This window comes from bacterium (assembly GCA_016699045.1).
Taxonomy (GTDB): Bacteria; Babelota; Babeliae; order Babelales; family RVW-14; genus AaIE-18.
In genome coordinates this window covers 230,686-346,028 of the sequence record CP064957.1, presented here as the reverse complement: position 1 = coordinate 346,028, position 115,343 = coordinate 230,686, and the positions used below count along the sequence as shown (strand labels likewise).

Genomic DNA, 115,343 nt, shown 5'->3' with positions numbered 1-115,343 from the left:
TTGGTTGTTAAAATCAAGCTTACACAAAATCAAGGCGTTTTTTAAGGCGTTTGATAGCGATGATACCAAACAGTGCGGCAAACAAAAAGCAGCATGCCGACGCATGGCCAGAAAGGCAGTGCGCTTTCTTGTCCCAGCACGGCAGCGCGCATCCCTTCCATGCCGTAAATAAATGGATTAGCAAGGCATGCGTATGCCAATTTTGGTGACAATTGTTCTAACGTGCTCCATGGATATTGTGAGCAACCAAAAAACCACAGAGGAAAAATAATTTGATGCCAGACTTTCATGATTTGAGACATGCTAGCGACCACGCTCACCATCAGCAAGCCAAAAAAGCTTGAAAAAATATGAATAGCAAAAAAGATAATGACAAACTTGATGTATGAAAACTGTGTCAAATTTAAATTATCAAATAATAGTAGTTTGCTGATCGGTAATATAATGAAACTGATTGTTGATGCTTTAAAAACGTAGCTTATCGACCGTTGTACAAATATAAGCCATGAAGGCATTGGTAATGTTAAAGGAAACGAAATGGTTTGGTTGCCTTCCAGATCGCTTACAAAAGTTGTAGCGGCGCCAAAGCTTTCATACAAACTTGCAGAAGCAATTGATGAAATTGCCATAAACGCGCCATAGTTTTTTGTAATGCCAAGAAGTGGAAAAATGTAAGCGCTTACCAATACCGTTGGGATAACCCACGATAACGTATTAATGATTTGTTCAACGGCAATGCCGCTATAAATAGTCATGTCTGCTCTGACCAATTGCCACGTTAACCGTGCGTAAGCCAGCCAGCGATGTTCTTGTTTTGTAACCATAATTAATTCCTTAATTTTAAAATAAATTTAGCGTGTTTCTTCATGCATTAATTGCAAGAATACTTCTTCTAAATTACTCTTTTGATAGACCGATTTTAAATTTTCTGGTGTATCAATGAGTTTGATATTCCCTTTATCCAGAACGCAAATGCGGTCTGAAAGTACTTCGGCTTCGTCCAAATAATGGGTGGTGAGTATCACAGAAACTCCTTCGTTTTTCAAATCGCGGATACTTTCCCATAACTGATGACGAATGTGCGGATCAAGTCCAACGGTTGGTTCGTCTAAAATTACCAACAGTGGATTGTGCATGAGTGCGCGAGCAATCATAGCGCGTTGCTTGTAACCGCCCGACAAAATTGATGATGATGAATCAGCATATTGTTTGAGTTCATATTTTTTCATCAGCTCATTTTTGCGTATTTGAATAGCGTCTTCGGTCATGCCGTAATAGCGCCCAGCAAATACTAAATTTTGCTCAATCGTTAGCGCAGGATCAAGATTGGGCTTTTGTGGGCAGTAGCCAATAATGCGGCGATAGTTTGCGATATCGGCGTAAATTGATTTCTCTTCAAATAAAATGCTGCCCGAGGTTGCTGGGTGGCGTGTTGCCAAAATTGACGATAGTGTTGTTTTGCCGGCACCATTAACACCAAGTAGACCTATGATTTCGCCGCGATGAATATCAAGACTAATCCCTTTGAGCGCCTTGATGGTGCGTTTTTTGTCTGCATATTCTTTGGTGACGTTGTGAATACGAATCAGTACGTTTGACGACATAATCGTTCCTTAGTTTTTTTTATGTGTGCACAATGACGATGCGCATAAAAAAATGAGCATGACTATTGCACATAACTATTGTTTTAATAACACAAAAATGAAATAAATAGTAAGCGAACACACGAATAATAAAAATAAAACGCTTCTTGTTTTTTCAAACAAGGTGTGCTGCTTGTAAATGATTTGGCCTGGTCGCTAACGTACGAGAACGTCAGAGCAGGCGGTAAAGACGGTTGTTACCATGATCTTTTCCTCCCACAAATCTGTGGTTTTGAAAACGTAAGATTATATTTTCTATTTTTACCAAAAAAATTATTGAACGTCAAAGAAATGTAATTTTTTGCAAAAAAGTTTGATTTTGGGTATGGTTCTTGGGCTTTAAAAAAAATCATAATATTGGATGATGCGATGGTAAAAAAAATTTTGACTACAAAAAAATAGCAATTATTGGTTGTAGTGGGTCTGGTAAAACTACGTTAGCACGAGTACTTGAGGGGCGACTAAAATTACTGGTATATCATCTGGATGTGTATTTTTGGTTACCGCAGTGGGTAGAGCGTGATTATGATCGGTTTAAAAAAATACATGCCGAGCTTTGTGCTCGCGATGAGTGGATTATTGATGGGAGTCAGGTGCGAACTATCCCGCATCGCGTTGTTGCTGCAGATCTTGTTATTTTTCTCGATATGCCGCGTCGTGTTTGTTTATGGCGAATTTTTAAACGATGGTGGCAATGGCGTTTTTATCGTCGTGCTGATTTGGCAGACGGTTGCCAGGAGCGTTTGTCATTCAAATTTTTTTGGTACGTCTGGTGTTATCAAAAAAAATATCGGCCGCGTGTTATAGCGGCGCTTGAGCACGCCGATCGAAAAGTACCCGTTATTATTATGCATTCGGCCGGTGAGGTAGCTGATTTTTTGGCACGATGGTAACCGTTAAACTTTTTAATAAATCAGCAACTTCGTGAGGGCTGCGCAAAATAATAATTGTTTTGCCAGTATGTTTTTGTTCTTCAAGATTATGTAGTACGATTGGCCGCCAGGTATTTTGAAAATTTAAAATGTAGGCCAAAAAATGGCGGTTGAGTGAATCGTGACAACCGGGGGCAAGATCTGGGCGTTGCTTGTTGCGAAAAGCAACCCAGCGCGTTAAAACGCGCCACCAATAAATGTGCCGCGAAAAATCTAAAAAAATAATAACGTCGGCTCGCGTGCAACGTTCAACTTGTGTAAGTATTTGGTTGCCATCAATAATCCATAGTTGCCCAGCGCAGAGTTGTTGGTGCACTTGTTGAAAAAAATCTTTGTCTGGTGCCTGCCAGCCGGCCTGCCAGTAGTAGCGATCTAAATGGTGGACTGGCAAGTTGAGCAATGTGCCAAGAGAGCGAGCAAGCGTTGTTTTGCCGGTGCCGCTGCAACCTAAAATGGCGATGCGTTGAGCATGGCGTAAGCTTTCTGTTTGCTCGGTTCGCACGTTTTTTAGGCCATAAAAATTTTGAGCATATTATAATTTGAAACACCGTAAGTATTGTCAGGATGGCGGTGTACTGGTGCGCTCATACGCAGCAATGAACGTTTTTGTGCCAATTTGGTAATTCTATTTTTGAGAGGATTGGTTGATGGCATTTCTTGTGATTCTGGTGTGCTTTGCCAAAAGAGCATGCGTTGCCACCATTTTTTTTTGATAGGATTTTGTGTTGTGTCTTGTTCGGTGAATGGCTCGAGTAAATAAATTTTGTCGTTGGTTATATCGACGTTAAAATAATGACCAAAGTCATCGTGTTTGATGGTGCCAATAGCTTCAAGGTGGGTGATGCGGGCAAATTTATAACCAGCGTTATTAATTGTTGATTCATAAGTTTTTTCAAGGTCGTCGAATGTTAGTGCATTTCCTGAGTTGAGATTGAGCGTTAGTTGTTTTTTTTGCAGATCAATATTTCTGTTTTCAATACTTTTTAGTGCTTTATTTTTTAATTGTGCAAAAGACTTTTGTAGCGATTTAATGCAGTAAGAACAGGTAACATCATCAACTTTAATGGTTGTTTTAGTAATTTCTGCTTTCAAAAAAATTGGAGATATTGTAATCAAAAAAAAGAGTAAATATATTTTTTTTATCATCATGTACCTATTCTCTAGATAAAATCTTTCTTTCATGTTTTTACTGAAAAAAGTTATACCAGGTTATGCTCTTTTTGCAAGATTGTTGCGCATAGTTTTTGTGTGACATATAACTTCTTCCCGTTCAGCTGTTGCAAGAAGCGCAAGGTGTGTGGTTGATGCGGCGTTCAATAACGCGCCCTTATGATAAAGCGCAGATAACGCTTTCAGAAGCTATTCAACGTAATTATTTTGAACAAATAAAAACAAAGTGGTTAAAGGACGAGATTTACCAAGAAAGTCAGTTGGTGACCAGTTATGTTAAAACGGTACAGCTGTGTTGGTACAATTGGCATGAATTTAAGATGATACTAGAAAAGGTGGGCTTTCGCAACGTACAAATGTACGGTAACTACACCCACCTTGAAGCTTCTGAGAAAAACGATGTAATCGTTTTTTCTACGCAAAAATAGCTTAAATATTTTCGATTCGAACAACCGTGATTGGCTGACGATGGCCTCTTTTCACGCGGCTTTTTGTACGTCTTTTGAATTTGAAAATAATGATTTTTGGACCTTGAGTTTGTTTAACGATGCTCGCTTTAATTGCTGCACCCTCAACAAATGGTTGGCCAAATTCAAATTGACCTTCGCTTTGTTTTCTGAATAATACTTCAGAAAAGGTCAATGGAGTTCCGGCTTCGCCTTCAATTTTTTCAATAGCGACGGTTTGGCCTGGAATTGCTTGGTATTGTTTGCCGCCTGTTTGAAAAATTGCGTATTTTTCGAACACTGGCTTTGCTAATGCTTCACTCATGGTTTTTATGCCTTTCAGACTCGCAGCATATAAAAATAGCGCTTACTTATCGTACGATCAAAAATTTGCTTGTTTATGACTACTAATTCTAGCAAAGATGCTTATTTTGTCCAGCCTTAAGCTGTATAAAATAAGCCTTTAATTACGAGAGGCTCTTTGGACAGTTGCCCAAAGAGCCTCGTTAACCAGGATGTATTTCAAGGTTTATGCGCCGGCGAGCATCTTTAACGGTGCAAGCTCAGGCATTTGTTCAATTAACAGGTCGATAGCGATCGCTCTATTTTTGATAATTAATTTAAAGGTTTCGTGTCCAAAGAACTCTGTTAATTCGCTAATTTCATGGGCCGTAAGGCTTGTTGCCAAGACATCAATTGTAGTTTCGTGAATAATATCTGCTGTAAGTTCTGGATCGAGCGTGATGTTATAAACTTCCAACAAGTTTGCATATTGTAATGATGCAAAGTATAAGCCTGTTTGAATGAGTGACTTTACCGTGTCGTAGTTAGCTGCTTTCAGAAGCTTTTCAACCAATGCTTTTTGTTCATGATTTGCCGTTGCTTGCGGTTGGTGCTTTATGGTTGGAATAACGTGATTGTATTCTTTTTTAAGTGATTCTAAGTTTTCGACTACATCAGCCGGCATTGTTTGTGAAAGTTTTTCAAGTGTTTGTGTGCCTATTTTGCTTGCTACTGCTGGCAGCTTATCAAGCAATGCTTTGTTTTTATTTTTAAAGGCTAAGCAATAACCAAGACTTGCTGGTCGGTATTCTATCAAGCCTGCAAGTTTACATACGGCTTTTATATTAACGCCGGAAAGTTGTTGGTTTACTTTGTTGGTTGTTTCTTTGAGAAAAGTACTAATCTTTGATGAAAGACTTTCGGTTGCTGGTTCTGTTGCGTAGGCCATACTGTTGCTTAAAACAAGGACCATGCATAAGCTTAACAAAGCTCGTTTTTTCATAAAATTTATCATGATAAAGACCTCCTCTTATCATTTTCATTATGTTATTTCAACATTTACGCGAGTGTCGATTGCCAGTTGTTAAATATTCTTCCTATTTCATTTTCCAATTTACAGCTCTTTAAAACAAACTCAGCTCCGTGTTTTGATATCAAAAAATCTTGAAGTTGTTGCGTGTCGAGCTTAAGTTCATTCATTAGAATGTGAACTTCTGGTGTTAAACGTCTGACAAGGCTGCTTGTATCGATCCATTTAAGAACGGTGTGCAAGTCTGCCATGATGGTAAATGCCGTTTTTAAAAGATCATGAGTATTTGCATGCTCAGGCAAGAGCTCCGGCTCTTTACTTAATAAAGAAGCAATAGCTGCCATTGCTTTTGCTTGCATTTCTTGCTTGAACTTTATTACTTTGGCTGCTTCGCAGTTTCCTTTACTAAAGAACGTGCGTGCATGTTCAAGTGCATCTGCAGAGAAGTTTTTTTCTAAAAACTTTGCATAGCTTTCTTGAAGCTTTTGCAGTTTGTCGCTCTCAATTGATGGCGGAGTTTGAGATTTGCGTTTTGTTTGTAGTGCTTGTTTTGCAAGATCTTCAAACTTGATTGCTTCAAAAAACTGGCTGTTTGCCATCACTAGTGACCACATACTGGTTGTAAGACTTATAACCAATGCACATACAAAGAGGTAAAATTTTTTCATAAGCATATACCTCGCTTTTGAATAGTTCCTATAACGACACAAAGAATGTTAAGTAGAAAAGCCCCCCCAACGTACAAGCTTTAAAACTTAATTGAGTATAAAACAAGTATAAATTTTGGCCCTAGAGCCGTCAAACGCCTTTAATATATTCAAATATGAAAATATTGAGGTGGTAAATAGGTCGTTTTCCACTTATTTTTAAAAAGGGTGAAAAAATGTTACCAATTTGAAATATCTGAAAGGAGGGGATTCATGACCGCTGGCTCAGCCAAAGGTACTTCAATGATTTTTGGAATGCTGCTGAGCGCAGAGTCTTTAATGAGCTCTTGCAGTACAGGAGTGCCAATCAGGCCTTTGCCGGGTAAGGCATGGCGGTCTTTTTTGCTACCCATCGGTTCTAGCGAATCATTAAAATGAATGAGTTTTATAGCGCTTAAACCAATGGTTTTTTTAAGAAGATTAATAAATTCCTCCTTGTTTGCCAAATCATAGCCAAATGAGAAGGCATGCGAAAAATCGACACAAAAGGCCACTTTTTCGGGGAAATCGAGGAATTGCTTAATCAGAGTGAAATCCTGGAAATCGCTGCCCAGGGAGAGGTTGCCATGAGCAGTGTTTTCCAGTAAAATTTGAATATTTTTTGTATCTTTTAGCACCGCATTGAGCGTCGTACAGAGCGTTTTTATGCCTAATAGCTTATTTTCTTCTGCGCTCAAGTCTGGCTTATGCCAGGTTGCTGAGCCGCAGTGTAGCACAATATAAGGAATGTCGAGGCGCTGTGCCAGCTCGATTTCTTGTTTTAAGAGCTTACGCGAAATGTCTTGTGTTGCTTTTTTGCCTGATGCTGGGTTGATCCAGTACGAGCTGTGGATAAAGATCTCTGAAAAATTTTCCCGCTTAAGCTTGATAAAAGCCTCCTGCTCTTCGGTGCTAAACTTTATGTATTTTGAATCACGGTTTGTTGGGCTTAGGAAAAATTGAACATAACGAATATGATAGTCCTTGGCATTGTTAAGAACCTCAACAATGCTATCTTTCAAGCGAACATGCAAGCCGATCTTGTGGTTATAGATCAATTCCTTCCTTTAACTTCTTCTTTTCAAAATAGGGAACAAGGGCATCAAAAAAGTCTTGTTTTACCTTTTTAAGGCCTGCCGCAGAGTCAGATTCAAATCGTAGGCAAATAACATTTTGTGTGTTAGAAGCGCGCGCCAAGCCCCATCCATAAGCCATTTGAGCGCGAATACCGTCTATGGTTATTATATCCGCATCAGTGCGCGCTGCAAAAATATTTTTTACATGATCAACAATAATGCCCTTTTCTGCTTCTGAAACGCAAGCGATTCGAAATTCTGGCGAGCTTACTTTGGCGGGAAATGAAGCGATCAGATTTTCGAGAGTTTCATTACTTTCTTGGATAATTTCAAAAAGGCGCATGGCAGCATAAATGCCATCATCATAGCCAAAATAGCGATCGCTAAAGAAAAAATGGCAACTGAGTTCGCCAGCTAGCAGTGCTTTGTGTTTGATCATTTGTTCTTTAATGATTGAATGGCCAGAGGGCGATATGATCGGATTGGCCCCCAGTTGTTGTAAGACCTCGGTCAGGCTGGCGGAGCTTTTTATATCAAATACCACGGTTGCTTTGGGATTATTTTTTAATACTTTTTGAGCAAAAAGGGCGAGGAGTTGGTCGCCGGGCACCAAAAAACCGTTATGTGTCATGGGTGCCATGCGGTCGCAATCGCCATCAAGCCCGATACCAAACTTAAACCATGAGCTGCGGTCCAGTTCGCCTTTGACTGCTAGCATATTTTTTTTAACGGTCGGATCAGCTTCGTGGTGAGGGAAGGTGCCGTCAACTTCAGTAAACAACAGCTTAACGTTGCCCCACTTCATTTTTTCAACCAATGCAGGAAATACCGTGCCGGCAGTCCCATTGCCGCAGTCGATTACCACATCAAGCTTAGCATTCTGCAAATGGCGGAATTTTTCTGATAAGTAATTAATGTACTCAGTGATCATGTCATAATCTCTGATTGATCCCTTTTGTGTGTTTTTTTCAGCAAATGCTTTGGTTTGATAAATCTTTTTTATTTCTTGAATTTCTTTTCCCCACACCGCCCATATTTTGATGCCGTTATATTCTTTGGGATTGTGTGATGCCGTGATGCAAATGCCGCCTGGCGTGTTAAAAAAATGAACCGAAAAATAAACAACGGGTGTTGGTACTATGCCGATGTTAATAATATCAAGGCCGTGATCAAGGAAGGCTTGCATGACGTGTTTAGTTATTGATTGTCCGTGAGTACGGCCATCTCTACCAACAACCATGGTGGTCAGGTGGGGATGTTTTTTCTTTAAAAACGTAACAATAGCTTGGCCAAGATCGTAAGCCTGGTCGATGGGTAATTCAGTGTCTACAATGCCTCGAATGTCATATTCGCGGAAAATACAGTCGTTCATGAGGATCTCCTTTTTGCTTCATGCGCGGGGGTGGCAGTATCTTAAATGTTCAATGCCGGGAATAGATCCTGGTACTATAGTATAATTTTTGTCGAAATAGAAGGGCCGTAAAATCTCTACAGACTTTCTGTTTCCGCTTTTCTTATTTCCATGTCGGCAATTTTTTCTTGCACATCTTGTTTAAAGCGGTTGATGGTGCCGGCAATATAGTTATGATAAAATTTGACCGTCAAATTTTGTACTAACTCAAAAATAATGGCAACTAAATCAAGCAGCTTGTCAAAAATGTGTTGAGCAATGCGGCGCCAATAAAGCTTTTCTGTTGGTTTTTGTTCATGTTCGGTCAGTAACAAATATGCTTGAATGACTGGTACCGAATCAAATCGTGCGCGCAGTTCTTTAATGAGTTCTTTTAATTCTTGGTACATGGTTGAGTAAGTAAGATTTTTTTTATCTAATTCTTCAATTGATTTGTTAATTAACTCGATATCTTTGTTTACTTGTTCTTTTACGGGTCCTGAAACGGCATTTTTATCAGCTATAGATTTTTTTTTTTGCTCCTCAATGGCCGCAGGCGAAAGCATCCAATCTTTAATTTGCTTGAGAGAATTTATAAGCCATGCCGTAAACTTGGCGAGTGTGTTTTCGATAGTTTTTGATTCTCTTGGTTTTTCTGTTGCTGGTGTTGTTACTGTCGCTGGTTGTTCTTTGGCAAGTTCGCCCAAGGTTACGGTTGGATATTGTGCTTGTAGCGTTTTTATTGTTTGGTCGATCAGTGCGATTTGAACTTTTATGGCGGTTATATTTTCATGAAATGTTTGAGCAAATGAGCTATCAATAAATTCTCTGATTATTTTGATGTCGGCAATCAGTTTCTTAATTTTATCTAAATCAGCCTGAGCATTTTTTTCGGTATCTTTTTGTAAAACATTAAAGCCAATGTCCTTTGCTTCAGTTGCTTTGTTTTGTGCGTCACCAATTTTTGTGTCAAGCTCGCTTAATTGTTTTTTCAAAGCTGCTTTGCTGGCTTGTATTGCTTTCAGGCTAGCATCAATTTGAATGAGTTCTTTTTTGTGGAATGAGAGTGATTCTTTGATGGTTGTTGGTGGTGTTGGCGTAGGCATATGTATAGGTTGTGTTGCCACGGTGGCAACAACTGGAGCTGGTGCTGTGGTCGGCATGCCTGGCATTGTGGTGGGAGTTGCTGGTTTTGCAGCAGTAGCGGTTGTTGCAGGAAGTGTGGCAACGGTAGGCATACTAATCGGCTTTGCTGATACTACTGGGATTGGCATAGTGGGAAGAGCAGGTGTAGGTTTTGCAACAGCAGGTGATGCTGGTGGCATGCTGAATATTGGTGTGGTGAATAAAAGTGTTGATATAAGGACATTGATAAAAAATAATCGAGAAATAAATTGGTTCATTTGGACTCTCCTTTTTTAACATCTGAGTTACTGAGATTTGGTTGTTGCGCTATGACTGGCGCAAGTTTTTCTAATGTCTTTTCCTCAATTTGGCCGGCAATAAAGCCGTATCGTTGTTCGAGCGTGTCTAATTGTGCCGCTAGTTCGTGAAACATTTTTTTAAATTCGTCGCTTCGTTTGTTGATTGCTTGAATACTTTCTTCAATTTGAGGAGTAAGTACGGCAGCTTCTTCCATAATTTTATTTTTTGTGCCTGATTCATCGCCTGGTATTTCTTTGATGTTTTCAAGATCTATAGTGTCGGGCCAGGTTAATTGTGTTGATTCAGCTTCGTCGGCCTGTTCTTTGTCGTCTTTTTCGTTATCATCTTTTTCATCTGATTGATCGTCCCCTGATTCTTTGGTGCTTGTTTTTTTTCCGCTGCTGTTTTTATTTTTTTTTGCAGATTTTGTGTTTGTGGTATCTGAATCTGATGAATCGTCTTTTTCTTCAGCGTCATCTGTTTCTTCTTTTTCATCATTTTGTTTAATTGCGACTTTTGGTTTGAGGGTAGGTTTTTGAGGGGCTGGCTTATGGGTGCTTTTTGATTGAGACTTTTTAGGTGCTTTTTGATTTGCGGGGGGCATGCTCATAAGTGGAGCATGGTTTGATAAAACAGAGGTTATGAGAAGTATGAAAATTGCTTTGATTATGTTCATTAATTCCTCTTAATTCAATTATAAAACTTTTTGGCACTGATTGTTTCCATAAAATTCTGTTTGGTTGTTAATTTTTTTGTAGCGCATGAATGAATAAAAAAGCTTATCTAAAAGCATATCAAGCTTGAAACGATAAAATCAATTGTTTATGAGTATTATCGCTTAGATAGCTGTTGTAGAGCTCTTTAGCCTGTTGTTTTTGACCATTAAGAACGATGAATGATAGGGCGGTTAAGACTGGTGTTTTGAGTAACAGATGGGGTTGGTTAGAAAAAATATTTTTGTACAAAAAATGATTGCTTTTTTTAGGTCGGTGAGATAAAATTAAAACATAGCTTAGATAACCTCCATTTCCCCTGTCCAAGACGTCCGTCTGGATGGGGGTTTTTTATTTAAAAGAAAAATAAAAAATTCTACCTGTAAATTTTATGTTCGGTGATGAGTGATAGATATGCAGAAATTTAAAATAGTCGTCGCGTACGATGGCACCGATTTTCATGGTTGGCAAATACAGCCAGAAGCAGTAACGGTTGCGTCTTGTTTACAAAATACGTTTAAGCGTATTTTTAATAAAGAAATCAGTGTACTGGGTACCTCGCGGACCGATGCTGGTGTTCACGCGCTTGGGCAAGTAGCAACGTTTTATACCGACCTTCCTCTTTCTGAAGAAATGATAAAAAAAGTGTGGAATAACGGATTGCCCAAGACTATTCTTATTCGGTCGTTGGAAAAGGTTGACGCAGCCTTTCATCCGTGGTCCAAGGTCAAGCAAAAAATCTATTACTATCATCTGTTTCTAAAACGGCCATTGCCACATGTGGCCCGGTATGGCTGGTTGTATGAATTTATCAAAAGTGTAGATATTGATAAGTTTGAAGAGTGTCTCAAAATTTATCAGGGTACGCACGACTTTGCTTCGTTTTGTAAGCTTGAAGAAGAGAAATCGACTATTCGAACGATTGATGAAATACGGCTTGAAAAACTTCCTCATTGGTCTACACTGCGCGTTGTTGTAAAGTCGCAAGGCTTTTTACGCTTTCAAATTAGAAGAATGGTTGGATATGCTCTAGATGTTGCGCGACGACCCGATTTATCGGTAGACTATTTGCGTGAGGTGTTAGCAAGTAAAAACCCTCAACAAACATTAGTGAAGGCGAGTGGGGCGGGTCTTTGTTTACGAAAAGTGATATATTATGATGATACGCGTAGTTAGTGAATTTATTAAGCGATTATTTACGTCAGTTATTTTAGTTGGTTGTTTGGGCGGGGCATATCTTCATTCGGTTTGGCTTTATTCTTTTGCTTTAGGTGCTATTTTATTGTTGATTCTTTTTTTCGAATGGCCAAAGTTGATTGACGCCAATAAATTGTGGTGTTGGTTCTTGACGCTTTTGTATCCCATGTTGCCGTTTGCATTGTTAATTGGGTTTGCGTTTTTGTATCGAACATCAGATTCTTTGTTCCCGCTGTTGCCGATTATGATAGCGTGGGTTGCCGATACGTGCGGGTATTTTGTTGGCAAAGTTTTTGGTAAACACAAAATTTGTCCTACGTTAAGTCCGGGCAAATCGTGGGAAGGGCTTTTGGGTAGTTTTCTTGGCGTGTGGGGATTATTATTTTTTGTGATTCCCAATATTCACAATTTAGCTGATTTTTTTGCTGGGCTTCATTGGTTGGCCATACCTATTTTTGCTGCCAAAGCAACCGTGGTAGCGTTTTTGGGTGGTCTTTTTATTTCTTATTTTAAGCGTCGCAAAAATTTAAAAGATGCTGGTTCGTTATTGCCGGGACATGGCGGATTGTTAGATCGTTTCGATTCGGTGCTCTTTGTATCGTTCATGATGGCTGGCATGGTATTGTTTTTGCAGTTTTCTCAAGGGACGCTTGGTTCTTTGTTCGATCACTTGCCGGCTCATATTGCGCAAGAAGTCCAACAGTTGAGTTCTCAGGCGGTTGGGGCAGATGCTCCTGTTCCTGTTGAAGTTGATACTGAAAAAAATCAGGTACGGCGTCATGAGCCAGATGATGAGCTTAACGATTGGCCAGGCCTGCGTGGTGCAGCTTTTGCACAGCGTTATGAAAGTGAATCGGTAACCGAATAATCTTTTTGTTCTGTTTGTAGCAATCGTTGAGCGTATTCTTTGCGTGTTTTCCACGAAGGATGTGTGCCGCCATCTTCTTTGAGGGCCTGGTCACGGCTTGCTTTCATAAGATTTAAACCAACAAATGCGCGGTTTTGGTAGAGCCATGCGTGCCACGAGCTTGATTCTTTAATTTTTTTAATTTCTTCAATGACGTAATCCCATTCTTCTTGATAATTCTCAAATTCTTGTTCAACTTCATCTTCAAGTTTGCTGATCATATCAATAAAACTTTGAGGGTCGTTGGTGATCTTGATAGCGTCGGTATCGGCTTCTTCTTCAAAAGTGCGCGAAAGATTAAGCATGAGCAATTCAACACCAATTATGGCTCCTAAAAACGCCAACGATTTCAGCATGGTGCCTGAATGGTCGGCAGTGCTTTTTAAAGCTTCTTCGGTAAATGATTTTTTTTCATCACAAAAAAGATAGCGCCACAAAATAATCGAACCAGTCAAGATGCCAAGCGAGCAACCGAGTTGTTTGGGAATATGATTATTTTTAACATGAGCAAGTTCATGAGCAAGAACGCTGCGTAGTTCTGATTCTGATAACGTATTAAGTAGTTTTTGGCCAATAATGATTAATGAAGCGTTGGGTGCTAATGATGAAGCGCATGCATTAAAAATGCTTTTATCCCGCGTAATAAAAATAGCCGGTTTGGTAATGTTCATTTTTTGTGCCAATGTACCAATCAACTCGTGCAACAAAGGCGCCTGTGTAGCATTTACTGCTACTAGTCCTTTGTGAAAAACCAAGTTGAGGGCTGGGCCGGGAAATACTTTGAAAAGCAGATAGTTGGTGATTTGGTCGATCGCATCTTGCTTATCGTTAATGAAAGCCATAGTACGAACATCAAGCAACAGAGAGCGCAGCATGTCATTTTTGAGTTGGTACTCTTTTTTAAAATGGGCATCATGTTCTTTAAGATTGGCAATTTCTTGTGCCATGAGATTATGAAAAATCTCTTCTTCTGCGCGTGCGTGTGTTACGAAAAAAGCAGTTAGGAAAAAAAGAAGTGTAAGGAGGTAATTTTTTTTCATGGCACGTTTCCCGTATGAGTTTTAAAAAGTTGGGGTAGTTTTGCACGGTCAGTTCTAAATGTCAATTTGATACATAATTGTTGAATGTAGCTATTATTTTTAAAAGTTATATTCTAAAAAAGTGTAAATTCTTAAAAAATTGAGTAAAAAAAGGGCGGCATTATGTATCCATGTTTAGTGCATTTGTATGGACCGTTGTGGATCCGTAGTTATGGTTTAATGATAGCAGTTGGTTTTTTAGTTTTTTTATTTCTGACGTATCATCATCCGCTGCGTAAAAAAAATATTGATGGTGATACGTATCTGAATGCCGTTTTTATTGGGCTTATGAGTGGCGTTATCGGCGGGCGGCTACTTTTTGTATGGACAGCGTGGGAGCAGTTTTCGCACAATTGGCTAGAAATTTTGTATCCATGGATGGGTGGCTTTGTGGTGCTGGGAAGCATTTTGGGTGTTTTGATTGCGGTCCCCTTTTATTTGTTGGCGCATCGAGTTGCCATTTTGCCGGTGCTTGATTTAGCCGGTATCTATGCGGCATTGATGCAAGCGATTGCTCGGTTCGGGTGTTTTTTTGCGGGGTGTTGTTATGGCATGCCGGTTAAAACCGCGGTACCGTGGGCCGTAACATTTACCAATCCAGAAGGCTTTGCGCCCTTGTTGGTGCCGCTGCATCCAACCCAACTTTATATGAGTGCGCTTTCGTTTGCCATTTTTATTTTTATGCGCTTTGTGGTGTATCAACCGCGGCTCAAGGCGGGGGTACTATTTTTTACCTATTTATGTTTAGACAGCATGGCGCGGTTTGGGGTTGATTTTTGGCGGGGAGACCGGGATACGCTGGTTGATGTGATTGAAGTACATGGAAAATTGCTACAACTTTCTCAAGTGCAAATCTATGTTTTATATTTTTTTATGATATCCTTGTTTGGCTTAATTTTGGTCAGTTTACAAAAAACCTCAAAAGAATAATTGTGAGTCTATGGCGCTTTTTAACTTCATCAAAAATGCTTTGCCGATCGTTGATGTTGTGGGCGACTATGTTCAACTCAAGCCGGCGGGTAGCTATTGGAAAGGCTCGTGTCCATTTCATAGTGAGACGGATGCTTCGTTTACGGTTAGTCCTGCAAAACAAATTTTTTATTGTTTTGGCTGTCAGGCAACTGGTGACGTTATTGCCTTTATGGCGCGGCTGGAAAATATTTCTCAATTTGAGGCGGCAAAATATTTAATTGATCGTCACAAAATCAACGTTCCTGCTGAAGTGTTGGCAGCAAGTAGTACCGTCCAAGAAACACAAGCGGTTGATTCCTACTTTCATATTTGTAGTGTTATTGCTGATTGGGCACATCAACGGCTTTTAAATAGTGCGCCGGCCCAAGAGTATGTGTTCAATCGTGGTATGACCATGGATCAGATTAATGCTTTTAAGCTGGGCTATTTTCCAAGTGGCGCGTCGTTTATTAATCATTTTATTAAAGACATGGCTGCCCAGAATGTGTTGGTTAAAGATTTATTAGAATATGGCTTTTTGGGCGAGGGCAGAACGTGCTTATACTCACCATTCGAAGAGCGTATTATTTTCCCCATCAAAGATCATATTGGTCGGTATTGTGGTTTTGGTGGGCGCGTTTTTAAACCTCACGATGAGCGCGCAAAATATTATAACAGCCGTGAGTCTGAAGGCTTTGTTAAAGGCAAGTTGTTGTTTGGCTTGGACTTGGCAAAAAAAGATATGCAGAAACAGGAAAGTGCTTTTCTTGTTGAAGGATATATGGACTGCATCGCTATGGTGGGGCATGGGTATGCCAATACCGTGGCAACTTTGGGAACGGCCTGCACACTTGACCATCTTAAACTTTTGGCGCGTTATGTAACGCGTATTTATTTTTTGTATGATGGCGATAAAGCTGGTAAAAAGGCTATGTTGCGAACTGCTCAATTTTGCTGGGAAGCCAACCTTGATTTGCATGTTATTCTGTTGCCGGCCAATCAAGATCCAGCGTCATTTTTGGGGGAAGGTGGCGATCTTGACGTGCTGATAAGCCAGGCTCAAGACATTTTTACCTTCTTTGTAAAAAGCGTGAGTGAAGATTTTGTCAGCCAGCCATTGGCCATGAAAATGAGGGTAGCGAATCGAATTACCGAAGTTATCGGAACGATCAGCGATTCTTTTAAACAAGAGTTATTGCTGCAGCAAGCTTCACAGGCCATGAACATGCCGTTCCAGTCCTTGCGCGATTTAATGAAGAATCGAGGTCAAAAAATTGCCATTAATGCAGAATTTAGGCATCAAGAGGGGCCTAAGACGGTTTCTGTTGAACAAAAATCTGAAGATTTTGAGCAACGGGAGATTTCCTTATTGGAGGAAAAGATATTTAGTGGTATACTGAACAGTATTGGCAAAAACCCGCCGTTAACGATCGATCCGCTTTTGGTGCCTTACTTTTCTGCCCGAATTAAGGGAGTTTTAGAAAAGTTGGCACATTTTTCTTGTGAGGGTGATGGTGTGGCGAGTGACAAGGCGTTTCTAGCTTTTGTCAGTACGCTGGAACCACCTGACGTTGATTGGGTTACGCGTATCAGTATTTTATGCGATCAAGATATGGCCAGAGAGGTTTTTGACCAGCTGTTACTACGATTTTGTAAATACCACTGGAAGCACATTGTGCGAGATATTAAGCTGAATATTGTCATTGCAAAAGAACGTCAAGATTCTATAAAATTGAATGAATTGCTCAATAAGTTTCTTGTTTTAAAGCAGGGAATTAATGATAGGGGGTTGGTATAATGGCCAATAAAAATAAGCGTGGTACCGTGAAAAGCACTAAGAAAAAAATTGTTACTGGTAAGAAAGTTGTTGCAAAAAAAGCTAAGCTTGTGAAAAAAAAGGTCACCAAGGCAGTTGTTGGTAAATCAACTACAAAAAAAGTTGTAGTTGTAAAAAAGAAGCTTGTCAAAAAAGCTGCCCCAGCAAAAAAATCTGTTTCAGTCAAAGCCCCTGTAAAAACTAAGGTTGTTGCCAAAGTTGTAGCAAAGAAACCGGTTGCAGATGTTGAGAAGAAGAAAAGTTCTGTTAAAGAATCTGTTATAAAAAAAACAGTCAAAAAAACTGAGCCTGTTGTTGTATCTAAAGTTACCAATCCTAAACCAAAGACAGAGCCGAAGTTTCCTTCAAAAGCTTCTGTGGTAAAAAAGAAGCCAAAAGCTGAGTCATCGTCAGGACCTTTTTCGGTGTTCAAAGAAGCAGCCAAAAATACTCTAAAAAAGATTTTTTCTACGCATAAAGCCAATCAAGACAGCAAGGCCAGGCTTGAAAGTACGGCAAAAAAAATAGAAAAAAAAGTTGAGAAAAAAAACGATTTTGTTGCAGCCCCGTCTGTGCCTTCAGAACCAGCAATGGGTCTTAAAAGTGTTGAAAAACAAATTGAAGTTTTGATCGAAAAAGGCAGCAGTGAAGGTGTTTTAACTTACGAAGAGCTGATTGCATTTAGCAAAAAAAATCATTTACAAGAAGAAGATGTTAATGAACTTTTGCGTATTCTAGATAAAGAAAATATTGATTTGATTGCGCAAGAAGAGCTTGATGCTGATGGCGGTGACTTTGCAAGTTTGAATAGCGAAGAAGAGCGAGTTCCTTTCAAAGGCATGAAGCCTGATATCGAGTCGTCTCTTGATACGGTTGATGAAGACGAAAGTCTTGATGACGATGAAGATGATCTTGATATTCGCGAAATTGAAAAGCTTAAAGAGCTTGTTGAGCCAAGTCAGCTTAACGATCCGGTAAAACTTTATTTAAAAGAAATTGGTAAAATTCCTCTTTTAAATAAGAAAACTGAAAAAGTTATTGCTGAAAAAATTGCAAAAGGTAAGCGTGACTCTATTGATACTATTTCACAGTTTCCTTTTGTTTCTAAAGAAATTATTCATATGGAAGAGCGGATTTCTAAAGATCCTATCTTTCTTAAAGACCTAATTCAGTTTTCAGATTTTGATGAAGATAATTCGCCAAAATTTGAAGAAGAAAAAAATAAGCTGTTAAAAACGATTGCAAAGCTTCGTGAAATTGAAGATAACGAACAAAAGATTTATCGTTCGTATCGCGGCCAGCTTGAAAATGAAGCTAAGAAAAAAGAGATGCTTGCAGCCGTTGAAGACAACAAAAAGAAGATTATTGACGTTGTTAAAAGCATTAAGCTTTCTAATAAACAGATTCGTAAATTTGGTAAACGTGTTGAAAAGATTGTTGCCAAGATTCAAGAGCGCGTTATCGAAATTAAAGGTTGCGATGAGAAGCTTAAGTTTTACAATGGCATCAAAGACAAAAACGAAGCTGACTTAGCACAAATTGTTGAATTCGAAAATAAAATTAGAGCTGCTAACAAGATTATCAAAAAGTGTGAAGCAGAAGCAGGTTTATCTAAAGAAAGAGTTGAAAAACTGTATAAGCAGTTTGTGGTTGCCCAGCGCAGCGACAAATATGCCAAAGATGATCTCGCTCGTGCTAACTTGCGCCTTGTGGTAAATATTGCAAAAAAATATATCAACCGTGGCCTGCACTTTCTTGATTTGATTCAAGAAGGAAACATTGGTTTGCTTAAAGCCGTTGAAAAGTTTGAGTTTGAGCGTGGTTTCAAATTCTCCACGTATGCAACGTGGTGGATCCGTCAGGCCATTACGCGCGCCATTGCTGACCAATCCCGTACTATTCGGGTTCCAGTCCACATGGTTGAAACGCTGAGTAAGATTAATAAAATTACGCGCGCATACGTTCAAGAAGAAGGCCGTGAGCCATCATATGCTGAATTGGCAAAAGAATTAAACTTGGACGAAAAGAAGATCAAGAATATTATCAAAATCTCCAAAGAGCCGGTGTCGTTGGAAACACCGGTGGGTGATAGCGATGATACGTACTTGAAAGACTTTATTGAGGACGAGAACGAATACACGCCAGTTGATGCGGTGGTTAACGACGACTTGAAAGAACGTGTTCGAGAAATTCTTAAAACGCTTACTCCGCGTGAAGAGAAAGTTCTGAAGATGCGTTTTGGTATCGACGTTGCTTCCGAGCACACGCTTGAAGAAGTTGGTAAAGACTTTTCTGTAACGCGTGAGCGGATCAGACAGATTGAAGTTAAAGCATTGCGTAAGCTGCGTCATCCATCGCGTAGCAAGAAATTGCAAAGCTTCTTTGACAAGGAGTTTGATCTTGCTAATACCGATTCACTTGAATAATCTGTTAAATTAACCCGCCCGTCATTTGTGAAGCAAATGACGGGCTTTTTTTATGAGTAGTTATGAAGATTTTGCATATCATTACCAGTTTAAAATTGGGCGGTGCAGAGACGATGCTCTATCGTTTTCTTGCTCAATCAAGCCAAGATCAGCGTTATCAACATGTAGTTGCCTATTTTTACGATGGCCCTTTTGTTAAAAAAATTCGCGATCTTGGCGTTCCTGTTATCAAAATTTCCGGATTATTTTTTTGCTACGACTTTGTAGCGTTTTATCGACTTAATGCTTTAATTAATTCTTTTAAGCCAACGCTGATTCATTCTTCGTTGTGGTCTGCCAATATTATTGCTCGTCTTTTTGCATTTTTTTATCAACTGCCGTTGATGTGCGATCTGCATGGCAATGCGGCTCATGAAGGTTCTGTACGCAATTTGTTGGATAGTATAACTGCGACTATTCCTAAAAAAATTGTGGCTGTTGCTGATGGTGTCAAAACGGCATATGAAAAAACGATTATTGGTGCCCAGCGCGACCAAGCGAAGCGAACGGCAGTTACGCAATCGCTTGTTGTTATTAAAAATGGGATTGATGTGTGCGAGCTGCATGAGTATGTCCAGCAGGCGCCGCTTGCGCGATGTGAGCTTGGTTTGCATGAGAATGATTTTGTAATTGGCTCGGTTGGGCGGCTTGATGCCATAAAATCGTACGATGTTTTGGTAAAAGCTTTTGCAGTTTTGCTTACAACTATAAAGCCTGCTGGCCAGCCAGTAAAACTCTGTCTTGTTGGTGGTGGGCAGGACGAAGAAAAAATAAAAGCATTAGTTGCGCAGCTTGGTATTAGTGCGCATGTTGTGCTGACTGGTGCGCGCGCAGATGGTGCTCGTTTTTACCAACTCTTTGAGTGTTTTGCGTTGTCTTCACAAAGTGAGGGACTATCGGTTGCCGTTTTGGAAGCAATGGCTTTTGGTTTACCAATTGTTTCAACTTGTGCAGGGAAGTCGCACGAAGTGTTGGTTGATGGCACAAATGGATTTTTGGTGCCAGTCAACGACGAGCAAGCATTGGCTAACGCATTGCAGCAGTTGTATGATAAGCGTTCATTAGCTGTAAAAATGGGCCGAGCAAATAGAGATTTAGTTGAGTGTGATTATGCGCTTGATTGCATGGTTGCTCGTTACCATGCTCTTTACGATGAGCTTGGTGCTACGTAGCGCTAGGCATGCCACCTGTTTGAGGTTCATCTGTGTCGGTGTTGTCAGTAGTGTCCTCAGAGTCTGATTCGCTTTCAGTCGTTTCAGCCTCAACGGGAGCTGAAACTGATTTTGCCGGCGCTGGTTGCGGCATGGCAGGAGATTGTGGCATTGTTGGTGTGGTCAATGTTGGCATGCGAGAAATTGGTGCAACGGTTGGGCTTAAAGATGTTGGCGCCATGGTAGGCATCATGGTTGTTGCTGGTGTAACCATTTGCGGTTTTGAGATAGCAGATTTTTCTACTGGAGCGTTTGCGGATTCTTTTTTCGGTTCTTGAGCTGGCTGACCAAAAAGAGTTTCAACAGGGTGGGTAATTTTATAATAAAGACTTGCCGCAAGAGTAATGCAATTATCGTAAAAATTGCCATACCACGTTGTTGGTTTTTTGTGACGGGGTTGTTTTTTTGCATGACCAGCCGCATCTTTTTCTTGAGCCATTTTAATAGCCAAGAGTTCGTCAACTTTAATTTTTTCAATACGGCTCGTGCGGTCTTTAATGATAAAGCCTTCTTTTTCTAATTCATCGATGGCGGCTTTAGTTTTTTGCATTTGCGTTTCGATGGCGTTTGAAACTTTGTCAAAATCTCGTAAGAGCTCAGCATTCAAATATTGTTTGATGCTGTTGAGTCGCTCAAAAATATCATTTTTTATTTTGTAATAATGAGCTTCTGCTTTTTTGTGATCGATAAAAGTCCACAGATCTTCCATCATCTTGCGCGTTTGAGAAGCTATCTCGATTGAGTTTTTGATTTCTTCATCAACCTTTTTGAGGCGTTGAGTGATTGATTTGTCTAAATCTTCAATCGATTGCAAATCGAGCTTGAGTTGTCTGAGGTGTGTTTTTTTGCGCGTGATATCTTCTTCAAGAAGTTGAATTTTTATTAAAGAATAACGTTCTTTTGTTTGTTCTTTGCTGTTCGCATTTTCAAATTTTTCGAGTTCTTGTTTTTTCTTTTTCTTGAGGTATTTTTCAAGGCTGTCAAAAAGTTCATTAAGTTTGCCTTGATCGGTACTGATCGAACGATAAAATGTATCAAGTTTGGTATCGATCAATGTATATTTTTGATTGAAAGAGGTGCGTGCACCTTGAATTTCAAGCAATAACTGACGGACTTGCGTATTAACTTCATGCGCCCGAATCAGCCAGTCTTTTTTCTTCATCCAGTTGCCTTGCACGCCCACGCTGTCAGCAGGAAGCTCAACGGTTTCAGGGCCGCCGCCACTTTCGTCTTCACTGCTGTCATCACCCTGACTGTCTTTGTTGTTGTCAGTTTTTTCAGCAGAATCATCTTTTGAATCATCAGTATCGTTTGAAGATGATGATTCATCTGAGTCGTTTGCGGTATTATTAGCAGGCGGCATGCCATAAACAGCACTAAATTGTATCAACAAAGTGAAAATAATAAAAAGTATTTTAGGAGAGTAAGTCTTCATTACCTTCCTGCGCAAACACGTTACAGTGTTCGAGATAAATCACGTAATTCTTTAAACAAGCTTTTTTCCAACTCTTCAGCTTCAGCAGAAGTATAGCTCCAGGTAATGCCTTGGTCCACTTTTGTTAAAATAGAGCGGTCGCTCTTGATGTCTATAATGTCAATACGTACAATATTCATGAGTGGATGAACTATTGATGGTGCACGTACAACGCCAGCGCGGCCAAGAATACTGTAAGCTACGTTTCCTTCGCCCATAAAACAGATCATGACTTTTTTTTGCCAGACCATGTTCAAGTATCCAGTATGCTCTTTATGAATACTGAGAAGCAAGCTTTCTTGTCCCTTGGGGTAAATGCATTGAATAGGCGTTGTATTTGGCACACCTTTTTCTGAAAAGGTGGCGAGTACTGCTACCGTATTTTCTTTTTTCAACATCTCAATGAGATCTTCAGGTAACTTAATACCGACATGCTTAGCCATTTAGCCCCTCTAAACGTTACTTTTCATAAAACAGAATTATCACTTGATACATGCAACTTGATAGGACGATTATTATAACAAAAAAAACAATAAATAGACAATTATTAAATCAGCTTTAAAATTATCTCGTTTTCCAGGGCCATGCCCTGAAGTGTAAGCCTGATCTGGTCGCCATTTTGAATGAGCAGTCCTTGGCTTTTGAGATGCTCAATTGCCTCAAAAACTCGTTGTTTTTTTTCTGTGTCTAAATAGTATACCATACGATGCAAGCCCACACCCTTATTTTGTCGTAGGCCCAGCATGAGCATTTCGAGCTTTTCTTGCTCTGGTGTGAGGTTTTCGCATGTTGATAAATTTTCAAAATTCTTATTAAAGACGTTCGTGAGGTAGGTTGTGAGATTTTTCTCGTTCATAAAGCGCCTGGAGCCGTCAAACGAACAGGCACCAATCCCAAAACCTTGGTAGGGTAGGCGCTCCCAGTAGGCTTGGTTATGTATCGACGCATAGCCAGGGCGCGCAAAATTAGAAATTTCATATTGCTCAAAACCGTTGGCGGTAAGTTTAGCAATGGTTTTTTCGTACTGAGCAATTAGGTCGGCATCGTCATGCAGTTTGACCTTCCCTTTTTGTACCTGAAAGTAGAGCGGGGTCTTTTCGTGCACCATTAAAAAATAAATGGAAATATGTTTCGCTTGGCTTGCCAATGCGCAGTCAATACTTGCATCCCAGGTTTGGTCTGAAACACCAGGCAGGCCCAAAATAAAGTCCATAGAAAAATTATTAAAATATTTTGGAATAATTTTGAGCGCATTGGTAACGTCGGCAGTGCGCTGGCGGCGGTTAAGTTTAAGCAACACGTTGTCGTCCAACACTTGAACGCCCATGCTCAAACGATTGATCCCAAAAGATTCCCAGGCATCAAGCCGCTCTTCATTAATATCTGCCGGGTTGGCTTCCATACTAAATTCTTTGATGCCGCTAAAATTAAAATGCTTTTTAAGCGTTTCAAAGAGCTGGGCCATGTAGTCCAGCGGATAGAGGCTTGGTGTCCCGCCGCCCATAAATATCGTGGTGATGTCTGGTGTGTAGAGCGGGTTGGTGGCCACAAAATGTTCTATCTCTTTGAGTAAGGCATGATGATAAGCATCTTGAAAATCGGCGTGTTGCTCAAACGCAACAAAGTCGCAGTAATTGCATTTAGTGCTGCAAAACGGCCAATGGATGTATAATGAAAAAAGTTTTTGTTTGGTACTCATGGTGTCTGCGTCCCTACCCCCGTAGTTGCGTCGGTGTGTTAGTAATTATTTTTTCGCGTTGTCTCGTGGCAATGTTTCTTCAATCACGCGCACCGCCGTCTTTAAATCTTTTTGCGCTTGCGTCTTGAGCATTTCTTGGTTGGCAAATTTTACCCACAGCGAGCCTTCAAGCATTTTCTGGAGCTCGGTCAGCAGCGCATAAGCAAACTGCTGCTTGGTAAGGTAGTTGATCAGTTCATCGTCGGTTTTATTAATGGTTTGCCAACCATATCGTTTCTGAAAATACTGTTTTAAAATGTCGGTCAATTGAAAATATACTTTTTTAAAATCGCTTTTTTTTACGCATTTTTCAAGCGAAATGCTGGCGATTTCGCGTAGTGCCCACTCCCATGGCGAGAGCTGTTTTTTACGACGTCTTAAATAAATGATAAGACCAATAAGTGCGGCCAGCAGCAGAACCGCCATAACGCCCGATCCAATTTTAAACGGCGTTGTTTGCCACACTGGCTGGTACACATAATCGTAAATATCAAAAAAATCAGTTTTTGCGTCCATTAGATTTGTCTCCTAATTCTTTGGTGGAAAAACCTAATTAGTGGATTAATAAACGGTCTGCCGATGATAAAGTCCAAAAGATCAATGTTATATTTTTTAAACATCTCTTTTTGTTGGTGTGCTTCTTTAGTTATAAAAAGGTTGAGCGGACTTACTTTTTGATGTTTGGTGCGCGTATCAAGCGTGTAGGTTGCGTTTGTTTCAGGGTCGTGAACTTCCAAAAGACCAATGTCGGGGAAATTTATTTCGCACGGATCCTGAAAGCGCATGCCAATAAAATCATATTCAACGCTGGCAACTTTGAGCAATTTTGCATAATCATTCGTGTTGTTAATCCAGTCTGAAAGCATAAAAACAATCGCATTGCGTTTTTTTGCATTAATCAAAAAGCGGAGTGCTTCGGTGATGTTGGTGCCGGTGTTTTTTGGTTCAAGCGAAAAAATAGTTTCTAAAATTGAACCAACATGAAGCGGCCCCCGGCTGGGCGGGAGCCATTTTTCAATCTTGTCTGAAAAAAAGAGCGCACCAACTTTATCTTTATTTTCTTCGGCAATAAAAGCCAGTGCGGTAGCAACTTGTGCAATACTTTCTTTACGTTGTTCGCTCTGCGAGCTGTAGCGCGACGATGCCGAGACGTCGATGGCGATAATAACGGTACGATCGCGTTCTTCAATAAACTGCTTGACCATGATTTTGTTCATTTTGGCCGAGCTGTTCCAATCGATAAATCTGATATCATCGCCCATGTTGTATTCGCGCAGCTGATCAAACTCCAAGCCTGAGCCCTTGAAGGCAGACAAATAATCGCCCGACAAGCTGCTTTGCATAACGCGCTTGGTATGGACTTTAATCTTACGAATTTTCGTTCTGATGGTATTGTCAATCATAAGTAGATCCTTATGGTTTTACCACACGTTATCAATAAGTTTTTGTACATGCTCCGGTAGTTTTATGCTGCCATCTTCTTGTTGATATGTTTCCATGAGTGCCACCATCAAGCGTGGTAATGCCAATGATGATGCATTGAGCGTGTGCACCAAACAAGGTTTTTCTTCAGGCTTGGTGCGGTATCTGATACTGGCGCGGCGAGCTTGAAAATCTTGGCAGTTGCTGCATGAAGATACTTCATAAAAGCGGTCCTGACCAGGCAGCCATACTTCAATATCAAATGTTTTAGCAGATTGAAATGAGCAATCTTGTGCTGCCAACAGTGTAATGCGGTAATGCAAGCCAAGTGATTGCAAAATATCTTCCGCTGCTGCAACCATGCGGTCAAGCTCGTTGTTTGAATCTTCAGGCTTGGTGATGGCAAACAGCTCAACCTTTTCAAATTGATGGATGCGAATCAGCCCGCGGTCGTTAGCGCCATGGCTGCCCGCTTCACGACGGAAGCAGCTGGTCCACGCGGTATAGCGCAGCGGGAGCTGATCGCCCGCAATAATTTGGTCGGCATGAAGATTGGTCAAGCTGACTTCTGAGGTTGGAATCAGGCATAAATTTTCGTCATTAACTTTATAGAAGTCGCCTTCAAATTTTGGTAAGTTGCCGGCATTGTACAGCCCTTTTTCTTGAATGAGAGCGGGCGGGAGTACTGGTTTGAAGCCGTGCTTAACGTTGTTTCTGAGCATGAGAGAAGTGAGTGCATAAATAATTTTAGTACCGAATTCGTTGTAAAAAACAAATTGTGAGCCAGCAATGGCTGCGCCAACTTGTAAATCGAACCATTGGGCTTGTTCGTTCAGCTCAACGTGATTTTTTGGCGTGAAAGAAAAAACCGGCTTTTGACCGAATGTTTTTACCACTTTATTGTCTGCTTTGTCGCCGACCGGAATATCATCTTGCGGGATATTGGGGCATGAAAGCCAGAGGTGGTTAAATTCTTTCTCGGCTACTTCAAGGTCTTGTTCTTTGGTTTTAAGGTCTTTGCCCAGTTGAATGGCGCGTTCGCGTACTTGCGCGGTAACGCCGCCAGCGCCTTGTTTTGCTAGTTCATTTTTTTCTTTGCGAAGTTGTTCAACGTCGGATCTGATCGATCTAACGCGTTGATCAAGGTCGATCAGGGAGTCTATCGCAAAGCCTGGTTCTTTGCGTAAAATGAGAGTTTTTATAGTTTCGGGGTCTTGTCGTAGTCTGCTTAAATCGATCATTTGTACGCTCCGTGTTAAAGAGACAAAACTTGTAGGTAAGAAATATCTAAGAGTATAGCCGTTTTTATGTCGTTGATCAAAAAAATAAGGGCCCCGGTTTTGGCCGAGACCCACGTCGTTTTTTAAAATATTTTTTTTAAGGCACGCGTTCCTTGCTCGTTACCCGTACAAACTCCTGGCGGCAGAGTGGGCAGTTTTGTTGGCGGGTAAGCCAGGTTTCTATGCAATCGTTGTGGTAGGCATGGCCGCAGTTTAAAATGCCCACAGTGTCTGCCTTTTGGTAGTCGTCTTGGCAGATCACGCACGTTTCATTAACAAATTTGATTTTATTAATGACGGGGATCAGTGCCTGCTCGGCAATGCTGGTGATAACTTGCGTGGTGGTGGTTGCTGGTAGCCCATGCCATTTTTGACCGTTCGAATGATCGTTTGGATGGCATCGCTCAAGTCGCCAACTGCTCGAGCTGGAATGTTGTCTGGATTGATTTTTTTATCGCGCAAAATTTGGTTGGCAATTTCAAGCACTTTGGCATCAATTTTGCGCTGCTCAACCACGTTGCTTGGCTGCTGGGTGCCGGTGCCGAAGAAAAAATCAAACCAGCTGAATGGTGCATTGCTTTGGTTGTTAGTTGATGTGCTCGTGCTGCTCCAGGTTGAGTTATCGCGCTTGATGCGGGCAAAAAGATCTTTCATTTGGCGGCGCGTTTCATCTTCAATTTCTTTTTCGCGCACATAATCTCTCCCGTCTTCGCGCATAATCGCGCGCATGCGGTCCACAATGGCTGCGCCTTTGCGGTGGTATTCCGCTACAAACGTTGCGGCCATGGTGTCTGGGTTGATACTTTCTTCACGTGTCACGCGTTTGATAATATCATCAGCTCGGCGTGAGAGGTCGAATGATTGAACGAGTGTTTTTAAGGTGTGCACAAAATCGTGCAACATTGAACGTGTCAGATCTTGAATATCTTCTAAATCGATGTAACTGCGGCCTTGTGCGTTCATGCTGGTTGTTAATAAATCAGCAATCTCACTAATCTTTTCTCGATATTCTGGTGCGATGCGTGTCGGAATGCCGCTGACCGAAAAGCCTTGTGCTTGCAAATATTGGCGACCTATTTCGGTAACGCGATCACGAACGCTGAATGTTGAAACCATGATGGCGCTGACCTGAGCGGTGCAAGCAACCAGTGTGATGGCTGGTATAAGAAATTTGTTATGAATAATCATTGTTATTACTCCTTTGATTAATCGTAATCTTTGTCAAAAATAAATAAATTACTTTCTAATTCTGAAGGTCAGCGTACAAAATTATTATCAAAAAAGCAAAAAGGCCGTTTTGCTTCGATCTAGTCGATATTTCGGTGCACGCTGGACAAATCTTATAGTCTGGTGTAATATTTGTCTATGATGGTTGATAATAGCGATTCAATCGTAAAAAAGTGAGGATATGATGATCAAGAGAAGTATTGAAGATAGTTTGCGTGCCGCGGCACAAAAATACCCCACGCTGGCCATTTTAGGCCCACGGCAGTCTGGCAAGACGACCGTTGCCCAGCAAGTTTTTCCTCACCATAAATATCTTTCGTTTGAAGATATTCTTGATATTCAAGAGTATGTTAAACGCGACCCAAAGGGATTTCTTGAAGAGCATGCCAATCCTCATGGTCTTATTTTGGATGAATTTCAACATGCGCCGATTATTCTTTCGTACATTCAATTGGCGGTTGATAAAGACTATAAACCAGGCTATTTTATTTTGACGAGCTCTCAAAACTTTTTAATGAATGAGGCTATCTCGCAAACGTTGGCAGGAAGGATTGCTCTTTTCACGCTCCTGCCGCTTTCTGTACAGGAACTTGTGAATGCGTCTTTGTTACCCGAAACGGTTGAAACCGTGATTCATCAAGGAATGTATCCGCGTATTTATGCGCAAAATTTTGCTGCCAGTTGGTATCAAAATTATATTAGAACGTATCTTGAGTGCGACGTACGGCAACTAAAAAACATTGCTGATTTATCGCTCTTTCAAACATTTATCCGGTTGTGTGCTGGTCGCATTGGCCAAATATTAAATGTTGCTTCGCTGGCTAATGATTGCGGCATTACGCAAGTAACCGCCAATTCGTGGCTTACGTTATTGCAAGTAAGTTATCTGGTGTTTTTATTGCAGCCGCACCACAAAAATTTTAGTAAGCGATTGGTAAAATCACCAAAAATTTATTTTTACGATACTGGCATTGCATGCGCACTTCTTGGCATAGAATCGGCAGAAGAGATTTATTCCCACTATCTGCGGGGCGGCTTGATGGAAAATTTTGTGTTAACCGAAATTTTGAAGCAGTACTACAACCATGACCGCCAGCCACGTGTTTATTTTTGGCGTGATAAAACTGAGCGAGAGGTCGATTTCGTTCTTGAGCGAGGTCCTGAACTGGTTCCTATCGAAGTTAAAGCAGGAAAAACCGTGTCGTCAGATTATTTTAATAATCTCAATTATTGGTGCACGCTTGCCGAGGTAGACCCAGCAAAAGCGTTTGTGGTGTATGCCGGAAAAGAAGGGCAGAAGCGTTCTTCTGGCGTTGTGCTTGGTTGGCAGGACGTGGCGGAAATTTTTAAAGCACGGTAGATATAAATAAATATTTCTGAGGCTGGCGTATAAAATTAGCGTTCAAAAAGCAAGAAGGCCACGATTCAAATCGTGGCCTTCTTTAGATAAATTCAGAAGTTGGAAGTTAATCAATATCGTTAAGGTTTTGGGTGTTAGCAGTATTGTTTTGAGCATTATAAAAATAATAAATGCCCGCGCCAACGCCAACCGCAACAACGACGCCGCCAGCAATGTACATAACAACCTTTTTATTACCATGAGCAGAATACCCCAAGGCTTTTCAAGCCTGGGGATGAATGCGAGTCCACTTGGCGCTGAAGCAAAAAGCGAAGTATTTTTGCGAAGAGCCAACTGAAGTGGCATACTGAGACTATGAAGAAATATTGGTCAGGAGCACATACAAGGCATAGATTAATGTACCACTTAGTTTGGATCCCAAAATATAGAAAAAGGATACTAAAGGGAGCTATAGCAAAACGTATTGAAGAATTGTTTCGGCAGTGTGCAGAAGTAAATCGATGGGAAATTCATGAGCTGAACATTCAGTCAGATCATGTTCACATGCTGATTCAGATAAAGCCGAGCATAAGTGTTAGTATGGTTGTTCAGCTGTTCAAGGGTGGTAGTAGCAAGATAATGAGAGAAGAGTTTGCAGAATTGGAAGAATTTTTGTGGGGAGATAGCTTCTGGGCAGATGGCTATTTTGCAGAAACAGTTGGCCAGTGCAGCGAAGAAGCTATCAGAAAATATATTCAGAACCAGTGATATTCAAATGTTCATTGAGAAGCCCCGGCTTTTAAGCCGGGCGGTGTCACTGGTTGGTGTTTTTACTTCAATATTCGCGCTGTCAGCGAGTACCGCTTGATCAAGCGCTTGTTGAACGGTTGCTATAATTTCTTCGTTAGACATGCCGTGCTGTGCCAAAGCAACGCATTGTTGTAAGTTTGCTTCAATGCTGTGGTTGGTAATATGCGCTGATGCTTGGCTTGCTACCAGGCTGAGAACTAATGCGCTTACGATTTTTTTCACGATGGTCCTTGAATAAACTATTTGTTAATCGATTCCGTTGATGTCTTAATGTTGTTTTTTTTCGCGAGCTTCTTGTTCTCGAGCGATGCGATCAAGCTCTAGCATGGTTTTAAGAACGCGCTGTGCTCGCGCTAATTCTGCTCTGTTTCTAGCAAGGTCCGCTTCTCTTTGCACTTTTTCGCTATTTTCTCTTTCGTGATCTGCCGCAGCTTTGGTTTTGGCTGCGTCAATTTCAGCTTGTGCTTGTGCCCAATATTGCTCTCGATTAAGGCTTGGTTGATTTGTTTGCCATTCTTTTTCAATGTTTGCAAACAAATCATTGCCATGCATCTGGCTAAAAAACACTTGTTGGTGTTCTGCTTGATCTTCTCGTGCACGATTCATGAATTCCGTATCTTTTCTCAAATCATTAGTTGCAGAACGTAAAACGTTTTCTTGCATTTTGCGTAAAACTTCTTGATGTTGTTCGTGATTTTCTCTTACTTGCTCACCAAAGCCACGCGGCTCACGAGGTTCTACTTGATCCCTGTTTTCTGATCTGCCAGATTCATTGGTTGGTTTTTTAGATTCTTTTAAATAGTAATAAATGCCAGCACCAACGCCAATCGCAACAACAACGCCGCCAACAACGTACAGAATAACTTTTTTGTTGTCTGGCGTTTTTACATTGATATCAAAGCTGTCGGTATGTGCCGCTTGATCAAGTGCTTGCTGCACGGTTGCAAGAATTTCTTCATTTGACATGCCCTGCTGCGCTAAAGCAATGCATTGCTCAAGGTTTGCTTGAATGCTGCAGTCTGCAATCTGTGCTGGTGCTTGGCTTGCCATCAGGCTGAGAACTAATGTGCTTACGATTTTTTTCATAATAGTTTCCTCAGTTAAAAAGATGAAAGTCCTGGCGGCAGGTTTCTGCTTGGAAACCCGCCGCCCACGTTGTACGATTTACTTTTTGCTAGCAATACGCTCGCTTTGTGCTTGCGTTTTGTTATTCATAACGTCGAATGCATCTTGCAAAATATCGTCGTCAAAGCCTTCGCTTTGCAACAAGTCAAGTGCAATCGCTTGGTCAGTAATACCTTTTTCAAGCTTGTACGGGAAGGTAATGGTGTTGTATTCATCACGTTCAATGTACACTTTGAAGTTTTCAAACTTACCATTTGGTGCTTTGTCTTCAACAGTATCTGACGCCAAATCAGTCATGACGATAAAGTGTGTTGCAAGAATAGCCAAACTATTGTTGTAGGTAGCCAATTTCTTTGCAATACCGTATGCCGCTGCTTGACCTTCTTTTGGATTGGTACCGGTAAAGATTTCGTCCATGATTACAAAGCTAAATTGGTCGTTGCGCAGGCTGCGTACTTGGCGCAAGAGTTCTTGTGCGCGGTGCATTTCTGCTTGGAACAAAGATTCTTTGCCTTCGGTATCAGCAATGTTCATATACGTATTTACCAACGCAAATGGCGTCATAGTCATTGAACGAGCTGGTGCAATACCAAAGCTTTGTGCCAACATAACGCAAACGGTAATGGACTTGAGCGCAGTAGATTTACCACCAGCGTTTGGACCAGTTACCACGGCATTTTTAGGATCGTTGCCATGGCCAAGCGAAATGCTGTTAGGAACCGCTTTGTTTGGGTTCAAGACTGGGTGCCAGAAACCTTCAATGTTCAAGTACGGGGTTTTGCTCGTTACGTAATCAACAAAGCAGAAGTTGACGTTGTCATGGTTTGCAAACTTTTTATACAGTTTTGCAACGGACATGAACGCATCAATTTCACCAACTGATCTGATTGAACCAATCAAATTGTCTTTGACGTCAAATATTTCTTTGAATGCTGCCATGGCGCGGCCTTTGAAGGCAAGCATGCTTGGTTCAGTTTTGAACGTGTCAGCACGCAAGGTAGACAACAACGACGCGGTGCGTGTGTTGCCGGCTGAGAAAGTGTAGGCATTTTTAACTGCTTGCAAGTTGGCGCTTAACTCTTGTTTCAACGTTTCATTGCGATTTACCAATTGTGCAATTTCGCCAACGGTGTTGGTGATAACAGCAGCACTGTTCATGCGGCGATGAATATCGTTACTTACGTTGTTGAACGTGGTTGCGTCGTTAACGGCGGCGTTTACTGAGCGGTAGTATTGGTACATGTAAAGACTGAGCATCAAAGCACTAAAAACACGTTGGCCCGCGCCTACTTCTTCAGTGCGCTTGTATCCACCGATTTCATAATCAATATGTCCTTTATAAAGCGGCTGTATGAATACTTTGTGGCAGCATTTGAGAAACCATTTATAAGAATTTGCTCCGTTTTCACGGCCGAATTCTCTTTCGAATTCCGCTTGAGAACCAGGTGTTGAGAAGAGTTTGCCATAGAACAAACCGTTAACCATTTTATACATCAAGTAAGTCAGTAGTATTGGCTGAATTACTTGAATGCCTGGATTAGCCAAGGTCCAGGTACCTGAAGCTTGGAGCAGGGCTTCATTTTTATTGTAACCAGAAAAATCAATAAAGAATTTCTTGCCAAAATAAGCTTGATCAAAATATTTGCTTACTTCGTCATCCATTTCTTTCCAAAGCCACAAGAAATCTTTCTCTGCCGCTTTGTACGTTTCAAGTTTGGCATCGATTTGGTTGAACAATGCTTGATCTTCAACGAGCGCTTTAACAATATCTTGACGGCGTTTAAGCTCGTTAATATCATTGGTCGCTTCGTAAAGCATGCGTTGCAACTCAACCGAACCAACAGAAGTTCTGGTGTTGTTCAAAGCTTTCAGCAAATTGTGCTCAGGATTTGTTCTGCTGCCGCAATACGTTTCAAGGTCGTTGTGAACGTTGTCTGAAATAACGCTTGCCGGTTTGTCGTTAGCTTTAAAAGACAAAATTTGGTAGATGTATTTCATTTTTTCTACATCGCCCATTTCTTGCACTTTAATATCTTTGAGCTGTTTTTTATCTTTCAGATCAATTTTTTTATTGTGCTCGGCAATTTCTTGTGCTGCTTTTTTTTCTGCCATTTCTTGCTTTGCCATTGATGGCAGGTGCAAACTGGCAAGGTGGCTGTAGCTGCTGTTGCTGGCGATCTTGGTTGCTTCTTCTGCTTGTGCTGCTTGCACGGCAGTTACCAGAAGCATGTTGAAGCTAAAACAGGCAACGAGTACGCGTGCGGTTGTAGCGCTGCGTTTCTTAAAAGTGTGTAACAGATGTTGCATAAAATCCCCTTTTGGATTGTTGCGTGAACGGACAATACCTAGTGTTGGCAGACTCTAACTTTTTTGCAATGAATTGTCAAAAAAATAGTGGATTTATAAGTGTTATTTATGAAAAACAATGAGCGTAATTTTTTGGATTGTACTCGTGCGTGAGCCATTTATAATTACGCCAAATAGTTATGAGAAATTTTTTGGCAGGGCGGCGGTGTGCGATATAGCCATGCCTGAAAAATGAAAAATGTTTCAAGGCAATTTTTTTACTCAGCTTTTGTTGTTCCAAGACCCACAATGCTGCCGCTTCGCCGGTTCGATCGGTGCCGCTCTTGCAATGAATTAAAATTGGCTGCGGGGCGTTTTTGTAGAGCGTAAGAAGTTTGATCAGATTTTTTTTGCTGGACATACTGCACGCGTTCATGCTGATGTTGAAAAATTTGACGTGAAGTTTGTCGGCCATTACTTGCTCTTGCTGCCACCATTTTTTGTGCGCATTAATGCCGCGCAAGTTTATAATCGTTTTGATCTGATATTTTTTGAGATAATATTCGAGACGTGTGGGGTTGAGTTGGCGAGTGCGGTACAATTTACCGTGCTCAACGGCAGAAAAATTGTCGAGTCGTTTGCGAAAAAAAGCAAGCCCGTGGCCGTGTGGTGTGCTGAGAAAAAGTAAGATGATGAGTGAACAATATTTTTTTTTGATAAAAAAGCCCCCTCTTTAATACATTCAGTATACCGTCATGCTTAAAGAGGGGGCAATAGTTTAGCCTAAAAAGCGTTTGAAAAATGATGAAAAGCTGCTGGAGCCTTTGTAATGCTTTTGCAGTGTTTCGTCATACGCAAGCAAAGCTTTTTTAATATCTTCGTTAATTTTGGTTGGAATATCGCATTGCGTTACGATAATTAAATTACCGCGTTTGCGACCGCGCAAATCTGGAAAGCCTTTGCCCGGAATCATAATTTCTTTACCGACTGGACAGCCCTTTGGAATTTTAATACTTTCCGTGCTGCCATCAAGTAGTGTCATTTCAATTTGGCATCCCAAAACTAATTGCGGGTACGTCAGTACCAGCGTGGCTACCAAATCGCTATCGCGGCGCGTAAAGGTTTGGTCGGCCGCAACGCTCATGACCAAGAAAAGATCGCCCGATGGTCCGCCAAAAACACCCGCATCGCCCTTGCCTTGCAAGCGCAATTCTGCGCCGTCATAAATGCCGGCTGGGATGTTGATGGAAAAATGGTCGTGTTTTTGCACGCGCGATTGTCCACGGCATGAAGTGCAGGGCGAAGCAATCGTAAAGCCTTGGCCGTGGCAGGTGGTACATGGTTGCGAGTACGCAAAGAACCCTTGACGGTAATGCAAAGATCCACTGCCGCCGCATGGTTTACATCCTTGCGGTTTGCTGCCGGCCGCACAGCCTGAGGCGTTGCAGGCGGTACATGGAATGTAATGGAAAACTTTGATTTCTTTTTTGCAGCCTTCGTAGGCTTCTTTTAAGCTAATTTCAGCACGTTGAGAAAGATCGTGGCCTTTTTGTGGGGTTGGCCCGCCAGCGCGTTGCTTTTTGCTGCGTCCTTGGTTGCCAAAAAGGTCACCAAAAATGTCGCCAAAATTTTCAAAAATATCTCCAAGGTCTGAGTACTGCTGTCCATGATCGCCATGGCCACCTGCGCCGTTGACGCCGGCATGGCCAAATTGGTCGTATCGTTGGCGCTTGTCGGTACTTGAAAGTACTTCGTACGCTTCAGCGGCTTCCTTGAATTTATCTTCGGCTGCCTTGTTGTCGGGGTTTTTGTCAGGATGATATTTGATGGCTAATTTGCGGTAGGCCTTCTTAATTTCGTCCTGCGGGGCGTTTTTAGGGACGCCTAAAATATCATAATAATCTTTTTTGCTCATAGCTCTTACCAGGGTTCTAGGGTCTAAAAAATCTTAGTCAGTTATGCTTAGATTATAGCATGGGAAAGGCCTTCAGACAAGGGCTTTTTTGAGGGCCGCCCTTCGATCCTTCGACAAGCTCAGGATGGGCGGGATCTGAATTTTTCGTTAACCTTGTTTATTAGGTTATTTTGGGTGCCATAAAAAATGGTCCCACTGGGGGATGCTCCGTACGCCCTGAGCTTGTCGAAGGGTCGGAGCTAGGACAAGCTTAATTTGGCGAAGATGGCCGTGCCATACGAAGCCTTGGCGAAGTATGGTGCCGAAGAGGGGACTCGAACCCCTATCCTTTTAACGGGACTAGACCCTGAACCTAGCGTGTCTACCAATTTCACCACTTCGGCATACAAAAGCGTACCTTCTGGTACTCTTTATCCGTTGCTAAGAATACCAGTATTTATGTATTTGCCAAGCTTTTAAAAGGGTGCTACAAGCCCGCAACCAATTTCTGGTATTTTTCGCAATTGGCCTGCGAATGCATAATATCGTTTTCACGCGAGGGTTTAAAGTCGATATCAGTTTTTTGAATTTTGAGCTCTTGTTCAAGGTTTGCGATGAGCTCAAATAAATTCATACTTGTTCCTGAGCCAATATTAAATACTTCGCCAACACTTTTGTTCAAAAGCGCAAGGCGTAAGTTTGCTTGTACTACTTCATCAACATTAATAAAATCGCGCGTTTGCGTGCCATCGCCGTAAATGGTTAGTGGCTTTTTAGTCAGTAAATTATTTTTAAATTGAGCGACAACGGCAGCATAAACGCCTTGAGGGTTTTGGCGGTTGCCATAAACATTGAAATAGCGCAAACATGTGGTATTAAAAGCATACTTTGCGGCGTATTCTTTGCACAATTTTTCGCCTTCGTACTTGCTTTTGGCGTACGGACTCATTGGTTGTGGGGTGTCTGTTTCATGGCAGTGAGAGTTTTGGTTGCCATAAACGGCAGAACTTGAAGAGAAGACGAGCGTTTTTACATTGTTTTGATAGCAACCTTCAAGAACATTTCTGGTTCCTTCAACGTTAATTTTCCAGCACAAGTCTGATTGATTTACTGATTGTGCAACGGAAACAAACGCAGCTAAATGAAAAACGAAATCTTTATTTGCGGTTGCTTTAAGAACGCTGTGCAAATGGACAACGTCGGCATAAATTAACGTTATGTGAGCTAGAACTGAGCGCAAATTATTAAGGTTGCCGGTAGAAAAATTATCCAAAACGCTGACGCGGGCGCCAAGTTCAACAAGCTTTTCGACTAAGTGCGAGCCTATAAAGCCGGCGCCTCCGGTAACCAAAACCTGTTTATTTTTATATAATGATTCAAGTTGCTTCATTACTTCTCTAACTCCCTTTTTTGTGGCTTTTAGGTAAACGTTTCGCTCTTAAAAATGTTACAGGCGATGTCCTTTATGATGTTGTGGTTTGTGTAGTATGGGCAATGATGGTGGTGTGCTTGTGTGCGTATGCCCCAGTTGTGCCAGAATAGTTTCTGCTACCTTTTTACCATCAAGAACCGCTTCTTGCATGCTTGAGTATTTCCATTCGCCAAAACGACCAATCGAATAAATGTTGTGTTCTTGTAAATTGGCAAGAAGCTTAGTGAGATTCTTTTCCCGCCATTGATCATAAATAACGTAAGCATGTTCAAGATTAAGAATCTTTTGCGTGATAATATTGTCATGCGTTAAATGTAATGTTTCAAGCGCTTTGCTCAGAGCATTCTTTGTTATTTGTTCAAGTTGGTTCATTGTTTTTGAGCCTCGTAGATATGAACATTCCCCATAAATCGCACTAGATCCTTGTTTTACTGACGTTGGGTTGATGTTATTCCAGAAACCAAGTCGATAAAAAGGATATTGTTTTTCTGGATAATAAAGCCAGTGTTTATCAGCAATATCTTCTTTATCAAATCCAATATTAAAATTGAGTACGCCGGCGCATGAAAGTTTTTTGCTGGTCTGGTTCCACGTTGTGTGAGAGGCGTTGGTGATGCTGGTCAATAATTGGTCAAGTGGTAAAGTGGTAACGAGAATTTCAAAGGATGTATGGTTACCGTTATCGAAGTGAATTTTTTTGTCTGCTAAATCGATAATAGAAGCATTATGGTTGATGTGGGGTTGGTTTGAAAGTTTGGGTGTAATATTTTTTATAATAAACTCAATGCCGCCTTGTTTTGGATAATAAAATGAGCTGTTGTAGCCAACGCCTGTTTTGGTTTTAACGGCGCCATAAACAATATCTTTAAGCGTAGTTTTTGGAACAAATCGACCGGTCCATGATGGCATTAATTTTTTAATATCGCACGAAAGAATTTTTGCTTGATAGGGAAAGAAAAAATGCTTACCAAAACCTTTGCCAAAATATTTTAACACCCACTCATAAAAATTTTGTGGTTTTTTTAGTGATTTATGGCGATTAATAAAACCATTAAGGCAGTCATAAATAACGCTGGCGTCGCGACCGTGAAGATTAATTTGGAAAGGGTAGTCGGTGATTTGATGATGCAGGTAGATGCCTGATCTGCGTTGTACTAAATTGAAGTTATCAAGATTGGCGGTTGTCTGCAAAAAGCTTTTAAAATAGCTGTCGCTAATGTGCAGCAGGTGGCCCGTGAAATCGAAGGTAAAACCATCTTGTTGAAACGACCGCAACAGGCCGCCGGCTCGATCTTGTTTTTCAAACAATTGATAATCAAAAAAACCTGCCTTTTCCAAATGGTAGGCTGTCGACAAACCTGTCAGCCCAGCGCCTAGTATAACAACCTTTGGCACGAGTTCTCCTTTTTGTAGATTTGTTATGAACCAATGATAACAAGTTACTAAGTTTCCGCAACACTCTTGTGTTTTGGCATTGCTAAAACCCGAACATGTGCGCATGGACCGATATAATTCGTCCTGTTGCATAAACAGTTTTGTTGAAATGTTTCGGAAGTGGTGGGAAGGGGGCTGCGTGGCGCATGGTGGCCAGAATAATATCATCAAGTTCACGCATGCCACTTGATTTGATAATATTGGCACATACCAACTGGCCATTTTCATTGATGCTAAATTCAACAACCGCTTTTCCTTGCAGAGGGCGTGCGGTAAAATTGCGTTCAAAATTTTGTTTCCACGATGCTTGGAGTTGCCAGTTAATCCGCTGTTCGTACGATAAATATTTTAGCTCTTCAAATGAAGGCATTTTGTTTTCATCGCCCTTGCGCTCGAGCCAGTCATCGCCCTTGTCCAGACGATTTTCTAAAAAACCGCGCGTCATAGCGATAATATTTTTTTTGGGTGCAGGGAGTGGGTCGATTGTTTCTTGTTTTTTAATGAGCGGCGAAAAATCTTTTGCTGGTGCCTTTAGCGCGGCAACTTTTTGTTGTGTCTGCTCAATTTTTTTGATTCGATCTTCAAGTGATTGGTGAACTTTTTCTGCTGGTTCTTTTTTCGCTTCTTGTTTTGCCAGTCCGTCATTTTTTGCAAGCTGAGGGGCTTGGGCTGGTTTTTTTTGATCGGAGATTGGTTGTGGTTTTTCTTTTTGCGTAAGTTTATTTTCTGGCGTAGCCTGTTTTATGGGGGCTTCTTTTTAAGCTCTGCTTGTGTTTGTTTTTTTTTCAACTATTTTTTCTTGTGGCTGCGTGTCTGTCGCTGCTTGTTTTTTGATTTCTTGTTCGGGCATTTGTTGTGGTATTTTTTCGTTTGGTTTATCAAAAAAGACAAAAGAACCAAAATCCGACTTGCGGGGCTTGAGGGCGGCCGGCAGTTCATTTTTTGCCATGATTGGTTGAATCTTTGTTTCAAATGCTTTAGCCAATTCTGGCAGGCTCAACCTGAAGCCAACATTCAAAGCAAAAAAAAGCACAAAGAAATGAACAAGTAGTGAAGTAAAAAGGACAGGAACAAGGCGCCCCTTTTTTGTTGGCAATAGTTTTAGATTATAATAAAAACGGAGTTTGAAATTCATTACTTCTCCAACGCCTTATGTTTTAAAGATCGGCTCTCCAATTTCATTGTACCGTTTTTTTCGGTAAAAAGTCAGCAGTTTTGTCATAGAAAATGGAGATTGTTTACCTTGCAGTTCTCATCGTGTTAAAATCATTTCAAAGTTGGGGCATTTTTGGGGAGAGGAAAAAAGTATGAAAATAGTTGTTGTAGGGGCTTGTTTATTATTGAATCTGGCCGTTTCTTTTCAATGCGGTGCCGTGCGTCGTTCACTTGAGCGGCAGCGCATTGAGTTGAGTGATAAATTACACATAGCGCCGGAAGCTCAAATAAAAATAAAAAAATCTGAACAAAAGGATCAGGTTTTTTTGAAAGAAGCTCGCAAACTCAAAGTTTCTGATGAAGTTTTGGAAGAGCTGCAGTCTGGCGACGCATCGTTGCGGTTACAGCGGAAACGTTGGGTTTTGTACAAGCAAAAAGAGGCAGCACGTTTAGAATTGGAGCATGCGCAACAAGCACTAGTAATGGCGCAGGAGCATATAAAAAAGCTCGAAGAAGAACAGGCAGAAAAACAAAAAGAAATGGCTGGTCGGCCACATTATTCTAGTGCCGTGCAGCAGGCCGAAGTGTTTGCAGATTCATTTGAAGAATGTATTTTTATTTGGAAAAAGCATGCTGCTTATGCACAAAAACGTCTTGAGAAAGCAGCTGAAAAATTTGAAAAAAGCGAATTAGCTTATCGTGTGTTGTTTGCTGATTATGCCTCATCCCAAAAAGAACTTTTACAACGTCAGTATGAAGAGCATCGCGAAAAAGGACGTGTGCGTTGGTGGCATCGAATGCCTCTTTTTGGCAAGAGGGCGCGCGAAGTGGCTGAAGTTCATCGCAAGCTTGCGCAGCAAATGATTGAGGATCGTATGGATGAAAAGATGGTAAAAATAGGACGCTAGTTTTGATGGTGCTTAAGCCAAAAGTGATCTTGTTTTTTTATGAGCGACCAGTGTGCTGAAAGCTGGTGCTTGCCGCCTCGCGGGTTGAGTAAAAATTTAAGTACTTCGGTAATAAAGTTTTCGCTTGGTTTAAACGATGCTTTTTCTTTAATGAGCAAATCAATAATTAATCTTCGTTGAATGACAGGATCGCAGGTGCGAAGTACTGCAAGAGATCCGGTTTTTTGCGAAGCAAAAACGAGCGTTGCTGCTTGTTTGGTAAGATTTTTCAAAAAATCATCTTCGGCTTGTAAATGTTTGATCGTGCTCTCGCATTTTTGCTCAAAGCGTTGGTCGCACATGCGTAAGGCAGGGATAACATATTTTCTAATTTTATTGCGTAAAAAATCGTCAGCTTGGTTGGTGGGGTCGATCAAATAGCTTATACTGTTTGATTCAAGAAATGCAACCAGGTCGTTTTTATTTGTTTCGAGCAAGGGTCGAATGTATGGCATATTGACCCTGTTCATACAACGCAGGCCGGTAAGTGAGCTGCCGCGGAGTAAGCGTAAAAAAAACGTTTCTTGCTGATCTTGACGGTGGTGGGCAAGGGCAATACAATCTGCCATTTGTTCTCGCATTACTTTTTCAAGAAACGCGCGACGCAGCTTCCGGCCAAGTTCTTCCAATGAACCATGGTGTTTGGTAGGGAGTGCTCGCTCGCTAAAGAATTGAATACCATAATTTGCGGATAGCTTCTGACAAAAAATAACATCATCGGCCGAGTTATGTCGCCAGCCATGATCGAGATGTGCTGCAATAAGCGTAATACAACCTTCGCTATGAAGTTGAGCAAGCAGATGTAGCAAAAAAACTGAGTCTGGTCCGCCAGAAAGGCCCAGCACAACAGTTGGATTTTCTATGCAATGCGCAGCAATAAGTTGTTTGGTATGTGCGATCAGATTGGCAATATTCATACGATTATTCTGGTATTATTTACTTTGAGTTGATGCCGCAGCGGCATCAAGCAATAATGCTGCTTCAATAAACATCATCAGATCGCCATCAAGTACGAGATCTGGTTGTGGTGACTCAATATCAGTTCGGTGGTCTTTGACCATTTTGTACGGATGTAAAACGTACGACCTGATTTGGGAGCCCCATTCTATTTTTTGTTTCTTGATCGCACCTTCTTTTGCTTTGCGCTCATCTTCTTGTCGTTCGAACAAGCGGGCTTTAAGCAACTTCATGGCGGTTTGTTTGTTGCGTGCCTGGGAACGTTCATTTTGGCATTGTACAACGATGTTAGTTGGTAGGTGGGTTATTCGTACGGCCGAGTCTGTTTTGTTGACGTGCTGGCCACCAGCGCCTCCTGCACGGTACGTGTCTATGCGCAAGTCGTCTTCATTGATTTCAATTTTAACGTCTTCAACTTCAGCCGTTATTGAAACAGCTGCAAAAGAGGTGTGTCGACGTTTATTCGAATCGAATGGTGAAATTCTAACAAGGCGGTGAATACCGTTTTCAGTACGTAAAAAGCCGGTCGCGTTTTTCTTTTGAACGTACAAAGTGGCTGATTTTATGCCCGCTTCTTCGCCGGCTTGGTAGTCGATAATATCAACATTAAAGCCTTCGCGCTCGCAAAAGCGCAAGTACATACGCAGCAGCATCGACGCCCAATCTTGGGATTCGGTGCCGCCAGCACCAGCGTTAATACTCATGTAACAATATTTATCGTCGCCCTCTTGATTTAAGAAGAGCTCGAGTTTAAATTTTTTGATTTTACGGCAAAGAGGATTTATTTCAGGTTCAAGAGCCGCAAGCTCTTGCTCATTTTCAGCAAAAAGCTCAATCATTTCAAGATTGTCGTCGTAGGTTTTGGTTACGTCGTTATAACTTTCAGCCAAATGTTTAAGACGGTTGTATTCGCTGGAAATAGCGTCCCGATCTTTGTGTTGCCAAAAATTCGCCCCATTCACTTCTTGAGTGAGGGCGGCCAGTCGAGGTCCTGACTGGGACTGTTCCCAAAAATGTCTGATTGCTTGGACATCCGGTTCAACCGATTTTAGTTTTTCGCGTAAATCATCAATGAGCATAGCTTGTAAACCTAAAGGTCTTAATGACGTGATTATTAAAAACTAAGATTTTTACACTAGTAAACACCAATTTGATGATCTACGCAAGAAAAACAAGGTTTATAAAGGCTTGGCCTTTAAACTTTGTGACCTTTTTTATCTTCACTTCCTTTTCCCCAGATGCGTTGGATATGAAAGTCTTTTTTGAAGTATTTTTTACTTTTTTGGCTTTTTTTAGATTTTTTTCCTTCATAATATTCATTATGTTCTTGGTTTTGTATTTTGCTTTCTTTGGTAAGTTGATTTGGATATTTTGCATCTAATCGTATGCTTTTTCCCATTACTTCTCCTTTTTGATTTTCATTGTATTGATTCATTGTACTTAAAAACGTCCTTTGTACTATAACTATAATGAATTTTAACTTTAATAGTCAATAATATTGTTATTAAAAAATAGGAATGTTTGACGGTTGGGCTTTGGCTGTTAAAGCCGGCATAAAGGGCTTGTTGGGCGTTTTCTTATTAAAAGTGTAAATAAATGGTAAAAAAAGCTTGAAAAGTACTCTGGAACCAAGTACAATAGGTCCATCATTGAAAGTGCTTTTTTGCACTGACGTCTTTGAAAAGCTGCTTAAGTAGGCTCTTTTTTAAATTGAGATTACAATAAGCTATTGTTTCTGGTGATTATTGAGGGCCTATAGCTCAGTTGGTTAGAGCACCCCGCTGATAACGGGGAGGTCAGTCGTTCGAGTCGACTTAGGCCCACCATAAAATACTTTGCAAATGATTTTTTTATGGTAGACTGTTCTCAATTCGAAAAGAATTACCAGATCACATTGAAATGTTCGGGGGTATAGCTCAGTTGGTAGAGCGTCCGTTTTGCACGCGGAAGGCCAGCGGTTCGAATCCGCTTACCTCCACCATACTTCGCTCCTTTGGAGCTTCGTATGGCACGGCCATTTTCTTTAATGATTTTCCACAAAATACATATTTTAGTTATTATAAAAACTTTTGATTAAACGTTTTTCGTTTTCAAAAGTTTTTTTTGTTTTTGAGCAAAACAACTCTGCCATCTTCTTTTGATTTTTTTTATAGCCATGCCATGCTCAACGTTATGAAGAAGTTATAAAAAAAGGAGAAGACATGAAGTATGGTCGTGTTGGTTTTTTTCTCATTTTATTGAGTATGCATGTTCTGTGCGTATCAAGTAAATCCCTCAAAATTGTTATGGCAGAGCCGCACTTTCCCATCATGACGCATACTTTTGTAGTGAGTCAGTTTGTGGGCATGTTAGAGCGAGGGCATGATGTTTATATGTATGCTAAGCCATTTAAGGAACAGGCTACCGACGTTGTCTTGCGTTATGGCTTGCTTGAACGAACACACAATTATATCTCGCGAGAGATGGCTAATGCCGATATTTTGCTGGCACAGTTTGGTACGCATGGTGTTCATATGCTTGAATTGAAGAAAAAAGATAACCTGCCAGGCAAGCTGGTAACCTGCTTTCGTGGGCAAGATATTAGTGCTTACGAAAAAAAGAACCCGGGCATGTATCGTGGACTTTTTCAAGAGGGTGATTTGTTTTTGCCGGTTTGTGAGTATTTTGCGCAACGGCTTATTGAGCTTGGCGCCGACCCTGAAAAAATAGTAGTGCTTCATTCTGGCATTGATGTTAAAAAATTTGCATTTAAGCAGCATGTGCTTTCTGAGACGGGGCCAATAAAAATAGTGAGTACCAGTCGCTTGTCGGCAAAAAAAGGCATAGAATATGCTATCAAAGCCGTTGTTCGGTTGCATAAAATATATCCGAATATTATATATACAATTATTGGTGATGGTAGCGAAAAAACCAGATTAATGAAGTTGGTTCAGCAGTTTAAGGCGAGTGACTATATTTCTTTTGCTGGGTGGTGTGAGCCTGAGCAAGTTATTGAAATTTTAAACCAATCAGACATTTTCATGTTGCCGTCTATTACGGCAGAATCTGGCGATCAAGAGGGTATTCCGAACTCTCTTAAAGAAGCGATGGCGCTTGGTTTGCCGGTGGTCAGTACCTATCACAGCGGGATTCCTGACCTTATAATGCATGGTGTTTCGGGTTTGTTGGCTCCTGAAAAAGATTATGGTGCGCTTGCCAATCATGTACAATTTTTAATTGAGCATCCAGAGCAGTGGGAAGGTATGACGCGCGCCGCTCGGTTGGTGATTGAGCAGAAATTTGATGCAGAAATGGCGAGTGAAAAGCTTGAACAAATTTTATTTCAGTTGCTTGGTAAGGAAGAAGTATGAATTTGAAAATTATTTCAGTATTATTTTTTTTGATTAGCTTAGCGCATGGGACAATTTCAGCAGTTGAGCACGAAAAAGTTAAGGTGCTTTTTGTTGTTGAAAAGTTTCCCTACAGTTTACAGACATTTATTATCAATCAAATGACCGGCCTTATCGATCGAGGTTTTGACATCAAAATTTTTGCACAGATAGCACCTGATAGTTTTATGCCAGATGTTTTACAACCTTACGATTTTACCGACCGTGTTTTTTATCGTTCTGTACCGTCAGGTCAGGGTGATTTTGATATTATTTTGTGCCAGCTTGGGGGTTCAGCATCAAGGTGTTTATCACTCATTCATAAAAAAATGTTGTCAGGAAAATTGCTCGTTTGTTTTCGTGGTTATGATTTGAGTGGGTATATCAAATTTTATCGTAACGCTTACGATGAAGTGATGAAAAAGGCCGATCTTTTGCTGCCGGTGTGCGATTATTTTGCTGATCGATTGCGATCGATGGGTGCTCCATCAAACAAAGTTATTACGCATCATTCTTCGATTGATCTTAAAAAATTTGCATTTAAAGAGCGTTCGATAGGGCCTGATAATGTTATTCATTTGATCACCGTTTGTCGGTTGGTTGAAATGAAAGGCCTTGAGTATGCCATTCGTGCTGTGGCGCAAGTTGCGCGCGCTCATGAAAATATTGAGTATACGATAGTGGGTGGGGGTGATTTATATGATTCTTTGGTTCAAGTGATCGAAGAGCTTGGTATGAATAATAAAATTAAGCTTGTTGGGCGCAAAGCGCATGAAGAGGTTGTGCAGCTTCTTGATCAATCGCATATTTTTATTCATCCTTCCATCACTGCTAAAAATGGATCGCAGGAAGGGATTCCGAATGGTATTCAAGAGGCAATGGCCATGGGGCTGCCGGTGGTGAGTACGTATCATAGTGGTATTCCAGAATTAGTAGAACATGGCGTTTCTGGTTTGTTAGCGCCCGAAAAAGATGTTGCAATGCTTGCGGAGCATCTTTTGTATCTTATCAAACATCCTGATCGATGGGCAGCGATGGGGCGAGCTGGTCGTGCTAAAATTGAGCAAGCGTTTGATATGGAAAAGGAAAATGATATATTGGCCAAACTTTTATTGAGTGTTGTGTCAAACGCATAAACGTTTACGTTTATGAACCATGATTCTTTATGAGCTCTTTTTCTTCCGCTTGAATTTTTTTGCCTCACTGCGTTAGAGTGATAGTTGTCGGCATAAAAAATAAAGAAGAAGGGGACGAAATGAATTCTTTTTCATTTAACCAACGAATGCCATGGCTGATTGCATTGCTGAGTTGTGTGCTAGGCTTGACGATTTGGATTGTGTGCGGGGCAGAAAGCAAACAGCCGGCCAGAAAAAAAATTATGATTACTGGTGGGGCGGGATTTATTGGCAGCCATCTTGCACAGGCACTTATTGCTCGAGGTGATGGCGTGGTAATTGTTGATAATTTTTGTCCGATGTATGATCCCGCGTGGAAGCATCGTAATGTTGCTTTAATTCAAGCCGATGATCCTGAAAAATTATGCACGATTTATGAATCTGACATTTTGGATATGGAAAAAATGTCGACCATCATGGCGCGTGAGCGGCCCGATGTTATTTGTCATTTGGCTGGCTATGCCGATCTGCGAGCAAGTATTGAAAAACCAGAAGAGCATTTGGCAATCAATACGCAGGGTACTCTCAATATTTTGCAGCTGACCAGAAAGTTTGGCATAGAAAATTTAATTTTTGCTTCCAGTAGTAGTGTTTATGGCAACAATACCAACGTGCCGTTTAAAGAACCCGATGATACCGATCGGCCAACAAGTCCCTATGCTGCCAGTAAAAAGGCGGGCGAATTGTTGGCGTATACCTACCACCATCTTTTTGGTTTACGTTGTGCGTGCTTACGTTTCTTTACTGTATATGGCCCGCGTGGAACCCCCAATATGGCAGCTTTTAAATTTATGGATGCTGTTCATAACGAAAAATCGCTTGTTCGGTATGATCAAGAAAATAGCTTGCAGCGTGATTTTACTTATGTTGGCGATATTGTTGATGGCATTGTTGCATCGATTGATGGGCTTATGCAAAGAACTATTGGCTATCAGGTCATCAATCTTGGGAGTGGTTCAACGGTGTCGTTAGATGAATTTGTTAATGTGATTGAGCAAGTGGTGGGCAAAGGAGCAACGTTTGTTCGATTGCCGGCGCCGCGCACTGAAATGGCGGTTACCTATGCCGATATTTCTAAAGCGCAAGCATTGTTGGGATATCAACCCAAAACGTCGTTGTTTGACGGCATTAAAGCGATGTATGAGTGGTATGTTGATGAGTATTGCAAGCAGTTGGTGGTGAGTAGGGAGTAATTAGGGGAGACGCGGGGATGTATAAATTGGGATGGGGTTTGGGTAAAACTATTACTATTGTTTTTGTGGTAGTAAGTTTTTATCATGGTTTTTGTGTTGCTGCTCAGCAACCGTCTGTTCATGAAAAAAGAATCTCTCATCAAAGAGGTTATTCTGCTGGCAGTCTTGATGGTTTTTCATTTCAATTACGCATGACAGTTGATTTGAATAATTTAAAGTTGGCTCTTGATGAGTATCGTGATTTGGTGTTGGATCAGATAGTTATTGTTGGTCAACTTGAACGAGATATAGATCTTGCTTTGGCTATTATTTGGCAATTGTATCATCATATTTTTCATTTAACAAAAATGTATAAAGAAGCGGTTTTTATTTGTTTTCCTAAGCGTAAAAAAAAATTGTATACAAAAACGATTGAGTTAGTGAAATACATAGAAACTCATTATTTGGTTAAGTGGCGTATTATTGGTAGTTCTTTGCTTAGACCTGAAATCATGATGCCTCTTACGCAGCTTATTGATGATTTTTTGACTTTATATAAGCCGTTTGGTGTACAAGAACTTTCGTATTGACCGTAATTTTTGAGGGCCGGTTTTTTTAGGGGGGAGCGGGGATGAAGAAAATAATTATGATGGTGGGTTTTGGTTTGGTGGTAGGTTCCGTACATGTGTTTGCGATGGGAGAGAGAAGAGAATTAGATAATGAGATAACTGATGAAATGGATGATGAAGATAAAGAATTGTTAAGAACGTATACAAAATTATTATCGCTGGAAGAGCGAATTGAAAAGCTTAAAGATTTGGAGCAGACGCCAAGAGTTTTAAAGATGATAACTCCTTTAGAAAAAAAGTATGAGACAGTGGCAACTGAAGCTAAAAAGCAATTGGATGGATGGTTTGAAAATGTTGAGCCAGTTATTAAAGAGTTTATACGAGTAGATCAAGATTTTAGCGATGATGAAGAAGAAGAGAAAGAAGGAGCGGTTTATGATCTTGGACAAGCTTACGATCATTTAATAAAAATGTTATATCAGCCTCAGTTGGCATCGAGAGCACCCAAACCAACCACCATGGAGGTTGCCAAAGTTTTGGGAGAAGTTATTGAAGCCTTGTTGGTTGTACAAAAAAAGATGAACTCAAATCTCCAAAATACGAACGATGTTTCGCCAGACATGTTTAATAGGTATAAGCGCATTTTAAAGTGGACACTCGGTGGGCTTTTTGCTTCGATGATTGTGGTTCATGCTGGTAATTATATGGATTGGTGGGTGATGGTGGTGCCAACGGTAAGAATACCTGACATTATTGAGTCCTTAGCAAATACTTTGTGAAAATTGAAAAAAGAAGGCTGCTTTTGTTATCAAGAGCAGCCTGTGCTATTTAAGCGATATTTTGCAGATTGTGTAAAGAGGTGCAGAGCTTTACGAGGCAGGCTTTGAGGGCGGTGAGTGCCGTTTGTAAGTCTGTCAGATTGGTGGTTGATGTATTGGTATTTTTTTCAATCGTTTTCAGAAATTGCGTTAACATTTTGTCTTTTTTATTTGGGTTAAATGTTAATGGATTGTCTTGATTGTCGCTATTCCATTGCCAGGTATCTTGGCCAAATGTTGTGCTGAGAAATTGTTTGAAATAATCAACAATAGTTTCTTTGTGATAGTCGGGAAAGATGGTTTCAAAAACGTTATCACCAAATTTTTGTTTGATTCGATTTTCGATATCTTCTTTTGTGTCAGAAGATATAGCAGATACATTAAATATTAGATTGATTTTAGTAAAAGACATATCCATGATTTGTGCTTTAATTATTTCCCTTGGTTTAAGGCAAAAAGTTGTTGCTTTTTCTATCTCTTGTGTCAAGTTTTGATAAAGTAATGCTAAAAAACAATCATCGCCAAAAGACGATCTGAAAAAATATTCGAGTAGCAATCCTTTAAGTTGCATATACGTAGAATTATCGTTGTAGAGAATTGATGCTCCGCAAAAGAAATGGCGATAATTATGCATGTTGCCAATAAAGGTAAAGCTTGCTAAGTGCTCAAGGTCTACGTAAATGTGATTTGAAAAAGATCTATCAGGTGGGACAAGTTCTTTATATTTTTTGGTGTTGAGATAGCCAATGATGGTAGAATTCGGTAGGTAGCTCGAATTTTCTGATTCGTTTCGAATATCGCTACCAATAAAGCCCGTTATTGATCCGAAGATTCCTGTTGGATTTGCGCATGATCTTTCCCATGTTGCTTGCTGGTCTGGTTCTATGGTGGGGTTAATAGTTAAAACAACGGGGAAGTATTTAAAAAAATCATTAAATCTAGCAGTTGTTACAGACCTTATACAAGGTTGCCAGCCAAGCACTACGGCGGCTGCTGATACTTCCTGCCAGCCATTATTGCCTCCAAATCCAGATGCCCCATTAAGCTTATTTTTCGCAAAGTTTTGTAAGGTTTCACCTTGTTCTTCTGGTGCTTTTTCAATGTCTAGAAAGGCTGTTTTTATGTTGTGTGTATGGTATATCCATTGTCTTTTTTCCCAAGCTTCTTTAATTGCTTGTTGTATGCTTTCTTGTAACGGATTCCAGGATGGTGTTTCTTTTATTGCTGTATCGAAGTCTACTTCGTAGTTTTTAAAAATAATAAAAAAGGGAATAGTTGGTTTTGATCCAATCATACCATTCGTGATATCGCAGTTCATATCAAGTAATTTTTTTTTATCGATAAGATCCTTGATGCGTGGTAGTAGTGGATTATTCTGGAGATCTGAATTGATTGGCTTTAATCCTAGAATAGAAAGAATTAAGCATGCCGATTCGTCGGGGTAGGCATGGAGGTTATTTATCTGGCCGCTAAGGCCAGCGGTTTTAATGTCCTCGGTAAGAAGATCTTTTTGTAGCGTTGGATCAGTGGTTAGAACGGCAAGGTTGTGTTTGAAGCGCGATATTCTTTCATTCCAATCTTTAATGCCAGCGTTGAGTGCGATAGTATCGAGCTGAATTTCAAGATCTGTGAATGGTTTAAGTAGTTTTTTACTTTCTGTCAAAGCATCAATCGTGTGGTGTTTTGCAGAAGATATTAACATCAAAAAAATTAAAAACATTTTTTTTGTCATAGTATTCTTCATATTAGTATTAATCAACTATTTTCCATTATATTCCATTTAAAATAGTTATGATTATCCTGTCTATAAATTTGCATTATTTTCCATTTTGTTGAGTTATGATTGGGTTTAATTTGTTGAAGTTGCTGATGAAAACGCGAGGATTACAATTGTCTTGATTATTAGAATAAATACTGCTATTGATATCGACGAGTGAGTAGTATTGAAAGTTCAAAAAATGAGGGATAGGAAAAAATGAAGAAATTTTTAGGATTTAGTTTTGCGGGCATGATGCTTGTTGGTGCTAGTTCCCTGCATGCTGCGAGCGATATTCCGGTTGTGCCGAGTGATAGTGAGTGTGAAGCATTGTTTAATTTTGATGTTGTCGAGATGGTGGTAAAACACCGAAGATTTTTTTATGGTGGTAATATATCACGTACAGAATTTGAGCATTATCAAAAAGCTGGTACGAAACAACGCTCAATGGAACGGCAGTGGATTAGTGAAGGAAAGTTGACGAAAAAATCTGATCTTGAGCCTGCAAAAAAAACAAAATTATCAGCCCAGTTTGATGTTGATGACGAGAGCAATACAAGCGAGAAAGAATTTGTTGGTCGGCATGGAGTGATTCAAGAAACTTTTCATGCAGAGAGTGATTTGTCTCCATGGGTTGATGTGCCGTCAAATGCTCAGCTCAAAGTTGTTGCCAACAATAATGTGCCTGATTGGCCAGAAGCAGATGATGACGGTTGGCGAGTAATATTTGATCCTGCAGGATTAGCGAATAGAGTTGAGAGTCGTGTCCCAAATAAGCTTGATCTGCCTGCAGAATCTGGCGAAAGCAGTGTGCAATCAAATGCGAATGACAAGGCATCAGGAGAGGATCAAGACGCTGATGATGCGCCAATTCGAGCAGTGGCTGAAGATAGGGATGAAATCAGTCTGCTGTTAAAAGAAGTTGGATTGTTAAAAGAAGAGTTGATGTCACGAGCTCCTCGGTTACCGCTCAAAAAAATTCGTAAATTAGCAGATGCGTTAGAAAAAGCGGCTCGCACTCGGTTAGCGCAAGATCATCCGGAAGAAGCAGTCATTCCTAACAAGCCAGTTGTTTTGGAAGAGCTGGAGATTATTCTTGAAGAACTAGATAAGTACTTTTTTGAACGTTCGCACTCTTCGCGTTCGCGCTTTTCGGTAGATCCCGCCAAAACTGCTCTTTTATTGAAAAGAGTTGTGAGTGTTGCGCTTGCTTTGCGCCAGGTAGTTGACACGATAGAAGAAGCGCAAAAGTATCCAGACCAAGCAACAAGTTGGTATGCTGGTTTTGGAGCAACTATTTCGGCAGAGCGTCTGGCTCAAGCGAAAAATGGTCTTTTGGCATTGGTTGTTATTGCCGGAGGTTCATTGGCGGTGGTGAGTGGTGGCTGCTATTTTGATTGGTGGGATTTATGCGCAGGATTTACGTGGGCAAACTGGCTTTCTTTTTTTTAGTTTATTTTAAAGTGATTTTGTAAAACGTGAATTTTCATATCAAATATTTATCGCACGAATAGAGAGAAGGAGTTTCTATGAAGCTTACGTGGGTACGATTTTTTCTGCTTGTTGGGGGCATATTTGTAGGAACGCCTTCTTTTCTTGTTGGGGCGGGTTATTTTTCGTCTTCGTATGAATGCCCAGGGCAGTGGACTTCTGGGACGCCTAAGCAGTTGGCCGAACTTTTGGCTGATGAAAATTATAGTCAATTGATGCCGTACGCTTATTATTATACCGAAATTGACCAGCAATCTGATATGGTTGGGTTTATTTTACAGGGTGCAAGTTCCCATAAACATGTGCCTATGATGTACATGGTGGTGCGCGGTTACGTACAACGGTTAAAAAAAGGGAATATGCTTTCAACGGATGAATTAAATACCATGTTTATCTACATAATTCTTTCTTTGTTGCGTGTGCAAGAAGATTATGCTGCCGTGTCTTTGGTTCTTGAGCCGCATGAAAAAGCCGCAAAAGTTTATAGATTGTTAAAATGGAAATACTGGTATTGGTTGAGGCCATACATTGATCGGATTAAAAGTGCATCGTGTAAATATGTTTTTGAGCAAGTAGCAGCTATTGCAAAAGAGAAAGTTGATTATGACCATTTACCAAATCCTGCATGGATATTAATGTGTTGTTTTAGTGGTCAAACTACTATTAATTTTGATTCACCATCGCATAATGCGAAAAATATATTTAAAACCTATGCTGGTTTGGTGAAAGAAGCACGTTTAAAAAGACAGGCGATGGTACTGGATTATGCAGTACCATCGTCCTGGCAAGAGTTTTTTAAAAATGTTCAACAAGATTCTTGGAGCGAGTGGGCAAAAAGTTTCTTTTAAAGAATATTTTCAGGAGGACAGATTGTTAAAATACTTTGTCCTCGTGCAAATTGTCCATCAGGATTGGTTACGGTTACCGTCTTTGAACCAACCGGAGCATTTACGGTTGAGATATTAAGTTCAAGGGTATTTTTATCAATAACGGTTGTATTATTAACAATAACGCCGCCAGAAATATCTACTTGTAATCTACATTCAAAGCCATTACCAGAATCAAAAAATCCTGATCCTTTTTTATCAAGTCCTTGTACTCTGATAACGACGGATGCTTGGTTGGTTGGTACTTTGACGGGAGATACTTCTACCGGTACTGCTGGTGGTGGTGCTATGAGCTTTTGTACAATAACACCCCATTTATTTTCAGCATTGCAATATTCTTGAATAGTCCACATGGTCATATCATCGCATGGATCTACTGATGTCAAAGAATAAGCTCCCCATGCTCGGCCAAATTGACCACCAGGATTTGCTGCAGGATTGTAAGCAAATGGGGTTGTGGTTATATTGCGATGTTTTTGTGTGGTTCCAAGTTGATCTGTTGCTAGTCTACTAACTGTAACGGCATCGGCATGACGTTGGCGGCCTGCAACGTTGCACCCAAGGCTCATATGTCCAGCGCCTGATGTGGCAAGAGAGGGAATCCAGTATGATATGTTGTCGGTGGTGAGGTCTTCTGGAGTTTCATCAAACACGGTTCCTGCTTGAATAAGTGCTGGGGTTCCTTCGCTGCTTACATCAAGTTCATACCATCTGCTTGAGGTGCGTGTTAAATTTACTGCATTAGAACTAATGCCTTGGTTATCAGTTGCTATGTTGTGTACTGTCCACAATCTGTTGTTTCTCACATAAGCACACGTCAAACGATCGTCAATGCTATCAAGTCTTCCAAAGTAGCCATTTTCATTACCAAGATGACGTACAAGAAGTGGGTAAGTTGTTGAAAGGACATTGATTAAAATGTTTTCTGAGATGGTTGGTGTTCCGCCTGGGTTGTAAATGCGACGCATGGTGAGCATGCCAAAGTTTGCGTTATCAACACCAATAAAGTAACCATCAGTTGAATTAGTATCAAAGTTATTAACGCCTTGTGGTACAAATGGTCCATGAAATGTTTCAAAATCAATTAAGTTATCAAAGCGTGTGTAAACCATTGAGCCACCGCTGAGCACCGAGCTCTTGCGTACAACAAACACAACGCCGCTGTTGGTGTTGCTGTAGGTATGTCCGCCAATGTAGATTGCTTGACTATCAACGCCAAGTGTTGGGAAAGCAAAAAAGATACTAGGACCAACGTTGATGGAGTAAAAGTACCAGTAGGTATATGGCGTTATGAAACTTTCGTTGCTAATCGCCAGTAAGATCTTGTTGTTGTCATAAGTAGATACATCATAATCTATTGCCAGTAAAATCCATTGTCCGCTCAAGCGGTCATAATGAATGCGTGGTCCACTGATTGGGTTAGACGTAAGATAACTAAAAAAAGCACTTGGGTTGATATCAATACCGCCATCAGCTTGACCAGTATTTTTATCAAAACTTTTGATAATGTTGTTGCCAAAAACAACAAATTGGTCAGGGCCTGCAACGCCAGTACAATCTGGTGGGAAAGTATTGGCGATATCAAGTGAATCAACTTCAAATTTTATTACTGGTGCTGGTTGAGCGACACGTAAAAATTCTTCGGTGTTGATTATTTCTTCGGTAAAATCAAATGTCCTGAGTTCAGGATAGCGTGCAACTTCAATCGCTTTTGTATTGGCTTTGCGTGTGGTGCGCCCACGTGAAACACGAGGTATAATGCGTGGTAGAGGAGGAAATGCAACTCTGTGTTGATTGTTGTTTAATTCTTCTGTTTTTTTACATGCTGACCTAGAGACTTTTTTACTTGTTCCTTTGAACTCTTGAGGTGAACTGCTGGGTAGGGATGCTTGTATTAACAAGATAGCAAGGGCTAATCTCTTGAAATTGATCATAAAAAAACTCCTTAAAATGGGTGAAAAAGGTACTTAATTTTTGTATCTTGATTATTAGTCCCTACCATAAAATGGATGATTTTCTTAATACAAGATTTTTATTATTTTGATTGAGAAATGAATTTTTCTTGCAGCATTCTTCCAAACATTTTATAGTTGTTCGGCAAATGGGGTTGACTTAAAATAAACTAAGAAAGGATATTGATGAGCGATTTTAAAAATGTAGTAAAATCATTTCATGGTAAGTATATAAAAAGTATAGTGTATGGTGGACTTGATGGTATTGTAACGACGTTTGCTGTTGTTGCTGGTGCATCTGGAGCGTCTCTCAATCCTGGCATTATTCTTATTTTTGGATTTGCAAATTTGATAGGCGATGGCATTTCAATGGCTTTTGGTGAGTATGTTAGTTCTCGTGCTGAAAATGAATACAAGCAACGCGAAAAAGTACATGCGGAGAGTATTTTTCATTCTGATTTTGATCAAGAAAAACAGCGCCTGATAAATTCATACGTTGGTAAAGGATTTAACGAACAAGAGTCTCTCCAGATGGTTTCGTTGCTTGCTGGTAATAAAAATTCCTTTATTTCCATGACATTGCTTGAACGAGGGATTGTGACGGTTGAAGAATCGTTGTTCATAAAATCGTTGTACACTTTTTTGTCGTTTATTGTTTTTGGTATTGTGCCGTTGACGGTTTATATTATTGCGTTTATTTTTCCTGAAGTTATAAAACATACGTTTCTTATTGCCTGTTTTTTAACCGCGATTACGTTATTTTGTTTGGGTGCTATGAAAGTTCAGGTTACCGGAAAAGACTGGGTTAAGTCTGGTTTTGAGATGCTTGGTATTGGTGGCTTTGCGGCAATGGCCGCTTATGGCATAGGACATTTACTTGCTGGCCTGGCCGGGCAATAGGCGGTCATTTTTGGTATGATTTAATTTTTAAAATTTTTTTGATTATCAATTTTAATTCAATATTTGTTTAATTTTAGGACAATGTTTTCTTAAAAAAAATATTGTCCTTTCTTTTTTTTATTAAAAAAATGGCGCTAAAATCAGAATAATATTATTTTGTTTAGATAAAATTGCGTATTCATGTTTGAGTTATTATGCTGAGAAAAAGTTATGATTAATTAAAAGTGACTTAATAAAGTAAGTTGGTGTATAAGTGTGTGTTTCACAATAAGGAGAGAGTTATGGAACATCGTAATTGGCCTACGTTAGGCCTTGCCCTTTTTGCCGTTCTTGGTCTTATGTTCATGTTAGACAATCTTGGTATGGTTGCCGTTAAAGGAATGTTTTGGAGCTGGGCTGTCTTGTTACTTGGTATTAGCAAATTGAGCTGTCATATGGAATGCTCAAAGAAAGACAAATGCAAACTCTGGAATCCTAAAATGTTCTGTGGCCTTGTATTTACCGTTATTGGAGCATGGTTTGTTTTGGGTGATCTTGGACATGTTTCCACTCATGGATTGAACCTTCTTTATGTACTTACCTTCGCTGTTCCTGTAGCAGCATTGGCAGAAAGATATTTATTAGCAAAATAAGCTAGGTTCTGTTGACTTTTCAAAAATGTGATTTGAGTGCATGATAACACCAACAAAAAAAACGAGTTTATTAAAAACTCAAAAAGGCGTTATCATGCAAAGAGAGTATATCACAAATGAAGCGTGGCGGAAAATATATCAGTTTCTTAAAAAAGAAAAAGGTATTTATGTTAGAAATGAAGGTCTTTGTAAGAGGTTCATAGTGGGTGTGTATTGGATTTTAAAAACAGGCGCTCAATGGCGAGAACTGCCTGACCGTTATGGCAACTGGAATAGCGTATTCAAGCGATTTGATGTGTGGAGTAAAAAGAAAATTTTGAAAAATTGTTAACATTTTGTGCTGACGACCCCGACCTTGAATACGTCATGATTGATGCCACAATAGTAAGATCGCATCCTTGCGCAGCGGGTTATGGCAAACAAAGTGAAGAAGGCTTGGGAAGAAGTAAAGGTGGTTTTACTACAAAAATTCATGCGACAGTGGATGCCTTGGGCAACCCACTAAAAATTATAATAACTCCTGGTCAAAGAAATGACATAACGCAAGCTGAAACCCTGCTCAAAGCAACCCCAAAATTCTTGTGTGATAGCCGACCGAGGTTATGATTCTGATGCATTACGAACTTTGTTAAATAATCAAAAATGTACGGTTGTTATTCCGCCTCGATCTAACAGAAAGATTCAGTATGAATATGATGAGCATCTTTACAAAGAAAGACATCTCGTTGAATGTTTTTTCTCTAAAATCAAACACTTCAGACATGTCTTTTCTCGCTTTGACAAAAAGGCCCAGAATTACTTATCGTTCGTTTCTTTTGTTGGAGCAATTTTATGGTTACGATGAAAAGTCAACAGAACCTAGTATCCTTCTCCACAATTATTAGCTTGAGTGTGTTGCCAGATAAAAATTATTGAGTTATGTAGAAATAAGCTGGCAACGCGCTCAGTGATTTTTATGTAGACAACGACTTTTTAATAAAGTTTTGTTGCCTTTATTTTTTACATGCTCGCGTCATGGCGAGCTATTTTTTTGTGGGTGGTATTACGATGTACATTGACTCTTGACTCTTTGTTTGTTGAGATGATAGCTTTCAGCTTAATAATTTTTATAATATCTAACCTGGTGTTTGCTCATGATTTTGACGTCTATTCTTAAGCATAATGCTCAAAATTTTCCTCATGACCCATCGTTGACGATGCGGATGGGGTATCGAACTGTATCACTTACTTTTTCGCAAGTGTATGAATTGTCGCGCAAGGTTGCCGTTTTTTTAGAGCAGCAAGGGGTGAATCCTGGAGATCGTGTGGTGATTGTTGCGCCAAACTCTCCGTATTGGGTTTGTGTCATGTGGGGTTGTTTGTTGCGCGGGGCTGTTATGGTGCCGCTGACGATACAAAGTTTGGGCAAGGTGGTGCAAAAAATTGTTGAACAAACGGAAGCAAAGTTACTTTTTAAATATACTTTTTTTAGGCAAGATTGTGGTTCTATTAAAACATTTGATATGGAATTACTTTCAGAACTTGTAGCTGATTTGGACGGGGCTGCAATGCATGAGTACCAAGCTTGTCAAGATGATCTTATGCAAATATTGTATACGTCTGGTACTACGGGAGATCCTAAGGGTGTTATGCTGACGCACAAAAATTTGTATTCAAATATGCAGGCAGTTGCACAAGTTTTTCCTTTTGTTGGGCGTGAACGTATCTTGTCTCTTTTGCCATTGAGTCATATTTTAGAACAGACGATTGGTTTATTTTTGCCGTCGTATTTGTCTGCGCATATTATTTATGCCCACTCGCATACCGCCATTCGTTCTCTTTTGCAAGAATATCAGATTACCAAGCTCATTGTGGTACCTGAATTTTTAAAAGTATTTATGGAAAAAATTGAGAATGATGTCGAGCAGCGTGGCAAGAAAAAATTATTTGAACGTATGCAAAAACTATCTCAGGCCTGTGGTATGATATGGTTTTCTCGTTTACTCTTTCGACCAGTTTTAAAATCTCTTGGCAGCAAACTCGATATTATTGCGTGCGGAGGCGCTCCGCTCGATCCATTGTTAGAAAAAAAGTGGCAGTCTTTTGGCATTATGATTTTGCAAGGTTATGGCCTGACCGAAACATCGCCGGTGTTGACGTACAATTCATTGCAAAGCCATAGACCTGGTTCTGTTGGTAAAGTCTTGCCAGGCATTGAATTGTCGATAGCCGATGACGGTGAAATTTTGGCCAAAGGGCCAAATGTGTTTCAGGGCTATTTTAAGAATGAAGAAAAAACGCGCGAAGCATTCACCAGCGATGGATGGTTTAAAACCGGCGATATGGGCCATCTTGATAGTGATGGTTTTTTATTTTTAGATGGCAGAAAAAAATATATGATTCTTGGTTCTGGGGGACAAAATGTTTTTCCAGAAGATATTGAAGAAGAACTTAATCAAATTGACGGAGTGAGGGATAGTTGTATTTTGGGTCTTGAACTGCCAAGTGGTCATGTTGAGATTCATGCTGTCTTGTTGCTTGATGAGCAGACAAAAAAAACAGCGGAAGAAATTGTTGCGCTGGCTAATAATCAGTTGACTTCGTATCAGCAAATTAGTGGATGGTCATTGTGGTGCGATAGTGATTTTCCGCGAACTTCTACGCGTAAAATTAAAAAAGAAGAAGTGAAAAAAGTTATTGCAGTTACTGGCAATCAACTAGTTGACCAAGCGCAATCTTTTAAATCGCCACTCATGCGTATGATTGCGCAAATGAGCGGTCGAGATATTGAAAAAATTAATGAATCAACAACGCTCGGTCAGCTTCAATTTGATTCTCTTTTGACGGTTGAATTGATTATGCGTGTTGAACAAAATTTTGCTGCCGCTATTGATGAAAGCGCCTTGACGTTAAAAACGACAGTTGCTGATATTGAAGCGATGATTGCAAAAAAAGAGCCAGTTAAACAAATGCCGCCCATCAAAAAATGGCCTGCGTGGTTGGCAGTGCGCGTAATGCGTGTTCTTTTGCAAAGTTTTTTTCTATTAATTTCTCGTTTGTTTATGTGCGTGCGCGTGCGTGGGCTTGAGAATGTGCACAATCTTAAAGGTCCCGTAATTTTTATGCCAAACCACACAAGCTATCTTGATCCGCTGGCGCTTATTGCTGCATTGCCATGGCGCGTGCGTTTTCGTTTAGCATTTGCTGCCGCTTCTGATGTTTTGTATCAAGAATTTGCGTGGGGAGCATGGTTAGCCGAATTTTTATTTTATGCATTTCCATTTCCGCGTCATGAGGCAGAAAATATTCAGCATGGGCTTGATACGGTTGGTCGCTTGCTCGATAAAAATATATCAGTGGTTTTATTTCCCGAGGGGAAAGTGAGTGAAACGGGCGAGTTGTTACCACTTAAGCCTGGAGCTGGTTTGATTGCGATAGAAATGGGTGTGCCGGTGGTTCCGGTTACTATTATTGGTACGCAATCGATTTGTTCTTATGCGCAACTTATGCCACACGCGCGAGGGACGGTAGAGATAATTTTTGGGGAGCCATTGATTTTTACACGAAAAGAGTCTTATACTCTAGCAACTGAACGCCTTGCAAGTGCCTTGAAAAAATATGTAAAAATTGGCGCATAGAAAGAGAGAAAGAAGAGGAAGGTAAGGTAATGTATTGTGAAAATATTAGCCATGTTTTTTCTCATATGTTATTTCTCAATTACTTCTTGTTTTCCAATTTTATTAGTTCATTATCTTGTGCATAAGATAAATCCAGAATGTTCAGATTATTTTTTTTGTAAAAAAATCATATGTATCTATTTTTTCGTGCTTTTATTTAATCAACTTCAATATATTTTTAAGTTGTCTGACGATCTTGGTTTTCATGATTTTGAAAAATTGTGTCAACATATTGAAGCAGAACAAGGCAGTGAATGTCTTTGTTGGTGACTAGTATGACAAGTTGTTTTTTTCAACAAAGCAAATCAAGGAGGAATGGATAAGATAAATTGAAAACGCATGTTTTGTTGTTGGGTTTGAAAGTTGCAGTTGATGAAGGAGTGTTGTAATGCAAATAATAAAAAAACATCGAATTGGATTTTTTTTTGTAATGATTGCGTGTCTTTTTTCTGTTTCGTTATTGAGTGCTGCAGGCAAAAAGTTTAATGCCGGAGAAATGGATGTTTTGCTGGATCATGGCGATTATCAAGAACTGAATGCAAGATTGCGTCTTTTTATAGAACAACAAAGGAGTAATGACGCTTTATCCTGGGTTCGTAAGCAAGCCGAAAACGGTGATGCTTTATGCTTATATTTCGATGCACGAAATGCTGATTGGCAAATAAAAAATCCTTTTGAAGGATTTGATGCGCATCAGCATGGGCCTTATTTCATGAAAAAAATTATGCAATTTTTAATGCGTGTTTGCCTTGATGCGACGACGTATATTGAACTTTTTGGCGAGGATAGTGCTCTTGTTACTAAGTATCAGTATTTTAAAAGTAAAGTTAATCAAGTGTGGTTGAATCATTATGAGTTGCGTAAACAACTTTTTGGCAGTGTTTCTTTTCAAGATACGGTTAGAGATGTTAAGCAATGGTTTTTTTCTCTTGGGTCTAATGGACAATTTGATTTTCTTCCTTGTGTTTGGGTGCAGACTATACAGCCGGCATGGATTTCTTGGGGTTACTCGGTTGGGGTGATTGATGCAGGAAAATATGAAGCTTGTTTGGATGATGCTAATAACATAGCAACAATCAAGCGTTTTCAACCAGCTGTGGCACTTGCGTTTTTTGACTTTTGCTCTGTCTGTGGTGGTTGGGAGCAGTTTTTTGGGAATATCAATGATTGTAGATTTGTTTTGAATTTATGGCAGCAAAAGGATGCTGAATTACGAGTCATTGAAGAAAAAGAAGAGCGCGAAAAAAATGCAAAAAGAGAAAGACGCGAAAGAGTCAATGATCGAGCAGAGCGTGAACGAGAAGAAGAAAGATCAAGACGTGAGATTGAAAAGCTTAGTTTATCAGGTGGGAGAGAGGAAAAACTAGATGAACAGGAAGATCCGTTTGACGGCTGGTCAAAATTTGCTCCGATTTTTACTTCGGCTGATGCAAGCTCTCCAAGTAGTTCATCGAGCTCAGGTAGCTCAAGTCCTGCAATGAGCCCAAGTAGTGCGAGTTCTATGAGTAGTTCGAGTAGCTCAAGTTCTTCAGTTTTGAAGGTTAGTGGAGATTCGGAAAAAGTAGCGTAACGAGATTAAAAGATAAGAATTAAAAAAAGGCCGGAAACTTCCCGGCCTTTTTTAGTGACAAATTATTAAGCGTTGCGGATGCGAGCAGCATTTCTGATGGCAAAAATAACCTTGCGTGCTTTTTCAACAACTTCTTTGTGTGTTGTCGCTCTATTAATTTCTTCGTCATATTCATAAGGTTGAAAAAAGCTTTCAATCATATCTTGAATAATAATTTCGATCGTTTCATCATCAATGTGATAAAGTAAGCTGTCAAAATCATCTTCAAAAGATAGGTCTGATTCTTCTTCTGTTCCTGCACCTGCTGCGCTGGTGATTTCTTCAACCATTGAATTAGTTTCTTGTAAATAGTCAAACATTGCTTGTTCAAGTTCAATGAGGTTTTCAAGCGCAATTTCTTCTTCGTCAGCTTTGGCTTCAATGTTGATTGTGGCTATGGAGTCTTGATGATTGAATTCTTCGGCAGATTCTTCTTCTGCTGCTTCTTCTTCAGAATTGATAGTTTCTTCTGCTGCTAGTATTTCTTCGTCGATTATAATTTCTTGTTCTTCTAAAAATTCATCAGCGTATGCTACGTCTACGGGTGTATATTCAGTAAAAACTTCTGTTGTGATGGGCTCTAATGTTGTTTCAACGAAATGCTCTAGGGTGGCAGGGTCTGTTATTGGATCAGCGACGGCATTTGTTGCATCGTTTGATGATGATTGATCATAGTTGAAAAAGTGTCCAGTGAGTTCTTCCCAAAGCATTGCAAAGAACAAAGCAATTTCATCAAAGAGCCATGATTTGTTAACTTCATTTTGTGCTCGTTTGTGTGCAAGGCAAGCCATTTTGTGTAATGCTTCTGGGTTGTTGTAGCCATAACCGTGTGTGCTTAACACAAAGTCGTTAATGCTGCTACGAACTGGCGCCATGCGTGTTGCTGCATCTACGTTGGTTGTTGCGTGCATTAATGAAACCGCAAAAAATGAAGAGAGTAATAAAAAGCGATTGATTTTTGACATAACGTTCTCCCTAAAAAATCCCCTTGAGAAAAATAAACCCTACCTTGTCAGTCTCTCAAAATGAGGGTTGTAAGAAAATGGTTTTGATGATTTGGTTATTTTGCATTGAATCCTGGCCCCCCTTTTGAGTTTTGATGACAGACAGAATTTTAATGAGATTTGTGATGTGGTGAGGGGGCCAATTATATGATATAATTTTGTAGAAAGAGTCGTTTTTCTTAGATGTAAGGGGTTTTTTATGATCGTAAGACCGGGTATTTATCAGCACTATAAGGGCAAGCGTTACAAAGTTTTGGGTGTCGTTAATCATTCAGAAACGCTTGAAAAACTTGTTTTATATCAAGCATTGTATGAAAGTGAAGGCTTTGGCAAAGATGCTTTATGGGTGCGGCCGCTTGAAATGTTTATGGAAGATATTGATTTTAAGGGCATGAAAATACCGCGTTTTCAGATGGTAAACCCGTGTTGTTCGACTGATTCGTGCTGTGAATAAATACGTGCTCAAATTTTGGTAAAATCGGCAAGGTTTGTAAACCTTGCCGATTTTTTTATGACTTAAAAAGAAAGATTTTTTGGTGAACGAGGGAATGGAATAACGTCTCTGATGTTTTCCATGCCAGTAGTAAATTGTACTAAGCGTTCAAAGCCAAGCCCAAATCCTGCGTGTGGAATGCTGCCAAAGGTTCGCAATTCCATGTACCACCAATAATCATCAGCGTTAATGTTGCATTCAGCCATACGTTTTTTTAAGACATCAAGACGCTCTTCACGTTGGCTGCCGCCAATCAGTTCTCCAACGCCTGGTACCAAAACGTCCATGGCGGCAACTGTTTTGTTGTCATCATTCAAGCGCATATAAAAAGATTTAATATCTTTTGGATAGTCGGTAACAATTACTGGCCGCTTGCAATATTCTTCTGCCAGGTAGCGTTCGTGCTCGGTTTGTAAATCTGAACCCCATGTTACTTGGTAGTCAAATTTCTTGTCTGCTTTTTGAACTAACTCGATTGCTTGTGTGTACGGAATATGTTCAAACGGGCTGTTAACAACGTGCTCAAGGCGCTTAAGTACGCCTTGGTCGATAAAGCGATTGAAAAATTCTAAATCTTCCTGGCAATTATCAAGTGCGTTCCGCAGGCAATATTTGATATAATTTTCGGCGCAAGTCATATCATCTTTTAAATTAGCGAATGCCATTTCTGGTTCGATCATCCAGAACTCTGCCAAATGTCTGCTTGTGTTTGAATTTTCGGCACGAAAGGTTGGCCCGAACGTATAAATATCAGAAAGTGAACAGGCGTACGTTTCACCATTCAGCTGCCCAGAAACCGTTAAATACGCTTGGCGGCCAAAAAAGTCTTGTGAATAATCTGGCGTGCCTTTATCGTTTTTTGGTACTTTGTTTAAATCAAGTGTGGTCACTTGAAACATTTGGCCGGCGCCTTCACAATCTGATTGCGTGATAATTGGCGTATGAACGTACAAAAAACCTTGTTCTTGAAAAAAATTATGCGTAGCAAATGCGAGTGCGTTGCGAACGCGTGCGATGGCACCAATGGTGTTAGTGCGTGGGCGTAGGTGGGCGATGGTGCGTAAAAATTCAAAGGTGTGTTGTTTTTTTTGTAGTGGATACGTTTCTGGGTCGCATTCGCCAATCAGTTCAATTGCGCTTGCTTTAAGCTCAAACGCCTGCTTGCCGCCTTGGCTTGCGACCAGTGTGCCTTCAATCATGACGGCAGCGCCAACGGCAAGTTTATCAAGTAACGTATCATAATTTTTGGCCGAAGAATCTGCAATTACTTGCAAAGGTGCCATGGTTGAGCCGTCGTTTACGGCAATGAAAGAGAAGTTTTTTTGGGTGCGGGTTGAGCGAATCCAACCCTTGATTACCATTGTTGAGTTAATATTTTTTTCTGAAACGTTTTTTATTTTTGTGCGCGTTGTCATAAGGGCTCCAGGCTTTTTTTAAACTTAAAGATGCCTTGTCATATTGCCTTAGTTTTAGCAGATTTGTGTAGAAAAAACAATGTAAAAACCTTTATGAGCAATGAGCCTATTAATTTGGTTAATAACGATTTGCAGCGTTACATTTTCCTACTGAGTAACTGTTGTTGATGAAGTAACTGTCGAAATGGTTTGGGAGATTGTTAAAGAAAAGTTGGTGGCTAACCGATCCTGAAGATTTTCTTATTTTTTAAGTTTTGTAAAAAGGGCCTTTTTGAAGAGAAAAGGACCTTTTTTTATTCGTTTGGCTTCGGCCCCTTCGTTAATTTCTTATTTATTTGAGTTTCAGGTTGAAAATATGTTATTGTTCAAATAGTAATAATTGAACAATAAGTCCTGGTGAAAAAGGGGTATTTTTATGAAGAAATTAATACAAAACAAAGGATTTCTTTTGGTGGGTCTTTTGTTTATTTTTGCAGATTTTGGCGTGGCGATAAGAGCTGTGGCTGCCGATGATGATTTGAGTTTTGTGGCAGATGATTTAGGTACCGATATGAGCGCACCAGCTGTTGATGATTTGGATCAAGATGTTCCTGTTCATGTCCCTGCAACGCCAGTGCCATCGAGTAGTGAAAGTGACTCTGATACGAGTACTTCAGCAAGTGATGTGACTAAGGGCGTAGTTTCTCAAGATTCGCAGACTAGTTCAAAATCTTCAAAAAAACATAAAAAAAACAAAAGAAAAAGAAAAAATAAGAGCGGTAAGAGGAAAGTAAAAAGTGCTAAGCATCGTGAGAAAAAACAGCTAAGAGCCCAAAAATTGGCTGAAAAAAATGCAAAATTAAGAGCTAAGCTTGCTCAACTCAAAGCTGAGAAACGTGCCCGCGGTATGGAAGTTCATGGGGATGAGTACCGTCCAATGCGTCCTCAAGGTTCTCGAGGTGGCGTATCTGAAGGTTTTGAAAGTGGCAGCGAGCAAGGGCATGGTGGCGTACGTCGTAAAATTGATTGGCGCCGTCCTGTGCCGTCAATGCGTAAATCATGGGATTCAGATAGTCAGCTTCGACATCAAGAAAGATTTCATGGCCATGTTCGTGATACTGAAGATGAAGAAAACGAGGATGAAGTAGCTTTTCATCAACATGGTGATCGCGATGTGAGACATGATAAACATAAGCATGTTGGCCATGATGATGAAGATTCAAAACATCATGAGCGTGGTCCTCGTCATGAAAATTCTCATCGCGAAGGTCGTGTTCGCTGGCATGAGCGTGATCATGATAAATATAAGCATGTCGGCCGTGGTCACGATCGCGATATGCGCGATAGTCGTGCAAAAGATAAGATAAATCAAGAGAGCAAATCTCAAGAAAACAAATCTGAGCATGATCGTAAGTAGTTAAATGATTTTCAAGAATTCTAAAAAAGGGTGGCTTGTAGCTTACAAGCCACCCTTTTTTTACATGCTCTATTTTCAATCGACCTAAAAAAAGAGAATAATGAATGACTTTCGCAGAGAGAAATTTTTTTGTTGACTTAAGAAAGATTCAAAATGCTACATTGAAACAGTAAGGAAAGTTTTTGCAATAAAAAGTAGGTTGAGTATATCTAGAAAGGGAGTTTGTTATGAGTATGATGAAAAGTAATCAACGGTGGGGGCTTTTTTTGAGCCTTATTTTGGTTGCAACTTTTGGAGAGTTGGCGGCACGTGGTTTTGGGCATGCTTTTGGGCATGGGCCTGGTGGGCGTCCTATTGTTTTTAACAATACAAAAGAATTAGAAGAAAAAGAAAAAGAACGTATTTCAGCTGAGTGGCAACGTAATCATAATATTTTAAAGGCTCTTCCTGAAGATACGATTATTGCTATACGATCTAATCCAAAAGGTCCTGGTAAAGGTAAATTTTTGGCAGTTGTTGATGGCAAGTATCTTAAAGCTGTTCATGATTCACTAAAAAAAGTCAACGAAGATCAAAATGCCCAATTTAAAATATTGCGCCACGGTGATATTTTTGGATTACAACAAGTTGCTGCGCCACATAATAACTTGCAAAGCGTTAAGGATTCCTTTGAAGTTAGCTTTGAAAACCAAAATTTTGATGACGATCACTCAAAGTTGTCTCTTTGGTTCATAGAAGTAACTGGTAGTTTGAATAAACAGGTATGGTTTAAGAATGCTGAAACTGATGGCTATCTGAGTGTTCGTCAAGAACCATGGTCAAACGGTGGACGTTTGTACACACGCGATCATCGTGTTGTTGATGGTAAAGCTCAGCCTGCCAGAAAAGATAGTTGGGAAACATTTAGTATAGTAATTATAAAGTCTGTTGGTGTACAAGCAACCGAACAAGCGCGAGAAGTAGATGCTGATGATTATCCATTTAAAGAGGGTAATATCGTTGTCTTGAGATCTCATCCAAAAAGTCCAGGTCAAGGAAAGTATCTTAATATTGTTGATGGTAAATTCTTGGCGCCTGGTGTTGAAAATTCTGATAATAAAAATTCTCGTTTTAAAGTTTTGCGTGAGGGATATTTTGTTGGTTTTGAAAAATTAACTGAGCCAAAATTTCGTTTACAAAGTAGTCCGGTTCTTCAAGTTGGCGAAGACAATCCGCCTTATTCAGTACAATTTCAAAATGCTGCATTCATGAAGTGGGAACATTGGCAACCAGTGAAAATGGGCTCAGAAGAAGAAGGTTATTACTGGGTATTACAAAATGAAGCAACGGGCGGGTATTTGAGCGTTCGTTCCGAAAGTTGGTCACGTGGACGTGTTTGGACGCGTGGTAAAAGTAATAAGCCTGCGAAAAGCGTTACTCAAGCAGAAAAATTTATTGTTGAAGTTATAAAAGATACAGGTCTTGTTTCTCCAGAACCGTCATCAGCAAAACCAGCTCCTGCACCAGCTACATCGGCATCAACGGCAACTCCAGGGTCGACAGTTGTAGTAACTCCAGCGCCTACTGTAATAGCTGGTCCTGCTGTAGTTAAACCAAAAGTTTTGAGTGAAGAAGAAAAAGAAAAACGACGTCTTCAATTAGAAAAAGATATTGCAGGGATCATTCCTACGCCACGCGATACTGCAGCTTTGCAAAGCTTAAAGGCTGGGACGGTGGTAGCGATTAAGGTTGTAAGTACTGACAAAGCGGGCAAATATCTCCGCTTGGAAGATGGACAATATTTAATGCCAACCGGTAGCGATTCAAAAGAACCGCAATGTCGTTTTGTGGTAATGAGACTTGGCAATTGGATTGGCTTTAAGTCATACCATGCAGCTGGTAATACGTTAAGCGCTGCAGCCAAAACACATGAAGTTTTATTTTCGGGCGATGCTTTCCAAAAGGATGAAAACACGAGAGTTCATTGGGCTCTTGTTCCAGCCAAAGATGATAGTCTTGGCGTGGTGCAGTTGCATAACCAAGCGTCTGGCGGTTTCTTAAATATTCTTTCTCGTGAGAGTATGCGCAAGGGACATCGTGTTGAGAAAATAGATGAAGATAAGAATCTTGCTGCTATGGGCGTTGATAAAACAGTACCTGCTGAAATTGACGATGAAGATGATAATGATCATAAGAGTGATGAGTTGCACGCGATAGGTTTTGGTCGTTTGTGGACTAAAAAAGATCGTAAGGGTCGTGCTGCAACGCCGGACTTAGCGTCAACCAAATTTACTATAGAAATTGTACAGCCTGTTGGTGCTGAAACAGTTGCTGGTGGAGCTGCATTTACGTACATTCCAGAACTTTATCAACAACGAACAGTTGCTTACCATGAAAAATGGAAGTTAGCCGAAGCTGGTTATGGCTGGGTTAAGTTCAAAGCGCGTGCACTTGAAGGTTTAGCGATAGCTTTTGCTGCTACGATGAATCCAGCCAATGGGCCTGCGTACGAAGTTCAAATAGGTCATACAAGCAATACTAAATCGGCAATTTTCAAAGATGGTAAGTCAGTATTTGAAATTTCTGCTGATGATGCAGGCAATAGTGATGCAGACGTGAGTGGTGGCCTTCCGTTTGAAGGTCAAGCGTGGGATGATTACTGGGTTATGATTAATGAAAGTGGGAAGGTTTCTGCCGGTAAGGGTACTGAAATTGGTCAACGTTCTTTTATTGAATGGAAAGACACTAAGCCGGCTACTGATGTTCGTTATGTTGGTTTGAGTGATCTTTCAAGTCGTGCTGAATTTAAGAACATTACCTTCAGTCCTGCTCGTCCGGTTCAACCAAAATTCATTGTTCCTGTTGGATTTAGCAAAGTGGAAACAAACAAGCGCTTTGTTAAAATTACAACTGGTAGTCATCAAGGTTCCTTTGAAGCATGGGCCGTTGATAAAGATGGTAAACTTTATCACGATAAAAATGGTGGGTTGAGTGGTGATGATTGGCAAGTTGTTGCATTGCTCGATCAGCAAGATAAAGATCTTGGTAAAGTCAAAGATGTTGCAGCTGGTGATGACGGCGTTGTATATGTCGTTACTGATTCAGGATTGGTATACACGTTTATTCGTGAAGGACAAAACACCTTGCGTGCACCACGAGCAAATAAAGGCCCCGTTGTGCCTGTTCCTGCAGTTGTTGTAAAACCAGTTCTTGATGTTGTTGCGCTTACTGAAAAAGTAGCACAGAAAGAAGAAGCTCGCGGTAAAATAATTTCACGTAGTGCTAAAGCTAAAAATAAGAAGGCACGACTTGCTCGTAAAAAGGCAACATCAGTTGCATCAAAAGATAAAAAGAGTCGAAGACGTGTTGCTCAAAAACGCAAGGTGCGCAAGCCTCTTAAAAAAGCAGCTTCTTTGAGAGATCAAAGAGTTGCCAAGAAAAAATAACTCGAGTAAATCAAAAAGATAAAAAAGAATTAAAAAAAGATGAAAGGATTAATAATGAATAAAAAACGGATCGGACGGTGGCCTTTAAGCCTCTTGATTATGTTCGCGATGACAACTCAGGCAATGTTGGCGGTTGGTACTTCTGGCGCAGATGCGCCAGAAGATGACGAAGAAGTGACGGCTGACGCAACGCCTACTGCAAAGCGAAAAACAAAAAAAATAGTGAGAAGAAAAAAGGACAACCTGCGAAAAATCGTCGAGCTCAAACAACTAAAAAGAAGGTAAAAGGCAAGGCAGCGCATCCTGCTGATGCTAAAAAAAGGGCTCATCGTGTTGAAACGAAAAAAAGAAAAATTACGAAAAAAAGTAGTGCTGCTTCAAAAAAAGAAACAGTAAGTGTTGTAGATACGCAGCCAGCTGTTGCCGCGGTAGCTGCTAGTGCTGCACCAGTGGCAAGTACAACTGTTCAAGCGCTAGCTAGTCAAGTTTTAAAAGCTAACAGATGGGCAAGTGTTGATGTGGGCGGCGTAAACCAAGGTGTTAAGTTTGCTCGCATCGATGTTGGTAGTCGGGATAATGTGTGGGCTACCGTTGATACAACAAAGAGTATTTATCAATTACAATCAGATGGTGGCTTTGAGCTTCAATCGAATGGGGATGCGCTTGCCGTGAGTGTTGGTGCTGATAATACCGTGGCAGTAGTTAACCTTCACAATGATGTTTTTTTACTTGACAATGGCGCATGGAAGAAAATTTTAGATGGTAAAAAAATGACCAATCTCGCGGTAGTCAACAAAGACAGTATTTTTGCTATTGAAGAGCGTGAGGGTAGAGATTACGTGTGGCATTATAAGCATGGCACTTGGGAACAAATGAAAGACAGTAGTGGTCAAGAAGCTGTCGGTTTTAACAATGTTTCGGCCAATGCTGCAGGAACGGTATTTTTGTTAACGCCAGAAGGAGAACTTTATCAAATGGGCAATGCTGGTGTTGAAAAAACACAAGATGCTACTGACGAAGAGATTGTTGCAGCTATTGCTCCTGCTGCCTCGGCTATTGCTCACGCTGATACAGCAAGTGTGGCAGTTGATGCTGTAGCAAGCGATGTAAAGGCAGCCTCAGCAGAAGCTGTTTTGCGTGATAAAATTAAAAAAGTGAGAGCACAATTTACAAGTTTAGGTGGCGTGATAGACAAAACAAAAGAAGCTGAACATAATAAAACAGCAATCCAAGAAAAAACGGATATCGAGAAACTCAATAAAGAAATTAAAACCTTACAAGCAAAAGCTTCAAAACAAACTAATAGAAGCTTAAAAAAGCAAACGATGGCAAAAATTGCTGATGTTAAGAAAAAGAAACACGCTATTGAAAGAGCAAGACGTGCTCGCTTAGCAGGAAAATTAAGAGATTATCAAGCTAAATTAGCAAGCTTAAAGCCAGTAGCGTCAGCATCTGTAAAATAAAATCTACTTACTAAATTACTAAAAAAATTAAAGGGTCGACTTGTTCGACCCTTTTTTATGAGCGCTTGCTAATGGCATGGTTCAACTTTAAACTTGAATCTTAACTATTCGAGGGCTTTAAATGAAAACAAGAAAAAATGAGTATCCTGTTGATCAACGGATAATAAATCGTTGGTCGCCGCGTGCGTTGTCCAGTGATCCAATTACTGACGAACAGATTGCAAAGCTTTTCGAAGCGACTCAACAAGCGCATAGTTTATTGAAGCGTTCGCCATGGCGGTTTGTATATGCGAAAAAAGGTTCTGTTCGATGGCAGGAGTTTTTTGATCTGTTGAATCCTTTTAATCAAAGATGGGCCGAACCAGCATATGTTTTGTTAATTGTGTTGTCAGAAAAAAATGAATATGTTGATGTTGTGCGCCAAAATTCATTGTTGACGGGAGCTGCTTGTCAGTTGTTGGCGGTGCAAGCTGCATGCCTGGATTTGGTGGTTCATGCAATTGAGGGGTTTGATTATGAGCAGGCAGCACATCTACTTAATGCTCCTGATTATACTATTGAAGTAATGTTTGCGATTGGCAAGCTTGGCAATAAAGAATATTTGCCTGATTATCTTCAAGTGCGCGAGTATCCTTCTGGTCGCAAAGTTTTGACAGATTTAGTTTTCAAAAATTTGTTTAATCAAAAAGGAGTAAGCGATGAATAAACGTCATGCTGAATATTCTATTGCTAACATTTTTCTTGAACGTTGGTCGCCACGAGCAATGTCTGGTGAGTCTTTCACTCATGAAGAATTGATGTCACTTTTTGAAGCTGCAAAATGGGCGCCATCATCGTACAATAATCAACCATGGCGTTTTATTTATGCTCTACGCCAAACGTCTCAATGGGAAAAATTATTTGATCTTTTGGTTCCTTTTAATCAATTGTGGGCACATAAATCTGCTGCGTTGGTAGTGGTTGTTGGGCATAAAAACTTTGAATTTAATGGAAAACCGTCTCGTACTTTTGCATTTGATACGGGTGCTGCGTGGGCAAATTTAGCGTTACAAGCAAGTATGAGTGGTTTTATAGCGCATGGCATGGAAGGCTTTGATTACAATCGTGCACAAGCTGAGTTGAATATTCCGGCTGACTATGAAGTGTTGGCAATGATTGCTCTTGGTAAGTCAGGAAAAAAAGAAGATTTACCCGCAGAACTGCAAAAAAAAGAAGAACCTTCAGATCGTAAGCCATTGGCGGAGATTGTTTTTGAAGGTTCATTGGGTGTAAAATGATGACCAAGCAGTATGCGCGCGCACTTTTTATTTTTAGGCGTGATTTGCGCTTGAACGATAATACGGGTCTTTTGGCCGCATTAGAACAAACAGAAGAAGTGGTGCCATGTTTTATTTTTGATCCCCGTCAAGTTGATGATAACGAGTATAAAAGTGAAAATGCGCTTCGTTTCATGATAGAATCATTGAACGATCTTGCTGATCAATTAAAACATAAACATGGTCGCTTATATTTGTTTTATGGTAAATCTGAAGATGTGGTAAAAAAACTTTGTACTCAGCTTAAGCTTGATGCGGTGTTTATTAATCAGGATTATACGCCATTTAGCATTAAGCGTGATCATGCACTTGAGCGTGTGTGCAAATCTCAAGATGTTGCTTTTCAAGCACACGCAGATGTTTTGTTGCATGCGCCTGAAAAAAGCCTAAAAAAAGACGGCAAGCCGTACACTATTTTTACGCCATTTTATAAACGGATGTCGATGATAAAAGTTGAAGAGCCGCGTAGTAACGCATTCAAAAATTATTTTACTGGTACCATTGCAACAAGCTTTCACAACATTGAAGATAAAGTTTCGATTAAAACAAATAAGTTAGCAGCGGTGCAGGGCGGTCGCAAAGCTTGTCTTAAGATTTTACGTGCGCTTGATGATTTTAAAGATTATGCAAAAAAGCGGGATATTCCTGCGCTTGCTACAACTCATTTATCAGCGCATTTAAAATTTGGTACCTGCTCGGTCCGTGAAGTTTTTTATGCGATAGCTGATACGCTTGGCCGTAAATCGGTACTGCTCAAACAACTTTATTGGCGTGATTTTTTTACGACGATAGTCTTTTATTTCCCACATGTTTTTGGTCATGCGTTTCGTGAAAAATATAATCATCTTGCGTGGTCAAAAAGTAAAAAAAACTTTGAAGCGTGGTGCAACGGTATGACCGGCTTTCCACTTGTTGATGCTGGTATGCGTGAGTTGAATGAAACCGGATTTATGCATAATCGTGTGCGGATGGTGGTAGCATCATTTTTAGTAAAAGATTTGCATCTTGATTGGCGGTTGGGCGAAAAATATTTTGCCCAGAAATTGGTTGATTGTGATCCTGCCGTTAACAATGGCAACTGGCAGTGGGCTGCGTCGACGGGCTGCGATGCGCAGCCATATTTTAGAATTTTTAATCCATGGCTGCAGCAAAAAAAATATGATCCGCAAGCTGAGTACATCAAGCAGTGGATTCCTGAACTTAAAAATTTGACGCCTAAACAAATTCATTCTTGGTACAACAATGAAAAGAGGCCTGATAGTGATTATCCAGCCCCTCTTGTTGATCACAGTGATATGGCAGCTCAAGCAAAAAAGATGTTTAAAGCTGCGTTGTAAATTATGCAGGAATTAAGCTGCCGCCAGTTACAAGGCTTAAGCTTGGGCCGGCAAAAAAGAGTGGCAAGCTTAAAATGAGCATGCCGCCTGGCATATCTGCAAAGCTTGCGTATGTTACGCCGCAGCCAAAAAGCATGGCAATGTTAGCGTCAATACCGTTGCCGAATTTAATTTCTTTGTTTGAATCAAAAAAGTTCATATCGGTATTAACAAAAAAGATCAAATCAAGTTTAAGAGATAATTCTAGTTTGAGTCCTATTGTATTGATCTTTGCTCGGTAATTACGCGTCTTTATATTGCCAGTTTGGTCTTTGTATTGAACGGTAAATTCTGGATTTTGCGTTTCTATAAAAAAAGCAAAATTTGGATCTACCGCGAAAGAATAGCCGGTTACTTTGTAATCACGCAATGTGGTGATCAATGATTGTTGAAGGCTTCTAAGTTTTTGAAGATTTTTGTCGGTATTTGGCACAAACTTAAAAATGCCTTCTTTTCCCATTAATGCAATAAGCTCTTCTTCTTGAAAATATGGGGCGTTTGGCATAGAAGTAAAAATATTGCTTGCTATCGTAACAAGTTCTTCTTCTGGCAGCTGTGAATAGAAGTCTCCGTGGTGAGCATTAAAAGCATTATCTATTAATGTAACAAGATTTTTCGATTGAATCTTGCGCAGTGCAGAGCGTTGTTTGCAAAGCCAGTATGCATAAAAGTTGAGCAATATTTTTTTTCACGAAATGTTCCTTTTGGGTAAGTTGGTCGTGGTGATAATTAAACAGGGTCTTTTTTATAGCATTGGATCCATAGAATTATTATGCGATAGTTTTGTGTGTCGGCCAAACAGTTTATTAATTTTCAATTTGAAATATGTCGCGCTGTTCTGATACATAAAAAAGAGCTGGATTTTGATGTCAAGCTCTTTAAAAATTTACTCAATGGTGTGTGATTATGCAGGAATTAAGCTGCCGCCTGTTACCAAGCTCAAGCTCGGGCCAGCTAAAAAGAGTGGCAAGCTTAAAATGAGCATGCCGCCTGGCATATTGGCAAAGCTTGCGTATGTTACGCCGCAGCCAAAAAACATGGCTATGTTAGCGTCAATACCGTTGCCGAATTTAATTTCTTTGTTTGAATCAAAAAAATTCATGTCGGTATTAACAAAAAAGATCAAATCAAGTTTAAGAGATAATTCAAGTTTGAGGCCGATTGTATTAATGTTTGCTTTGTAAGAGCGCATCTTCACGTTCCCAGCTTGGTCTTTGTATTGAACGGTAAATTCTGGATTTTGTGTTTCCACAAAGAAAGCAAAATTTGGATCAACGGCAAATGAAACGCCGGTCACTTTGTAGTTACGCAATTTGGTAATTAGTGATTGTTGAATGCTTTGAATTTTTTGAATATTTTTATCGGTGCTTGGTAGAAAAGTAAAAACGTCACTCATTAAAGCAATAAGTTCTTCTTCTTTAAACAGTGCAGCGTTGTTAATTTTATTGACGAGATGCAATGGCAGATCGCTGTTAGAAGTAAGTGTTTGTAATGATTGAGCTGCTTCTGTTGTGAAGTCTTGTGCTGTGCATAGCGTTGTTTGTAAAACAAGCACGCACAAAAATTGAGCAATATTCTTTTTCATAATTATGTTCCTTTTGGATAAGTTGCCGTGATGGTAATTAAACAGTTTTTTTGCTTGTTAACCAGATATTATTCAAACGAGTACTGGTTTTTTGTATGCCCATAAAAATAATAGAGCTGGCTGCGGCCATCGTTAAGCGTTCTGCTAACGCAAGCGGCATGAGCGCAATCCATTGTTCAGCTGTCATGGGTACCATATAAATCCACATAACGCTTCCTATGCCGTGCGCAATAAAGGTACTGCCAAGAGCGATACTAAAAATGTTATGAAAATTAAACATCTGAAGAATGTATAAACAGATTGGAATAAGCCAAAAGCTTGCATATACAAATGCTTGTCCGCCAACTGGATGTGCCACAAAAAGTGTCATGCAAATTATTGGAACTACAACGTTCATAAAAAAACGTGCAATATTTATTTTTCGTGAATTATTAATGAGCGCTGCTGTTTGAATGTTCCAATTAGCCGTTGCAAAAAAAAGTGGAATGCCAAAAGTTGCAGCGCCAACCGCTCTCAAAACTCGGTACAAGCCATAAGCTACTATGAACAATGATGCTGCTGGTAGATTTGCAAAGCCGCCGATCAGTGGCAACATAATTCCAACGCTTGTTAATGAAAATTTGAAGGAGCCGAGCACGGGACTTAATTTTATAAAAGTACTTATAAATGTCAGGATACCAAAAAGAGCGAGTGATATTTTTTTAGTTGTAAGATGATGCATATAGTACCTCCTGATAACAAAAATTAAACTTTTATCTACTCATATTTTCGTTAAGTATACAAGGCCTCTTGCTAAAATCAATGAACGAAAGATCTTGAATGGAAATTGTTTTTTGGTAAGGTGTGAAGTGCTTAAAGCAACGAAAGATTATTTTAAAAAGGATCATAATGATAGCGTATCATCGCATTGTTCAACACATTCTTGAGCAGGGAGTGCGGGTTTCGAATAGAACAGGTATTGATGCATTGACCGTTACCGGTTGTATGTTTGAGCATGATATGCAACGAGGTTTTCCTTTGCTTACAACAAAAAAAGTTGGTATGCGCCTTGTAGCAACAGAACTTGAATTTTTCATCAAAGGGATTACTGATAAAAAATGGCTACAAGATCGCAATAATCATATTTGGGATGAGTGGGCTTATCCAAAAAAAGCGCCCTATGGCCACAGTTCGCAAGCAAAACAGCGGATGCTTGAAGAACGAGATCTTGGTGCAGTGTATGGATTTCAGTGGCGACATTTCGGGGCTGAATACACGTCGTATGACGCCGACTATTCTGGACAAGGGTTTGATCAACTGAAAAACTTAGTTCAGACATTAAAAACAAATCCCACTCGACGCATGATTGTCTGCGCATGGAATCCGCCAGCTCTTGAGAATATGGCGTTGCCACCATGTCATTATGCGTTTCAAGTTACCGTGACCAATGGCAAGCTGAATTTACTTTGGAATCAGCGGTCGGTAGATGTTATGCTTGGGTTGCCTTTTAATATAGCCAGCTATGCTTTGCTCTTGCATCTTCTTGCAAAAGAAGCTGGTCTTCAAGAAGGAAAGCTTATTGGTTTTCTGGCTGATGTGCATATCTACGTTACTCATCTTGAAGGAGCTTTGCAACAGCTTGCGCGCAATCCGATTGAGCACGCTCTGCCTTGCATGGTAACCGAACCCTTCACTTCAATTTTTGATTGGAAAGCTGAAGACTCTCGCATTATGAATTATACAAGTTATCCTGCTATCAAATTTGAGATTGCCGTATGATTAAAATTATTACGGCAATGACTAAGAAAGGCATTATCGGAAAAGGAAACCAGCTGCCCTGGAATATTCCTGATGAGCTTAAAAATTTTAGGCTTCTGACGCAAGGGCATACCGTGATTATGGGAATGAGGACCTTTGAATCGATTGGAAGGCCGCTGCCAAATCGGCATAACATTGTACTTGATATCGCAGAACGTAACGTTGATGGCGTTCAGATTTGTACCTCTGCAGAGCAGGCTTTGAGTATGGCAAAGGCTTATGGAAAAGATATTTTTGTTATTGGCGGGGCTTATACGTATGCTCAATTTTTGCACAGTGCTGATGAGTTGTATGTGAGCTACATCAAACAAGATTATGATGGCGATGTTTTTTTTCCGCCAGTAAACTGGCATGAATGGGTAGTTAAAGAACGTAAAGACTTTTCAGAATTTGAGTTTGTTTTATATAAGCGCAAGGAATAAAAAAGATGAGTATCAAACCAGATAGTTGGATCAGAAAAATGGCCCTTGAAAAAGGGATGATTGAACCGTTTGCTGAAGCACAAGTGCGCGGGTTGGCAGATAAAAAAGTGGTGAGTTATGGCGTTTCAAGCTATGGCTACGATGTGCGTGTTGCTGACGAATTTAAAATTTTTACCAATGTTTATAATTCAATTATCGATCCAAAAAATTTTAGAGAAGATGCATTTGTTGAAGTTCAGCGCGATATTTGTATCATCCCGCCTAACTCTTTTGCGTTGGCCCGTACCGTTGAATATTTTAGAATTCCGCGCAATGTTCTGACCATTTGCTTGGGCAAATCGACGTATGCTCGTTGTGGCATTATTGTGAACGTAACGCCTTTTGAACCTGAATGGGAAGGGCATGTTACGATAGAAATTTCCAACACCACGCCACTTCCAGCAATGATTTATGCTTTTGAAGGCATTGCGCAAGTACTCTTTTTTGAATCTGATCAAGTATGTGATGTTTCGTATGCTGACCGTAAAGGGAAATACATGAAACAACGCGGTATTACTTTGCCAAGCGTGTAAATTAATCTTTCAATATTCCTTGCAATTTTGAGGTTTCTTCGTCTTCTTTTTTTGGATGAACATGCGAATTTTTTAGCTCTTCGGAATAGAAGACCAAGAAACCAATCAAAACTAAAAAGCCTGATAAATAGGCGTCCCACGTGATTGCTTCATGAAAATAGAACCAGCTAGTTACCGCGGCCGAAACGGGTGCCAGCAAGCCTGCAATTGACAACAAGGTTGCTGAGTAGGATTTAAGTAAATGTGCGTATAAATTATAACAAATGAAATTGGTAATCAAAATTACCAGAGCAAGCCAGAAAAAAAAGCTTGTCGGTTCATGGATCTGTGTTGGAACTTGCATGAATTGTGCTGTTCCAAGAGCACATGCTCCGCCAATTAGCATATTAAGTCCATTAAATTGGGGTGCGGGAATTTCGGTGTGCATGACCAATTTTTTCATAACTACCCAGCAATAACTAAAACACGATACAGAAATCAGCATAGCAATCTCTGGCCAGGATATAAAACCAAAGGCAGCCTGCTCTGTTTGGTTGCGCGCAATAAGTACTGGCATGATAGCAATGAGCCCAATAAAAAGTCCGCACCATTTGCGAGAACTTGCTTTTTCATTAAAAAATATATACGAGAAAAAGTAGGAAATAAAAGGCGCCAAATTATAAATCAAAGCAGCTTTAATGACGGGCAAGTGGACCAGTGCTACGTAGCGCAGGACGTAGGGCAGGTAGATACCAAGGACGCCAATTTGTGCAATATAAAATAATGATAGCCCATCAATAGCCACTTTCTTTTTGCGGCCGATAAACGTTGCATAGGTTGTTAACAGAGCTCCGGCAATGAGCATGCGCACAGCAATCACAAAAATAGGATGAGCAAAACCAATTAAAATTTTGCTGATGGTAAGGGTGCAACCATATAAAAGTTGCATAAAAAGAACTAAAAACATACCTACTCATCCCCATGATATCAGTGGTTTGTTGTAAATTAATTAAAAAAACGATAGGAAAAATACAAGAAAAAAGCCTGCCTATCGAGTAAAGACAAGGCTTTTTAGTGGAAAATATTATACTATTATTTTTTCAGAATAGCCACATTTATGCAATAATTCTTGTCGGCGAATTTCGGTTGCAACTTGTTGGTTAATTAGAGCTATTTGGGCGTTTTTCCAGGTCGTCTGGGCAACGATTAAGTCAACCGGCGAAATCAGCCCTGTGGCCAATTCTTGGCTTTTTAGCGTAAATTCGTTATGAGCGCGTGCGTAGTGAAAGCGCTCTGCTCGCAATTTGCTTACTTCTTGAGTGAGTGAGTAATACGCCGTTGCGACTTCTGAGCGTACGCGATTTTCGATTTCTTGTTTCATGAGCGTTGCTTCAAGTTTTTGTACGCGTGCCAATTTTGCTTGATAATCGATGTATGGTAGGTTGAAAATATCCCAGTGCATGGCAATGCCAAAATTGTGATAGTTGCTGTAGCCTGTTTCTGCTACGTTGGTAGCGCCAGCCAGTGCATGAACAGAAAATTTTGGCAGGTGTTGATTAAGTGCAATTTTTTCACTTTCGTGATGAACCTCGATATTTTTTTGTTGCTCTTTAATTTCAGGATGGTTGCTGAGCGCAATTGCGTGGTAGAGATTGATATCGTAGAGTTGTATTTCTTGTTCGTTTTGCCACACAAGCTTGGTGGTGGGGAGTTCGGAATTTTTGTGAGGAACAATATTCAAATTCACTGTCTGACCCATCAAAAATTCTAAACGGCGTTGAAAAATTTCTACATCTTGGTGATAAGAATAAACAGTAGCAAGGTCAGTGGCATGTGTTTCTGCATTGTGTAAAAAAACATTCTTATCAAGAAGATGAAGTTTTTCTTCATGGCGAGCTTGGTCAAAAATTTCTTGAGAAGATATATTTAGCGCTTGGATTGCTGCGCGTTGTTGTTGAATACGCCAACATTGCAAAAAAGTACGAGCAACGTCGAGACGTACGTCGTTGTAAAGTTGTTGCGTATAATAACGTTGTGATTCAGTTTTTTTTCGTGCACGCTTTGCTTGCGCTTGTGGTCCGGCAAAGTCGTAGATAAGTTGATTTGCCGACAAGGTTGCTAATGCTTGTGGGCCACTTTGTCCACGTTGTTGTCGTAGGTTGCTGATAAGGTTTACCGTTGGATAATAGCCAGCCCATGCTTGGCGTTCCTCAACTTTGCTCAAATAAACACGTTGCTCAAGAGCTTGTAGGCTTGGTTTGTTTTTGTGAGCAATTTCTATTGCTTCTTCCATGCTGAGGGTTGTAAGAGTGGTGTTGCTTGCTGGTGCTGAGTAAGTGTGTAAAAACGAGGAAGATGATGCAAGGGCAAAAAAGAAAAATAAAGATACTATGCGCTTCATTATTAATTCCTTTGCAAAAAGAGTTACACGAGCTAAAGATTTGCGTGTACACGTTCCAGTAATTGGTCAGGCGTTAGTTTATACATGCAGTTGGTGAAATTGCTATTCTTTTGTTCAAGCCCATGAGTTTTCTGGTAAAAATGTTGACAAGGAATTTGAATAACATTTTTTTTATTTTGGTTCATGAGAAATGAACCGTGCTTTTGTGCGTTGGTGGGTCCGAAGATGCCAATTGATCGTGTGCCAAAAAAGTCGGCAAGGTGCAAAACGCCGGTATCGGGAGCAATCACAAGCTGTGCCTTGTCAATCAAGTAGCTTGTGGTAATCAGGTCCCACTTTGGTGCTAGTACAATATTTAAGTTGCGTTCTTTGCAAAAGGTGGCCAGCAGTTCTGCCTGATCACCGAAATCTTTGCCCAAGAGTATTATGGCATAATCGCGATAGATAGACTGGTAGTCGTGCGAAAAAATTTCAAGAAGTTTTTGCCATTGCTCGAGTGGCCAATGTTTAGATTTCCAGGTAGTGTTGGGTGCTAAAAGAATATATTTTTTTATGTCGTTTTCATTGAGCCATTGTTCAATAACTTTTTGTTGTTCAGGTTTAATAGCCAAAAAACATTCCTTGTGTAACTGGTCAATGGTTGGGCATGATTTTGCTCCGTTCAAATTGGTAATGACGTCAGAAGCGAGTGCCAAATTTTTTTGAATAATATTATCGTAAATTGGTGAGGTATGTTTATGTGTTAAAAAAGAGCTCATGCCCCAGCGCGCATTTTTGTAATCAAAACCATATTTGGTGCCGTTGAGACCCAACATGAGAACGCTTGTTTTAAAAATGCCCTGAAAATCAATGATTGCGTCCCAGTGGGTTGCGTGCATTTCGCGCGCAATGCGTTCGGTAGTTTTCCAATTCTGCGGCATTAAAAATTTATCAGGCAATATCCATAGTTTATCTAAAAAAGGTTGATCAACTAAAAGGCTTGCCGCTTTTTGTTGTACCACCCAGCTGATTTGTGCCTTGGGTAAGCTGTTTTTTAAAAGAAAAAAAGCGGGCAGGGTGTGAACAACGTCACCAATTGCAGAAACGCGGACGATGAGAATTTTCATGATTTTTGCAAAGCCGTTAAGGTTTAAAACTACCATTTGCATCTTATTTGATGAATTTAGTATACTCATGATTCGTTCTTTTGTCATGATCTTTAAAAATGAGAAAAAAAACTAAGTTACCAAGGAGTTTCATGGAATTTTTTGCACGTTATAAAATGTTGGTTGGGCTAGCGTTTATGCTCGTTTGTCTTGCTGGTGTTGTTTTTGTGCTCGTACGTATTTATCGTTCGCGTGGTGTGACGCCGTCATTTTTTAGAACGCGTCCCAACTTTTTAATATCGACTGATGGCGTTACTAAGCACACACTTGACAATGGTATGACCCTGCTCATTTTCAAAAATAATTCGATTCCAAAGGTGTTAATGCAAATTGCGTACAACGTTGGTTCGTATGTTGAAGAGGGCGGCGAGCGCGGGTTGGCGCATTTGATTGAGCATATGATTTTCAAAGGCACGCATAAAATGTCGGAATCTGATATCGATGAAATTGCGCGCAAATATGGTGCATCACACAATGCGTTTACTTCAAAAGATGTGACGAGTTATTATTTTGAATCGAACAAAAATAACTGGAAGCCGTTCATTAGTATTTTGGCAGACTGCATGCAAAATGCCCGATTTGAAGATGAACATCTTGCGTCAGAGCTTAAAGCTGTTGTTCAAGAATTAAAGATGTACAAAGATGATTATTGGTCAATGATGTTTGAAAAAATTAGCAGTGCTTTATTTCCTGCTAACCATCCGTATCATTATCCCATCATTGGTTATAAAGATGATTTAATGAATTTGTCGTCAGATGTACTTAAGGCGTTTTACAAAAAATATTACACGCCCGATCGTGCAACATTGTTTGTGATTGGCGATGTTGATTCAGACGAAGTAATTAAAGAAGTTAAAGAACAGTTTGCCTCCTTGACGGCAGAGCACTCCGCGCACATTCATGCATTTCCGCGCGTACCGACCGATTTGGTAACGCAGCACACCACCATGTTTGAAGATATCGCAACCGAGCAACTTGGTTTTTATTGGCGCATTCCCGGCCTGAAAGATCAGCATGAAATTTTGTCGACCATGGCATCGTACTTGCTGGGTGGCGGAGAAGGAAGTCGTTTGCATCGTTCGCTTGTTGACGAACATAAAGTTGCTTCCTCAATTGGCGTTTATGCTGAAAAATATATGGAAGAAGGCGTGTTTGTTATCTTGCTTGAGCCAGTGAACGGCAAGCGCGAAGATTGTTTGCGCATTGTGCGTGAAGAGCTTAAGAAAGCGGTTGATCATGGTTTTAATGATAAAGAACTTGAGCATGTGACTAAAACGCAAGCAAAGCGCTTTTTCCAACGCATGCAACAATTTAAAAACTTTACCTACGAATGGCTGACTTCATTTTTTGCCACGGGCGATGAGTTGGCGGTATTCAAACGTGTAAATAAATTTGTTGATATTGAATCACGCGATGTTCAAGATTTTATTGCGCAGCATTTAGATCCAAATTTGGTTAACCAAATTGAAGTTATTCCAATGCCAGAAGCGTGCAAAAAATTGAGCGAGCGCGCGAAGGAAGAATCTGACCAGCAGGACGCAGAGTTGTTGGCAAAATATCAGCGCACACTGCCGATTGAGCTGCCCAAATTAGCTGAAACATTTGCTGAACCAAATATGTTAGATTTTACCTTTCCAAAGCCGAATCGCACGATTGTGCTTAATAATGGCCTCAAGGTTTTGTTGCATCAAAATCATTACTTGCCGCTGTTGAGTGTGAACTGCAAATTCAAAGAATTTTTCTATCTTTCAAATTCACGCGAAGGTGTGGTGCTTGATTTAATGATGGAAATGTTGATGGAAGGGAGTAAGGGTTTTGCGAAAAAAGATAACGTCGATTTCTTTGAATTTCACGGAGTTGGCTACAATTTTGGTGCTACTGGTGCCGGGCTTTCGATGCTCAATGCTGATGCTGACCAAATTTTTGAACGTTTTGTGCATGTGTTGACTCAGCCAACGTTTCCAAGTGAAGCACTTGAAAAACTCAAAAATATTGCGGTTGATGCATTCTTGCGCAGCAAAGATGAAATTACCGATCGTGGTGTTCGCGAACTTAAAACGATGATTTATAAAAATCATCCGTTTGGTTGGCGCTTTGATGAAGCGATTGAAATGGCCAAGACTCTTTCAGCAAAAGAAGTAGTACGCTTGCATAGCGAATACGTTTCAGCTGCCAATATGATTTTAACGGTTGTGGGCGACTTTGAAATGGATGCTATGGAAGCAACTGTTCGCGCCGTGTTTGAAACATTGCCAGCCGGTAAACAAGTTGAAGTCGAGCGTCCAACGCAAGATTTCGTGCCGAACGATGTTGCCGATATCAGCATGGTGCGCGATCAAGTGGTGCTTCTTTTTGGTAGACCTTCCGCGATTAACATTTATCACCAAGACCTTATTCCGCTCAAGCTGCTTAACTACATTGGTTTTTATTCGCTCGGTTCTCGCTTGTTTAAACTCCGTGAGCAATCAGGCTTGTTTTATACCGCATTTGGCGGCTGGGCCTCTAACGCGAGCAAAGATACTGGCTTTGATTATGTTGGTGCCATTTTGAGTCCAGACAAGCTTGAATTTGCTGAAAAAGGCATTCGTTCATTGATTGAAGAAATGGGCCATCATGGCGTTACGCAAGCAGAAATTGATGGTGCCCGCCAATTGTATTTGAAATCATTAATTGATGCCGTTTCAAACAACGCGGCCGTGGGTGAGTTGCTTGGCTCGCTTGAAGCATTTGATCTTGGTTTTGATTATTACGATAAAGCGCTCAAGCGTGTTCAAACAATGGACCGTGATGAGTTGAACGCTTTGTGTGCGAAATACTTTGTGATGAACGACATGGACCGTGTGCGCGTGGGTCGAGTAAACTAGAAAACGAGTACATTAAATGTAAGAGGGGGTAGGCTTTCGAAAGCCTACCCCCTTAAAACGGCCTGAGTTTTATAGAGACCTAGCTCCAGTCATCTTCGTTTGTGCTTACGTTGGTAAGGATCCAATCATCGAGCCATGAATCTGTTTTAGGACCATTCTGCCAATCTATTCTAAATTGGCGTTCGTCGAATTTTTCTTTTAATTCTTGTTCAGCTTTTTTTATTGCCGCCTTTAATTTGTCAGAGTCGTCAGATTTGGGCATTGAGCTCTGATGGACGTTGCTAGGGCCTGGGGCTTGCTGAACATTCCTTACAGTTTCTTTGATCCATTCGTTTGTCCAATGAATCCATTGATCATCATTCCAATTTTTATCAGGCGAATTTTGTTTTTTAGTACCAATAAACTGTTTAGCTTTTTTTGTCAGCTGCTCTAAAAACGATTGCTTGCTGTTGCCATGACCATTGACTGCTTTCTGGCTGCTGATATTGGGCTCAAATTGCTTTTGATACTGCTCTTTGAAATCGCTGTAGAATTTTTGTGTGAGATCGGCTGAAAACGGTATATTCTTTTTTAGAAACATAGTTTCTGCATGTTTGCAGCACTTTATCATCGTGTTTGTTTGTTTTATCCATTCGTCTATAAACTTTGCATCTTTTTCAGGGGCTTTCCTCCAAGCTATCGTAAACTCTTCAAGGAGGTTTGGTTCGACTCGTTTTTGCTCTTCTTCTTTTTTAGACATTAGATTGCTGAAGCTTGTAAGTAAAGCACTTTTTGCATCTGCATGATTAATTTTTATCTTACTAGATACATAGTTATTCACTATTGTTTCAATTATTGTGTTTACCCAATTTTGAATCCACTCAGGTTTATTTATGGCGTCAGCGTCTTGTTGCCAGTTTTCTTTGAATATATTTTTTATAGTGGTAAATGGGGTTGCTATTCCTTGTAAATTTTTTATTCCCTCATTATAGATGGCCCTTGCCTCTTCGCATCTAATCCAGTTCTCTAACCATGCGTTACTTGGAATTATCTTTCTTTCTCCATCTATCCATTCCTGTTTCCATTCAAATTCAAATTGCTGTTCATTAAATTTTATTCCTTTTTCCTCAAGCGCGTTTTTTGCTATTGCCTTTTCTTTATCAGAATTAGGAGTTGGTGGTAGTGGTTCAAGAGCTAGGATAGCCATTTTAACTGGATCAAAAATAAATGGGTATTGGCATGATTCTGCGGTAATTGGCAACTGAGCGGTTGGATAAGAGTCAGATGATTTTATGATAAATGGTCTAGAGATAGGAAAGCCAAAAGTGTTGTTAGAAAATAATTGTTCGAAGTGATCGCGAGGAGTGCCTTTATTAAATTCTGGTATTGGTTTTAAAAATAGTTCAAAAATGGTATCGAAAAAATCTTCTCTGCTCATTGTTTGATTATTGATGGTGATCGGATTGGTGAGATCAGTATTTTCTAATCCATGTTTTTTAAAGAAGGCAACAATTGCTGCAACTTGTTGGCTAAACTCATGTTGATTTTTTTCAAAATGAGGAATTTCAACGCTTTCAGGCACATCTGCCTTTTCTATTATGTAATCAGGATTTGTTATATCGCTTATATTTTTTGCTTTGTTTCTAATTGAATCGAAGAAAATTTCAAAAATAGATTTTGATGGTTGTGCGTGAGGAGATGTTACTTTTATAGTAGCATTTTCATATCCTTCATAATTTTTTAGAACATTTAAAAATTTTAGAAGTGCATTGGTTGTCCCTTTTACTCGATCTTTATCTTCTTGGATGTTTTCTCCCGGCTTGAGCCCGTTGAGAATTACTTCAACCATTAGGCTTAATCGGTTTTCATAAAATATTTTAAATAATACTGGTCTGTCGTTTTTCATTATACCTTTAAATATTCTAGGGGATAGCGCTGACCAGTTTGTTACATTGCTTCGGTCTATGGTACTTGTATTCAAAAGATTCTTCATGAAATTTTTTTCTATCTCTGCTTTCAGGGCGTCTTCTAGAAATATATCAGTTTTGCTAATCAAATTTGTTCTTAATTGTTTTCTTAAATTTATTTTAAGGTTTTTAGTGATTAGTTGCTCGAGCGAATGGCTGCGTGCTACTTTATCCTGATCTGTATCTTTATCTGTTCTTTCTTTGATTGCCGTATTTATTGCGATCTCGTTATTTTCTATATAATCGATGGTACTTTTTAATTTGTAGTAATTTTGAAGGGTTTTCTCTTTAAATGCTTTTTCTATTGCGTCGGACCAATTGACTGGTTTGATAATTTCTTGAATGAATGTTTTCATTGCTTCTGGGGTTAAGTCCTTTTTTATAACCTCATCTGGGTTTACGATTTCATTTGCATCATTTTCATGATCCTTTGCTTTTTTAGCAAATTCTTCAGTTTGCTTTGCCGCATTTTCTGCTTCAACTACCGCCAGATTGGCATCAGTTTTATTCTTGGCATTGGCTGCAATCGCGACTTGAGCAAGAGAGCGAGCGGCTTCAGTGGCAGCTTGAGTTGCGGTCGTATCGGCAGCAGCTGCTGCTTCAGATGCGTTACTATCTTTGAGCGCGTACTCGGCAGCTTTGGTGGCTGAATCACGAGCGGCCTGAGCAGAGAGTGCAGCTGCTTGGGCAAAGGCTTCGGCTTGTATTTTGAAAGAGCCTTTATTGGTCATGTAATCTAAACTGTTCGCCAACTCGGCTAGCTTGCCTTTGAGCGCCGTGAGGCCGTCGGCAAGATCGGCAAGTGGATTGCTGGCAGCGCACTGTGCTTGAGGTGCCCACAGCGTAATCGATGCTTGAAAACAGAACAAAAATAATAGTAAACGTTTCATGCCCACTCCCTTTTTTTAATAAATGAAATAGCGCCCATTTTTTTAGGATAGTCGTTTTGAGGTTGGTGGGGCAAGAGTTTTAGTTAAAGCGGTTTGAAAGGCGCAGGGCGAGGGCGGTGATGGGGTTGCAGCTCAGCACACGCAGTGCGATCTTGAGCAAAGCAACGGGTAAGAATTTTTGTTCGAGCGCAAGCTTAACATAGTCTGAGCAGGAAAAGGGATAAATGCAGCAGATGCCCATGTAGCCAAGAACGGGGCGGAGCAGATCGAAAAAGGCGATAATAATGCGGTGATGCAGTTTCATGAAAAGCATTTTTCTAAGAAATCTTTGAGCTGATCAAAGCTCAAATCGAGTGCTGGTTTGTAGACCAAAAGGATTGAATGAAAGGGCTTGTTATAAAGACCTTCTTCATAAAAAATGCTTTTGAGGCGGCGGCGTACTAAATTGCGGTCGTGCGCTTTCCCAGTTTTGCCGGGCACGATAATCAAAAGTTTACCATTGCCAGGTTCTACGGGTGTTGCAGCCTGCAGCAGTTTGAGGCCATTGCAGCGACCGGCAAGCCGGGCTTTTACAAAAGCGGCATCAATTTCTTTTTTTTGGAAGGAAAACATTTTGTGTAATTTAGTCATAAAGTTGGTTCTATTATTAAGGCAGGGCTTTCGACCCTTCGAGACGCTCTTCGTAAACTCAGAGCTCCTCAGGGAGACCGGTGTTTTGGGTGGTGTTTTTGATCTAACTCTCATACTTTCAGATTCTATCCCGTTTTCCCTGAGGAACCCTGCGTAGCGGGGTGTCTCGAAGGGTGCGGGCAGGTAATACTTTTGAAATAAGTTCCATAGTTTCAATGGCATGAAAAAAGGGCCTTGCGGCCCCTAAAATCTTTAAACGGCAAGGCGTTTACGGCCTTTAGCTCTGCGACGGTTTAAAATGTCGCGGCCTTTGGAGGTTGCCATACGCTTACGAAAGCCATGCTTTCTTTTACGTTTTTTGTTACTTGGTTTATACGTTATTGACACGATTGCTCCTAGCGATGATCATTTTTTTGTTACGATTGTTGCAATCTGAAAATATTGCTTCAATCACCTGTTCCCATTGTAACTGATAAACGCATGAAGTGCAAGCTAGGAATTATATTGAAATTTAGCGCCTTTGGCGTGTCAGTGTGTGAGGACATAAATTATATGGTTCAGCGTCTTTTCGCGCATAATCGTTTGGGCTAGCATGCCGGTATTAATAGGTTTATTTACCAAGTCTATCTTTTCAATAAGTGGCTTGAAATAAACAAATTCTCGTAGTCGCTTGGAGTTAAAAAGGTGGAGGTAGTGTTGCATGTCTTTGAACTCGATCTTAATATTTTCGTTGTAGGCAATTTGATCGACTAACACTTCTTCTTTGAGTTGTTTTTCTGCTAATTGTTCAATGTGGATGCCAAAATCTTTTTGCGCTTTGTAAACTTGGTAATCAGGTTGTTGGGTCAGCGAGAGTAGAATATCTTCTTGTCGGCGCAAAATAAGATGCTTAGGAATTTCAAAACGATGTTTAGTTAAAAACAGGTGGAAAATTTCTTCAATAATAGATTTGCGTTGTGACTGGTCGTTGCGATAAGAAAAAACTTCCATCAGTTTGTTGTGGACTTCGGTTTTGTTTTTAAGCTTAAAAGCACTTTTAAAACAATCGAGCGAAAGGTTAGTACCTTTAATGATTGAATTAACACTGAGTAAAAAATTATAGCGATAATTTTCGTAATCATTGGTTGAATCTTCTAAATCAAGATGGTTCGTGATAAACGAGTCATTGATATGTTTGCCTAAAAAAAGTGTGCCAAGCGGGTCTGATATTTCATGTGTTTTAATTTTAATCCAAAACGTATTTATTAAATTTTTTGAAACAGCTTCGTTGGTATTATTAAAAAGCGTTGCCTGAAAACAAACCCAATCTCCTTCTTCAATTAAAGAATGATTTTGTTTACGTTCAGAGATTGTTTCTTTATCCATAAATTGTATGACCTGCTTATCCAAGTCTTTATATTTTTTGCGCTTTGGTGCTTTGAATGAAAAATGTTTCCATTCTTTGAAAGCGATAGGGTCCGCGGTTGAAATATCAAACGTAAAAGAAACGGAAAGATCAGGGTTGAAGGTTATTGAATTGAGTCGTGGATAGTTTGCCATTAAAATTTTGCGCGCTAAAATTTCGGTCATCAAATGATCGATTACCAAATGTTTGAGAAGGTAGTTTTTAATCTTTTTGTTTATTTCATTCTTAAAAACTTCTTCAACATACGAAGATGGTATTTCTGTTTTATTGAAACCATCTAAATTTTTCCCTTTGAAAAGTTCAATTGTTTGGTTGTAGAGGCTTTGCGTAATCTGCGGATGAATATCAATGATGATTTTGAGCAAGTGCGACGAAATTTGATGTACAGAAAAAGTTAAACCCGGCTGTTGCTTCTTTTTTAAAGAATCTTTGAGAGGGTCAATTTTCTGGTCGAAATGATTTTTCGTTGTGCTACTATCCATGTGTTCTCCTTTTTAACAAGATAGGCGCAAAAAAAACTATTCAATGTTTTTCAGGATAACACACGATTGCATATCATGGTCAAGTGTTAAAATAATATTGTGAAAAAGTTACGTGGTGCAAGAGGGGGGACTCGAACCCCCACCCTCTCTCGAGGACTGGCTCCTAAGGCCAGCGCGTCTACCAATTTCGCCACTCTTGCAAGAGCTCAAGAAGATGATGGTGGGTCGCCAGGGACTCGAACCCTGAACCTGCAGATTAAGAGTCTGTTGCTCTACCATTGAGCTAGCAACCCACCAAAATTGTACCTGATTTTTGTAAAATAACAAGAAAATAGAACCTAAACAGTTGAAAGCTCCCGTTGAGCATAATAATGTATTTGCTCAAATGCATCGTGTGGCCATGAAGCATTGATGGCAACAATTGCTTTATTGTCGTCAAAAACAGGGCTCAAGTGTGGTGCTAAAACGGCACTTGTTTTTAAATGGCCAACAATCGCTTGTTTATTTTCTTTTAAATATTTGAGGTAATTTGGATGACGGAGCGGACGGCCATACGTTTCAATCAAATTTTGTGCCGCCAAGCTATCGCCGGTTGATTTAATGTGTTGTACCAGTTGCATAAGTTTAGTGATCGCCGCATACGTTTTTTCAAGGTTAGCAATACGTAGGCCTACAACCGTGTGTTGTTTGTTGTTGACTGTTGCCGTTTCTTCAGCAAGTTCGAGCCCGCCGTTGTCAATTAAATAGTACATGATAGTACAGTTGGCGCGCGCATGGTCCCCAGCAATTTCGGTCGCATTATCACTTTGTTGCAAGTATCGTCGTAAGCCTGTTTTTGCCATGCCCAAAATAAGATGGTTGATCATCTCGTCGTTGGTTAATTTATTGGCCCATGCGGTCAGTAGCCCTGCTTGTTGAAGTGCTGGCAAGTGGTTAATGCTGATGTAGAGTGCGTTGATTTCAGCACGCAATTCTTCGATTGTGCTTTCATAGCCAGCCAAAAATTCACTAATGTTTTTGTTGGTAACCGGAATTGTGTCGCCAACGTTGTACGTTATGCCACCGATCGAACGGTTCTCATTCTCTTGAAAAGTATGTGTTGCCAGTTTACCGCTGCCGTGGCCAATTGTTTCATGCAAAATGCATTGAACATTCCAGATATCTTGTGCCAGCTCATCGTTGGGGTCGTGCAGTGCAAGCCATGCAGCTTCATCTTTTAAATAAGAAAGTTGGCGGGCAAGGTCTGGGTTGATCATACTTTCAAGCCCTTTTTCTGCCGGATAAATAATTTGCTTTGAGCCATGCGATGAACGAATGTCTTCGTCATTTGGTAGGCAGTAGGCAGCGGTAATAAACATTGGTCCCAGGCCGCCGGCACCAAAAACTTTCAGATTGATCGACGCATTTGGAATACTTGCCGTTCCTTGATCAAGCGTGTCGCGTTTAAATGTTGGTGGGAGGGGCATTGCTTTTTCAATGGCCGGCAGAAGTGCGTTGAGTTTTTGAATATCAACTGCTTTGATAGTTGCTTCTGCTTGAAAATGGCCGCGTTGTGATTTTGGATCGTTGTATGTTTCAATAAAACCAAAATTGTAATCGATTTTGCTGCTACTTTTGAGCCATTCAATTGAATGCAGTTTAAAAGATTCTTCGTTACCGTTTTCTAAGTGATTAATTAAATGCTCTAAACTTTTGACAAAGTGAGCGTCAAAGAGTGTTGGGTTTTGTTGTGCGTGTTCGTAGGCTTTTTTTAGCCAGTGTTGGGCAACTGTCAGTTCATCGCCATAACGACCTTGAATGGCGTAGGGCGTCATGCGTGGTGCGTGTTTGCCGCCCGCTGTGTCGATATCAAAGTAGGCATTTAATTTATTGCGTTCGTGCGCCGTGAGTTGTTGATAATCTTTTTCAGTAAAATTTGGCGCGTACATGTTGACGGCACTTTGTTCGATGTTGTTGGGGATGGTGCACGTTGATTCATAGTTTTCATCAAAAATGGTTTGTGCGAGTGTTTCGATAATTTCTTCAGCGTCATTAATGCCGACAGCATTGAGTGCTTTTGCAAGCGTTTCAGGTGTTAATGTTTTGAGCCCGAGTTTTTTTGGCGTGCGTTTTTCGTTTGAATGTTCGCGTAAAAAATATTGTCCGTGGTTGGTCCACAAATAAATTAAGTATGTTTGAGCGTCTTTAATAAATTGTGCGGGGTCGCAGCCCAAATCTGCTGCCGAAATTTTGGCAATTGTTTTTTTATTCAGTTCAAGAGTTTTAAATAAATCTAAAATCTGAACGCCATGGCGATGCAGTTGGTCGGTGGCGATGCGGTTGCCCGGCATACTAGCGCGCCATAAATAATACAGCATGATGCGCTCGGGCTGGCTGAGCGAATTGTATAAATCAACTAAGTTAGTATTAAACTTTATAGCAATTTCGTGAAACTGTTCAATTGAGGCGGGTGGCATTGCTAAATGCATAAAATCTCCTTGTGATGTGCTAGCGTGCAACGAAAGATGGCAGAGCGTTCCGGCCATAATACTTTTCATGAGTATATTCATTTACGAGCTCCTTGATGAGTTATATGTTTCGGTTGCAAAAAAATATTTTCAAAAACTTTCTTCATTGTAATATTTTTGATAGCATATAAAATCGCTTTGGACAATCTGTTAATAAAAATGAGAGAAGTTATGAATCTTGAGGCGCCTGTAGAGTTGCTCAGTTTACAAGAAATAGCGGAAGATAAGATTTTTACTTTTGAGCCGTCCACGTTTGACGACTATCTTGGTCAATCGGTTATTAAGGAAAAATTGAATGTTTATGTTAAGGCAGCAAAGTTGCGCGATGAGCATTTAGATCATGTGCTTATTTTTGGTCCGCCTGGTCTTGGCAAAACGACGCTTGCGCGAGTCATTGCCAAAGAACTTGGTGTTGATTTTAAAGTAACGAGCGCGCCTGTTCTTGAGCGTGCGGGAGATTTGGTGGCGATCATTTCAAGTCTTGAACCAAAAGCAGTTTTGTTCATTGACGAAATTCATCGTCTACCAAAAAATGTTGAAGAAATTTTGTACAGCGCCATGGAAAATTTTTGTGTTGATGTCATCATCGGCCAAGGTGCTGGTGCGAAATCTATCCGCTTGCCAATTAATCCTTTTACCTTAATTGGTGCTACAACAAAAACAGGTTCACTTTCAGGGCCGCTCCAAACACGATTTGGGATTGTTGAGCGTATTGATTTTTATGAGCCGGCAGAATTGGCGGCCATTGTTGAAAAGAATGCAAATTTTTTGGGGATGCCCATTGAGCCTGCAGCAGCGTTGATTATTGGTAAGCGTGGGCGTGGTACGCCGCGTGTGGTAAAAAGAATTATGCGTCGCGTGCGCGACTTTGCGCAAGTTCATAATTGTCACGTGATTGATACCGTTGTGGTGAATCAAGCATTACAATTTTTAGATATCGATGAAGATGGTTTAACAAAACTTGATCGTAAAATTTTGGTTCATATTATTAAGGACTTTCAAGGTGGTCCCGTTGGTCTTGAAACGTTGGCGGCAATGACGGGCGAAGATAAGGATACGTTAGAAGATTTTTGTGAGCCTTATTTGATTCGACTGGGATTATTGCAAAAAACATCTCGTGGTCGACAGATCACACCGCAAAAAATAATTTCATTGAAACAAAAACTGTGTGGAGAAATTTTTGAAACGCAAAAAAGTTTAACAGAATAGGCTTTTGCTTAAGCTTTAAATTGACTTGTCTGGTTTTTTTTACTACATTCTCATCACTCATGAGGCATGCGACGTTGTACATAACGATTTTAAAGAAGAAGTGTTTAGTTTAAGTATAATTTTTTATAGTAAGGAATGATCACCATGATTAAGAAAGCATTAGTTCTTTCATTGTCCCTTGGTCTTGTTGGTAACGTTTCTGCAAACAATGTAGATGCACTTGTTGCACTTGCACAAGCAGAAGGCATGGAAGCAGTTGAACAAGTTATTGCTCAAGCTGCACTTGAAGATCAATCAGAAGTTAATGTCATCAAAAAACATAAAAAACTTCTTTTGACCGTTGCAGGTACAGCAGCAGCAACAGCAGCAGTTGTAGTGCTTGGCCAAATGGCTTACAATGCATACAAAACACCTGCTCAAGTTAAACTTGCTAACAAAGTTATAAAAGCAGCAAAAAATGCAAAAGATAAAGAAGCATTTGACAAAGAAGTTGAAAAAATCTTGAAAGATGTTAAAGCTGAAGATAAAGCACAAGTAGTAACAATGCTTGATTTAGCTGATGACGTTGCGCATTACACACAACAAGAAGCAGTTCTTGCGTTTGGCGATAAGTTTATTGCACAAGCAATGAATGATGCCGCTATCGTAAAAGCTGGCGAAGATAAAGTCAAAGCAGCTGAAAAAAAAGCTAAAGACGATGCAGAAAAAGCTAAAGAACAAAACTAAATAAATCTTATTTCGTTTTAGTTTATTAATTTAAAAAAAGGGCGTTCTTCTGAATGCCCTTTTTTAGTGTCAAAATTTTAAAAAATAATTGAATCAAAGAAGCATAATGAAAAAAATAATATCTCTTTTAGTTCTTAGTTTAAGTATGCAATCAGCTCCTAGCTTTGCAACAGCTCAGACAGCGTCAAAGGTTCAAAAAGAAGTTGCCGCACTTATTGAACACGCACAATTTTACAATCTTTCGGCCGAACAAACTTTGTTGTTGGCGCAACAAGCGATTGACCAAGCAGCTTATGTTGACGATTTTGGGGTTGAGGTGCCGCAAGATAATCATAAAAAAATGATGATCATTGCCGGCGTTGTAGTGGCGGTCGTCGTAATTGGCGGGATTGCGTACTACTACTTTTCTGAGAAAAAAATTAACACAGCGTGGTACATTGCTGAAGAGATGGCAAAAAAGTTGGCTGATGGTGGGTCTTTAGAAGAAGTGCGACTATGGGCGAAAATGCAGTCTAAAAATCTTAATGATGCAGAAATCGTTTATTTGTATAAAACGGATGTAGAGTTAGATGAAGAACTTTCATGGCGCATAAAAGAGCGTTTAATCGACCCACTTTCAAAACATAGAATTAATAATTATGCGAAATTTAATATTTTGCGTATTCTTGAATCAGTTAGTAAGTTGCCAGTTACTAAAGTAGAAATTGCCGAAGCAAGACGAGAATTTGCCAAATAATAACCAAAAAGGTACCCTGCGTTTTGACCACGCGCGATACCTTCATTAAAATGCCAATCTGAATGAACGGGCATGTTTATAACCTTGATATTCAGGGTATGAACATGCCCTTCATAAATTATATAGTTGCAAATAAAGGCGTTTTGTGATACGATCGAAACGCTATTTCACATTGAAAATTTGTGTGATTGGTCGTGTGTTGGTTTTACATTTCATCAGGTACTCTAATGAGGAGGAAGCATGAATGCTTTTACTACGAGCGCTTTGCCGAGTCAATTGAATAACGGAAACTTCATTACCCGTCCTTATTCCATGATTGCCAACATTGTCGTGGCAGCTGTGGCCGTGGCCGTCGTCGCCGTGGTCGCTCTTACTGGCTCGTGTCGAATTATGCTGCGCTCGCGCGTGTTCATGTTATACCTTGCCATCTAATTAAATCCGCCTGTCATTTTTTTCTTATTTTTTTTTATTTGTACGCATGCTTTTTTAAGCAAGCATAGTGAGGATTCATAATGAATTTTGCTAATATAATTTCTGTTGGCTTTGCCATATTCGCGATGTTGTTTGGTGCTGGGAACGTTATTTATCCGTTGATGCTTGGCCGTGATTGTGGCGACAAGATTTGGTTTGCCTTGTTGGGCTTTTTGGTTACCGCTGTGTTGGTGCCGTTGATTGGTTTGGTTGCTACCATGTTGTGCGACGGGCAATATAAAAAATTGTTGGGTAGCTTGGGCAGAATTCCGTGTGCATTGATCGTCTTAGTTTGCATGATTTTGATTGGGCCGTTTGCGCTAACGCCACGTACCATCACGGTTGCTCATGCGGCAGTAAAATTGTATTTCCCATCTTTTAGTATTTTTTATTTTTCTTTGATTTCTGGTGTGCTGATATTTTTGGCGACCATCAAAAGAAGCAAAATAATGGACATCTTGGGAACCGTTTTGGGACCACTCAAGGTTGGGTTGCTTTTTGTGGTGATTGTTAAAGGTTTGCTACAACCGCATGAGTTGTTGCCAGCTGTCGCAAGTAGTATGAGTAATTTTTTTATTGGCATGACGACGGGGTATGCAACCGGCGATTTGCTTGGTGTTATATTCTTTTCAGGACTCATTTTTTCTGGTTTGCGCAAGGGCGAAGATGGCCCGCCAAACTATAAAAAACTTGCTATGATGGGTTTACTTGCAGGTTGTGTGGGTGCGTTTTTGATTGGTGCGGTGTATGTTGGCTTTTCATTGGTCGCCGCATTTAATGGTGCTCAAATTGTAAACGTTGCTGATGGCGATATTTTTAGTGAATTGTCTCGCATTGTGCTTGGTAATGTTGGTGGCTTTTTGCCAAATATTACCGTTGCTATTTCTTGCTTTGCAACGGCTGTAGCGCTTACCTCAGTATTTGCAACCTATTTGCAAAAAGAAGTTTTGATGGATAAGTTGAGCTATCCAGTTGCGTTAGGAATTACGGTAGCAATTTCAACCATCATGTCCAATTTAGGCTTTAGTGGTATTATGAAAGTGACCATGCCGGTTATTTCATTAATTTATCCAGCTTTGTTGGTGTTGGCGCTTGTTCAAAGTGCGCATGTGTTGTTCGGCTTTAAATGGATTAAAACGCCGGTGTTTGTTACCTTTGTTGCAACCGTTCTTGTGAATCATGTGCCAGGCATTATGATGATTTTGTCAGGACTGATTGCGTAATCATCAGATAGTTTTAAAAAAAAAGTAATTAAAAAAGGCCCTCGAAAACTCGAAGGCCTTTTTTAATTTGGCATGTATTAGATGAGTTTTTTTTGAAAAATGGTTGCCAATAAAGCACCGAGTAGTGGGCCAAAGCCATAGGTAATCATATTGATAAGGCCATGCGGACCTGTTTTGATAGCGCTGAAAAGTAATGCGCCAAGTCCAGTTGCTGGGTTGAAGGTACTGCCAGTCAGTTCGCCAGCACAAAAAAGAACGGCGGTAAGTGTCAGGCCGAGAACCAAGCCATCGGTTGTGCTTTTTGTTTTTTCAGCATCAAGTGCGAGCCATACACTGACAAAAATAAAAGAGAAAAGTGCTTCAATCAAAAGAGCTTCCCAGAGCTTGATGCTTTCGAGCGGGTGCGGGGTGTGGGTATTATTTGATAAAATAAAAAAGAGTACGCAGGCAACAAGAGCACCTAGTGTTTGTGAGCCGATATATCCAGCCAAATCTTGATCGCTGAGTTTTCCTTTAAACCATGCTGCCAAAGAAAGTGCTGGGTTGTAGTGTGCGCCCGAAATGTTTTTGCCGATGTAGATCATGGCGGTCAGCATGAGGCCGATAGCGAGTGGGTTGCCGGTTAAGCAAATGGCAAAAGTAAGAAAGAAGGTGCCAATGAGTTCGGCCATGTAATTTTTTTTGAGCATTATCATAATAAAAATTCTCCTTTTTTATGCTATGAAAAGTGCTGGTAATTGCGAAAGACGATGATTGTTTTTAGATGCCTCCTTTCGGTTTAACTATTTTTTCAATTTTATTGCCATTTGTACTATTTTGCAAATTTTATAAAATACGTCAGCCTGGCATCTTTTTCAGGATCTGTTTTTTCATTTTTTTCATGAAATTTATGCCGGTTGGTGTGCTTTGTCTATCGACAAAGAAGCACAAAGAAGCTACATTTATATCTTGTTTTCCTACTTATTTTTGAATGATAGTGAGGCATTGACGTCATAATTTTGAGGAGTGAGTATGTCTGGACATTCTAAATGGTCGACGATTAAACATAAAAAAGCAAAACTTGATGCTGCTCGCGGCAAAGTATTTACCAAAGTTGTTAAAGAAATTACCGTAGCAGCGCGTGAAGGCGGGGGCGACCCAGAAGGTAATGCTCGTTTGCGTACCGTTCTTGATAAAGCAAAAGCGTGCAATATGCCGCAAGACAACATTGCCCGTGCTATAAAAAAAGGAACGGGCGAACTTGAAGGTGCGCATTACGAAGCGGTAACATACGAAGGTTATGGCCCAGTAGGGACGGCGGTTATGGTTGAGGCATTGACTGACAATCGCAATAGAACGGCTGCAGACTTGCGTCACATTTTTACCAAAAATCATGGTAACATGGCTGAAGGTGGGGCGGTTGCATGGATGTTTGAGCACAAAGGCGTTGTTCGTGCTGCTGGTTCAATTAATGAAGATGAATTGTTGGAAAAATTGTTGGACTATGATATTGATGATATTTCTTCATACGAAGGCATTGTGACGGTAAGCTGCGGTATTAAAGATTTGTATGCCGTTAAAAAAGTAGTTGAAGATGCCGGCCTTAAAGTTGACGATGCGCAGATTGAGTGGCTTGCAAAAACGCCCATGCACCTTGACCATCAAGACGAAGAAGAAAAAGTCTTTAAGTTTCTTGAAGCTCTTGAAGATAATGATGATGTTCAAAACGTATATTCTAACCTTGGATAGAAAAAAAGGAGAACGCTTGTGCTATTAAGTATGACTGGTTTTAGTAGCAAATCTGCTACCATTGATATTCCTGAAGTGGGCACCGTTGGAATAAGTGTTGAGATAAAAACGATTAATTCGCGTTTTTTTGAAGCAACCTGCAAGTTGCCTAATTCACTTAATAGCCTTGAAGTTGATATCATTAATCTTTTGCAAAAAAAGCTTTTACGTGGACGGTTGTATTTGACGGTGCGGTTTACTGGCGATAATGAGATTTTGAGTCACATAACGCCGTCCATGAAAAATATTGAAGAATATTTAGAAACGGTTGCAAACATAAAAAGTAAGTTTGGGTTGCAGGGCGATTTGACGTTGCAAGATTTATTGCTGTTGCCCAATGTCTTTGTTGCCACGCGGGGTGATTTGTCGGTGGATGGTCAAAAAGCAATTTTAACAGTTGTAGATCAAGCAGCTCAAGTATTGATTGCCGTTCGTGCCGAAGAAGGTGCTCGTTTAGAAAAGGATTTGTTGGAACGATTCAAAATTTGTGGTCAAAAGATTCAACAGATCAAACAAGGATCCGAAGTTCTTTTGGATAAATTAAAAAAAGAGTGTGAACAAAAACGTGTGGTGGTCGAACAAGGTGATGATTTAGCGCGCTTGCAACTTGATGATTTGTATGGTCAGCTTAATAAGGCTGATGTGCATGAAGAAATTACGCGCTTTAATAGTCACTTGAAAAGTGTTGAGGCGTTGTTTGCCGCCAAGCAAGATGATAAGGGAAAGCGCTTAGATTTTATTTTGCAAGAGCTGCTGCGTGAAACAAATACTACGATGGCAAAATGTTCGGATTTTGATATTAGTTCGCTTTGTGTCGATATCAAAGTTGAGTTAGAAAAAGCGCGCGAACAAGTTCAAAATATTGTTTAGATTTGAAAGTTAAAAAGGTATGCATAAGCAACTAGTTCCCGATGAGTTGTTACAAAAAGCCGATAAGATTCTTTTTATAACGCATTTGGGAATTGGCGATTTTGTTTATATGCAAACGTTTTTTAAAGTATTTTCTCAAAAATATCCGCATATCAAAATTGATGTGTGGGTTGATGAAGTACAGCGAACGCGCTGCTGGTGGCGTTGGAAAAATTTGCAAAATTATTCGTTGTATGACTGGCTTACTACTGTGCCATTTTTTAACAAAATTTATACAAAAACTTATTCGCCCGAAACCTTTAATAATTCATTGGCCCAAGCAAAGAATCAGGCTTATCCGATCGTGGTTGCTCTGTGCCCAATTCGGGGGCATGTGTATGCAAAGTTGGCGCGTTCTATTGCCGGTAAGTGTGGTTTTGCTGCAGGTCTAAAAAATAAAATATTTTTTCTTTCGCTTTTTAAGCGCTATCGTTACTACAAGCTTAATGCAACGTTGTCAATTTCAGAGGTACGTAAATTGGCTGGGAATGAGCATCATATTTCTGATGTCTATGCTGTTTGGTTTTCTATGCTTTTGGGTGTGGAAACAACACAAGCACAGCGAGCGCCTTTTGTCATAATTCCTGAGTCATGGGAAGCCAATGCGCGCATAGTGCTTGATGCTCTTGAACCGGATAAGTATGTTAAGCCCGATGGGCAGCTTGTTTTTATTAATACGTTTGCCAAGGCTGCAAAGCGCTGTTGGACCATTGCGCAAGCAATTCAATTAATTAAAGAAATGAAAAAAGAAAAGCAGTGGAAAAATGCTACTTTTTTAGTTAATGCCATTCCTTCAGTTTTGGCTGATGTGAAAAAAAATGTTGATCGCGAATGCATGGCCAATGTTCATATTTTTACGACCGACCGTAGTTTTTTTCAGCTTTCATCAATTTTGAGTATGTGCTCGCTCATTGTCTCTGTTGAAACGTTGGTTGTTCATTTGGGGCCGGCACTTGGCGTGCCGGTAGTGGTGTTGATGCATCAAAAAAAAACTGAGTGGGTGCCGTGGAACAAGCAGTTAAGTACGATTGTCATGACAAAAAAACGCTCTCAATTGATTAAAGATATTTCTGTTGAAAGTGTTAATGAGGCTATTAAGCAACGAAGTACATGAAGCGTTTCGGTTAAAAAAATCCTATCGACAATTCGATATTGCACAATAATGATACAAAAATAAATTTTTTCATTCTGTCTTTGTCTCTATTTGTTCATTCTTTTTTGGAATGTATTCTAGTGCCTTTTTTTAATTTTTCAATAAATACTTGCGTCCTAAAATTTTCTACGTTAGGGTAATTTTGCATGATTCAAAAAGGTCGTGTAAAAAAAAAGAGAGAAAGTAGAGGAGATCACAAGAGTGGGTAGTAAAAAATTTTTACTTCTTCTGACCGTTCTGTATGTTTGTGTACCTTTTAATATATTTTCAGGACCAGTAGGTTCAGATTCGCTGGTTTCAATCGTAAGCAATACCACCTTTCCGACTTCAGATAACGATTCATTTTTAACTCCCAACATTGTTCATGGCTTTGGCTGGATGAAAAACGGCTTTAGTTTTGGAGATGCACAAACTACTTGTACTTTTAATTCAGTATTTCCTGTTGCTGGATCTATTGATTTGCAGGGCGGTTTGCTTTATTTGACCAGCGATTTAATTTTTAATAATCCCTCGACATTGGCATCAACTGGTATTTTTTATGCTAATAATCATACGGTTGATTTTGCGAGCAGTATTACTTATTTGCCGCGCGTTAACAATACTGTATTTCATAATGCGAATGTTTATTTTAGTAATGATACGATTATCAGTGGGACTCTCAAATTTCGTGGTACTTGTGTTCTTGATGGCAAAAAAAATAATGTTACGCTTGGTAATACTGGCGTTCTTATTGTTGATAGTGGTTCTAGCTTAACTCTTAAAAATCTTGAACTTGATGGTCTGAAAAATAAAAAACTTTTGTGTCTTGATAATTCTGCAACGTTATTATTTGATAATGTGCGCTTAGTACAAAGTGACAATTACTCTTTTACCAATGGTAGCATTACCTTTTTGAATGATGTTGTTTGTTCAAGTTCTCATACGTTTAAATATGATTCTCGTTTTACTAGCACGATTAAAGCAGATTCGTGCTGGGAATTTACCGATCTTGGTACGTTAGAAATTGGGCGTAAAACTGGGTACTATGGTCGTGAGCCACTTTATTTTGAAGATGGTTCTTCAATCATCAAAATGAATAATAGTACCTTGGCGGTGACCAGCTCTGGCGCGCGGTTGACGCGCGGTAAATTTGTGGGGGATGGTGCTGTTAAACTTGATGTTTATTCGACCAATACCATGAGTGCGCTGGCAATGGGTGATGGTGTTAGTATTCCGAATGACCTGACGTTTAAATTATATCCAGAAGCTGTTTTTCATTTAAAACGTGGTCGTATGATTTATGATATTATTGATGGTGACAATTTCTTGACGGATGACGTTGATGTGCGGTTTATTCGTCGTGGTCTCGGGTCTATTATGCATGTTAACCAAGATATGGTGCTTGCGAATGTTACTATTAAGGTAGATCCCTACAGCGATACTGAATTACTTCCTGGTAAGCACATTTATTACAATAATACCGGTGTTTCAACGGCGTATGGCGATTATACAATTACTGCAACGTATCTTAACGGTATTCAGGAGCTTTTTGGCGGCAATGGATATTTATTTGTTGAAAAAGGCTTCTATCCATTTTATGCACTTGTTAAAGGCACTAATAATACTTTTGCAGGGCCGGGTGATATTTACAGTCCGATTACGCTTGCCGATGGTGGCTCCCAATTGTGTTTAGATTTAATGGGCAGAGTACTGAGTAATATTGTTTTGCATGGCGGTACGATCATTTTAGGAAATGATATTACTTTTGGAAATAACGCGGTTATTACTGGTTCTGGTAAAGTTCAAGCTTATGGGTACTCAGTTGACTTACCAGCTACGAATGTGGTTTTAACAAGTACGTTGAATCTCAATGGGAATGGTGCTGTTTTCCGCTTAAATTCAGATACTATTATGGCGTCGCCGCTAACGTTTAATGGTCATTGGGTTATTAATGGTAACGGTAATATGCTTGATTTTAGTTCAAGCGGTGCTTTAATTGTTGGTAAAAATTCTTTTGTAGAATTAAGAAATGTTACGTTACGTCGTGTTCATGATAATGTTATTCGTTGTTTTGATAATTCAGGTATATTTCATTTTGATTCGATCAATATTCTTTTAAGTAACGATTATTCATTTACCGTTGGTAGTTTAAAGATTGAAAATGATTGTACGCTTGATGGTCCTTTTACCTTCAATTATCAAAGTGGCTTGACTAGTACCATTGATCAATCATCACAATTTTTATTGAAGCCAGATACGACCTTGGCGATAGGCCGTCAACAACCATTTGGTCGACAACCATTGTATTTTGAAGATTTAACCTCTCAATTGATTGTTGATAATGCAACTTGGTCGATAACTAGCTCTGGGATGCGGGTGACGCGAGGTACGGTTGTTATGAACCGAGAAGCTTTTCTTGATATTCATTCAACGGCAACTTGGAATGGCTTGATTTTTGGTAATGGTATTCCTGAAGGTGATATGATTCTTTCGTGGAATGCTGCAACGGTTGCGCGGATACCAAAAGGACATGTAACCATTAACGTTACAAATCCGCTTAGTTTTCAATCCCGTACCAGAAATACAGAGATTGAGGTTGGCCCGGAATTTTATTTAAATCTTGAACAGGATATGATTGTTAAAAACCTGACTATCAATTCTGATGGTACGTGGCTTTTTGTTCTTGCCCCGGGCAAAACACTTTCTTATGAAGATTATGGTGTCACCTCTCCTGGTCTTGATTATGTTATGACTGGTTATCAGTACGATGATATTACTACGTTGCTTGCTGGTAATGACAGTGTTATTGTGGCTGACGGTGCATTTCCAATGGTTTTATTGGTTACGAGTACAGGGAACAAGCTGTATGGGTTTGGTGGTATGAGTGGGCCAATTATTTTAACTGATCAAACTGCTGAATTGACGGTTGGTTTAGGAAAAGCAGTATCGTACGATATAGCACTCAATGGCGGTAAACTTATTTTGGGATCAAATTTATTACTACAGAATAGTGCGTTTTTTACCGATTTCGGTATTGTTGATGCGGAACATTATACCATTGATTTGCCGACTGAAGATATTACGATAACTAGCTCAATATTTTTTACCAGCTCGCATGCTTTCTTAACGCTCAATTCAGATGTGAAATTAGCATCGGGGTTGACGTTTGATGGTGACTGGACCATTTTGGGTAACGGTAAATCGCTTGATTTGGTTGCTTCTGGTTCAATTTTAGTGAATAAAAATTCAAGTCTTCGCTTTAAAGATGTTCAGCTGCGCGATGTTGGCGGTAATGATGTGTGTTGCTTTGATAATTCTGGGCAGATAATTTTTGATAATTCTTCTTTAAGTATGAATGCAGATTACTCATTTACCGTGGGTAGTTTTGTCTGTGATAAGTTTTTTGATATCAGTGGTAGCGCGACGTTCTTTTATCAAAGTGCATTAACCAGTACCATCAATGCCTATTCAACACTTCATGTCAGTTCTGGTGCTGCTATGTCGATTGGTAGAAAAAATTCTTATGGTCGTGAACCGCTTTATTTGCAAGATTTTTCTTCTGAGTGGGCGTTTGAGAATGCTTCTTTGGTAGTTACTGCCTCAGGAATGCATTTAACACGCGGTTCTTTTACGATTGGTGGCGATCTTTATTTTGATATAAAATCGAGCTCTTCTCAATTTGGTTTTATTATTGGTGATGGTGTTGCGGCACATGATCCAGTGTGTGAATTGTTGGCTGGCTCAGTCTTGCATATTCCTCGCGGAGCGCTTGTTTATGAAGGTACTAATACCAATGTATTTCTTTCACGATCAGACAATCCTCGACTTGAAATTGGTAGTAAGATGTCTTTTTATGTTAATCAAAATATGTTATTGAAAAATGTCGGGATTTTGCCTGCGACTGGTGCTCGTACCGTTATTGCCGCTGGTAAGTCAATGACGTACAATCAATACAGTGTTTTTCAGCCGGGTATTGAATATCAAATTACTGGACAGCGTTCCACATCTGGTGCCAATCAATTGGCAGGCAATGGGCAAATTATTATTAAATCTGGAGCTACGCCGCTGCCGACTATTGTTACTGGTTCTGGCAATGTTATTCAAGGCATGGGTAATATTGGTATGCCAATTAACATGCAAGGTAGTACCGCGCAGCTTAATTTAAATATTTTTGGACGTGTGTTTAACAATATAACGATGAGCGGTGGCAATTTAACGCTTGGCAATTTATTAACGTTTGGTGCAGGCAATGTTATTAACGGTACTGGGACGGTCACCATGGGCAATAAAGCGATCATGTTGGTAGGGGCTGATTATTCGTGGACCAGTACGTTGACGCTTGATGCCAGTGGTGGTTTGTTTATGTCGCTTGGTTCAAGTAATGTTAAGCTGTCGGGAACGTGGACTTTTAGTGGTGCTGCAACGTTGAATGGTCAGGGTACAATTATCGATCTTGGGACTACCGGTCAAATTCTTGTTGAACGCGGATCAACGCTGACGATGAAAAATATTACGATCAAAGGATTGAGTGGTTCTCGTGTTCGTTGTCTTGATAATGCTGGCCGCTTTATTTTGCAAAATATTGAATGTATACAGACAGGGGATGTTAGCTTTTCAAAAGGTTCGATTGATTTTTATGATGAATGTATATTAACGGGTCCTAATACAACGTTTGCTTATTGTTCACCACAAACAAGTTATGTAAAACCTCGTTCTTCGTTATATCTTGATGAAAAAGTAACGTTCTCGTACGATCCGATAACGAATAATAATGCATTATTACGATTAGTTGATTCAACGTCTGCCATGATCTTAAATTCTGCAACGCTGTTTTCAACGCCAACTGGTCTAAAATTAACAAAAGGTATATTACAAGTTAATGGTAATTGTTCCGTGGTGAGTCGTGCAAGAACAAGTGCGGAAGGTATTGGAGTGGGGGATGGTATTTCTGCCGGCAACGATGTGACGATTGATATTTTACCAAGTGCCGTACTTGATCTTCAGTCTGGCTATCTTGTTTACAACAATTTATCGTAAAGAGGATAGATATGAGCTTTTTAAAAAGTTTGCTCTGTGTTCTGATCGTGATAAACGGTTCTTTGCACGCACAAGTCATTACGCGTACTAAAGATTCAACACTTAAGATTGCTACTGGGGCTTGTTTAGTTACGAATAATAAAATCACTAATATTTCTGGTACCGTTTTCTTTGATCCTCAAAGCATGCTGAGTGGACAGGGTATTCAATTTACGACTGGTTCGGTGATACAAAATGATAAAAAAATACAGATTACTGGTTTGTTAGATGGTCAAAGTCAAATTTTTTTAAATGGAAGCAAAGCATTTACTGGCAATGGTAAGCAAATGAGTCAGTCGTTACTGGTGTCTGGTTTCAATAATCGGATTGATGGTGCCGTTGTTCTTTCTAGCCCAATTCAATTACTCGACAGCCTTTCAAGTGTAACGTTCGCGCTGTCGCGCAGTTTGAATAATGACATTCTCTTGAATGGTGGGGAAATTTTTTTAGAAGGAGATTTGCGTTTTGTTGATAAAAAAGTTATTAAAGGGCCGGGGCTTGTAAAATTGAATAACCGGCAGCTTGATCTTGGCCAGCGTGAGCTGGTGGTTGATACACCACTGATTTTTGAAAATGCTCAAGATATTACCTTGAATGCAGATTTATATTTGTCTGCCACGTGGACATTTAGCGGTATTAATATTTTACGCGGCAATGGCTACAGTATTATTCTTAATGATGATGGTCATATTGTTCTTGAGCGTGGCTCCACATTGTTGATGCATCATCTTTCTGTTGAGCGTTTAAAAAATTCTAATCTGCGTTGTCTTGATAATGCGGCAACTCTTACGATCCAAGTGAGCAAATTATTTTTGGATGATGATTTTAGTTTTACCTTGGGTGGTTTTAGATTTTTAGGAAACACGACCATTGGTGGCGGAGGTCATACGTTTATTTATCAATCGGTTATGCCAAGTATTATTGCCAGCAATTCAACGCTGATATTTGAAACAGGCCTGACGTTTAGTTATGATCCGTTAGTTTTCAGACAAGATCTGCTGCAATTTGAAAACAATCAATCACTATTATCGCTTGGTGGCGGTACATTGTATATTTCAACAACCGGCATGCAATTAACCACCGGTCAAGCAAAGTTTGATAACTATTCGTATGTGATGGCGCCTCTTCTGATTGATCCGATTACGTACGATGTTTTATCTGGTGGACTGATGATTGGCAATAACAATGGAGACTATGATTTTAAAATTACCTTAAACGCTGGCGCATTTCTTGATATTGCCCAAGGGCAGCTGGTGTACAGCAATGTCAACAGCTCGATGTGGAACATGGTCAATGAAATTTGTACGTTGCAAATGGAAGCCGGGACAAACTTAGTACTTGAGCAAACACTTGATATCGGCCGTGGCCGCTTGAATTTGTCTGGTGCTGCTTCATTAGTAAAATTCCCTGAAGCAAATTTTGTTGGCTCCGTGAATATCATTAATTAATAATTCATCGTTGAGCGTGTATAATTTTATGAGAATACACTATTTACTTTTTTTTTATTCTTCTGCAAAAACGATGTTAAGGGCGTTGTGATTGGGTCTGATACAACGCCTTCGCGTCAGGCCAGTGTCGTTTCATTTCCTAATACCGATACCGATAATGAAATGCGTGGATTTTCTATTTTTGAGAATGGGTTTTTACTGCAAGATTATACTACGCGATGCACACACAATGCGTTGTTTCCCGTTTCTGGTAACGTCAATTTAAACAGAGGGTATTTATATTTAAGAGAAGATTTAAATTTTGAAAATGTTTTAAATTTTGTTTCAGTTGGTTTTATTGAAGGAAATTATCGTTCGGTGAGTTTTTCAAAATCATTGCCGATCTTAACAATGCCTGCCAGTGCTATGGCAGCCGCCGCGCTTAATTCTTTAGCAACCGCGAGTATGAATGCCGCAGTGACGTCTGTTGACTGGGCGCCCAGTGGTAGCTATTTGGCTGCTGGAGACTCTAATAGTTCGCCTCAACTAGCAGTGTACCAGTGGGATGGGGCAAATTTAACCTCAACGCTTTCTTCAAGTACCTCGTTAAATACTATAAATTCTGTTCGTTGGAATGATGCTTATTCTACTTATTTTGCGGTGGCACAAAGCACAGGATTTTTGTCTGGCAATCCGCAGCTGATAATATATGCGTATAAAGTTTATAATGGTACGCTTACCATTGCCGCTTCTCAGACTATAGGTTTTCTTGGCTTAAATGGTGGGTTGTCTGTTGCCTGGCATCCTTCTGGTTTACAAGTTGTTTTGGGTAATAGTGTTGCTGCCAATCGGTTACGCGTGTATTCATTTACGCCGTCATCCCCGGCTTTATCGCAAATTTCAACAGCAGCGCCGGCACAAAATCCTTCCAATGACGCTATGGTTTTTGCGCCGGGCGGTAATTATTTAGCAGTGGGATTGACAGCCTCTGGTACTAATCCAACGCTGATGATCTATAGTTTTAATGGAACATCGTTAACGGTGACCGCTAGTGTTAATACTGGGGCTGCCGTAACAGCGTTAGATTGGTCGCCAACCGGATCGTATATTGCCGTTGGCATGAGTGGTACGACGGCACGGTTGAGAGTTTATAAGCATGATCCAGTTGGGGCTACTATTTTAGAAATTAAAACGCCACGGATTAGTGAAACAACAACCGTTAATGAAGTTGCATGGAATTCTGATGGTACCATGCTTTCTAGTGGTACATCAAATGGTGCAAGCTCGCTGGTGAACTTGTATACTTTTGATAAAACGGCAGAAGTGTTATCACTTTTCAATAGTGCTACACAAACATCTGCGCTGAGTACGGTACGTTGGTCTCCAGGCAATACGTATCTGGCAACAGGTAATCAGGCAGCGAGTGGAGTGGTTACGATGTATGGCGGTACAACCGAACCAATGATTTTTAGTAACACGGTTCTTTCTTTGGGCACATCGCTTAATATTTCCGGTACGTGGAAATTTAAAGGAAATTGCAAAGTTGCGGGGCAAGGAAATAGATTGACGTTTAAAGCCGCAAACAGTGGTATTGTGCTTTCGCCTGGCGCCAAAGTTATGTTTGATAATGTAGAATTATTTGGCTTGCAAAGAAATAATCTGCAGTGCATGGCTAACAATTCTACCATGACCTTTAAAAATAGTGCGCTCGTACTGGCCAATGATTTTACCTTTTCGACTGGTTCTTTTTATATTAATTCTGATGTGTTGGTGACCGGCGCTAAAAAATTTATTTATTCAAGTAAAATAGGCAGCACGATTGGCTCTCGAGCCACGTTTTATTTTGATCAAGGTACTACGTTTAGTTACGCGCCATTGCGTGCCAATAAAAATTTATTGTATATGCCTGATTCTTCGGCAGCGTTGTATCTTAACGGTGCTACCTTATTTTCAACAACTACGGGTTTGCGCTTGTCCAATGGGACGTTGTATGTAGATAATAAAGTTACCATGAGTACGCAAGCGCGCAATTCTGGTGAGGCCATGATTTTAAGTAACAATCTGAATGTGAATATTTTTAGTAGTGCGGTGTTAGATGTGTATGGTTTTATTCGCTATAGTTAAAAAGTTGTCATTATGAGTAAAAATTTTTTTATCATATTCGTACGTATGTTCTTGATCATGAACATGGTACTAACTCATAGTGCTGCGGTTGTTATCGGCTCTAATACGGTTGTTGCACGTCAAGCTTTTACGACATTTCCTGTTGCTGATGCTGACAATGAAGTGCGTGGCTTTACGTCAATGACGCAAGGATTTGCGCTAGAAGATGGTGCTAATTCATGTATTTATAATGCCTATTTTCCGGTTGAGCAGACTATTTGTTTGGGTGGTGGGACCTTATCGTTATCAGAAGATTTAGTGCTATCAAATACAACACTTAATTTTGGTCTTATCCCAACCATTGGGCGTTTTCTGGGTGTTAATGGTCAGTCGATTAAATTTCCTACCGCGGTTGATAATTTAACCATTCCACTTGTTTCTTTTCTTCCTCAGGCGATAGCATCGATTACGGCGCCTGCCGCTATTAATTCGATTGATTGGTCGCCTGATGGTAGCTACATTGCGGCGACCATTAATTATCTTTCGCCAAATACCAATGTGATGATTTTTAATTTTAATGGGTTATCGTTGTCGCTTACCAGTTCTGTTTATATTCAGCCTTATGATGGGCTGTGTACGCGTTGGAATCCGGTTTATACGCAATATGTTGGCTACTGTGGCATGGATAATCCCAATGGTAATGATACGTGGATTTCAAATTTTAACAAAGTGGCAGGAACGTTAGTTGCGTCTCAGGGAGCATATCTTACCGGTACTGGTCCCGCCATGGCGTGGCATCCTTCGGGAAATTATTTGATTGTGAGCAGCACGCATCCTGGACGAGAAATTGGTCTGTTTCAGTTTCTTTCTAACACGGGTACTTTTACCGCGCAGCCATTTACGAGTTTGAACTTTCCTCTTGGCGCTGGTAATAAGCCAGCAGCGAGTGCCGATTCGATATCGTTTGCTCCGGGCGGAAATCTTTTTGCTATTGGTACCGTTCATCCATCAACGGGTGCGTCGTTATTTATTATGAATTTTAGTCCTAGTCCATCACTTTCTTTGAATACCAGTATTGATACCGGAGCTGCCGTAAACGCGGTTGATTGGTCGTCAACAGGTACGTACATTGCGGTAGGGCTTACTGCTACTAATGAAAGATTACGCATTTATGCACATAATGCTGCTAGTAGTACCTTAACAGAAATCAAGACGGCGCATGTTGGTTTGAGTACGGCAGTAACATCGCTGGAGTGGGACAATACCGGAACTTTTTTGCGTGTTGGTAATGCGAGTCCTGCGCTATTGCGCACATATTATTTTGACAAGGGTAGTTTGACGTTGACATTGATTGATGTGGTTAGTGCGGTTGGTGCTACAACAGTTCGTTGGTCGCATAATGCTACGTATTTAGCAGATGCTACCGGGACTACGTTGAATGTGCGCAAAGTTAACACAACGCTACCTTTGATATTTCACAATGTTCGTTTAATTTTTTCTTCAGACGTAATTATTAATAAACAATGGAAATTTAAAGGAACATGTGATGTGGTGGCGACGGGTGGTACGCTGTCATTTGCAAGTGGGGGTTCTATTTTGTTGGCACCAGGTACCAATTTGACGTTTGATGGTGTCACGCTGAGCAGTGTTGGCGGCAGCAACATCAGTTGTATGGACAATGCCGGAACCGTGACTTTTAGAAATTCACACCTTTTCTTTTCACGTGAATTTTCGTTTTCAACGGGCTCTATGGGGTTTGAATCAGAAGTAATGTTTTCAGGAACGGTAAAAATTAATTATACAACGCGCATGACAAGCACGGTTGGTTCAGGAGCAACATGGGCGCTGGATCAAGGAATGTCATTTAGCTATGCGCCGGCAATTGCGCGTAAAACATTAATTCGCTTGGAAGATCCAACATCGATGTGGTATTTAAATGGTACGACTATTTTTTCAACGGTTACCGGCCTTCAATTATCACGTGGTACGTTGGTGGTTGATAATCATGTGACGTTGAGTAGTCAAGCGCGTAACAGTGGCGAGGCAATGATTTTAAGTAATAATTTGAATGTTAATATTTTGAGTGGTGGGCTGTTAGATATTTATGGCTTTATTCGTTATAGTTAAAAAGTTGTAATTATGAGTAAAATATTGTTGTATAAAATATTCGTACGCATGTTCTTAATCATGAGCATGGTCCCAACTCATAGTTCGGCAGTGGTTGTTGGCTCTAATACGGCTGTATCACGACAAGCATTTACCACCTTTCCTGTTGCTGATGTGGACAATGAAGTGCGTGGTTTTACTTCAATGACACAAGGTTTTGCGATAGAAGATGGTAATGCCTCGTGTATTTATAATGCGTATTTTCCCGTTGAACAAACCATATGTTTGGGCGGCGGCACGTTATCGTTATCTGAAGATCTAGTACTTTCTAATACAACAATAATTATAGGTCTTGTGCCAACCATAGGGCGTTTTTTGGGTGGCAATGGCCAATCGATTAAATTTCCTGCAGCGGTTGATAGTTTGACGATCCCGCTTGTTTCTTTCTTGCCAAAAAGTCTGGTGAGTACTACTACCAACGCGGCCATTAGTTCTATCGACTGGTCTCCCGATAGCAAATATATTGCGGTGGGGCTTGCTCAAAATGCTGGGGCAGAAATGCTGATCTATTATTTTGATGGGACTACGTTAACAATGACTAATGCGCTCAGTACAGGTGCACCTGTTGGGCAGACTGTCGATCAAGGCGTTACTGTTGTGCGTTGGCATCCATTTGATAATTATATTGCTTTTGGAACAACAGAAGATTTGGGAGATGATTTTGTTATTGGTAAACTTAATGTTTCTAACGGACAGTTTACGTCGCCCGATGGTGGCTGGTTGACGGGGATTTGTAAAACAATTGGTTGGCACCCTGCAGGCGACTATTTGGTTGTTGGGAGTTCAAATTTAGCCAAAGAGCTTATTTTGTATAAGTTTGATCGTGCGATGGGCACCTTTAATACTAATCCTGGCGGTATTTTTGACTTTGATATTACAACGCCCGTTAATGGTGCGGCGACGAGTGCGGATTCGTTGAGTTGGGCCCCCGGTGGTAATTTGTTTGCGGTTGGGACTACGGCGTTACTTGTTATGAATTTTAGTCCTAGTCCATCGCTTTCTTTGAATTCAAATGTCAATCTTGGCATTGCTATTAATGCGGTTGATTGGTCGCCCACAGGGACGTACATAGCGGCCGGGCTTGCTGCTTCAAATGAAACATTACGTATTTATGCACATAATGCTGCGAATAGTACCTTGACAGAAATCAAGACAGCGTATGTTGGTTTGAGTACGGCAGTTACGTCGCTGCAATGGGATAGTACCGGCACTTTTTTGCGCGTTGGTAATGCGAGCCCCGCGCTGTTGCGTACTTATTATTTTGATCAAACTAGTTTGACGCTAACCTTGATTGATGTGGTGAGTGCTGTTGGTGCAACGACGGTGCGATGGTCGCCCAATGATCAATATTTGGCAGATGCTAATAATCTGACTTTGAACATTAGAAAAGTTTATACAACCTTGCCGTTAACATTTGAAAATGTTCGCTTAATTTTTTCTTCCGATGTAATTATTAACAAGCAATGGAAGTTTAAGGGAACATGCGATGTGGTGGCAACGGGCGGAGTGCTTTCATTTGCAAGAGAGGGCTCCATTTTGTTAGCGCCTGGTACCAATCTGACGTTTGATGGCGTTACACTGAGTAGTGTTGGCGGTAGCAACATAAGTTGTATGGACAATGCCGGTACGGTTACGTTTAGAAATTCACAACTTTTCTTTTCGAGAGAGTTTTCGTTTTCAACCGGTTCTATGGGATTTGAATCAGAAGTAATGTTTTCAGGAACCGTAAAAATTAATTATACAACGCGCATGACCAGTACCATTGGTTCAGGTGCAACATGGGCACTGGATCAAGGAATATCATTTAGTTATGCGCCGGCAATTGCGCGCAAAACATTAATTCGCTTGGAAGACCCAACATCGATGTGGTATTTAAATGGTACGACTATTTTTTCAACCGTTACGGGTCTTCAGTTGTCGCGTGGCACATTGGTAGTTGATAATCATGTGACGTTGAGCAGCCAAGCGCGCAACAGCGGTGAAGCAATGATTTTAAGTAATAATTTGAATGTAAATATTTTGAGTGGTGGTCTGTTGGATATTTATGGCTTTGTTCGTTATAGCTAAAAAGTGTTTATTATGAATAAAAGATTTGTTTATACAACACTATTACGTGCGCTTGTGATAGCAAGCGTTACGCTTGCTGATATGACCGCCCTGGTTGTGGGCTCCAATACGGTTGTTTCACGACAAAATGCTACAACATTTCCAGCAACAGATACTGATAATACTATGCTTGGTTTTGCGGTGTTTGAAAAAGGTTTTACATTGGGAAGTGTGACGACAACATGTACCTATAATTCTGTTTTTCCCGTTTCTGGGCCGGTGCGGTTGGCGGGTGGTACGTTATTTTTAAATAAAGATTTAAAATTTCAGAATGTTACCAGAATAGTGAGTAATGGTTCTATTTGGGGTAATGGAAAATACAGCGTCGATTTTTCTCCGACATTAACTACCCTAAAAATTTCAGAAGCAACCTCAACGCGGGCTTTGCGCTTTAGTCATACGCATGTGCTACTTAACGCCAATATTGAGCTAGTGTCGCCACTTGAAATGAGAGGTGGTTGTAAAATAACCGGCAATGGCTATACCATTAAAATAAGCAATGGTGGTTCGCTGTCAGTACGTGCTGGCAGTACGCTTTTATTGGACAATGTAACGCTGACCGGTGTTGGTTCAACTAATTTTACTTGTTTAACAAATAATGCAACCGTGACGTTTAGAGATTGTAGGATTTTGTTATCAAAAAATTGGACCTTTTCGCGCGGTTCAATGCTTTTTTTAAGTGATGTTATGTTTTCAGGAACGGTGCAATTTAATTATACAACGCCATTAACGAGTACTATTGCGTCTAGAGCTATGTGGTATTTTGATAAAGGGACAACGTTTAGTTATGCGCCGGCACGCGCTCGTAAAGATTTATTATTTATGGAAGATAGTTTGTCACTTTTATATTTGAATGGTGCTTCATTATTTTCAACCATGACCGGTATCAAACTTTCAACGGGAACGTTGGTTATTGATAATAATGTGACGTTTAGTACACAGGCGCGCAATACGGGAGAAGCCCCGATTTTGAGCAATAATTTGAGCGTTAATTTATTAAGTGGCGCCGTGTTTAATGTTTATGGCACGGTGCGTTATTCATAATTCATAATGATGAATAGCAGGGGGGGGAGAATAGTGTTTTTGTATAAGCAATTTGTTCTTGTACTATTTATATTATTTTTGCCTGCGTCATTAGCAAGTATTGTGTTTGGATCTGACGCAACGCCTTCGCGACAAGCGAGCATGGTGTCATTTCCTAATACCGATACTGATAATGAAATGCGTGGGTTTTCCATTTTTGAAAATGGATTTTTATTGCAAGATTATACTACGCGGTGTACTTACAATGCACTCTTTCCTGTTTCTAGCAATATTAATTTAAATCGAGGTTATTTATATTTAAAAGAAGATTTAAATTTTGAGAATACTTTAAATTTCATTTCGGTTGGTTTTATTGAAGGTAATAAGCGTTCAGTAAGCTTTTCAAAATCATTGCCAATGTTAACGGTGCCGACTAATGCTACGACAGCTGCTGCGCTCAATCCTTTGGCAACGGCCACCATGACGGCCGCTGCTACTTCGCTTGATTGGGCGCCAAGTACAAATTATTTGGTTGCTGGCGATGCAAATGGTTCAACGGATTTGGTTATTTATTATTGGGATGGGGCAACGTTAACGTCAACACAGTCTGTAGCGTGGTCTTCTGGTGATGTTCGAAGCCTTCGTTGGAATAATGCCTATCCTACTTATTTTGCTTTGGCAAAACAAAGGTCTACGGGAGCTGAATTTAGAGTCTATCGTTTTAGAGTTTATAATGGAACGTTGGCAGAAGTTGCCGGTGGGGTTAGCTTGGGCTCCCAGGATGGTCTTTCGGTTGCATGGCATCCCTCAGGCCTGCGCGTTGTTTTGGCTAATACCACCGCGGCAACACGCTTGCGTGTTTATTCTTTTACTGTTGCAACTGAAACATTAGCTCAGATATCAACGGTTACGCCAGCACAAAATCCTTCGCCTGATGCCCTGTGTTTTGCGCCCGGTGGTAATTATTTAGCGGTTGGCTTGGTAGCATCTGGTACAAATCCGACACTCATGATTTATAGTTTTAATGGAACATCGTTGACGCTCAGTACGAGCATCAATACGGGTGCTGCGGTAACGTCTTTGGACTGGTCGCCAACGGGGTCATATATTGCGGTTGGTATGAGTGGCACAACGGCTCGTTTAAGAGTTTATGAGCATGATGCAGGTGCTGCAACGATTAGAGAAATTAAAACTCCACGCGTTAGTCAGACAACAACGGTTAATGAGGTAGCGTGGAATAATGATGGGACAATGCTTGCCAGCGGTATATCCAATGGTGCAAGTTCACTGGTAAATTTGTATACGTTTAGTACGGCAACTGAATTATTATCGCTTTTTAATAGGGCTACGCAAACGTCTGCGCTGAATTGTTTACGTTGGTCTGCTGGCAATACCTACCTGGCAACCGGAAATCAGGCAGCAAGTGGGGTTGTTACAATTTATGGTGGCACAACAGATCCACTTATTTTTAGCAACACGGTTCTGTCTTTGGGAGCGTCGCTTAATATTTCCGGTACCTGGAAATTTAGGGGTAACTGTAAAATTGTGGGGCAAGGTAGTAGGTTGACTTTTAAACCTGCAAACAGTGGTATTGTTCTTTCGCCTGGGGCCAAAGTCATGTTTGATAATGTAGAATTATTTGGTGTGCAAAGAAACAATTTACAGTGCATGACTAACAATTCTACCATGACCTTTCAAAATAGTACGCTGGTGTTGACTAATGATTTTACGTTTTCAACCGGTTCTTTTTATATTAATTCTGATGTGTTGATTACCGGGGCCAAGAAATTTATCTATTCAAGCAAAGTAGGTAGCACCATTGGTTCCAGGGC

At 40.2% G+C, this 115,343-nt stretch carries 98 protein-coding genes, 5 tRNA genes and 1 pseudogene (1 of these 104 running past the window's edge); 52 read left to right on the top strand and 52 right to left on the bottom strand.

Annotated features, from left to right (window positions below; all coding sequences use genetic code 11):
- Positions 1-41: 41 nt before the first annotated feature.
- Together IPF37_01530 and IPF37_01525 are read right to left on the bottom strand one after the other, a co-directional pair.
- On the bottom strand, positions 42-824 hold the full coding sequence (locus IPF37_01530) for an ABC transporter permease (protein QQR49508.1): 783 nt from the start codon (positions 822-824) through the stop codon (positions 42-44).
- A 27-nt stretch (positions 825-851) separates the two neighbouring features.
- On the bottom strand, positions 852-1,604 hold the full coding sequence (locus IPF37_01525) for an ABC transporter ATP-binding protein (protein QQR49507.1): 753 nt from the start codon (positions 1,602-1,604) through the stop codon (positions 852-854).
- A gap of 527 nt (positions 1,605-2,131) precedes the next feature.
- Between IPF37_01525 and IPF37_01520 the strand changes: the two genes are divergently transcribed.
- Positions 2,132-2,536, top strand: a complete 405-nt coding sequence (locus tag IPF37_01520; GenBank protein ID QQR49506.1) for a topology modulation protein — start codon at positions 2,132-2,134, stop codon at positions 2,534-2,536.
- Here IPF37_01520 and IPF37_01515 read toward each other — a convergent pair.
- Together IPF37_01515 and IPF37_01510 are read right to left on the bottom strand one after the other, a co-directional pair.
- Positions 2,490-3,077, bottom strand: a complete 588-nt coding sequence (locus tag IPF37_01515) for an AAA family ATPase (GenBank protein ID QQR49505.1) — start codon at positions 3,075-3,077, stop codon at positions 2,490-2,492. The genes IPF37_01520 and IPF37_01515 overlap by 47 nt on opposite strands.
- Before the next feature lie 5 nt (positions 3,078-3,082).
- Positions 3,083-3,667: a hypothetical protein gene (locus IPF37_01510; protein QQR49504.1), complete on the bottom strand. Its 585-nt coding sequence runs from the start codon at positions 3,665-3,667 to the stop codon at positions 3,083-3,085.
- Between the two features lie 209 nt (positions 3,668-3,876).
- Between IPF37_01510 and IPF37_01505 the strand changes: the two genes are divergently transcribed.
- Positions 3,877-4,173 (top strand): hypothetical protein, encoded by a 297-nt coding sequence (locus tag IPF37_01505; protein ID QQR49503.1) that lies wholly within the window; start codon positions 3,877-3,879, stop codon positions 4,171-4,173.
- Position 4,174: 1 nt separating this feature from the next.
- Here the strand turns inward: IPF37_01505 and rplU are convergent, their stop codons facing one another.
- The 7 genes from rplU to IPF37_01470 all read right to left on the bottom strand — a co-directional run bounded on the left by rplU (position 4,175) and on the right by IPF37_01470 (position 10,756).
- The gene (rplU, locus tag IPF37_01500; protein QQR49502.1) at positions 4,175-4,516 is read right to left on the bottom strand and encodes a 50S ribosomal protein L21; all 342 of its coding nucleotides are present in this window, start codon (positions 4,514-4,516) and stop codon (positions 4,175-4,177) included.
- 204 nt (positions 4,517-4,720) lie between these two features.
- The gene (locus IPF37_01495; GenBank protein ID QQR49501.1) at positions 4,721-5,488 is read right to left on the bottom strand and encodes a hypothetical protein; all 768 of its coding nucleotides are present in this window, start codon (positions 5,486-5,488) and stop codon (positions 4,721-4,723) included.
- Between the two features lie 44 nt (positions 5,489-5,532).
- Complete coding sequence (locus tag IPF37_01490) at positions 5,533-6,171, bottom strand: hypothetical protein (protein ID QQR49500.1); 639 nt, start codon at positions 6,169-6,171, stop codon at positions 5,533-5,535.
- Positions 6,172-6,389: 218 nt separating this feature from the next.
- Positions 6,390-7,247 carry a deoxyribonuclease IV gene (locus IPF37_01485; GenBank protein QQR49499.1) on the bottom strand — a complete coding sequence of 286 codons (858 nt, stop codon included), beginning with the start codon at positions 7,245-7,247 and terminating at the stop codon, positions 6,390-6,392.
- Complete coding sequence (locus IPF37_01480; protein ID QQR49498.1) at positions 7,237-8,637, bottom strand: phosphomannomutase/phosphoglucomutase; 1,401 nt, start codon at positions 8,635-8,637, stop codon at positions 7,237-7,239. Before IPF37_01480 ends, IPF37_01485 begins: the two co-directional genes overlap by 11 nt.
- 116 nt (positions 8,638-8,753) lie before the next feature.
- Entirely contained in the window at positions 8,754-10,058 is a 1,305-nt protein-coding gene (locus tag IPF37_01475) for a hypothetical protein (protein QQR49497.1), read from the bottom strand.
- Positions 10,055-10,756, bottom strand: coding sequence for a hypothetical protein (locus tag IPF37_01470; protein ID QQR49496.1), 702 nt, complete (start codon positions 10,754-10,756; stop codon positions 10,055-10,057). Before IPF37_01470 ends, IPF37_01475 begins: the two co-directional genes overlap by 4 nt.
- A 451-nt stretch (positions 10,757-11,207) precedes the next feature.
- Here IPF37_01470 and truA point away from each other — a divergent pair, with 451 nt between their 5' ends.
- Together truA and IPF37_01460 are read left to right on the top strand one after the other, a co-directional pair.
- Complete coding sequence (gene truA, locus IPF37_01465) at positions 11,208-11,969, top strand: tRNA pseudouridine(38-40) synthase TruA (protein ID QQR49495.1); 762 nt, start codon at positions 11,208-11,210, stop codon at positions 11,967-11,969.
- Positions 11,950-12,858 carry a phosphatidate cytidylyltransferase gene (locus tag IPF37_01460; protein ID QQR49494.1) on the top strand — a complete coding sequence of 303 codons (909 nt, stop codon included), beginning with the start codon at positions 11,950-11,952 and terminating at the stop codon, positions 12,856-12,858. The genes truA and IPF37_01460 overlap by 20 nt, the downstream gene beginning before the upstream one ends.
- Here the strand turns inward: IPF37_01460 and IPF37_01455 are convergent.
- Positions 12,831-13,937, bottom strand: a complete 1,107-nt coding sequence (locus IPF37_01455) for a M48 family metalloprotease (GenBank protein QQR49493.1) — start codon at positions 13,935-13,937, stop codon at positions 12,831-12,833. The genes IPF37_01460 and IPF37_01455 overlap by 28 nt on opposite strands.
- A 162-nt stretch (positions 13,938-14,099) precedes the next feature.
- On the opposite strand from IPF37_01455, the gene IPF37_01450 reads away from it, so the two are divergent.
- The 4 genes from IPF37_01450 (at position 14,100) to IPF37_01435 (ending at position 20,380) form a co-directional block, all read left to right on the top strand.
- The gene (locus IPF37_01450) at positions 14,100-14,906 is read left to right on the top strand and encodes a prolipoprotein diacylglyceryl transferase (protein ID QQR49492.1); all 807 of its coding nucleotides are present in this window, start codon (positions 14,100-14,102) and stop codon (positions 14,904-14,906) included.
- A 10-nt stretch (positions 14,907-14,916) separates the two neighbouring features.
- On the top strand, positions 14,917-16,725 hold the full coding sequence (dnaG, locus tag IPF37_01445; protein ID QQR49491.1) for a DNA primase: 1,809 nt from the start codon (positions 14,917-14,919) through the stop codon (positions 16,723-16,725).
- A complete protein-coding gene (gene rpoD, locus IPF37_01440) occupies positions 16,725-19,169 on the top strand; it encodes an RNA polymerase sigma factor RpoD (protein QQR49490.1) in 2,445 nt (814 codons plus the stop codon). Before dnaG ends, rpoD begins: the two co-directional genes overlap by 1 nt.
- Before the next feature lie 62 nt (positions 19,170-19,231).
- Complete coding sequence (locus IPF37_01435; protein QQR49489.1) at positions 19,232-20,380, top strand: glycosyltransferase; 1,149 nt, start codon at positions 19,232-19,234, stop codon at positions 20,378-20,380.
- Here IPF37_01435 and IPF37_01430 read toward each other — a convergent pair.
- The 8 genes from IPF37_01430 to IPF37_01395 all read right to left on the bottom strand — a co-directional run bounded on the left by IPF37_01430 (position 20,373) and on the right by IPF37_01395 (position 27,521).
- Positions 20,373-21,812 carry a hypothetical protein gene (locus IPF37_01430; protein QQR49488.1) on the bottom strand — a complete coding sequence of 480 codons (1,440 nt, stop codon included), beginning with the start codon at positions 21,810-21,812 and terminating at the stop codon, positions 20,373-20,375. The genes IPF37_01435 and IPF37_01430 overlap by 8 nt on opposite strands.
- Before the next feature lie 62 nt (positions 21,813-21,874).
- Positions 21,875-22,336 (bottom strand): pyridoxamine 5'-phosphate oxidase family protein, encoded by a 462-nt coding sequence (locus IPF37_01425; protein ID QQR49487.1) that lies wholly within the window; start codon positions 22,334-22,336, stop codon positions 21,875-21,877.
- 104 nt (positions 22,337-22,440) lie between these two features.
- Positions 22,441-23,592 (bottom strand): radical SAM family heme chaperone HemW, encoded by a 1,152-nt coding sequence (hemW, locus tag IPF37_01420; protein ID QQR49486.1) that lies wholly within the window; start codon positions 23,590-23,592, stop codon positions 22,441-22,443.
- Between the two features lie 45 nt (positions 23,593-23,637).
- Positions 23,638-24,147, bottom strand: coding sequence for a DUF4381 family protein (locus IPF37_01415; GenBank protein QQR49485.1), 510 nt, complete (start codon positions 24,145-24,147; stop codon positions 23,638-23,640).
- Positions 24,147-25,034: a DUF58 domain-containing protein gene (locus IPF37_01410; GenBank protein ID QQR49484.1), complete on the bottom strand. Its 888-nt coding sequence runs from the start codon at positions 25,032-25,034 to the stop codon at positions 24,147-24,149. The genes IPF37_01415 and IPF37_01410 overlap by 1 nt, the downstream gene beginning before the upstream one ends.
- Positions 25,035-25,052: 18 nt before the next feature.
- The gene (gene serS, locus IPF37_01405) at positions 25,053-26,294 is read right to left on the bottom strand and encodes a serine--tRNA ligase (protein ID QQR49483.1); all 1,242 of its coding nucleotides are present in this window, start codon (positions 26,292-26,294) and stop codon (positions 25,053-25,055) included.
- A gap of 136 nt (positions 26,295-26,430) precedes the next feature.
- On the bottom strand, positions 26,431-26,595 hold the full coding sequence (locus IPF37_01400) for a hypothetical protein (GenBank protein QQR49482.1): 165 nt from the start codon (positions 26,593-26,595) through the stop codon (positions 26,431-26,433).
- Between the two features lie 41 nt (positions 26,596-26,636).
- Entirely contained in the window at positions 26,637-27,521 is an 885-nt protein-coding gene (locus IPF37_01395; protein QQR49481.1) for a hypothetical protein, read from the bottom strand.
- 220 nt (positions 27,522-27,741) lie between these two features.
- Here IPF37_01395 and IPF37_01390 point away from each other — a divergent pair, with 220 nt between their 5' ends.
- Both IPF37_01390 and tnpA read left to right on the top strand, forming a co-directional pair.
- Positions 27,742-28,920, top strand: a complete 1,179-nt coding sequence (locus IPF37_01390) for an ATP-binding protein (protein ID QQR49480.1) — start codon at positions 27,742-27,744, stop codon at positions 28,918-28,920.
- Between the two features lie 396 nt (positions 28,921-29,316).
- Positions 29,317-29,667 (top strand): IS200/IS605 family transposase, encoded by a 351-nt coding sequence (gene tnpA / locus IPF37_01385; protein QQR49479.1) that lies wholly within the window; start codon positions 29,317-29,319, stop codon positions 29,665-29,667.
- Between the two features lie 3 nt (positions 29,668-29,670).
- Here tnpA and IPF37_01380 read toward each other — a convergent pair whose 3' ends face one another.
- From IPF37_01380 to IPF37_01335, 10 genes are all read right to left on the bottom strand, one after another.
- A complete protein-coding gene (locus IPF37_01380) occupies positions 29,671-29,931 on the bottom strand; it encodes a hypothetical protein (GenBank protein ID QQR49478.1) in 261 nt (86 codons plus the stop codon).
- A 45-nt stretch (positions 29,932-29,976) separates the two neighbouring features.
- The gene (locus IPF37_01375; GenBank protein ID QQR49477.1) at positions 29,977-30,795 is read right to left on the bottom strand and encodes a hypothetical protein; all 819 of its coding nucleotides are present in this window, start codon (positions 30,793-30,795) and stop codon (positions 29,977-29,979) included.
- Positions 30,796-30,873: 78 nt separating this feature from the next.
- On the bottom strand, positions 30,874-33,141 hold the full coding sequence (locus IPF37_01370; GenBank protein ID QQR49476.1) for a hypothetical protein: 2,268 nt from the start codon (positions 33,139-33,141) through the stop codon (positions 30,874-30,876).
- Between the two features lie 106 nt (positions 33,142-33,247).
- On the bottom strand, positions 33,248-33,721 hold the full coding sequence (locus IPF37_01365; GenBank protein ID QQR49475.1) for a tyrosine-protein phosphatase: 474 nt from the start codon (positions 33,719-33,721) through the stop codon (positions 33,248-33,250).
- Between the two features lie 177 nt (positions 33,722-33,898).
- Positions 33,899-35,035, bottom strand: coding sequence for a molecular chaperone DnaJ (gene dnaJ / locus IPF37_01360; GenBank protein ID QQR49474.1), 1,137 nt, complete (start codon positions 35,033-35,035; stop codon positions 33,899-33,901).
- Positions 35,036-35,331: 296 nt separating this feature from the next.
- Positions 35,332-35,418, bottom strand: a tRNA-Leu gene (locus tag IPF37_01355).
- A gap of 83 nt (positions 35,419-35,501) precedes the next feature.
- Entirely contained in the window at positions 35,502-36,404 is a 903-nt protein-coding gene (locus IPF37_01350) for an NAD-dependent epimerase/dehydratase family protein (protein ID QQR49473.1), read from the bottom strand.
- Positions 36,405-36,461: 57 nt separating this feature from the next.
- The gene (locus tag IPF37_01345) at positions 36,462-37,841 is read right to left on the bottom strand and encodes an FAD-dependent oxidoreductase (GenBank protein ID QQR49472.1); all 1,380 of its coding nucleotides are present in this window, start codon (positions 37,839-37,841) and stop codon (positions 36,462-36,464) included.
- Between the two features lie 82 nt (positions 37,842-37,923).
- The gene (locus IPF37_01340; GenBank protein ID QQR49471.1) at positions 37,924-38,325 is read right to left on the bottom strand and encodes a TonB family protein; all 402 of its coding nucleotides are present in this window, start codon (positions 38,323-38,325) and stop codon (positions 37,924-37,926) included.
- Between the two features lie 312 nt (positions 38,326-38,637).
- On the bottom strand, positions 38,638-39,015 hold the full coding sequence (locus IPF37_01335; GenBank protein QQR49470.1) for a hypothetical protein: 378 nt from the start codon (positions 39,013-39,015) through the stop codon (positions 38,638-38,640).
- Between the two features lie 172 nt (positions 39,016-39,187).
- Here IPF37_01335 and IPF37_01330 point away from each other — a divergent pair, with 172 nt between their 5' ends.
- The gene (locus IPF37_01330; GenBank protein QQR49469.1) at positions 39,188-39,943 is read left to right on the top strand and encodes a hypothetical protein; all 756 of its coding nucleotides are present in this window, start codon (positions 39,188-39,190) and stop codon (positions 39,941-39,943) included.
- Here IPF37_01330 and tilS read toward each other — a convergent pair.
- The 3 genes from tilS to IPF37_01315 all read right to left on the bottom strand — a co-directional run bounded on the left by tilS (position 39,940) and on the right by IPF37_01315 (position 42,374).
- A complete protein-coding gene (gene tilS, locus IPF37_01325) occupies positions 39,940-40,899 on the bottom strand; it encodes a tRNA lysidine(34) synthetase TilS (GenBank protein QQR49468.1) in 960 nt (319 codons plus the stop codon). The genes IPF37_01330 and tilS overlap by 4 nt on opposite strands.
- A gap of 15 nt (positions 40,900-40,914) precedes the next feature.
- Positions 40,915-42,018: a peptide chain release factor 2 gene (gene prfB / locus IPF37_01320; GenBank protein QQR49467.1), complete on the bottom strand. Its 1,104-nt coding sequence runs from the start codon at positions 42,016-42,018 to the stop codon at positions 40,915-40,917.
- A gap of 116 nt (positions 42,019-42,134) precedes the next feature.
- Positions 42,135-42,374: a hypothetical protein gene (locus IPF37_01315; GenBank protein QQR49466.1), complete on the bottom strand. Its 240-nt coding sequence runs from the start codon at positions 42,372-42,374 to the stop codon at positions 42,135-42,137.
- Positions 42,375-42,688: 314 nt separating this feature from the next.
- Here IPF37_01315 and IPF37_01310 point away from each other — a divergent pair.
- The 7 genes from IPF37_01310 (at position 42,689) to IPF37_01280 (ending at position 48,002) form a co-directional block, all read left to right on the top strand.
- A tRNA-Ile gene (locus IPF37_01310) sits at positions 42,689-42,765 on the top strand.
- A gap of 79 nt (positions 42,766-42,844) precedes the next feature.
- Positions 42,845-42,920, top strand: a tRNA-Ala gene (locus IPF37_01305).
- Positions 42,921-43,140: 220 nt separating this feature from the next.
- Entirely contained in the window at positions 43,141-44,289 is a 1,149-nt protein-coding gene (locus IPF37_01300) for a glycosyltransferase (GenBank protein ID QQR49465.1), read from the top strand.
- On the top strand, positions 44,286-45,443 hold the full coding sequence (locus tag IPF37_01295; protein QQR49464.1) for a glycosyltransferase: 1,158 nt from the start codon (positions 44,286-44,288) through the stop codon (positions 45,441-45,443). The genes IPF37_01300 and IPF37_01295 overlap by 4 nt, the downstream gene beginning before the upstream one ends.
- Positions 45,444-45,562: 119 nt before the next feature.
- Entirely contained in the window at positions 45,563-46,675 is a 1,113-nt protein-coding gene (locus IPF37_01290) for a GDP-mannose 4,6-dehydratase (GenBank protein ID QQR49463.1), read from the top strand.
- Positions 46,676-46,692: 17 nt separating this feature from the next.
- Positions 46,693-47,244 carry a hypothetical protein gene (locus IPF37_01285; protein ID QQR49462.1) on the top strand — a complete coding sequence of 184 codons (552 nt, stop codon included), beginning with the start codon at positions 46,693-46,695 and terminating at the stop codon, positions 47,242-47,244.
- A gap of 41 nt (positions 47,245-47,285) precedes the next feature.
- Entirely contained in the window at positions 47,286-48,002 is a 717-nt protein-coding gene (locus IPF37_01280; GenBank protein ID QQR49461.1) for a hypothetical protein, read from the top strand.
- 49 nt (positions 48,003-48,051) lie between these two features.
- On the opposite strand, the gene IPF37_01275 is transcribed toward IPF37_01280, so the two are convergent.
- Entirely contained in the window at positions 48,052-49,773 is a 1,722-nt protein-coding gene (locus tag IPF37_01275) for a hypothetical protein (protein QQR49460.1), read from the bottom strand.
- A gap of 243 nt (positions 49,774-50,016) precedes the next feature.
- Between IPF37_01275 and IPF37_01270 the strand changes: the two genes are divergently transcribed.
- Positions 50,017-51,249, top strand: coding sequence for a hypothetical protein (locus tag IPF37_01270; protein ID QQR49459.1), 1,233 nt, complete (start codon positions 50,017-50,019; stop codon positions 51,247-51,249).
- A gap of 77 nt (positions 51,250-51,326) precedes the next feature.
- Entirely contained in the window at positions 51,327-52,136 is an 810-nt protein-coding gene (locus IPF37_01265) for a hypothetical protein (protein ID QQR49458.1), read from the top strand.
- Here the strand turns inward: IPF37_01265 and IPF37_01260 are convergent.
- On the bottom strand, positions 52,133-54,109 hold the full coding sequence (locus tag IPF37_01260) for a hypothetical protein (GenBank protein QQR49457.1): 1,977 nt from the start codon (positions 54,107-54,109) through the stop codon (positions 52,133-52,135). The genes IPF37_01265 and IPF37_01260 overlap by 4 nt on opposite strands.
- 204 nt (positions 54,110-54,313) lie before the next feature.
- On the opposite strand from IPF37_01260, the gene IPF37_01255 reads away from it, so the two are divergent.
- The 5 genes and pseudogenes from IPF37_01255 to IPF37_01235 all read left to right on the top strand — a co-directional run bounded on the left by IPF37_01255 (position 54,314) and on the right by IPF37_01235 (position 60,885).
- Positions 54,314-55,027 carry a VIT1/CCC1 transporter family protein gene (locus IPF37_01255; GenBank protein ID QQR49456.1) on the top strand — a complete coding sequence of 238 codons (714 nt, stop codon included), beginning with the start codon at positions 54,314-54,316 and terminating at the stop codon, positions 55,025-55,027.
- 281 nt (positions 55,028-55,308) lie between these two features.
- On the top strand, positions 55,309-55,659 hold the full coding sequence (locus IPF37_01250; protein ID QQR49455.1) for a hypothetical protein: 351 nt from the start codon (positions 55,309-55,311) through the stop codon (positions 55,657-55,659).
- A gap of 94 nt (positions 55,660-55,753) precedes the next feature.
- Positions 55,754-56,503 (top strand): annotated as a pseudogene (locus IPF37_01245) (IS5 family transposase).
- A 289-nt stretch (positions 56,504-56,792) separates the two neighbouring features.
- Positions 56,793-59,276 carry an AMP-binding protein gene (locus IPF37_01240; GenBank protein ID QQR49454.1) on the top strand — a complete coding sequence of 828 codons (2,484 nt, stop codon included), beginning with the start codon at positions 56,793-56,795 and terminating at the stop codon, positions 59,274-59,276.
- Between the two features lie 427 nt (positions 59,277-59,703).
- Positions 59,704-60,885 (top strand): hypothetical protein, encoded by a 1,182-nt coding sequence (locus IPF37_01235; GenBank protein QQR49453.1) that lies wholly within the window; start codon positions 59,704-59,706, stop codon positions 60,883-60,885.
- Positions 60,886-60,950: 65 nt separating this feature from the next.
- On the opposite strand, the gene IPF37_01230 is transcribed toward IPF37_01235, so the two are convergent.
- Positions 60,951-61,889, bottom strand: a complete 939-nt coding sequence (locus IPF37_01230; GenBank protein ID QQR49452.1) for a hypothetical protein — start codon at positions 61,887-61,889, stop codon at positions 60,951-60,953.
- 238 nt (positions 61,890-62,127) lie between these two features.
- Between IPF37_01230 and IPF37_01225 the strand changes: the two genes are divergently transcribed.
- Positions 62,128-62,382, top strand: coding sequence for a DUF1653 domain-containing protein (locus IPF37_01225; protein QQR49451.1), 255 nt, complete (start codon positions 62,128-62,130; stop codon positions 62,380-62,382).
- Between the two features lie 62 nt (positions 62,383-62,444).
- Here IPF37_01225 and asnS read toward each other — a convergent pair whose 3' ends face one another.
- Complete coding sequence (gene asnS / locus IPF37_01220) at positions 62,445-63,836, bottom strand: asparagine--tRNA ligase (protein QQR49450.1); 1,392 nt, start codon at positions 63,834-63,836, stop codon at positions 62,445-62,447.
- A gap of 415 nt (positions 63,837-64,251) precedes the next feature.
- On the opposite strand from asnS, the gene IPF37_01215 reads away from it, so the two are divergent.
- From IPF37_01215 to IPF37_01185, 7 genes are all read left to right on the top strand, one after another.
- On the top strand, positions 64,252-65,232 hold the full coding sequence (locus IPF37_01215; GenBank protein QQR49449.1) for a hypothetical protein: 981 nt from the start codon (positions 64,252-64,254) through the stop codon (positions 65,230-65,232).
- Between the two features lie 227 nt (positions 65,233-65,459).
- Positions 65,460-68,657 carry a hypothetical protein gene (locus tag IPF37_01210; protein ID QQR49448.1) on the top strand — a complete coding sequence of 1,066 codons (3,198 nt, stop codon included), beginning with the start codon at positions 65,460-65,462 and terminating at the stop codon, positions 68,655-68,657.
- A 54-nt stretch (positions 68,658-68,711) separates the two neighbouring features.
- Positions 68,712-68,942 (top strand): hypothetical protein, encoded by a 231-nt coding sequence (locus tag IPF37_01205; GenBank protein QQR49447.1) that lies wholly within the window; start codon positions 68,712-68,714, stop codon positions 68,940-68,942.
- 164 nt (positions 68,943-69,106) lie between these two features.
- Positions 69,107-70,120 carry a hypothetical protein gene (locus IPF37_01200; protein ID QQR49446.1) on the top strand — a complete coding sequence of 338 codons (1,014 nt, stop codon included), beginning with the start codon at positions 69,107-69,109 and terminating at the stop codon, positions 70,118-70,120.
- Between the two features lie 121 nt (positions 70,121-70,241).
- Positions 70,242-70,826: a nitroreductase family protein gene (locus IPF37_01195; protein QQR49445.1), complete on the top strand. Its 585-nt coding sequence runs from the start codon at positions 70,242-70,244 to the stop codon at positions 70,824-70,826.
- The gene (locus IPF37_01190) at positions 70,819-71,397 is read left to right on the top strand and encodes a nitroreductase family protein (GenBank protein QQR49444.1); all 579 of its coding nucleotides are present in this window, start codon (positions 70,819-70,821) and stop codon (positions 71,395-71,397) included. The genes IPF37_01195 and IPF37_01190 overlap by 8 nt, the downstream gene beginning before the upstream one ends.
- Entirely contained in the window at positions 71,397-72,773 is a 1,377-nt protein-coding gene (locus IPF37_01185) for a deoxyribodipyrimidine photo-lyase (GenBank protein ID QQR49835.1), read from the top strand. The genes IPF37_01190 and IPF37_01185 overlap by 1 nt, the downstream gene beginning before the upstream one ends.
- A 1-nt stretch (position 72,774) precedes the next feature.
- Here the strand turns inward: IPF37_01185 and IPF37_01180 are convergent, their stop codons facing one another.
- From IPF37_01180 to IPF37_01170, 3 genes are all read right to left on the bottom strand, one after another.
- On the bottom strand, positions 72,775-73,491 hold the full coding sequence (locus tag IPF37_01180) for a hypothetical protein (protein QQR49443.1): 717 nt from the start codon (positions 73,489-73,491) through the stop codon (positions 72,775-72,777).
- Between the two features lie 225 nt (positions 73,492-73,716).
- The gene (locus IPF37_01175) at positions 73,717-74,397 is read right to left on the bottom strand and encodes a hypothetical protein (GenBank protein QQR49442.1); all 681 of its coding nucleotides are present in this window, start codon (positions 74,395-74,397) and stop codon (positions 73,717-73,719) included.
- A 37-nt stretch (positions 74,398-74,434) separates the two neighbouring features.
- On the bottom strand, positions 74,435-75,118 hold the full coding sequence (locus IPF37_01170; GenBank protein QQR49441.1) for a hypothetical protein: 684 nt from the start codon (positions 75,116-75,118) through the stop codon (positions 74,435-74,437).
- Between the two features lie 167 nt (positions 75,119-75,285).
- Between IPF37_01170 and thyA the strand changes: the two genes are divergently transcribed.
- The 3 genes from thyA to IPF37_01155 are packed head-to-tail and all read left to right on the top strand — an operon-like array spanning position 75,286 to position 77,188.
- Complete coding sequence (thyA, locus tag IPF37_01165; protein ID QQR49440.1) at positions 75,286-76,155, top strand: thymidylate synthase; 870 nt, start codon at positions 75,286-75,288, stop codon at positions 76,153-76,155.
- The gene (locus IPF37_01160) at positions 76,152-76,616 is read left to right on the top strand and encodes a dihydrofolate reductase (GenBank protein ID QQR49439.1); all 465 of its coding nucleotides are present in this window, start codon (positions 76,152-76,154) and stop codon (positions 76,614-76,616) included. Before thyA ends, IPF37_01160 begins: the two co-directional genes overlap by 4 nt.
- A 5-nt stretch (positions 76,617-76,621) precedes the next feature.
- Complete coding sequence (locus IPF37_01155; protein QQR49438.1) at positions 76,622-77,188, top strand: dCTP deaminase; 567 nt, start codon at positions 76,622-76,624, stop codon at positions 77,186-77,188.
- 1 nt (position 77,189) lies between these two features.
- Here IPF37_01155 and IPF37_01150 read toward each other — a convergent pair whose 3' ends face one another.
- From IPF37_01150 to IPF37_01140, 3 genes are all read right to left on the bottom strand, one after another.
- Positions 77,190-78,134 (bottom strand): EamA family transporter, encoded by a 945-nt coding sequence (locus IPF37_01150; protein QQR49437.1) that lies wholly within the window; start codon positions 78,132-78,134, stop codon positions 77,190-77,192.
- 117 nt (positions 78,135-78,251) lie between these two features.
- Positions 78,252-79,568 (bottom strand): TolC family protein, encoded by a 1,317-nt coding sequence (locus IPF37_01145; GenBank protein QQR49436.1) that lies wholly within the window; start codon positions 79,566-79,568, stop codon positions 78,252-78,254.
- A 32-nt stretch (positions 79,569-79,600) separates the two neighbouring features.
- Positions 79,601-80,674 carry a glycosyltransferase family 9 protein gene (locus IPF37_01140; GenBank protein QQR49435.1) on the bottom strand — a complete coding sequence of 358 codons (1,074 nt, stop codon included), beginning with the start codon at positions 80,672-80,674 and terminating at the stop codon, positions 79,601-79,603.
- Positions 80,675-80,805: 131 nt separating this feature from the next.
- Between IPF37_01140 and IPF37_01135 the strand changes: the two genes are divergently transcribed.
- The gene (locus IPF37_01135) at positions 80,806-83,577 is read left to right on the top strand and encodes an insulinase family protein (GenBank protein QQR49434.1); all 2,772 of its coding nucleotides are present in this window, start codon (positions 80,806-80,808) and stop codon (positions 83,575-83,577) included.
- Positions 83,578-83,656: 79 nt separating this feature from the next.
- On the opposite strand, the gene IPF37_01130 is transcribed toward IPF37_01135, so the two are convergent.
- The 8 genes from IPF37_01130 to IPF37_01095 all read right to left on the bottom strand — a co-directional run bounded on the left by IPF37_01130 (position 83,657) and on the right by IPF37_01095 (position 91,479).
- On the bottom strand, positions 83,657-86,413 hold the full coding sequence (locus tag IPF37_01130) for a hypothetical protein (protein ID QQR49433.1): 2,757 nt from the start codon (positions 86,411-86,413) through the stop codon (positions 83,657-83,659).
- Positions 86,414-86,492: 79 nt separating this feature from the next.
- On the bottom strand, positions 86,493-86,717 hold the full coding sequence (gene yidD / locus IPF37_01125) for a membrane protein insertion efficiency factor YidD (protein ID QQR49432.1): 225 nt from the start codon (positions 86,715-86,717) through the stop codon (positions 86,493-86,495).
- Positions 86,714-87,043 (bottom strand): ribonuclease P protein component, encoded by a 330-nt coding sequence (locus tag IPF37_01120; protein ID QQR49431.1) that lies wholly within the window; start codon positions 87,041-87,043, stop codon positions 86,714-86,716. Before IPF37_01120 ends, yidD begins: the two co-directional genes overlap by 4 nt.
- A 252-nt stretch (positions 87,044-87,295) precedes the next feature.
- Positions 87,296-87,430: a 50S ribosomal protein L34 gene (rpmH, locus tag IPF37_01115; protein QQR49430.1), complete on the bottom strand. Its 135-nt coding sequence runs from the start codon at positions 87,428-87,430 to the stop codon at positions 87,296-87,298.
- A 141-nt stretch (positions 87,431-87,571) separates the two neighbouring features.
- Positions 87,572-88,930 (bottom strand): hypothetical protein, encoded by a 1,359-nt coding sequence (locus IPF37_01110; protein ID QQR49429.1) that lies wholly within the window; start codon positions 88,928-88,930, stop codon positions 87,572-87,574.
- Positions 88,931-89,043: 113 nt separating this feature from the next.
- Positions 89,044-89,130, bottom strand: a tRNA-Leu gene (locus IPF37_01105).
- An 18-nt stretch (positions 89,131-89,148) separates the two neighbouring features.
- A tRNA-Lys gene (locus IPF37_01100) sits at positions 89,149-89,223 on the bottom strand.
- Between the two features lie 45 nt (positions 89,224-89,268).
- Positions 89,269-91,479 (bottom strand): hypothetical protein, encoded by a 2,211-nt coding sequence (locus IPF37_01095; GenBank protein ID QQR49428.1) that lies wholly within the window; start codon positions 91,477-91,479, stop codon positions 89,269-89,271.
- Between the two features lie 117 nt (positions 91,480-91,596).
- Between IPF37_01095 and ruvB the strand changes: the two genes are divergently transcribed.
- The 5 genes from ruvB to IPF37_01070 all read left to right on the top strand — a co-directional run bounded on the left by ruvB (position 91,597) and on the right by IPF37_01070 (position 95,802).
- Positions 91,597-92,646, top strand: a complete 1,050-nt coding sequence (gene ruvB, locus IPF37_01090; GenBank protein QQR49834.1) for a Holliday junction branch migration DNA helicase RuvB — start codon at positions 91,597-91,599, stop codon at positions 92,644-92,646.
- 144 nt (positions 92,647-92,790) lie between these two features.
- On the top strand, positions 92,791-93,372 hold the full coding sequence (locus IPF37_01085; protein ID QQR49427.1) for a hypothetical protein: 582 nt from the start codon (positions 92,791-92,793) through the stop codon (positions 93,370-93,372).
- A 106-nt stretch (positions 93,373-93,478) separates the two neighbouring features.
- Positions 93,479-94,108 carry a hypothetical protein gene (locus IPF37_01080; GenBank protein QQR49426.1) on the top strand — a complete coding sequence of 210 codons (630 nt, stop codon included), beginning with the start codon at positions 93,479-93,481 and terminating at the stop codon, positions 94,106-94,108.
- Positions 94,109-94,348: 240 nt separating this feature from the next.
- Positions 94,349-94,540 carry a hypothetical protein gene (locus tag IPF37_01075; GenBank protein QQR49425.1) on the top strand — a complete coding sequence of 64 codons (192 nt, stop codon included), beginning with the start codon at positions 94,349-94,351 and terminating at the stop codon, positions 94,538-94,540.
- 80 nt (positions 94,541-94,620) lie between these two features.
- Positions 94,621-95,802 carry a branched-chain amino acid transport system II carrier protein gene (locus IPF37_01070; protein ID QQR49424.1) on the top strand — a complete coding sequence of 394 codons (1,182 nt, stop codon included), beginning with the start codon at positions 94,621-94,623 and terminating at the stop codon, positions 95,800-95,802.
- A 77-nt stretch (positions 95,803-95,879) separates the two neighbouring features.
- Here the strand turns inward: IPF37_01070 and IPF37_01065 are convergent, their stop codons facing one another.
- Positions 95,880-96,497 (bottom strand): aquaporin, encoded by a 618-nt coding sequence (locus tag IPF37_01065; GenBank protein QQR49423.1) that lies wholly within the window; start codon positions 96,495-96,497, stop codon positions 95,880-95,882.
- Between the two features lie 316 nt (positions 96,498-96,813).
- Between IPF37_01065 and IPF37_01060 the strand changes: the two genes are divergently transcribed.
- The 10 genes from IPF37_01060 to IPF37_01015 form a co-directional block, all read left to right on the top strand.
- Complete coding sequence (locus tag IPF37_01060) at positions 96,814-97,530, top strand: YebC/PmpR family DNA-binding transcriptional regulator (GenBank protein ID QQR49422.1); 717 nt, start codon at positions 96,814-96,816, stop codon at positions 97,528-97,530.
- Between the two features lie 18 nt (positions 97,531-97,548).
- Complete coding sequence (locus IPF37_01055; GenBank protein ID QQR49421.1) at positions 97,549-98,439, top strand: DUF1732 domain-containing protein; 891 nt, start codon at positions 97,549-97,551, stop codon at positions 98,437-98,439.
- 19 nt (positions 98,440-98,458) lie between these two features.
- Positions 98,459-99,592, top strand: coding sequence for a glycosyltransferase family 9 protein (locus IPF37_01050; protein ID QQR49420.1), 1,134 nt, complete (start codon positions 98,459-98,461; stop codon positions 99,590-99,592).
- Positions 99,593-99,832: 240 nt separating this feature from the next.
- Entirely contained in the window at positions 99,833-104,647 is a 4,815-nt protein-coding gene (locus tag IPF37_01045) for a hypothetical protein (GenBank protein ID QQR49419.1), read from the top strand.
- Between the two features lie 11 nt (positions 104,648-104,658).
- Positions 104,659-106,134 (top strand): hypothetical protein, encoded by a 1,476-nt coding sequence (locus tag IPF37_01040; GenBank protein QQR49418.1) that lies wholly within the window; start codon positions 104,659-104,661, stop codon positions 106,132-106,134.
- Between the two features lie 87 nt (positions 106,135-106,221).
- A complete protein-coding gene (locus tag IPF37_01035) occupies positions 106,222-108,237 on the top strand; it encodes a hypothetical protein (GenBank protein QQR49417.1) in 2,016 nt (671 codons plus the stop codon).
- Positions 108,238-108,294: 57 nt separating this feature from the next.
- The gene (locus IPF37_01030; protein ID QQR49416.1) at positions 108,295-110,343 is read left to right on the top strand and encodes a WD40 repeat domain-containing protein; all 2,049 of its coding nucleotides are present in this window, start codon (positions 108,295-108,297) and stop codon (positions 110,341-110,343) included.
- Between the two features lie 12 nt (positions 110,344-110,355).
- Positions 110,356-112,449, top strand: a complete 2,094-nt coding sequence (locus tag IPF37_01025; GenBank protein ID QQR49415.1) for a WD40 repeat domain-containing protein — start codon at positions 110,356-110,358, stop codon at positions 112,447-112,449.
- A 12-nt stretch (positions 112,450-112,461) separates the two neighbouring features.
- Positions 112,462-113,532 (top strand): hypothetical protein, encoded by a 1,071-nt coding sequence (locus tag IPF37_01020; GenBank protein ID QQR49414.1) that lies wholly within the window; start codon positions 112,462-112,464, stop codon positions 113,530-113,532.
- A 39-nt stretch (positions 113,533-113,571) separates the two neighbouring features.
- Positions 113,572-115,343, top strand: the 5' portion of a protein-coding gene (locus tag IPF37_01015; GenBank protein QQR49413.1) for a hypothetical protein. Its footprint extends 292 nt past the window's final position; 1,772 of the gene's 2,064 nt are visible here — the first part of the coding sequence; it begins with the start codon at positions 113,572-113,574; the stop codon falls past the right edge of the window.

Excerpts from the sequence above, each read along its gene's own strand:
- IPF37_01530 (QQR49508.1), bottom strand. The coding sequence starts at position 824 with ATGGTTACAAAACAAGAACATCGCTGGCTGGCTTACGCACGGTTAACG.
- IPF37_01525 (QQR49507.1), bottom strand. The coding sequence starts at position 1,604 with ATGTCGTCAAACGTACTGATTCGTATTCACAACGTCACCAAAGAATAT.
- rplU (QQR49502.1), bottom strand. The coding sequence starts at position 4,516 with ATGAGTGAAGCATTAGCAAAGCCAGTGTTCGAAAAATACGCAATTTTT.
- IPF37_01495 (QQR49501.1), bottom strand. The coding sequence starts at position 5,488 with ATGATAAATTTTATGAAAAAACGAGCTTTGTTAAGCTTATGCATGGTC.
- IPF37_01490 (QQR49500.1), bottom strand. The coding sequence starts at position 6,171 with ATGAAAAAATTTTACCTCTTTGTATGTGCATTGGTTATAAGTCTTACA.
- IPF37_01480 (QQR49498.1), bottom strand. The coding sequence starts at position 8,637 with ATGAACGACTGTATTTTCCGCGAATATGACATTCGAGGCATTGTAGAC.
- IPF37_01475 (QQR49497.1), bottom strand. The coding sequence starts at position 10,058 with ATGAACCAATTTATTTCTCGATTATTTTTTATCAATGTCCTTATATCA.
- IPF37_01470 (QQR49496.1), bottom strand. The coding sequence starts at position 10,756 with ATGAACATAATCAAAGCAATTTTCATACTTCTCATAACCTCTGTTTTA.
- truA (QQR49495.1), top strand. The coding sequence starts at position 11,208 with ATGCAGAAATTTAAAATAGTCGTCGCGTACGATGGCACCGATTTTCAT.
- IPF37_01460 (QQR49494.1), top strand. The coding sequence starts at position 11,950 with ATGATGATACGCGTAGTTAGTGAATTTATTAAGCGATTATTTACGTCA.
- IPF37_01455 (QQR49493.1), bottom strand. The coding sequence starts at position 13,937 with ATGAAAAAAAATTACCTCCTTACACTTCTTTTTTTCCTAACTGCTTTT.
- IPF37_01450 (QQR49492.1), top strand. The coding sequence starts at position 14,100 with ATGTATCCATGTTTAGTGCATTTGTATGGACCGTTGTGGATCCGTAGT.
- dnaG (QQR49491.1), top strand. The coding sequence starts at position 14,917 with ATGGCGCTTTTTAACTTCATCAAAAATGCTTTGCCGATCGTTGATGTT.
- rpoD (QQR49490.1), top strand. The coding sequence starts at position 16,725 with ATGGCCAATAAAAATAAGCGTGGTACCGTGAAAAGCACTAAGAAAAAA.
- IPF37_01435 (QQR49489.1), top strand. The coding sequence starts at position 19,232 with ATGAAGATTTTGCATATCATTACCAGTTTAAAATTGGGCGGTGCAGAG.
- IPF37_01425 (QQR49487.1), bottom strand. The coding sequence starts at position 22,336 with ATGGCTAAGCATGTCGGTATTAAGTTACCTGAAGATCTCATTGAGATG.
- hemW (QQR49486.1), bottom strand. The coding sequence starts at position 23,592 with ATGAGTACCAAACAAAAACTTTTTTCATTATACATCCATTGGCCGTTT.
- IPF37_01415 (QQR49485.1), bottom strand. The coding sequence starts at position 24,147 with ATGGACGCAAAAACTGATTTTTTTGATATTTACGATTATGTGTACCAG.
- IPF37_01410 (QQR49484.1), bottom strand. The coding sequence starts at position 25,034 with ATGATTGACAATACCATCAGAACGAAAATTCGTAAGATTAAAGTCCAT.
- serS (QQR49483.1), bottom strand. The coding sequence starts at position 26,294 with ATGATCGATTTAAGCAGACTACGACAAGACCCCGAAACTATAAAAACT.
- IPF37_01395 (QQR49481.1), bottom strand. The coding sequence starts at position 27,521 with ATGATTATTCATAACAAATTTCTTATACCAGCCATCACACTGGTTGCT.
- IPF37_01390 (QQR49480.1), top strand. The coding sequence starts at position 27,742 with ATGATGATCAAGAGAAGTATTGAAGATAGTTTGCGTGCCGCGGCACAA.
- tnpA (QQR49479.1), top strand. The coding sequence starts at position 29,317 with ATGTACCACTTAGTTTGGATCCCAAAATATAGAAAAAGGATACTAAAG.
- IPF37_01375 (QQR49477.1), bottom strand. The coding sequence starts at position 30,795 with ATGAAAAAAATCGTAAGCACATTAGTTCTCAGCCTGATGGCAAGCCAA.
- IPF37_01370 (QQR49476.1), bottom strand. The coding sequence starts at position 33,141 with ATGCAACATCTGTTACACACTTTTAAGAAACGCAGCGCTACAACCGCA.
- dnaJ (QQR49474.1), bottom strand. The coding sequence starts at position 35,035 with ATGAGCAAAAAAGATTATTATGATATTTTAGGCGTCCCTAAAAACGCC.
- IPF37_01350 (QQR49473.1), bottom strand. The coding sequence starts at position 36,404 with ATGAAGCAACTTGAATCATTATATAAAAATAAACAGGTTTTGGTTACC.
- IPF37_01340 (QQR49471.1), bottom strand. The coding sequence starts at position 38,325 with ATGACGCGCGGTTTTTTAGAAAATCGTCTGGACAAGGGCGATGACTGG.
- IPF37_01335 (QQR49470.1), bottom strand. The coding sequence starts at position 39,015 with ATGAATTTCAAACTCCGTTTTTATTATAATCTAAAACTATTGCCAACA.
- IPF37_01330 (QQR49469.1), top strand. The coding sequence starts at position 39,188 with ATGAAAATAGTTGTTGTAGGGGCTTGTTTATTATTGAATCTGGCCGTT.
- tilS (QQR49468.1), bottom strand. The coding sequence starts at position 40,899 with ATGAATATTGCCAATCTGATCGCACATACCAAACAACTTATTGCTGCG.
- prfB (QQR49467.1), bottom strand. The coding sequence starts at position 42,018 with ATGCTCATTGATGATTTACGCGAAAAACTAAAATCGGTTGAACCGGAT.
- IPF37_01315 (QQR49466.1), bottom strand. The coding sequence starts at position 42,374 with ATGAATCAATACAATGAAAATCAAAAAGGAGAAGTAATGGGAAAAAGC.
- IPF37_01300 (QQR49465.1), top strand. The coding sequence starts at position 43,141 with ATGAAGTATGGTCGTGTTGGTTTTTTTCTCATTTTATTGAGTATGCAT.
- IPF37_01295 (QQR49464.1), top strand. The coding sequence starts at position 44,286 with ATGAATTTGAAAATTATTTCAGTATTATTTTTTTTGATTAGCTTAGCG.
- IPF37_01290 (QQR49463.1), top strand. The coding sequence starts at position 45,563 with ATGAATTCTTTTTCATTTAACCAACGAATGCCATGGCTGATTGCATTG.
- IPF37_01285 (QQR49462.1), top strand. The coding sequence starts at position 46,693 with ATGTATAAATTGGGATGGGGTTTGGGTAAAACTATTACTATTGTTTTT.
- IPF37_01280 (QQR49461.1), top strand. The coding sequence starts at position 47,286 with ATGAAGAAAATAATTATGATGGTGGGTTTTGGTTTGGTGGTAGGTTCC.
- IPF37_01275 (QQR49460.1), bottom strand. The coding sequence starts at position 49,773 with ATGACAAAAAAAATGTTTTTAATTTTTTTGATGTTAATATCTTCTGCA.
- IPF37_01270 (QQR49459.1), top strand. The coding sequence starts at position 50,017 with ATGAAGAAATTTTTAGGATTTAGTTTTGCGGGCATGATGCTTGTTGGT.
- IPF37_01265 (QQR49458.1), top strand. The coding sequence starts at position 51,327 with ATGAAGCTTACGTGGGTACGATTTTTTCTGCTTGTTGGGGGCATATTT.
- IPF37_01260 (QQR49457.1), bottom strand. The coding sequence starts at position 54,109 with ATGATCAATTTCAAGAGATTAGCCCTTGCTATCTTGTTAATACAAGCA.
- IPF37_01255 (QQR49456.1), top strand. The coding sequence starts at position 54,314 with ATGAGCGATTTTAAAAATGTAGTAAAATCATTTCATGGTAAGTATATA.
- IPF37_01250 (QQR49455.1), top strand. The coding sequence starts at position 55,309 with ATGGAACATCGTAATTGGCCTACGTTAGGCCTTGCCCTTTTTGCCGTT.
- IPF37_01240 (QQR49454.1), top strand. The coding sequence starts at position 56,793 with ATGATTTTGACGTCTATTCTTAAGCATAATGCTCAAAATTTTCCTCAT.
- IPF37_01235 (QQR49453.1), top strand. The coding sequence starts at position 59,704 with ATGCAAATAATAAAAAAACATCGAATTGGATTTTTTTTTGTAATGATT.
- IPF37_01230 (QQR49452.1), bottom strand. The coding sequence starts at position 61,889 with ATGTCAAAAATCAATCGCTTTTTATTACTCTCTTCATTTTTTGCGGTT.
- IPF37_01225 (QQR49451.1), top strand. The coding sequence starts at position 62,128 with ATGATCGTAAGACCGGGTATTTATCAGCACTATAAGGGCAAGCGTTAC.
- asnS (QQR49450.1), bottom strand. The coding sequence starts at position 63,836 with ATGACAACGCGCACAAAAATAAAAAACGTTTCAGAAAAAAATATTAAC.
- IPF37_01215 (QQR49449.1), top strand. The coding sequence starts at position 64,252 with ATGAAGAAATTAATACAAAACAAAGGATTTCTTTTGGTGGGTCTTTTG.
- IPF37_01210 (QQR49448.1), top strand. The coding sequence starts at position 65,460 with ATGAGTATGATGAAAAGTAATCAACGGTGGGGGCTTTTTTTGAGCCTT.
- IPF37_01205 (QQR49447.1), top strand. The coding sequence starts at position 68,712 with ATGAATAAAAAACGGATCGGACGGTGGCCTTTAAGCCTCTTGATTATG.
- IPF37_01195 (QQR49445.1), top strand. The coding sequence starts at position 70,242 with ATGAAAACAAGAAAAAATGAGTATCCTGTTGATCAACGGATAATAAAT.
- IPF37_01190 (QQR49444.1), top strand. The coding sequence starts at position 70,819 with ATGAATAAACGTCATGCTGAATATTCTATTGCTAACATTTTTCTTGAA.
- IPF37_01185 (QQR49835.1), top strand. The coding sequence starts at position 71,397 with ATGACCAAGCAGTATGCGCGCGCACTTTTTATTTTTAGGCGTGATTTG.
- IPF37_01175 (QQR49442.1), bottom strand. The coding sequence starts at position 74,397 with ATGAAAAAGAATATTGCTCAATTTTTGTGCGTGCTTGTTTTACAAACA.
- IPF37_01170 (QQR49441.1), bottom strand. The coding sequence starts at position 75,118 with ATGCATCATCTTACAACTAAAAAAATATCACTCGCTCTTTTTGGTATC.
- thyA (QQR49440.1), top strand. The coding sequence starts at position 75,286 with ATGATAGCGTATCATCGCATTGTTCAACACATTCTTGAGCAGGGAGTG.
- IPF37_01160 (QQR49439.1), top strand. The coding sequence starts at position 76,152 with ATGATTAAAATTATTACGGCAATGACTAAGAAAGGCATTATCGGAAAA.
- IPF37_01155 (QQR49438.1), top strand. The coding sequence starts at position 76,622 with ATGAGTATCAAACCAGATAGTTGGATCAGAAAAATGGCCCTTGAAAAA.
- IPF37_01150 (QQR49437.1), bottom strand. The coding sequence starts at position 78,134 with ATGTTTTTAGTTCTTTTTATGCAACTTTTATATGGTTGCACCCTTACC.
- IPF37_01145 (QQR49436.1), bottom strand. The coding sequence starts at position 79,568 with ATGAAGCGCATAGTATCTTTATTTTTCTTTTTTGCCCTTGCATCATCT.
- IPF37_01140 (QQR49435.1), bottom strand. The coding sequence starts at position 80,674 with ATGAAAATTCTCATCGTCCGCGTTTCTGCAATTGGTGACGTTGTTCAC.
- IPF37_01135 (QQR49434.1), top strand. The coding sequence starts at position 80,806 with ATGGAATTTTTTGCACGTTATAAAATGTTGGTTGGGCTAGCGTTTATG.
- IPF37_01130 (QQR49433.1), bottom strand. The coding sequence starts at position 86,413 with ATGAAACGTTTACTATTATTTTTGTTCTGTTTTCAAGCATCGATTACG.
- yidD (QQR49432.1), bottom strand. The coding sequence starts at position 86,717 with ATGAAACTGCATCACCGCATTATTATCGCCTTTTTCGATCTGCTCCGC.
- IPF37_01120 (QQR49431.1), bottom strand. The coding sequence starts at position 87,043 with ATGACTAAATTACACAAAATGTTTTCCTTCCAAAAAAAAGAAATTGAT.
- IPF37_01110 (QQR49429.1), bottom strand. The coding sequence starts at position 88,930 with ATGGATAGTAGCACAACGAAAAATCATTTCGACCAGAAAATTGACCCT.
- IPF37_01095 (QQR49428.1), bottom strand. The coding sequence starts at position 91,479 with ATGAATATACTCATGAAAAGTATTATGGCCGGAACGCTCTGCCATCTT.
- ruvB (QQR49834.1), top strand. The coding sequence starts at position 91,597 with ATGAGAGAAGTTATGAATCTTGAGGCGCCTGTAGAGTTGCTCAGTTTA.
- IPF37_01085 (QQR49427.1), top strand. The coding sequence starts at position 92,791 with ATGATTAAGAAAGCATTAGTTCTTTCATTGTCCCTTGGTCTTGTTGGT.
- IPF37_01080 (QQR49426.1), top strand. The coding sequence starts at position 93,479 with ATGAAAAAAATAATATCTCTTTTAGTTCTTAGTTTAAGTATGCAATCA.
- IPF37_01075 (QQR49425.1), top strand. The coding sequence starts at position 94,349 with ATGAATGCTTTTACTACGAGCGCTTTGCCGAGTCAATTGAATAACGGA.
- IPF37_01070 (QQR49424.1), top strand. The coding sequence starts at position 94,621 with ATGAATTTTGCTAATATAATTTCTGTTGGCTTTGCCATATTCGCGATG.
- IPF37_01065 (QQR49423.1), bottom strand. The coding sequence starts at position 96,497 with ATGATAATGCTCAAAAAAAATTACATGGCCGAACTCATTGGCACCTTC.
- IPF37_01060 (QQR49422.1), top strand. The coding sequence starts at position 96,814 with ATGTCTGGACATTCTAAATGGTCGACGATTAAACATAAAAAAGCAAAA.
- IPF37_01050 (QQR49420.1), top strand. The coding sequence starts at position 98,459 with ATGCATAAGCAACTAGTTCCCGATGAGTTGTTACAAAAAGCCGATAAG.
- IPF37_01040 (QQR49418.1), top strand. The coding sequence starts at position 104,659 with ATGAGCTTTTTAAAAAGTTTGCTCTGTGTTCTGATCGTGATAAACGGT.
- IPF37_01030 (QQR49416.1), top strand. The coding sequence starts at position 108,295 with ATGAACATGGTACTAACTCATAGTGCTGCGGTTGTTATCGGCTCTAAT.
- IPF37_01025 (QQR49415.1), top strand. The coding sequence starts at position 110,356 with ATGAGTAAAATATTGTTGTATAAAATATTCGTACGCATGTTCTTAATC.
- IPF37_01020 (QQR49414.1), top strand. The coding sequence starts at position 112,462 with ATGAATAAAAGATTTGTTTATACAACACTATTACGTGCGCTTGTGATA.